The sequence below is a fragment of the Streptomyces gelaticus genome, assembly GCF_014649535.1.
GTDB lineage: Bacteria > Actinomycetota > Actinomycetes > Streptomycetales > Streptomycetaceae > Streptomyces > Streptomyces gelaticus.
In genome coordinates this window covers 1-82652 of sequence record NZ_BMTF01000030.1, presented here as the reverse complement: position 1 = coordinate 82652, position 82652 = coordinate 1, and the positions used below count along the sequence as shown (strand labels likewise).

Sequence of the window (82652 nt, the reverse complement as noted above, 5' to 3'; positions counted from 1 at the left end):
AACGCGGACCACCCCGCGTCACGCACGGACTTGGCGAGCCGGGTACGGCCGAGACCGGACACCGCGAGGTCTTCCACATACACCGCTTGGTTGTCGCGAATGATCTGTGTGGATACCTTGTGGTGCCAGTCCCGGCGCCGGTCCGCGACCTTGGCATGCCGGCGTGCGACCTTGATACGGGCCTTGGCACGGTTCTTCGATCCCTTGGCCTTGCGGGACAGCTGCCGCTGAAGGCGCCTGAGTTTCTTCTCCGCCCTGCGCAGGAAGCGGGGGCTGTCGATCTTCCGGCCGTCGGACAGGACCGCGAAGGCGGACAGACCGAGGTCGATGCCCGACTCCGCCTCCACCTCGGGAAGGATGTCCGGCTCGGTGTCCACCACGAAGCTGAGGAAGTACCGGCCCGAGCTGTCCTTGGTGACGGTCAGCGACGTAGGTGCGACCGGAAGCCGACGGGACCACTTGACCTTGAGACCGCCGATCTTGGCCACATACACCGTGCCATTGTCCTGGAGGGAGAAGGCGTTGGTGTTGAGGCGGATCGACTGCCGGGTATCCTTCCTCGACTTGTACCGGGGCGCCCCGACCTTCCGGCCCTGCCGCTTGCTCTTCAAACTCTCGAAGAAGTTCTTGTAGGCGGTGTCGAGGTCCCGAAGGGACTGCTGCAGAGGAGTTCAACGGCGAACGCGATCACGTCCACCTGCTGATCAACTACCCGCCCAAGGTCGCCGTCTCCAAGCTGGTCAACAGCCTCAAGGGCGTCTCCGCCCGCCGGATACGCCAGGAATTCACCGGCCACAACAACCACGCCATCATGCACGGGCACCTGTGGTCGCCCTCGTACCTCTCCGCATCCTGCGGCGGAGCACCACTGGCGATCGTCCGCCAGTACATCGAGCAACAAAAACACCCGCTCCAGCCCGCGGGCCAGAGCAGTCTTGAGATGCATTCATCCCCGGCGTGAACACCGGGACTTTCAGCAAGAGCCCCGGTAACTGACGTTCAGTCACGCGGAGCTACAAACTAGCGGGTCGTTGCAGAGCTGTGGAGCCCTTGGCCTAGCTAGTGCTGTGACCGGGACGGTTCATCGTGATCGGAAGGCGGCTCACGGGACGAGCGCACGCGAAACGGTCTGGTATTACTGGGGCATGCAGGAAGAGACCGCGCGCTCCGCAATCGACACGTTCATCTCCGCGTTCAACGCCTCGGACGACAGCTATGTGACTGTCCTGCTCTCCCAGGCCCTGACCTCAGACGTGGTCTTCTGGGGGCCATTGGGTCGCAGCGAAGGGATCGAGGCGGTCGAGCGGTTCGTGCTGGACATCAGGCGCCACCCGGCAGGGACCGGTACGATGGTGCGCTGCTCAGCGGTGGACATGCCTAACGAGTGGGCCCGGTACCAGTGGGTCTTCACCACGCCGGATGGAGGCCCCCGCCTGGCGGGAACGGACGTCGTCCATCTGCGGCGGAGCCTCATCGACCAGGTCATCGTCTTCGCGGGGGAGATCGAGCCGTCCGCCTCCTAAGTCATCCTTCTCCGGCGCCGTCCCTCTCCTGAACTTGCCCCGTTCGGCGCTCCGGGGCTGCGGTTCGCGGTTGATCAGGCTGCGGTGTTGAGGGGGCGTCCGCCCCAGCGGATGCCTTTTCACTGCGGATGCGGGCGCGTTCCTTGCGCCGACCGGATCGGCGGGGGAGAAGGCACCCCAACCACCCCGTGCCGCATCGACAACCTCGCCCGCCGGATCACAAGTGCCCGGTGGCGCGCACCCTGCTCACGTACTCCCAGTCCTCCAACCCTCACTCGCCGCAATACAGCGACCAGACCGAGCTGTACTCGGGTGAGCGGTGGGTGACGTCCCGGTTCTGCGAGAAGGACATCCTGCGCTCGCCCGCGCTGCGGGTCGTGCGGGTCCACGAACGCCGCTGGTCACCTGCGATGCGATCGGCCCCTGTCCGCGCGGCGGGCGGTCAGGGGCTGATCGCGAGGAAGACGAACGCGGCGAAGATCGACAGATGGACGCCGCCCTGGAGCAGGGTGGCCCGTCCCGGTACGACGGTCAGCGCGCCGACCACCACAGTGAGTGCGAGCAGCACCATATGAGTGGCGCCGAGGCCGAGATGGAGCGGGCCGTCGAGCCAGACCGAGGCGAGGGCGATGGCCGGGATGGTCAGGCCGATGCTCGCCATCGCCGAGCCGAGGGCGAGGTTGAGGCTGGTCTGGACGCGTTCGCGCCGGGCGGCCCGCACCGCCGCCAGGGTCTCCGGCAGCAGCACCAGCAGCGCGATGACGACACCGACCACCGCCTGGGGCATTCCGGCCGCCTCGACCCCGGACTCGATGGTCGGCGACACGGACTTGGCGTCGCCGACGACCGCGACGAGCGCGATCAGCAGCATCGCCAGGCTCAGGGCGGTGGCGCCTCGGCCGGGCAGCGGGGCCTGGTGCTCCTCCGGTTTGAGCGCGCCCTCCGGTGTGAGGGGCAGGAAGTACTCGCGGTGCCGCACCGTCTGCACGGCGACGAACAGCCCGTACAGGAAGAGTGAGGCGACGGCGGCGAAGGTCAGTTGGGCGGCGGAGAATTCGGGGCCCGGTTTGCCGACGGTGAAGGTCGGCAGGACGAGGCTGAGGGTGGCGAGTGTGGCGACGGTCGCGAGGGCGGCCCCGGAGCCCTCGGCGTTGAACACGACGACGCGGCTGCGGACGGCGCCCACGAGCAGGGACAGTCCGACGATGCCGTTGCAGGTGATCATCACGGCGGCGAAGACGGTGTCGCGCGCGAGCGCGGACGTCTTGGGGCCGCCGTCCACCATCAGGGTGACGATGAGGGCCACTTCGATCACGGTGACGGCGACGGCCAGGACGAGCGAGCCGAACGGTTCCCCGACCCGGTGGGCGATGACCTCGGCATGGTGGACGGCCGCCAGCACGGCGCCCGCGAGACAGAGGGCGACCACGGCGACGGCGAACGCCGGAAGCTCCCGTCCCCAGCTGAAGACCAGCGCGAGCGCGGCGACGATCGGCACGACCACCGTCCACCGGGTCGCCAGTGTCCGGACCGTCGCGAGCGCGTTCATGGGCCACACCCTGCCAGAGCCGGAACCCGGGCGCTCGTCGGGCGGCGGCCGGACGGCGGGTCACACGGCCCGTGTGTGTCCTTCCCAGTACGGATCGCGCAGCCGCCGCTTGTAGAGCTTGCCGTTGGGGTCACGGGGCATCACATCGATGAAGTCGATGCTTCTGGGGCGTTTGTACCCGGCCAGACGCTGTTCGCAGTGGCCCAGGATCCCGGCGGCGAGCGCCTGGCCCGGATCGTGTCCCGGGGCCGGTTCGACGACCGCCTTGACCTCCTCACCCCAGTCGGGATGCGGAATGCCGAAGACGGCGACGTCGGCGACAGCCGGATGGCCGAGGAGGACGCCCTCGATCTCGGCGGGGTAGATGTTGACCCCGCCGGAGATGATCATGTCGATCTTGCGGTCGCGGAGATAGAGGTAGCCGTCCTCGTCGAGGATGCCGAGGTCACCGACGGTGAAGAAGTCGCCGATGCGGTTCTTCCTCGTCTTGGTCTCGTCCTTGTGGTAGCTGAAGCCACCGGTGTTCATCTTCATGTAGACGGTGCCGAGCTCGCCGGGCGGCAGCCGGTTGCCGTCGTCGTCGAAGACGGCGAGTTCGCTGATCGGCCAGGCTCTGCCGACCGTGCCCGGCTTCTTCAGCCAGTCTTCGGCGGTGGCGAAGGCGCCGCCGCCCTCGCTGGCCGCGTAGTACTCCTCGACGCACGTGCCCCACCAGTCGATCATCGCGCGTTTGACGTGGTCGGGGCAGGGCGCGGCACCGTGGATGGCGTGCCGCATGGCGGTGACGTCGTAGCGCCGTTTCACCTCGTCGGGGAGGGCGAGGAGGCGGTGGAACTGGGTCGGGACCATGTGCGTGTGGGTGCAGCGGTGGGTGTCGATGAGCCTCAGCATCTCCTCGGGCGTCCATCGGTCCATCAGCACCAGCGGGTGTCCGATGTGCAGCGACGCGCCCGCGAACTGCAGAACGGCGGTGTGGTAGAGCGGTGAACAGACCAGGTGCACGTTGTCGTCGAAGGGTTTGACGCCGAAGATACCGAGGAATCCGCCGAGGTGGCTCTCCTCGGGGAGCCTGCCGGAAAGCGGCCGGCGAATACCGCGCGGGCGGCCCGTGGTGCCCGAGGTGTAGTTCATGACCCAGCCCAGGGTGCGGTCCTCGGGGGCGTCCTCGGGCTGCCCTTCGAGCAGTTCGGCGTACGGGCGGAAGCCGTCGACCGTGCCCACGGCGAAGCGGTGGCTCGCCGGCAGCTCCGCCTCGTCGGCGGCCTCGGTCGCTGCCTGCGCGAACCGCTCGTGGGCGATGAGCACCTTGGCGCCGGAGTCGGCGACGATCCAGGCGATCTCGGGGCCGACGAAGTGGTGGTTGACGGGTACGAGGTAGAAGCCGGCCTGCGAGGCGGCGAGGTAGGCGGTGAAGAACTCGACGCCGTTGGGCAGCACCACCGCGAACGCGTCGCCGCGCCGCAGCCCGGCCGCGCGCAGTCCGTGGACGAGACGGTTGGCGGCGGCGTGCAGTCGGCCCGCCGTCCAGCTCTCGCCGTCGGGAGCGGTCAGGGCCGTGCGGTCGGGGTCGGCGGTGGCCTGGGCCCAGAAGCCGTTGGGCGGCTGACTCATGAGGCACTCCGTCCGGCGATGCGGTTGATCCGGTCCACGGCACGCTCGAAGCCGCGGGTCAGGTCGTCGAAGACGGCCTGCACGCTGCGTTCGCTGTTCATCCGGCCGACGATCTGGCCGACGGGGGTGCCGAGCAGCGCACCGGTCTCGTACTTCTGGATGCGGGAGACGGCCTCGGCCACCAGCAGCCCCTGGAGCGGCATGGGAAGCGCACCGGGCCCGGCCGGGTCGTCCCAGGCGTCGGTCCATTCGGTACGGAGCTGACGTGCGGGTTTGCCGGTGAGGGCGCGGGAGCGGACGGTGTCGCCGGAGCCGGCCGCGAGGAGTTTGCGGGTCAGCGCGCGGGAGTGGAGATCGGCCTCCTCGGTGGTCAGCCAGAGGGAGCCGAGCCAGACACCCTGGGCGCCGAGGGCGAGTCCGGCGGCGATCTGCTCGCCGCTGCCGATCCCGCCGGCGGCGAGGACGGGCACTGGTCCGACGGCGTCGACGACGTCCGGGACCAGGACCATGGAGGCGATCTCGCCGGTGTGGCCGCCCGCCTCGTACCCCTGGGCGACGACGATGTCGATGCCCGCGTCGGCGTGGTGGCGGGCGTGCTTGGCGCTCCCGGCGAGGGCGGCGACGAGCACGCCCCGGTCGTGGGCGCGGGCGACGACGTCGGCGGGCGGTGACCCGAGGGCGTTGGCGAGGAGCCGGATGGGGTAGTCGAAGGCGACATCGAGCTGGTTGCGGGCGACTTCCTCCATCCAGCCGGTGATGCGCCAGCCGGACGCCTCGCCCTCGGGGAGTTCGGGGACACCGTGCTTGGCGAGGGTGTCCTGGACGAACTGGCGGTGTCCGGCCGGGATCATCGCCTCGACGTCGGCCTCGGTCACCCCCTCCACCTTTTTCGCGGGCATGACCACATCGAGGCCGTAGGGCTTGCCGTCGGTGTGCTCCTGCATCCAGTCGAGGTCGCGCGCGAGGTCGTCGGGGGCGGTGTATCGGACCGCGCCGAGTACGCCGAATCCGCCGGCCCGGGTGATGGCCGCGGCCACCGCGGGGAACGGCGTGAAGCCGAAGATGGCGTGCTCGACTCCCAGTTTCTTGCTCAGCTCCGTCTCCATGAGCCGCAGGATGCCGCAGCCGGTCATCCGAGGGAAGAGATTTTCTGATGCAGTGTCAGATTCTTTGTGACGCAGGGGGCCTCCGTGTCGGCGGGGGTGACAGTAATCTCTGCGGCGGCAGGAAGTTTCATTGTCTGACGAAATTTCGAAAGTTACTTTCGCGCAGCGGGAAGGGGTTCCGGATGACCGAGGACGCGGCGGGCAGAGGGATCAGCCGACGGAGGCTGGGCGGTGGGATGCTGGCCCTGGGCGGGGCACTCGCCCTGGCGCCCATTCCGTTCGCGGGGCGGGCGTCGGCCATGGAGTCGGGGACGGGATCGCCGGGTATGCGCACAGGGGCCCTCGGGAGCGCCACGTCGGGGCAGGACCGGCCGACGCTGCGCCGTGGACCGGCCGCCCGCGCCGGGCTGCTGCAGGAACCGCTGGACCAGCTGGTCGCCGACGCGGAGAAGTTCCTCTCCGCCTCTCCCAAGCACCCCTGGTACGCGGGGGCGGTGCTGCTCGCCGGGCGGGGCGGCACGGTGGCCCTGCACCGGCCGATCGGCAAGGCCGTGCGCTACGCGGGTTACGACGAGAAGACCGACACCGGGGTGGAGTTCCCGCCCGACCAGCAGATCGCCATGGCCGAGGACACCGTCTTCGACCTGGCCTCGGTCTCGAAGCTGTTCACCTCGATACTGGCCGTGCAGCAGATCGAGCGCGGAACGCTGGAACTCGACGCGAAGGTCGCCTCGTACCTGCCCGACTTCGCCGGCGGCGGCAAGCAGGACATCACGATCCGTCAGCTGCTCACGCACACCTCGGGCTTCCGCGCCTGGATCCCGCTGTACAAGGCTCCGACACGGGAGGGGAAGCTGCAACTGCTGTGGGACGAGGTGCCGGCCAACCAGCCCGGCACGGTGTACCTCTACTCCGACCTCAATCTGATCTCGCTCCAGCTGGTCCTGGAGAAGATCACCGGTCGCACGCAGGACGTCCTGCTCCGTGAGCGGATCACCGCTCCGCTCGGGATGCACCGCACCCGGTACAACCCCCCGGCCTCCTGGAAGCCGAAGATCGCCGCGACCGAGGACGCCCGGCTGCCCTGGTCCGGACTGGACCGCGGACTGGTCTGGGGCGAGGTGCACGACGAGAACGCGTACAGCCTGGGCGGGGTGGCGGGTCATGCCGGAGTCTTCTCCTGCGCCTGGGACCTGGCGGTCCTCGCCCGCACACTGCTCAACGGCGGGGTCTACGGCCGTGCGCGGATCCTCTCCGCCGAATCGGTCGAGCTGCTGTTCACCGACTTCAACGCCGCGTTCCCCGGCGATGAGCACGGTCTCGGATTCGAGCTCTACCAGCACTGGTACATGGGGGCGATGGCCACACCGCGCACCGCCGGCCACACCGGTTTCACCGGCACCAGTCTCGTACTGGACCCGACGTCCGACTCGTTTCTGATCGTGCTCGGCAACTCGGTGCATCCGGTGCGTAGTTGGCGTTCCGGCAGCGCACCGCGCGTTGCCGCGGCCAACCGGATGGCGCGCGCCGTCGCCGTCCGTCCCGTGCGCGGCCGTACGGCGTGGTTCTCGGGAATGGCGAACGCCACGTCCGCCACGCTCACGCTGCCCGCGCTGCGCCTTGCCTCCTCGCACGCCCGGCTGAGCTCGGCCCTGTGGTGGGACACCGAGCCCGGCTCCGACTCCCTCTTCCTGGAGGCCTCGGCGGACGCCGCGGCGACCTGGCAGCCGGTCCCGTTCACCACCGTCCCAACCTCGGAAAACCCCCGCCCCGAGCCCGAGCCGCATCCGACCGGCGCGGTCTCCGGCTGGTCCGGCCGGGTGTGGCACCGCCTCGACGCGGACCTCGCCGCCTGGCGCGGCAAGGAGGTACGGCTGAGGTGGCGGTACACGACGGATCAGCTGTACGTCGGGCGGGGAGCATACGTGGACGCCGTCCGGGTCGAGGACGGCAACCGTACGGTCTTCGACGAGGGCCGGCCCGGCGACGCCGCGCGCATCGAGGCCCTGGGCTGGACGGCTTCGGCGGACTGAGCCGCGCCTGGTGGGCCCGGTGGGACGTCGCGCCGTGACCGGCGGCCCCGGGGGCCGCCGGTCACGGCGTCGCCCGCCGTACCGGAGAATGCTCCGGTGACCACATCACCGCAGAACTGGATGCGCGCCGAGCGCCTGGACGCCGACCGGGCGGCAGCCGCGGTGCACGCCCGGACCGGCGTGCGGCTGGTGGTCGAGGGGCCCTGTGCGGGCGGTGAGGTCGGTGCCGCGTACGTGCGGTGGCCCGACGGCCGCCGGTCGGTCCTCAAGTCGCGGCCGGGCGCCCGGATCGAGGAGCTGCGGGCGGGTCCGCTGGCGGTGTGCGAGGTGCTGGGCGCCCGCGGGTATCCCTGTCCGTCGACGGAGCTGGCACTCCAGGTGGACGGTGCGGCGGTCCTGGTCCAGCAGCTCCTTCCGGGCGCACCGCTGGAGCTGCTGGACCACCACGGACTGGATCAGGCACTCGCCCTCAACGAGTCGCAGTCGGGGCTGCTGGCCGGGCGCGCGGACATCGCGTCGATGAACCTGCATCTGCTCGACGACGGCCCCGGGTACTGTCTCCACGAGCCGCTGCGCCGGCACAGTCGGCGCGGCGCCGCCCTGGAGCACCGGATCAGGTCGCTCGGCGCCGATCACCCGCCCCGGCTGGCCGGGGACCACGTCGTGCACCAGGACTTCCACCACGGCAATCTGCTCGCCGTGGACGGCACGGTCACCGGGGTCATCGACTGGGACGGCGCCGGGCGGGGAGACCGCAGGTTCGACCTGGTCACCCTGCGCTTCGGACTGCACGCGCAGGAGCAGCCGCCTGGGGTCGTCCGTCGCCTCGACGGCATCCTGGACGCCCTGCCCGAGGACGTCCTGCGTCCCTGCTGGGCCCATATGAGTCTGCGCATGACCGACTGGGCCGTCCGCCACTTCGCCCCGGGCGAGGTCGAGCACTGGATGGATCTGGCCGAACAACGCCTGTGACGGACCCGGAGACGGGCAGGGCGCGGTAGGTTCCGGCGGTGATCTCCGACTGGAAGAGCGACCGGACAGGCAGCGCCCTGCGGGGCGACAACCCGACGGCCCTGCGCCGCCCGAGTGCGGGATTCGCCGCGATCGGGGACGGGCAGTTCCTGCCGGGGTACTCGGTGCTCCTGGTCGACGGACCGCAGGTGCAGCGTCTGTCGGAACTTCCACGATCCTCGCCGGAGGACCGGCAGGACCTCGACCCCGCGGCCACCGGCGCACCGGTCACGGAAGAGGCGTGAAACCCACTGCCGAAGCGACGGCGACCGGCCTGACACCCTTGCGGATTCCCGCCTTCCGGCGGTTCGTCCTCGCCGGTCTCGTCTCCGCGTCCGGCTCCGCGATGGCTCCTCTCGCGCTCGCCTACGCGGTGATCGGGCAGGGCGGTGGAGCGGGGTCGCTCGGTGTCGTGCTGACCACGAACTCCGTCCCGGTCATTGTCCTCACGCTCGCGGGCGGCGTCCTCGCCGACCGGTTCTCACGCAGCCGGATTCTGTTTCTGGGCAATCTGCTGGCCGCACTCGCTCAGGGGGTGCTCGCGGCACTGGTGGCCACGCACCATGCGACGGTCACCTCGATCGCCGCGTGCGGCTTCGTGTCGGGGGTCGCCGTGGCCTTCACCGGGCCGGCCGCGACGGGCGTGGTGGGGCAGCTCGTCGCGACGGAGCAGCTGCTGCGGGCCAATGCGCTGGTCCGGCTTCCGAGCAACGCCGTCAAGGTGCTCGGCCCCGTGGCCGCGGGGCTGATCATCGCGGTCGGCGGCCCGGCGTGGGCCCTGTGGTGGGATGCTCTCAGCTTCCTGGTCGCGGCGCTCCTGCTGCTCGGTCTGCGGCTGGGCGCGCCGGTCACGACGAGCAGTGCGCTCGCCGATCTGCGGGCGGGCTGGACCGGGTTCCGGTCCCGCACCTGGCTGTGGACGTACACAGCCGCGGGCACAGTGGTGGTCGCCGCGTGGCTGGCCGGATTCCAGCTCCTGGGGCCCGTGGTTGCGGCCGGGTACTACTCCGGGGCGCGTTCCTGGGGGCTCGTCCAGGGCGCGTTCGCGTTCGGGCTGCTGGCGGGGACGGTGGTGTGCCTGCGCTGGAAGCCGAACCGGCTGCTGGCCGTCGCCGTGATGACCGGCGCCGGACTCTGCCTGCCACTGACGGCACTCGGCCTCGGTCTGCCCCTCCCCTGGGTGCTGCTCGCCACCGTACTCGCGGGCATCGGGCTCGATGTCGCACTCGTGACGTGGACCACCGCACTCCAACAGCACGTGCCCCAGGAGGAGCTGGGCCGGATGAGCTCGTTCAACGGCGTCGGGGAACGGATCGCCATCCCGCTCGGCTACCTCGTCACCGCACTCGCCGCGCATGCCTGGGCCGAACGGACCGTACTCCTGGTCTGTGCCGCTGCCATCGTGGCCACCACGGTCCTCAATCTCTGCGTACGGGACGTGTACCGCGTCAATCGCCTCTGAGCGGCTGACTCTTCATCTCCTGGTGACCGCAGAAGATCCGAAGGCCGCCGGGGCCGTCCTCGCCGGCCGCACAGTCGCCGACGGCACGGCACAGGTGTCGTGTCCACCGGCGGACCGTCATCGGCTGCGCCGTCCTGCTCCCGGAGCCCGCTCCCCCGCGTCGTCGCCCTATACCGGGACTTCCGTCGCCGGGGCCGGGATCTCGGCGGTCGCGGCGGACGGTGCCGGGGCCGTCGACTCCCGGACGACCAGCCTCGGGCGGATGAGCAGGGAACGTCCGGCCGCGGGGGCCGAGTCGATCCGGGCCCGCAGCTGCTGGAATGTCTCCGCCGCCATCTCCGGCAGCGGCTGGCGGACCGTGGTGAGCGGCGGTTCGAAGAGGTCGGCGAGGAGGATGTCGTCGAAGCCGACCACGGAGACGTCCTGTCCGGCGCTGAGCCCGGCGTCCTTGGCGCCCCGGCAGATCCCGATCGCGCACATGTCGTTGATGGCGACGAAAGCGGTGGGCGGGCGCGGGCCGCCGAGGAGCTCCCTGGCCGCATTGCGCCCCAGTTCGGCGGCGTCCTTGTCGCCGAACTCGGTGGCGTCGGCGCCGGGCCAGACGATCGCGTCGGCCGGGTCGAGGCCCGCCGCTTCCAGGGCGGCCCGGAAACCACGCAGCCGTTCGCGGCGGTTGACGCTGTTGACCGAACCGGAGACGAACGCCAGTCGGCGGTGGCCGAGTTCGATCAGATGACGGGTGGCGATCTCGGCGCCCATCGCGTTGTCGACACTGATGGAGGCCAGCGACGGCGGATCGCCCGCCTGGGCGGTGCGGTCGAAGGCGACCATCTTCAGCCCGCGGCTCAGCAGCGGTGTCACATGGTCGAGCGAGGGAAGCGAGGAGCACAGCACCACTCCGCTCACCCCGTCCGCGAGCAGTTCCTCGCCGTACTTGAGCTCGCGGGCCGCGTCGCGCTCGCTGTTGCAGAGCAGTACGTGGTACCCCTCGGCGAGTGCGATGGCCTCCAGCTCACGGGCGAGCGCCCCCCAGAAGGGGTTGGCCACCGACGGCACGATGAGCCCGATGACCTTGATGCGGCCGGTGCGCAGCATCCGGGCAGCGCGGTTGGGCCGGTAGCCGAGCTGCTCGATCACCTGCTCCACGCGGGCCAGCGTGGCCGGCTGCATACGGTCGGTACGTCCGTTCAGAACGTTGGAGACCGTGCTCGCGGAGACCCCTGCGGCCTCCGCGACCTGATGGATCGTTACCCCGCTCATGCCACCTCCGGTTCGGAACTCGTCTGACCCTACCAGTGTATCGATTTACTGAACTTCGTTTACCGGTACACCTGTTAACACGCCAGAAAATTCATGTGCATCAGCTGTTGACGTCCCTCTCACGGCGTTCCTAGCATCAGTGCATCGATTTACCAGCACTTCCCAGCCATGGCCGGGACCCATCGCTGGATCGATCCACAGTCTCCACCTCAAAAGGGGTGTCCCATGCAACTCAACCGACGGTCGCTGCTTGCCGCCATCGGCGCCGGAACCGCTGCCGCCGCGCTCAGCGGGTGCGGTACCGGTACTTCGACGGCCGGCTCCGCCGAAGGCCCCGCCGAGGGTGAGATCACTCTGCTCACCCCGATCTACGAAGGTGCCGACGGCAAGACGCTGTTGGAGAAGGAGATACTCGGCGGCTTCCGGAAGAAGTACCCGGACGTCGAGGTGAACGTGGACTACACCACGTACAACCAGCTCAACGAGAAGATCACCACCGGTCTCGCGGGCGGTCTGCTGCCCGACGTGATGATGATGGGGGTGGGCTGGATCCCGCCGTTCGCGGCCAAGAAGGCGATCGCCGAGCTGCCGGAGAAGTTCGCCACCGCGCACGACTACGAGAAGCGGGTGCTGGAGCCCTCCCGGTACGACGGGAAGCTGTACGCGCTGCCGGTCGTCCTCGACACCCGCATCGTCGTCTACCGCAAGGACCACTTCGCCGAGGCCGGCATCAAGAAGACCCCGGCGAACTGGGCCGAGCTGCGCGCCGTGGCCAAGCAGCTGACCAAGAACGGGCGGGTCGGATTCGACCCGTTCTCCATCGATCTGCGCCAGTGCTGGGAAACCTTCCTCTTCGCCAACGGCGGCCAGCTGTTCAGCGCGGACGGCAAGAAGGTGCTGTTCACCGACGCCCGCGGGGTCGAGGCGCTCCAGTTCTTCAAGGACCTCGTCAAGGACGGCTCCGCCGAGTACGCCAAGAAGACGGAGCTCGGTGCCCCGACCAACGTACAGACCGGCAAGGCGTCCATGATGATGACGACCAGCGCGTTGTGGAAGCAGGTCGGGGACCAGGCGCCGGACCTCCTCAAGGACGACAAGCTCGGGGCGTTCATCCTCGCCAACCGCAAGCCCGCGATGCTCCAGGGCGGCACGCTCGTCACGCAGTCCGCCAGTTCCAAGCACCCCGCGGCGGCCCGGGCGCTCGTCGAGTACCTCGCCTCGCCCGAGTCGATCCTCGGTGCGGCCAAGCAACGCGGTTCGGTGCCCGGCCTGAAGGACCTCAGCGACAGCTCGTACGTGAAGGAGAACAAGTTCGTCGAACTCTCCCTGCGGAGCATGGGCGACGCGTGCTCCGAGGGCGGCACCCCCGCCTGGATGGAGATCCGCGAGAAGATCAAGCCCACGCTGGAGCCCGCGATCGTGGGCACCCAGTCGGCCAAGGACGCCATCGCGGAACTCGGCCGGCTCGCCGAGGCCGCCATCGGCCGGATGTAAGGACCCGTCACTGTGGGAGCGACATCCGTATTGAAGGCGCGCCCCGCGCCGCCCTCCGCCCCGGCCGGACGCCCGGTCGCGAAGAAGCGCACCGGCCGGGTGCCGACGGGACCGGGGCGCCGCAGGCAGCGCGCCGGCATGCTGATGGTGGCGCCCGCGCTGCTGCATGCCTCGCTCTGGATCGGCCTGCCGGTCGTCGCGTCGGTGGTCCTGGCCTTCACGAAGTACGACGTACTGACGGCGCCGCAGTTCGTGGGTCTGGACAACTTCAGCGAGATGATGGGCGACGCGGTCTTCCGCAGGTCCGTCGTCAACACCGTCGTCTACACCTTCTTCACCGTGCCGTTCGGCATGATGCTGGGGCTGCTCGTCGCCCTGGCGCTGCACACCGGCCTGAAGGCCCGGGGCATCTTCCGTACCGCGGTCTTCCTGCCTCAGGTGACGGCGACCGTCGCGATCGCACTGGTCTGGCTGTGGATCTACAACCCGGGCAACGGGCTGCTCAACACACTCCTGTCGTTCCTCGGGATCGACGGACCGGCCTGGCTCGCGTCGACCTCGTGGGCGATGCCCTCGGTGATCCTGGTCGGCATCTGGCAGGGCATCGGCATGAAGATGCTCATCTATCTGGCCGCGCTGCAGTCCCTGCCCAAGGAGCTGTACGAGGCGGCCTCGGTGGACGGCGCCTCCAAGGTGCGGCAGTTCTTCTCGATCACACTGCCGCTGCTGAAGCCCGCGACGTTCTTCGTCCTCATCACGTCGATGATCAGCGCGTTCCAGTCCTTCGACCAGATCTACATCCTGACCGACGGCGGTCCCGCCAACAGCACCACGATGATGACGTACGAGATCTACAAGTCCGCCTTCCGGGAGTTCCGCGTCGGCTACGCCTGCGCGCAGTCGCTGGTGCTGTTCGTGCTGCTGATGGGCTTCACCCTGGTCAACCGGCGGATCATGGGAGGCACCCGTGGCCACAACTGAGCTGCACGCGCCAAGGGTCGCGAAGAAGCCCCGGCCGGGGAGGAACGGCAAGCCGGTCGCCGTCGGCCGGATCGCGCTCTACGCGACCCTCACCGTCGTCTCGCTGCTGATGGTGGTGCCGTTCGTCTGGATGGTGCTCACCTCGCTCAAGACCCCGGTGGAGATCGCCTCCCAGGACGCCGGACTGCTCCCGGAACACTGGGAGTTCGGGAACTACGTCGACGCGCTGAAGGCGGCGCCGTTCGCGACGTACGCACGCAACAGCTTCATCATCGCGTTCAGTCACACCCTCATCAACGTGGTCGTGGCGTCGATGGCCGGGTACGCGCTGGCGCGGATCAGGTTCCGGGGCAGCGAGGTCATCTTCTGCCTCTTCATCGCCGCGCTGATGATCCCCACGTACACCAAGGTGCTGCCGGAGTTCCTGATCGTCCGCTTCATGCCGCTGGCCGGCGGGAACGACATCTTCGGCCAGGGCGGCAGCGGCTGGCTGGACTCCTGGTGGGCGCTGATCGTTCCCGGTGCCGTCACGCCCTTCGCGGTCTTCCTCTTCCGCCAGTTCTACCTGGACCTGCCGGTGGAACTGGAGGAGGCGGCCAGGCTCGACGGTCTGGGTGAGTTCCGGATCTACGCCCGGATCATGACGCCGCAGGTCAAGCCCGCACTCACCACCGTGGCGCTGCTGACCTTCGAGTCGTCGTGGAACAACTTCCTCTGGCCGCTGCTGGTGACCCGCACCGACAGTCTGCGGGTGATCCAGGTCGGGCTCTCCGTCTTCAAGACGGAGAACGGCCCCCAGTGGCACTTCCTGATGGCCGGCACCACGCTGGCCACCCTGCCCATGGTCATTCTCTTCCTCATCGGCCAGCGCTACTTCGTGCAGGGCTTCGCGACCGCAGGTCTCAAGTGACCGTCCTTCGCCCGAACGACCGCACTTCGAAAGGTACTCACTCCATGTCTGCTGATCTCAACGGCTCCCGCGCACTGGTGACAGGGGCGGGCCACGGAATCGGCCGGGCGATCGCCGTCGCGCTCGCCGAGGCCGGTGCCGATGTCGCCGTCCACTACCACTCCTCCGCCGACGAGGCCGCGAAGACGGTCTCCACGATCGAGGCGCTGGGCCGCCGGGCGAAGGCGTTCAAGGCCGATGTCACGGTGACCGGCGATGTGGACCGGCTCGTCGACGAGGCGACCGGCTGCCTCGGCGGACTGGACGTGCTGGTCTGCAACGCGGGCCATCTGATCGGCCGGGCCACCATCGCCGAGATGTCCGACGACCACTTCGACCAGGTCCTCTCCACCAACCTGACCTCCACGTTCCGCACCGTGCGCGCCGCCCTTCCGCATCTGAAGGAGTCCTCGGCCGGACGCATCATCACGATGTCCTCGCTGGCCGCGCACAACGGCGGCGGCCCCGGCTCGGTCGCCTACGCGGCGGCGAAGGCCGGGGTGCGCGGTTTCACCAAGGGCCTGGCCAAGGAGCTCGGCGGTACGGGCATCACCGTCAACACCGTGGCGCCCGGCTTCATCAAGGGCACCGCCTTCCACGACACGTTCACCGCGCCCGAGGCGCAGCAGGCGATGGAGGCCGGTATCCCGGTCGGCCGGGCCGGCACCCCCGAGGACGTCGCCGCCGCGGTCGTCCACCTGGCGTCGCCGTCGTCCGGCTTCCTCACCGCCACCACGGTGGACATCGACGGTGGCGTGTGGCCGCGTTGAGGCGGATCGCCCGGGAGCGGGGCGGCTGGTGGCACGCGTACGTCTGCCCGGCGCACGGCGTGGAGCTCGACCACGGCGATCTGCTCGCCGGGGTGTTCCCCGAGGGCGGTGCGCGGTGTGCGTACGGCTGCCGGGTGGACGACGAGGCGGTGCGCGGTGCCTGGCTGGTGCTCTCGCACCAGGCGTGGGCGCGGCATCTGCGGGTGCTCGCCCACCGCAAGGAGCGTGCCGAATGCGTGTCGCGGCTCGTGGAGTACGCGGGGCTGTACGCGGAGCTGGCCACCGAGCGGCACGGCGAGGCCCAGACCTGGATGCTGCGCGGCCGGCTCTTCCACCAGGCGCTGACCGATGCCATCTGGGCGGTGAACGTCGGGCACACCGTGATCACGCTCGCCGAGCAGTCCACCGAGGACCTGGCCCCGGTGCTGCCGCTGCTGGACGCGCTGGAGCGGGCCGCTCTCGACGCCCGGGACGTGCTCACCGGTCAGGGCCACCTGGCCTCCAATTACACCGCGTGGCTCAACGCGGCCGGTGTGGCGGCGAGTCGGGGCGCGGCGGCGGCCCGCGGCAGGGAGTGGGAGGGTGCGGAGCAGTGGCTGGAGGGCGAACACGGGCTGTACGCGCACCTGCGGGTCGCGGTCGCCGATGACGGCTGGGAGTGGGAGGGCAGCACCTACTACCACGGGTTCGTGCTGCGGGCCGCACTGCTTGCGCTGCGCGGCACCGACCCCGCGTCCGTTCCCTCCGATGTGGTGGGCGTACTGGCCGGGATGACGGACGTGCTGGCGGCCGTCGCCACGCCGGGCGGCATCCTGCCGGCGCTGCACGACGGCCCGTATCTGCGTGGCCCACTCGCCCTGGAGTGGCTCGAACTCGTCGCGCTGGCACAGCAGTTGGTGCCTTCACCGGCGCTGGAGGCGGTGGCCGGGCGGGCCCGGTCCGAGCTCGGCGCACAGGACGACGGGCTCGACCGGGAGCTGGGCGGCTGGTTCGCCGGCCCACCGCTGCCCGAGCGCCCGGCGCCCGGCCCGGTGACGGTGTTCCCGGCCGCCGGGTACGCGGTGCTGCACCACGCGGGCATCCACGCGCTGCTGGACTTCGGCCCGCACGGCGGTTCGCACGGCCATCGCGACAAGTTGTCGCTGTACCTGTACGGCGACACCACCCCGTGGCAGCCCGATCCCGGTCAAGTGCCCTATGCACACGCCGAGTTCCGTGATCTGTACGCATCGACCGAGGCTCATCCGGCGTTCCGCGTGAACGGCGCCGAACAGGCCGAGTGCACCGGGCGGCTGCTCGGCTCGGACGGTTCGTCCGTGACCGCCGAGGTGACGACGGCGTACGAGGGAGTGCGTGCGGTGCGGCGGGTGGTGCTCGGTGACAGCTATCTGGTCGACCTGCTGACGGTACGGGCCGAGGACGAGCGGCGCCTCACCGCACAGCTGCGCCCCGGTGTCGCGCTGGACGTCCAGCTCCAGGCCTCGGGCGAGGTACGCACCACCTGGTACGGCGACGAGACCCTGCACGGCTGGCATACCCACACCCCCGGTGCGACGGTGCGTCCGGTCTCCCGGCCGGGGCCGGGGCCGGCCGACGATCCGCAGCGCGTACGCACCCGGGTCGACTTCACCGCGCAGTCGGACCGGGTCGTCTTCGCCTCGGTGTACCAGGCGGCGTCGGCCGGACCCGCCGTGACCGACGTACGGCTGGACGGCGACGGGGTGCTGACGGTCTCGCTGACCGACGGCGGCACGGCACGGTTCCGGACGGAGGACTGACCCTTGTTGCTGTCGGCGACCCCGCCGCCCGGCCCGCGCCCCGCGCAGCAGGTGCGGCTGTACGAGGAGGCGGCCCGCCACCGCGGGCTGACCCCGCCGCGTACGCACCCCCTGGCCAGCATCACCTGGCTCGGTCCCGCGGCCTCCAACCCGGCGCTGGCCTACCGGGTGAGTGGCGATCCGGCCCAACTGGCGGAGAGCCGGCGCTGGATCGAGGCCGCGGTGCGGCTGCCGCACTGGGGCAGGGCCCATATGCCGGACCATGATCTGGACGCCGGCTGGCTGCTGCACCACCTGTCGCTCGCCCACCGGTGGATCGGCGACGAACTCCCGGACGAGGTGCGGGCGCTGCTGCGGTACAAGCTGCTGCTCCAGGGGCGGCGGATGTACGAGTTCGCGGTGGCGGGCGAGGGCCGCTGGTGGTCGTCGTCGTACTGGCAGAACCACAACTGGATCTGCTACGCGGGCCTGGCGACGGCCGGTTACGTACTGGGCAAGGAGGAGTGGACCGAGCGCGCCAAGGACAACCTCGGTACGGTCCTCGATCTGATGCCGGACGACGGTTCGCATGCCGAGGGCGTCGTCTACTGGCGCTACGGTGTGCCCTTCCTCGCCGTCCACCTGGATCTCCTCCAGGAGGCGGAGGGCATCGACTGGTGGGGCCGGGGCGGCTTCCTCGCGAACACCTTCCGCTACCGGCTGCACCAGTTGGCTCCCGGCTTCGCGTTCAACGTCGACCACGGCGACTGCCACGACCGGCGCAGCGGACACAGCGCCGGCCTGTACTACCGTCTCGCGGCGCAGTACGGGATTGCCCAGGCGCAGTGGCTGGGCGATCTCGCCTCGGGTGAACTGCTGTGGCAGGAGGCCGCACAGAGCGGAGTGCGGCCGGGGATCCTGCCGGAGGCCTATCTCGAATACCTCTGGTACGACCCGTCCGTGGCCGCCGCCCCGCCCACCGAGACACGGGCGTTCTTCCCGGATCTCGGCCTGCTCGCGGCCCGCACCGGCTGGGACGACGACGCCACCCTCGTCTCGTTCAAGGCGAGCCCCGGCGGTGGCCACAAGGCGTGGGAGACCTCCGCGAAGCACCGGGCGGAGAAGGGCTGGGAGACCCTCGACCAGGGTCACCACCACCCCGATTCGGGCTCGTTCGTGCTGGTCTCGCAGGGTGCCTTCCTCGCGGTCGACGAGGGGTACAGCAACCGCAAGCGCGCCGCGCACCACAATCTGCTGCTGGTGGACGGCCAGGGGTACGCGGACGAGGACCGGTACCACGTGTACCAGGGCATCCCGTACGAGCGGCAGGCCCGGCAGCGCGATGTGCTCGCCGGTGCCGACTGCGGCTGGGCGCACGCCACGGCGGAGATCGCCGCGATGTACGACCCCGCGCTCGGGGTGCGGCGGCTGGACCGGACGCTGGTGTTCACCCCGTCCGGACGGCTCGTACTGCTGGATCTCGCCGAGGCGGACACGGAGCGGGAGTGGTCGTTCCTGCTCCAGACCGACCGGCCCACCGAACCCGGGCCGGGCGGCGGCCGGCTGATCCGGTCCGGGGCGGCCTCCGCCCTGGTACGGCGGTTCGCACCGCTCGACGCCGAGGTCGTCTCCGAGGCCACCGAGGTGGAGGCGAACCCGACGTCGAGCACGCCCGAGCTGCGGCTCACCCGCACGCTGCACACGCTGCGTGCGACGACCGCGCGCTCCACGGAGGCGCTCTTCCTCACCGCGATCGTCCCCGGCACGGCTCCGGGCCCCGTCGAGCGGGTCGGGTGCGCGGAGGGCCAGGGCGTGAGCTTCGGCGAGGAGACCGTGCTCCTCTCCCCCGTCGCCCGTCGTATCCGCAACCCCGCGGTGTCGGCCGACGCGGCGGCGGTGCTGCTCGGGGCCGAAGGCTCGGCCCCGTACGTGGTGGCGGCCACCCGGCTGGTGCTGGACGGCCGCGTGCTGCTCGACGTCCCGGAGCCGTACACAGGAAAGGTCGGCTGAACATGCAGGCAACCCTCTCGTCCGGCTGGCCGACGCTGCTGCGGCGGCTGGAGTTCGTGGCCTACCCGGCAGCCGCCGGGGCCGCCTTCACCGTGCTGTCGCTCGGTGTCGTCACCTGGCTTCCGGCGCTCGCCGCGATGGGGCACGCCCTCCAGCGGTGGCGGGCGGAGGGTGACAGCCGCTGTTTCACCAACGCGTTCACGGCCTTCCCGCGCTACTGGCGCGCGCTGTGGCGTCACTCCCTCGTGTCCACGGCGGCGGGGATCGTCCTGGCCGCCAACATCGTCCATCTGCTGGGCCGTCCGGAACCGTGGACCTTCGTGCTGCTCGCCGCGCAGGTGGGCATCGCGGCCGCGCTCGCCATTCATCATGTGGCGCTCGCGGCCGAGGCGGGCCGGTCTCCGCACGGAACGGTCCGTACCTGGTCGCGCGGTGCACTGGCCCTCGGCTTCGGGTCGGCTGCCCGTGGCACCGCGCTGCTCGGCGCGGTGATCTCCGCCGCGCTGCTCTCGCTCGTCGTACCGCTGGGCCCCCTGCTCCTCGGCCCCAGCATCCCCGTACTGCTCGCACTGTCCTTCGCAGACCCCAGGAGGCACACCCCATGAGCCGTGTACTGCGCACCACCCTCGTCGCCGCGCTGGCCGCGGGCGCCCCGCTCGTCTTCCCCCCGCCGTCCGTGGCCGCCGAGGCAGCCACCGCGTACTACGTGTCACCCTCCGGCAGCGACTCCAACACCGGTACGTCGGCGAATGCCCCGCTCGCCACGATCCAGAAGGCGGTCGATCTGGCACCGGCCGGTGGGGTGGTCAACCTCGCCGCCGGTACGTACAAGCAGGACGTCGTGACCAAGCGTGCCGGGGTCACCATCACCGGCCCGTCGAACGCCGTCGTGAAGGGGGCCGGCGACGCCCGGATCATCCAGGTGCAGCACGATTCGACGACGCTCAGCGGATTCACCGTGGACGGGCTGCACGGGTCGTCCACCGATGTGTCGGGGTATCGGCTGAAGCTCATCTATGTCATGAGCACGACTCCCGGGAACGGTGTGGGCGGGCTGCGCATCACCGGGATGACGCTGAGGAACGCCGCCGACGAATGCCTGCGGGTGCGCTATCTGGTGACCGGCGCCGACATCTCCGAGAACACCATCACCAACTGCGGGGTCAACGACTTCAAGTTCGGCGGCGGCGGCAAGAACGGCGAGGGCATCTACCTCGGCACCGCCCCCGAGCAGCAGGGGGCGAACGGCGCCCCGGACGCCGCCCCCGACATCAGCAGGAACAACCGCATCCATCACAACACCATCGCCACCCAGGGCAACGAGTGCGTCGACGTGAAGGAGAACTCGACCAACAACTACGTCGAGTACAACGACTGCAGTGGCCAGAAGGACTCCAGCTCCGGCGGCCTGGACGCACGCGGCAGCGGCAACATCTTCCGCTACAACACCATTCACGACAACGTCGGCGCGGGCATCCGGCTCGGTGGTGACACCGCGACGGACGGCATCGACACCAGCGTCTACGGCAACACCATCACCGGTAACGCGGGCGGCGGCATCAAATTCATGCGCACCCCTCAGGGCCCGGTGTGCACCAACACGATGAGCGGCAACACCGGCGGCGACGCGGTCGGCACCTACGGCAGCGAGTACGACCCGACGGGTGCGTGCCCCAAGTGACCGGGCGGGGACCCGCGAGACGCGGGGTACTGACGGCGGCGGCCGGTCTGGCGGCGGTCGCGGCCACGGCACCGCAGGCACACGCGGCCGGGCCGCAGGGCGGCGCCGGACCCTCGCGCTGGACGACCTCCTGGGCGACCGCGCAGACCGCGCCGACGGCCACGGACACGGTGGCGAGCGTCGGCCTGACCGACGGCACCTGCACCGCGCATGTGCGGCTGTCCGCGGGCGGAGCCGTCCGGCTGCGCTACGGACACGCCTTCGGCACCGTCCCGGTCCTCATCGGCCCGGTGACGGCGGGCGGCCGGCCGGTGACGTTCGGCGGGCAGCAGCAGGCGTGGATCGCCGCGGGTGCCTCGCTGACCAGCGACCCGGTCGCCGGACTGCGTGCCGCCGAGGGGGCGCGGCTGACGGTGGAGACCCGGCTCCCCGGCCCCACCGGGCCGCTGTCCTTCCACCGCAACACCCATGCCTCGCACTCCGTCGACGGCGAGCGCACCACCTCGGTGTTCCTGCTCACCGGCGTCGAGGTGACGGGCGCGCACGGGCCGGTGGTCGCGGTGCTGGGCGACTCCATCACGGAGGGCGTCGGCACCCCCGACGACACCGATCTGCGCTGGCCCGACCAGCTGGCCGGACGGCTGCCGGGCTCGGCCGTCGCCAACCTCGGCATCAGCGGCAACCGGCTGCTGCTGGACGACGCCCGGTTCGGGCCCGGCGGACAGGCCCGCTTCGACCGCGATGTGCTCTCGCTGCCCGGACTGCGCACCGTACTCGTCCATCTCGGCGTCAACGACCTCCAGCAACCACCGAGCCAGACCGACCCGGCGCGCGTGCTGGCCGGGTACCGGCAGCTGGTGCTGCGCGCCCGCAACGCCGGGCTGCGGACGGTCGGCGCGACCATCGCCCCGTTCGGCGGCTGGACCCGCTGGACGCCCGAGCTCGAAGCGGTACGGCAGCGGATCAACGCGGCGGTGCGCACCGGCCGGGTCTTCGACGCCGTCGCCGACTTCGACGCGGCCCTGCGCGACCCGGACCGCCCGTCGCTGCTACTGCCCGCGTACGACAGCGGCGACGGACTCCACCCCAACCCTTCCGGTCATGCCGCGCTGGCAGCGGCCGTCGACCGCCGACACCTCCTGTGAGGGACGTATGACGAACCCAGGCACCACTTCGGGCACCACCCGGCGCACCGTTCTCGCCGGGGCGGCGGCCCTCGGCGCGGCTGCCGCGCTGCCGCTGACGCTCGCCGCCAGCACGGGCACCGCGCACGCCGCGGACGGTCCCGCCGTCATCGACGACGCCGCCGCCCTGCGCATCCGCTGGCACACCCTGCTCACCGGCGGCCCCGGCCTCGACCTGACGGACCCGCAGATCGCCGCGGCCGTGGCCAGGATCGGCAAGGCCGCGACCACCTCGGTCAAGGGACTCGACCCGACCCGGACCGACGGGCTGTTCCCCGATCTGACCAGCACCACGCTCTCCAACCACGTGACGACGTCGTTCAAGCGGCTCGCCACGGTCGCGACCGCGTGGGCCGTCCCCGGCACCCCGCAGTACGGCGACACCGCGCTGCGCGATCTGCTGCTGGCCGGCCTCGACTGGATGCTGACCAACCGTTACGGCCCCGGCCACACCCGGTTCGACAACGACTGGGACTGGGAGATCGGCTCCGCGCTCGCCCTCAATGACGCGGCCGTGCTGCTGTACGACACGCTCGGGACGGAGCGGCTGGGCCGGATCACCGGGGCCGTGCGGCACTACACGCCCGATCCGAACCTCTGGCGGGCCGACCGGCAGATCGCGACCGGCGCCAACCGGGTGTGGATCTCCACCGTGGTCGCCGTCAACGCGGTGCTCAGCGGCACGGGCGACGATCTGGCCCGGGTCCGTGACGCTCTTTCGGACGTCGAGGGTTCGGGCGCCAACAGTGTCCTCGCCTTCAACGACGCGAGCGCCGCGGCGGAGGGCACCGGCGAGGGCTTCTACTCCGACGGTTCGTTCCTCCAGCACTACAAGCATCCGTACAACGGCGGGTACGGCAAGGAGCTGCTGAACAATCTCTCCCGGCTGCTGAACCTCCTCGCCGGCACCACGTGGACGGTCACCGACCCCGACCTCGACAACATCCGCGGCTGGGTCGACGACGGCTTCGACCCGTTGCTGGTGCGCGGCGACGTGATGGCGTCGGTGTGCGGGCGCGAGATCGCCCGCCCCAGCAAACAGGGCCATGTGTCGGCGCAGACGGTCATCGAGGCGGTGGTGCGCCTGATCCCGAGCTTCCCGGGCGAGACCGCCGACCGGTTCACCGCCCTGGTCAAGCAGTGGATCGCCGAGGACACCTACCGGGACTTCCTGGCCGTCACCGATCTGGCCTCGCTGGTCGCCGCCCGGCAGGTCATCGCCTCCCCGGTGCCGGCGCGGGGGCCGCTGGTCGCGCACAAGCAGCACCCGCGGATGGACAAGGCGGCCCACCGCCGGCCGTCCTTCTCGCTCGGCATCTCCGCGTACTCCTCCCGGATCTACAACTACGAGTCGATCCAGAACGAGAACCTGCACGCCTGGCACCTCTCCGACGGCATGGTCCTGCTCTACACCGACGACCTGGGGCACTACAGCGAGGACTACTGGCCGACCGTCGACCCGGCCCGGCTGCCCGGCACCACGGTCATCGCCGGGCGCCCCGCGGACGCGGCGGGCCAGCGCACCACCAGCACGTCCGACTGGGCGGGCGGCACCGCGCTGCCGGGCACCACGCTCGGCGCGTACGGCATGGAGCTGCGCGCGTACGGCAGTTCACTGCACGGGCTGAAGAGCTGGTTCTGCCTGGACGACGTGATCGCCTGCGTCGGCTCGGGCATCGGCGCGGACGCGGGCACGGCCGAGACCGTGGTGGAGAACCGGAAGCTGAGCGACCCCGGGGCGGCCCTGCTCGTCAACGGCACGGCGACGCCCGCGGACGCCGGCTGGTCGGCACGGCTCGACCAGGTGCGGTGGCTGCATGTGGCCGGAACCGGCGGCTATGTCTTCCCCGAGCCCGTCACGCTCCGGGGCCTGCGCGAGAACCGCACGGCGACCTGGCGCGAGATCAACCTCAAGTACGGCACGGACACCCCGGTCACCCGCCCGTATCTGACGCTCTGGCAGGACCACGGCACCGCGCCCGACGGGGCGGGCTACTACTGGCTCCAGGCCCCGGCGGCCTCGGCCGAGCGGACGAAGCAGTGGTCGTCCGCGCCGCCGGTGAAGCTGATCGCCCGCTCCACCGCCGTGCACGCGGTACGCCGCTGCGCGGACGGGCTGCTCGCCGCGAACTTCTGGACCGCCGGCACCGCGCAGGACCTGACCTCGGACGGCCCCGCCTCGGTGCTGGTGCAGCCGGACGGAAGGACCGTCGAGGTGTCGCTGTCCGACCCGACACAGCTGCGGTCATCGGTCGTCCTGGACCTGGCACAGCGCGGGCTGACCGTCGTCCGGGCCGATCCGGGCGTCAGTGCCGCACCCACCGGCAACGGCATCCGGATCACCGCCGACACCACCGGCCGCCACGGCGCAACCCTCAACCTCACCCTGAAGAGGAGCTAGACACTTGCTGTTCGACATGCCCCTGGACCGGCTGCGCGACTACCGGCCGGAGCCCGAGGAGCCGGCCGACTTCGACGCCTTCTGGGAGAAGACACTCACCGAGACGGCCCGCCACGACCTCGACGCCGCGTTCGTCCCGTACGACGCCGGATTCGCGACCGTCGACGTGTTCGACGTGACGTTCCGGGGCTTCGGCGGGCAACCGGTGAAGGCCTGGCTGCTGGTGCCGAAGACACGTTCGGGCCCGCTGCCCGCCGTGGTGCAGTACATCGGCTACAACGGCGGCCGGGGCATTCCGTACTCCTGGCTGACCTGGAGCGCGCTCGGGTACGCCCATCTGGTGATGGACAACCGGGGCCAGGGCGGTGGCGGCAAGAACACCGCGGACACCCCGGACATCGGCCCGGACGGACACGGCTCCTCCTCCCCCGGCTTCCTGACCCGGGGCATCGAGGACCCGTACCGCCACTACTACCGGCGGCTCATCACGGACGCGGTGCGGGCGGTGGACGCGGCGAAGGCCCACGAGGCGGTGGACGCCTCGCGGGTGGCGGTGCTCGGCGGCAGCCAGGGCGGCGGGCTCGCGCTGGCGGTGGCCGGGCTGCGGGACGACATCGCGGCGGCCGTGGCCGATGTGCCGTTCCTCTGCCACTACCGGCGCGCCTCGCAGATCACGGACGCCGGACCGTACGCGGAGATCGCCCGCTGGCTGTCCGGGCACCGCTTCCGGATCGACGAGGCGATGGAGACCCTGTCCTACTTCGACGGGGTCAACTTCGCGGCACGGGCGACGGTCCCGGCGTGGTTCTCGGTCGGCCTGATGGACAAGATCTGCCCCTCGTCCACGGTGTTCGCCGCCTACCACCGCTACGCGGGTCCGGCGCAGATCGAGGTGTTCAGCTACAACGGGCACGAGGGCGGCGCCGAGTACGACCTGCCGCGCAAGCTCGGCGCGCTGCGGGGCGTCTTCGGCCGGTAGCGGACCCCGGGTCACCGGCCCAGCGCCGCCATCGCGGCGTTGTGGCCGGGGACCCCGCTGACCCCGCCGCCACGCACCGCGCCGGCCCCGCACAGCAGCACATTGGCGTGCGCCGTCTCCACTCCCCACCGGCCGGTGGACTCCGTGGCGTACGGAAAGACGAGGTCCCGGTGGAAGATGTGGCCGCCGGGCAGCCGCAGGTCCCGCTCCAGATCGAGCGGGGTCTTCGCCTCGATGCACGGCTCGCCGTTCTCGTCGCGTGCCAGGCAGTCGGTGACCGGCTCGTCCAGGTGCGCGTCGAGCTCGGCGAGCGTCGCCGCCAGCAGCTCGGACCGGGTCGCCGCGTTGTCGGCGGCGAAGAGCCGGGCGGGGGTGTGCAGGCCGAACAGGGTCAGGGTCTGGTAGCCGCGAGCGGCGAGGTCCGGGCCGAGGATCGAGGGGTCGGTCAGCGAGTGGCAGTAGATCTCGGACGGCGGGGCGGCGGGCAGCCGGCCCGCCGCGGCGTCCCGGTAGGCGTCCGCGAGCTGTCCGTACCCCTCGGCGATGTGGAACGTCCCGGCGAAGGCCGCGCGCGGATCGACGGAGCGGTCGCGCAGCCGGGGCAGCCGGGTGAGCAGCATGTTGACCTTCAGCTGCGCTCCCTCGGGCGGGGCGGGCGGTTCGTCCCCGAGGAGGGCGGCGAGCGCCTGCGGCGAGGCGTTGACCAGGACCTTGCGGGCCGCGACGGTCCGCTCCCCCTCGGGTGAGCGGACGGTGATCTCGGCCCGTGCCCCGTCGGTCTCGATCCTGGTCGCCTCGTGCCGGACGCGGATTTCGGCCCCGGCGTCGCGGGCGGACCGGGCGAGGGCGTCGGTGAGTGCTCCCATGCCGCCGACGGGGACGTCCCAGTCGCCGGTGCCGCCGCCGATGACGTGGTACAGGAAGCAGCGGTTCTGGAGCAGCGAGGGATCGTGTGCGTCGGCGAAGGTGCCGATCAGCGCGTCGGTGAGGACGACTCCGCGTACCAGGTCGTCGGTGAAGTTCTTCTCGACGGCGACCCCGATGGGCTCCTCGAAGAGGGTCCGCCAGGCCTCCGGGTCACCGATCCGCTCGCGCAGGGCTTCGCGGCCGGGCAGCGGCTCGGTGAGGGTCGGGAAGACCCGTTCGGCGACACGCCGCGTCATGCCGTAGAACCGCTGCCATGCCTCGTACTCCCGGTCGGATCCGGTGAGCGCGGCGAAGGAGTCCCGGGTCCGCTCGCCGCCGACGAGCAGCCCGGTGGCACGGCCGCCGCGTACGGTCGGGGTGTACGAGGAGACGGTCCGCTTCCGTACGGCGAAGTCCAGTCCGAGATCGCGGACGATCCGGTGCGGGAGCAGGGACACCAGGTACGAGTAGCGCGACAGGCGGGCGTCGATGCCGTCGAAGGGGCGGGTCGAGACGGCCGCTCCTCCGGTGGTGGCCAGGCGCTCCAGGACCAGGACGGACTGTCCGGCACGGGCGAGGTAGGCAGCGGCGACCAGACCGTTGTGGCCGCCGCCCACGATCACTGCGTCATAGCTGTCGGGTGCGGGCATGACTCTTCGTAGCACGGCACGTTCTGCTCTGGCCAGAGGCCGTGGCGTCCGTTCAGCGCGGCGACGTCTGCTGCCCGCGGCGCACCGCCGCGACCTGCCGGTACAGCTCGACGGCCTCCGTCCCGCGGCCGAGCTGCTCCAGGCAGTGCGCCTCGTCGTTGCGGGCGGCGAGGGCGTCGGGGTGGCCGGGGCCCAGGAGCCGTTCGCGGGCCGCGGCGACCGTGCGGTAGACGGTGAGGGCGTCGGCCCAGTGGCCGAGCCAGCCGAGGCCGACGGCGACCTCGCGGCGGCTGACGAGGGTGTCGGGGTGGTCGGCGCCCAGGACCCGTTCGCGGATCGCGCACACGTCGCGGGCTTCGGCGAGGGCCTCCTCCCAGCGGGCGAGGCGCCCCAGGTTGACGCCGAGGCCGTGGCGGGCGCGGAGCGTCTCGGGGTCGGCGGGGCCGCCCGTCCTCGTCCGGTCCTCCACCAGGGCGCGGTAGAGCTCCAGGGCCTCGGCGCTGCGGCCCAGGCGGCCGAGGCTGATGCCGACCTCGTAGCGGGCGGAGAGCGTGTCGGGGTGGTCGGGGCCGAGCGACCTCGAACGGGCCCGGGTGACTTCCCGGTAGGTCTGCAGGGCCTCCGTCCAGCGCCCCAGCCTGCCCAGGGTGTACGCCACCTCGTAGAGCGTGACCAGGGTGTCGGGGTGGTCGGCGCCGAGCAGCCGGCTGCGGGCCGACGCGACGTCCCTGGCCATCAGGTACGAGTCCTCCAGACGGCCGAGCCTGCTGAGGTTGAAGGCGAGATTGTGGCGGCAGCGCAGGGTGTCGGGGTGGTCGGGGCCCATCGAGCGTTCCCGGGCGGCGAGCACCTCCGCGTACACCTGATGGGCCTCGAAGTGCCGGCCCAGCCGGCCCAGTACGTACGCCGCTTCCTGGCGGGCGGCCAGGGTGTCGGGGTGGTCGGGGCCCAGGGTGTGCTCGCGGCCCCGGGCGACGCGTTCGAACTCCCGCAGCGCGTCCGAGGCGCGTCCGGTGCGGCTGAGGGTGAAGCCGATCTCGTAGCGGCTGGAGAGGGTGTCGGGGTGGTCGGGGCCGAGGGCGTGCTCGCGTTCGGCGGCGACCGCGCGGTGCACCTCGCCGGCCTCCTCCCAGTGGCCGAGCCGGCTCAGGTTGAGGCCCGCGCTGTGCCGGCCGGCGAGGACGGACAGCAGTTCCGGCGACGGGGTCGGACGCCCGGCCGGCGGCAGTCCGTCGGTGAGGCTGTGCCGGTCGGTGCCGGTGGTCCACTCGCCGGTCAGACCGGCGGAGTGGTCGGGCAGGGCGAGCCCGGCGCGGGCGCCGGCCGCCTTGTGCCCGGTGGTCATGGAGCGGGTCCAGGCCGGCAGCTGCTGCTCGGGGAGCGCGACGGGAACGGGCGGGGCGAGCCGTACCTGCCCGGTGGGCGGCAGATGCGGCTGCTCGCCGGTGCGGCCGACGACGATCCGCCGGCGCAGGTCGCCCGCGTCGACGGGCCGCTCCTCGGGGGTCTTGGCCAGCAGTTCCAGGACGACGCGGTCGAAGAAGCCCGGGAGTTCGGCCCGGTGGGTGCGCAGCGGCCGGGGCTGGGTGTCGCGGTGTCCGACGAGTACGGCCCAGGCGTCGTCGAGGTCGAACGGCGGTGCGCCGGTGGCGATCTCGTACAGCACACAGCCCAGGGAGTAGAGGTCGCTGCGGTGGTCGACCTGGCCGCCGCTGATCTGCTCGGGCGACATGTAGTGCGGGGTGCCCATGGCGATGCCGGTACCGGTGAGGCGGGAGGTGAAGCCGATGTCGTGGCCGAGCCTGGCGATGCCGAAGTCGCAGATCTTCACCGTGCCGTCGGCCAGCCGCATGATGTTGGCGGGCTTGAGGTCGCGGTGCACGATGCCCTGCTGGTGGGTGTAGCCGAGGGCGTCGGCGACCTGTTCGGCGATGTCGACGACGTCGGGCACCGGCAGTGGATGCTGTTTGTTGTCCTCCAGGAGCTGGCTGAGGTTGCGGCCGTCGAGGAGCTCCATGACCAGGTAGAGGACGCCTTCGTGCTCGCCGAAGTCGTGGACGACGGTGACGCCGCGGTGCTGGAGCGAGGCGGCGACCCGGGCCTCGCGGCGGAAGCGCTCACGCAGGACGCGGGTGAAGGACTGGTCCTGCTGGGGTCCCATCGGCTTGAGGCACTTGACGGCGACATGGCGGCCGAGCGACTCGTCCCGGGCGCGCCACACCTCGCCCATGCCCCCGCGCCCGATCAGATCGAGCAGCCGGTACCGGCTCTGGATCAGCCTGGTGTCCGCCATCGCCTGCTGTCGCCCCCGTCGTCACGCCTGTTTCCGCACCCTCCCCGGCCCGTCCAGTATGGCGGCCCGGCTGCGCAGTTTGTACGGGGTGGGGCGGCTTCCGGGACCGAGCCGGGCCATCGCGTTCAGAATGTGACCGGGCGGGAGCTGCCAGCGGAGCCGGGCGGGGATGCAGCGCAGCGCGGTCCCCGCGGTGCGCAGGCGGCGGTCGACGGTGGGCGCCGGGGCGGCGGGTCTGCCGTAGAGCTCGTGGGCGTACGGGGGCAGGGACTGGTAGGCGAGCAGCGCCACGCGCCGCCACAGCAGTGCCCGCGCCGGTACGAGCAGCGGATGGACAGGGGGACGGCGCAGGAAGTCGTCGACGTCCGCCGCCTCCGGAGACGCGGCGAGCCGGGGCCGCACCCGCTCGAAGTAGGCGGCGAGCTGTGCGGTGGTGGCCGGTACGTCCGCGGGATCGAGGCCGACGAGGCGGGCGCTGTGGCGGTGCTCGTCGATGTAGCGGTCGGCCTGGGCGTCGGTGAGCGGGAAGCCCGAGCGGCGTTCGACCTGGAGGTAGGAGTCGACCTCCGCGCAGTGCACCCACAGCAGCAGTTCCGGCTCGTCGATTCCGTAGGTCTCCCCGGTCTCCGGGTCGGTGGCCCTGATGAGCCGGTGGATCCTGCGGACCCGGGCACCGGCCTTCTCGGCGGCCTCGGTGGTGCCGTAGGTGATCGTTCCCACGAAGCCGGCGGTGCGCATCAGCCGCCCCCAGGCGTCCTTGCGGAAGTCGGAGTTCTGCATCACGCCCCGTACGGCGCGCGGGTGCAGCGCCTGGAGGTAGAGCGCCCGCACTCCCGCGACCCACATCATCGGGTCGCCGTGCATCTGCCAGGTGACGGATTCGGGCCCGAAGAGCCCGGGGTCGGCGTCCACCATGCTGTTCGTACCCTCCCGCTCGGCGGCGTACGTACGCGAAGGATACGTGCGGGCGCCGACACCTCGCAGGGTCTTGGCGGAGGCTGCCCGGAAGGGCGGTCCATGGGTCACGCCGGCCGCAGCAGCTCGGCGGACAGGTCCGGTCCGGGGACACACGCCGGACTGCGCCGCGCCCGTGCCGGTGCCGGTTCAGGTGTGGGGGACGACGGCGACCGGGCAGCGGGCGTGGTGAATGGCGGCCTGGGCGACGGAGCCCAGGTGCGGCGCCGGGACGGGGCGGTGCTTGCGCCGGCCGACGACCAGCAGCCCGGCCCCGTGGGCGGCGCTCACGACAGCCTTGGCGGGGCTTTCGAGAACGATGCCGTCGGCCACCTCCACGTGCGGGAACTTGTCCCGCCAGGGGCGGAGGACCTGATCGAGTTGCTTCCGCGCGTCCCGGGCGATTTCGTCCGCCACGTCGTGATCCAGCCCCCAGGGGGCGTAGGCGGCCACCGGCAGGCTCTGGCCGTGGACGGCCCGGAGGGGCACGCCTCGCGCCGCGGCGCTGGTGAAGGCGAATGCGAGGAGGTGGTCGCAGGGGCCGTGCAGTTTCAGTGCCACCACGACCCCGCCCTCCGCGGCCGGTGCGGGGTGCGGCGCCGGTCCGCCCGCCCCGGCGCGTACCAGCACCACCGGCCCGTCGGCCCGCGCCACGACCGGCATGCTGATGTCTCCGAGGAAGAAGCTCTCGACGGGCACGAGTCCGCGCGAACCGAGCACGGTCATCTCGGACTCCGACGCCGCTTGCAGCAGCGCGTGCTGGGCGTCGTCGGCGATCAGGCTGCCGACGACGGAAAGGCCCGGGTGGCGCTTCTGGAGCTCCGCCCGCGTCTTGTGCACGATCCGCCGCGCCCAGTAGTTCTGGTCCATCTCGGCGGGGACGTGGGCCGACTCCGGCAGCAGCAGCGGCCACGCGTGCAGCAGACGCAGCGTGAGCCTGCGGCGCTCGGCTTCCTCGGCGGCCCAGCGGGCGGCGGCGAGGCTCTCGGGTGAGCCGTCGAGGCCCACGGTGACGACTGGCTCCATGGCGACTGTCTCCGTCTCGTGAGTCTCGAACAGCCTCGTAAAGGGCCGACCGGAACAGGGGCGAGCGGGTCCTGCCCGGCTTCTCCTCATTCGAGGAGTACCGCACATCTGCTGGTGCCGCATGCCGGCCCCGGCACGGCCGCCGCGGAGCCCGTCCGGCGCCGACGCTTGACTTCGGGCGTGGTCACCTCCGTAACGTCGTCCCATGTCGGACGAGAAGAACTCGAGTACGCCCGGAAAGCTGCCGCGCCCGCTGTACGAGCGGGAGCTGTACCGGCTCCAGACCGAACTGGTGAAGCTCCAGGAGTGGGTACGTGCCGAAGGCGCACGGCTCGTCGTGGTGTTCGAGGGACGTGACGCGGCGGGCAAGGGCAGCACCATCAAGCGCGTCACCGAACGCCTCAACCCCCGGGTGGCGCGCATCGCCGCGCTCCCGCAGCCCACCGAGCGCGAGCGCGGCCAGTGGTACTTCCAGCGCTATGTCGAGCACCTGCCGGCCGCGGGGGAAATGGTCCTGTTCGACCGGAGCTGGTACAACCGCGCCGGCGTCGAGCGCGTCATGGACTTCTGCACCAGGGAGGAACACCAGCGGTTCCTTCACCAGTGCCCGATCTTCGAGCGGATGCTGGTCGAGGACGGCATCCTGTTGCGCAAGTACTGGTTCTCGGTCAGTGACGCGGTGCAGGAGGAGCGGTTCCGGCGCAGGCTCCATGATCCCACCCGCCGGTGGAAGCTCTCGCCGATGGACCTGGAATCGATCACCCGCTGGGAGGCCTATTCGCGGGCGAAGGACGAGATGTTCGTGCACACCGACATCTCGGAGGCTCCGTGGTACGTCGTCGAGAGCGACGACAAGCGCAGGGCCCGGCTGAACATGATCGCCCATCTCCTGTCGACCGTCCCGTACGAGAGGGTCGATCCGCCCGTGATCGAACTGCCCCCGCGGCCTCCGGCCACCGGCTACCAACGACCGCCGAGAGACCTTCAGACGTACGTCCCCGACCACGCGTCGCGGCTCGGGAAGTGAGACCGGGCGGTCGCACGATCAGGCCGCGAGAGGTACGACGGCCACCGGACAGTCGGCGTGGTGAAGCAGCGCATGGGCGACCCGGCCGAGTTGGAGTCCGAGGCGGCCCCGGTGGCGATGTGCTCCCACGACGATCAGGTCCGCCGCGGCGGAGCGCTGCACCAGTACCCTCGCGGCCTTTCCCTCGACCGCCGCCAAGTGCAGCCGGACCGTCGGGTTCTCGCGTACGGTCTCGGCCACCGCTTCGTCGATCAGCGTCGCCGCACGTTCCTTGTAGTAGAGGTGCGGCTCGTCGACGGTACGCGGATGGTCCGCGCGATCGTGCGAGGGACAGCGCCAGGCGCGTACGGCATCCAGTTCGCAGCCCCTCACCCCGGCCTCACGGAAGGCGAACCGAACCGCCGCCGACGCCTCCCCCGGCTCCCCGACGCCCACGAGGATCCGCCCGTGCAGGCCTTCGATCCCGACCCTGTCACCACGCACGACGACGACGGGACACGGGGCACGCGCGGCCACGGCCAGACCGACCGAGCCGAGCAGCAGTCCGGTGAGCCCGCCACGGCCTCGCTCCCCGGTGATCAGCGCCTCGGCATGGCGCCCCTCGTGCAACAGGGCGGTCACCGCGTCCTCGGGCGTCGCCTCGGCCGAGACGTCGACATCCGGACGGCGGCGGCGGACCCGCTCAGCAGCGTTTTCGACGATGCGGCCGGCGAGCGCCCGCTCCGAAGGACGCCCCAGGCTGCGTGCGAGCGCGGCGCCCTCGTACTGCTCCCACCTGGACGCGTACACCAGGCGCAGCGAAAGGCCGCGGAGGGCTGCCTCATCGGCGGCCCAGTCGACCGCCCTCAGGCTGCTCTCCGACCCGTCCACACCTGAGACCAGGGGCAGCTCCATCATTCCCACCGCCTTCTGTTCGCCCCGCTGGAGGGAGAGCGTCCGTTCTCACGGTGGCACCGGAGCGGGTCCGCCGTGAGGGCCGGTTCGGCCCGGACGGGGAACGTTCGACCCTCTTCGTGGCCCGGCCGGACCGCATGCACGACGTGCTTTCGGCACGGCACGACAGGGGCCGATGTCCTCGTCGCCGCCCCGGCGTCCGGTTGGCCCGCGATGCCTGGAAGGCGATAGTGGAGGGACCGGGCGGACCTGCGGCAGGGCCGGACGGCCCATGACCGTGAACCGGCTGCCCGGCGATGCTGACACCGGGGACCACCGAGGAGGCCACCGATGAGCGGTTCTCCGACTCGTATCACCGCGGCCCTGCCCGCCCAGTACCGTGCCCGTCTGATGGGGATCGGGCGGGAGGTCAATTTCGCCGAGGGTGTCCGTCTCTTCCGGGAAGGGGACCACGCGGACCGCTTCTGGATCCTGCGTTCGGGCACCGTCACGCTCGACATTCGCGTACCGGGCAGCGCCCCGGTGGTGATAGAGAGCCTCGGACCCGGCGAGCTGGTCGGCTGGGCCTGGCTGTTCAAGCCCTACATATGGCACCTCGGAGCGGAGGCGATGACCCCCGTCCGCACCCACGAATTCGACGCGGAGACCGTACTCATGACGATGGACGCGGACCCCTCCTTCGGTTCGGCCGTCGGCCACTGGGTCGGGCAGGTCCTCGCCGACCGATTGCAGGCCACCCGGATCCGTCTGCTCGATCTCTACGCCCCTCATGGCAGCGGCGGGTTCGTGTGAGTACGCCGCCGTGTCACCACCCGTCAGTCACTCCGGAGGAGCACCCCATGGCTGCATCTCCGTACACCGTCAGCGACGTCATGACCCACACGGCTGTGGCGATCGGCCGCGAGGCCTCGTACAAGGAGATCGTCGAGCTGATGCATCAGTGGCAGGTCAGCGCCGTGCCGGTCCTCGAAGGCGAGGGCCGCGTCGTCGGGGTCGTTTCCGAGGCGGACCTGCTGCCGAAGGAGGAGTTCCGGCAGGACGAACCGAGGCTGCCCGGTCAGTCGGAGGAGGCGTCGAAAGCCGACGCCGTGCTGGCCGAGGAGCTGATGTCGAGTCCGGCCGTCACCGTCCACCCCGACGCCACGCTCGCCGAGGCCGCCCGCATCATGGCACGCAAGCACGTGAAACGACTGCCCGTCGTGAACGGCCTCGGCATGCTGGAAGGCGTCGTGAGCCGCAGCGACCTCTTGAAGGTGTTTCTGCGGCCGGACGATGAGATCGACGAGGAGATCCGATCCGCTGTGGTCGCCGGACTGTCCCCTCCGGACCGGGTGGACTTCACTGTGCTGGACGGTGTCGTCACTGTTCGAGGCCCGCTGCGGGACCGTTCTCTGGTACCCCTTCTGGCTCGGGCCATTCGCGCGGTCGAAGGCGTAGTGGACGTACGCATGGAGCTTGCCTGAGGTTTCCCGGAGAGCGGTCTGTCCACGACGGGGCCCGACGCCGCCTTCGGGCACCGCCGGCGACCCCCGAGCGGCCCGGATGCGCGAGCCTGGTCCGCCCGGTCCCTGCCACGCCCCGTTCGGCCCTCCTGTCCCCGTACGGCCCGAAGGATCGTGGTCGGTGAACAGCCTCCGGCATCGCGTCCGGGTGAATCTCTGCGAGACGGCAGGGGGTGCCGCCATGAAGCACATCAAAGTAGGAGACCTGATGACCGACGAGGTCGTCTCGGTCGTCTCGCTCACCTCCTTCAAGGAGGTCGCGAAGCTGCTCGCCCAGCACGACATCAGTGGACTGCCTGTCCTCGACGAGGAGGACCGGGTGGTCGGTGTCGTCTCCGAGAGCGATCTGCTGAGCCGACAGGCGGCACGGAATCCCGATGCCGGTGGCACGGCCCCGTCCGGAGCGGAATCCACCGCTGCCGAGATCATGTCGACGCCGGCGGTGACCGTCCACGCGGAGGAGAGCGCGCCGGAGGCCGCCCGGCTGATGACGCGCAGCGGTGTGGAGAGGCTCCCGGTCGTGGACGACGAGGACCGGCTCGTCGGCATCGTCACTCGCCGGGACCTGCTGCGTCTCTTCCTCCGACCCGACGCGGAGATACGAGGACGCGTCATCCAGGACGTGCTGGTGCGCACCATGGGGCTCGGACCCGACACGGTCACCGTCCACGTCGTCGACGGTGTCGTCACCCTGGAAGGCCGGCTGGAGAGCCGTGGCCAGATCGCGATCCTGGCCTACCTCGTCGAACAGCTCGACGGGGTGGTCGCGGTCGTGAGCCATGTGACCGCACCCGTGAACGGCCCCGTACCCACCTCCCTCCAGGAGGTGGCACCTGGTCCGTCCGCCGAGCGGTGAGGCCGTGTCGTTGCCAATCGCCGCCCGTCGCAGCAGGTCCCTGCACGAAAGGGAGATCGGATCATGATGCACCGCACTGTTGCAGAAGTCATGACCCGGGACGTGGCCACGGCCGGCCCCGAAGAATCACTCAGGACGATCGCCTGGAGCCTTGCCTGCAACGACGTCTCGGCCCTGCCCGTCGTGGACGCCCACCACCACCCCATCGGCATCGTCTCCGAGGCCGACCTGCTCCGCAGGCAGGCGGGTCTGCCGGAAGCGGAGGGCGGTGACCAACCACACGGCACGGCGGCCGTGGACCACCGCACCATGGAGGCCCGCACCGCCGCTGATCTCATGTCCACTCCCGTGCTCACGGCCCGACCCTCGTGGGGCATCGTCGAGACGGCGCGCTTCCTGAACGAGCGTGGCGTCAAACGCCTTCCGGTGATCGATGACACCGGCACGCTCGTGGGCATCGTCAGCCGCTCGGATCTGCTGCGCCCCATGCTCCGCCACGACGAGGCGATACACGAAGAAATCGTCGACGAGGTACTGGGCCGGATGCTCCGGCTGACACCGGGCGGCGTGACGGTCACCGTCCAGGAAGGAGTCGTCACCCTGAGCGGCACTGTGGAAGAACGCTCATTCATTCCGATCATCGAACTCCTGTGCCTCTCTGTCGACGGGGTCGTCAGTGTCGACCAGTCCCTCGCATACGCCGTGGACGATCTGCGGCCGGAGCACGGTTCTGGCGCATGACACCGACAGCCCCTGAGCGTTCGCGCCGGGGCAACAGGGCCGAGCAGTCGTCCCCGGCGGACCCCGGGGTCCTGCCGGAGGGCATCGACGGTGCCGACGCCCAGAGGTACAGGGCCTCACATTCCTGGAGGAACCATGAAACATCTGCGTACCGTCGACGACGTGATGACGCACGCCGTCATCACGGTCAACCGCGGAGCGCCGTTCAAGGACATCGTGGAGGCCATGCGGCAATGGCGGATCAGTGCCCTGCCCGTCATTTCCGACGAGGGACGGGTCGTCGGCGTGGTCTCCGAAGCGAACCTTCTGCTCAAGGCGCAGGGCGCAGACGAGTACCGCGCCGTGACCGCCGGTCAGCTGATGACCGTCCCTGCCGTGACGGTGCCCCGGAACGCAGGTATAGCGGGGGCTGCCCGGCTGATGGCCCGCGGCCACCTCAAACGGCTGCCAGTCGTCGACGACGACGGACACATCGTGGGCGTGGTCAGCCGGGGTGATCTGCTCAAGATCTACCTCCGTCCGGACCAGGACATCGCCCAGGAACTGCGCGAGCTGATCATGACTCAGCTGATCCCCGAGGGCTCCGCGACCGTGGACGTCCATGTGTCCGACGGCATCGTCCGTCTGAGCGGCACCGTCCCCGAACCGTCACTCGGTGACGTGCTGGTGCGTATCGCGTGCACGGTGCCGGGAGTCGTGGACGTCTCGGCCCGGTTCGAGTCCGAAGTTCCCGCGTGATTGGAGGGCGACGATGAGGCATCGCAGCGTCTGTGACCTCATGACGCCCGCAGCCGTCAGTGTCCAGCGCGGCACCACGTTCAAGGAGATCGCCCGGCTCCTGGACGAGTTCGGTATCACCGCCGTGCCCGTCGTGGACGAGAACGGATGCCCCATGGGTGTCGTTTCCGAGGCCGACCTGCTCCGTCGGCACGACACCGGGAACACGGCCGCCGATCTCATGAGTCATCCGGCGATCACCGCAGCTCCCGGGTGGAGCGCTGTCCGCGCCGCCCGCGTCATGGAGAAGCACAAGATCAAGAGGCTCCCTGTCATCGACAGCGAAGGCCGGCTGATCGGGGTCCTGAGCCGCAGCGACCTCCTGCAGCTCTTCCTGCGCAGGGACCACGCCATCCAGGAGGAGATCCTCGAAGACGTCCTGACCCACACGTTGCGGCTCAGCCCCTCGTCGCTGACCGTCGAGGTCGCCGATGGTGTCGTGACCCTCAGTGGCACCGTGCCCCGGCGAAGCCTCGTCCCCATCGTTCTGCGTCTGTGCCAGAGCGTCGACGGAGTCGTGGACGTGATCGACCGGCTCGGTCACGAGCAGGACGACACGGCCGGCGATGTACGCATGGACACCCGGCAGCAGCAGAAGAAGGTCTGACCCGCCGACACGTACGCGAGTTCTTCACCGACCCGAAGCAGCCCCTGCCCGAGGAGGGCCATCATGAACCGGCGTGTTGTCGTCGGCCTCGACGGATCCGCAGAAAGTGTCGCGGCAGCTCATTGGGCCGCGCGGGAAGCGCTCATGCGCAGTGCGCCCCTCCATCTCGTCCACGCCGAAACATGGTCTCCGCGCCCCGGCGTTCCCGCGGCCCGCTCCGAGGAGCGCCGCCAAGCGGCTCGGACCCTCCTTCGTGACGCCTGCGACGAACTGCTGGACAGACACCCGCGACTGGACATCAGCGCCGAATCTTTCGACGGACAACCAGCCCCCTCACTGGCCCGCGCCACAGCGGGCGCGAGCATGCTGGTGCTCGGCTCCCGCGGACTGGGCACACTCAGGGGTTTCGTTCTCGGTTCCGTCGGCATGGCCGTCATCCACGCGGTGGAGCAGCCCGTCGTCCTGGTACGCGCGGCCGAGGACACCCTGCCGCACGACCAGGGGCGGCACCTGGACCGCGGCGTGGTCGTGGGCGTCGACACCGGCCGGCCGTGCGACGCCCTGCTCTCCTTCGCGTTCGACGAGGCATCACGGCGGGGCTGCACTCTCCATGCGCTGCACAGCTGGATGCTGCCCCCGCTGGCCGGGTCCGGATTCGCGTACAGCCGTGAAGTCAATGCCCAGATCGCCCGGACCGAGCGAAACGGCCTGGACGACATGCTGAGGCCGTGGCGGGACATGTATCCGGCTGTCGACCTCGACGCGCAGGCGACGGTCGGGCCCTCCTCCCAGCAACTCCTGGAAGCAGGTTCCGAAGCGGGTCTGGTGGTCGTCGGCCGTCGCATCCGGCGGTCCTCGGTCGGCATGCACATCGGCCCGATCGCTCACGCGATCCTCCACCACTCCACCGCGCCCGTCGCCGTAATCGCTCACGAATGATGATGCCCTCCGCCGTAGGTGCGGTGACTGCGGGTTTCAGCAAGGCATGGGCCGACCGGAGGGAGTGTGCCGACCGGAGCGGGCATGCAGATCCTGTTCATCCCGGCACGAGGACGGCGGCGCCGCTGACCCGGTCGGCGGCCAGATCCGTCAGAGCCTGGTCGGCGCGGCTCAGCGGATAGGGACTGACGGTGACCTGCATGCCGATCCGTGCGGCCGTGTCCAGGAAGTCGCGGCCGTCCTGCCGGGTGTTGGACGTGACGCTGCGCAGGTTCCGTTCCTCGAAGAGGTGGCGCCGGTAATTGAGCACGGGGATGTCGGTGAGATGGATGCCCGCGACGGCGAGCGTTCCCGAACGGTCCAGTGCCTCCAGTGCCACGGGCACCAGATCACCGACCGGTGCGAACAGGATCGCCGAATCCAGTGGTTCGGGCGGATGGCCGTAGGCGCCGCCCACGGAGGAGGCGCCCAGGTCGAGGGCGAGTTCACGGGCCCGTGCCGAACGGGTCAGCACGTGCACGATCGCTCCTTCGGACAGGGCGACCTGCGCCGCCAGATGGGCCGAGGCCCCGAAGCCGTAGATCCCGAGCCGGCCGCCGGGCGGCAGGGCGCTGCGGCGCAGGGCGCGGTAGCCGATGATCCCGGCGCACAGCAGCGGCGCCAGCTGCGCGGCGTCCTGGTCCTCCGGGAGCCGGTAGGCGTAGTCGGCCGGCACGAGGGCGATGTCGGCGAAACCTCCGTCCGCGTCCCAGCCGGTGTAGAGGGAGGCCGGGCAGAGGTTCTCGCGGCCGGCCCGGCAGTAGCGGCAGTGCCCGCAGGTGCTGCGCAGCCACGCCCCACCGGCCCGGTCGCCGGCCCGGAATCCCGTGACGGACTCTCCGACGGCGGCCACCCGGCCGACAATCTCATGGCCGGGAACGGTGGACGCCCGGTGCGGGCGCAGATCACCCTCGGCAAGGTGCAGGTCGGTGCGGCACACACCGCATGCCTCCACCGTGAGCAACAGCTCACCGGAGCCCGGTGAGGGCATCGCCCGCCGCACACGCACCAGCGGGCCGTCCCCGATCGGACCGGGGCTCCCCACGGCCCACCCGGTCAGCGCTTCCGAAGCCGGTACGCCCACCACGCTCCCAGCCTGACGCCGGCCGGCAGGTCCGGCAAACGCTCACCTCGGGACCGAGGGCCGCACGCGCACGCCGGGCTGCGCCGCCATGGCGCCGATGTGGTCGTGAACGACCCCGGCGAGCTGTCGGCTCCCGGTGAGGCCTGGGAACTGCGACCCGTGCTCGATCGAGGGAAGGCCAAGGGCCGGTCAAGCGGTCCGGACGGCCCTGCTGACCCGCGCCGGCCCCGCGAGAAGTCAGCGCACGGGCAGGCGGAACCAGCGCTCCTCCCCTGCGGCCACGGTCACTATCCGTTCGCCGGGCAGGCACAAGGTCAGCGGGGAGGCCGGCCGCGAGCGGGGCACGCGAATCCCCAGTCGGCCCGGCAGCAGCCGAACACGGATGCCGCTGTGTCCCCGGTAACAGAACGTGAACGTGCAGCGCGGCAACGCCCTGAGCGGCATGGGCTCGACACGGAGCCCGTCCGGGCCTGCCTCCAGACCTGCGACGCCCCGTTCGACGAGATCGAGGGTGCCGGCCATGGCACCGAGGTGGATGCCTTCGCCGGTGGTGCCGCCCTGAACATCCGCCACATCGCTGAGCAGGGCTTCCTCGCAGTACCGCCAGGCGTCCGGACCTCTCTCCCGCGCGAGCACCCAGCCGTGCACCAGGCTGCTGAGGGTCGAACCATGACTGGTGCGATCCAGGTAGTAGCCGACCGTGGCGCGCCACACTTCGTCGTCGAGCCGGTATCCGAGACGGTCGAACAGGGACCGCAACTCGGCCGGGCGGAAGAGATAGCCGAGCATGAGTGTGTCGGCCTGCTTGGACGCCTGATAGCGATTGACCGTGTCCCCCTCGGACTCCAGGATCCGGTCGAGCCGACGGATGTCGCAGTAACGGGAGCGGTAGGCGTCCCAGTCCAGTTCGGCCAGCTCGCCGTAGCCCTCGAACTGGCCGATGACACCGCCGTGGAACGGCACGTACAGTCGACGGGAGATGTCCTCCCAGAGGTTCAGCGTCCCGTCGTCCAGGCCGAGTTGCTCGGCCAGCTCCCGTCGACGGGCCTCGGGGAGCCCGCCGAACACCTCCAGTGCGCGTGCGAGCACCCAGGCCGCGGTCACATTGGTGTACGCGTTGTCGTCGATCCCGGGAACCGAGGCCCCGGGGTAGGCGTCGTGGTACTCGTCCGGGCCCACCACACCGCGGATGCGGTAGCGCTCGCGACCGGCGTCGTACGTGGCCACGCTGCCCCAGTAGCCGGCGATGCCGAGCAGCAGCTCCGCCCCGGGCCCTTCGACGAATCCGGTGTCGCCGGTGCTCCGCCCGTACCGCCACACGTTCCAGGCGATGGCCGATCCGACGTGGCGCTGCAGGTGCGAGTGGTCGGGAAGCCAGCGGCCCGAGCGGGGGTTGAGATGCAGGGCCTGCGTCTCCTCGTCGCCCGAACTGCCGCTCTGCCAGGGGAACATCGCCCCTCGCAGACCCGCCCGGCGGGCCGCGTCACGGGCCGCGGGCAGGCGGCGGTGCCGGTACATCAGGAGTCCCCGTGCCACTTCGGGGAAGTGCAGGGTGATGCAGGGCAGTACGAACAACTCGTCCCAGAAGACATGCCCCCGGTACGCCTCGCCGTGCAGTCCCCTGGCGGGCACTCCGACGTCCAGCTCGGCCGTGTGCGGGGACAGAGTCTGCAGGACATGGAAGAGGTGGAGCCGGAGGATACGTCCCGATTCACCGGGTACCCGCAGTTCGCCCTGGCTCCACAGGCGTTCCCAGGCGGCACGGTGGGAGGCCAGTAGTGCCTCGAACGCCGCCGCGTGCAACGCGCGCCCGACGGCGAGTGGGAGGGGGTCGCCCGAGGGGCGGTCCAGCGATGTGTACAACGCGGCGCACTTCACCACGGTGGCAGAACGCCCGCGGGAGACCGGCAGCCTGAATCTCTGGACCGTTCCGGTTCCGGTGCAGCTCGATGCCACCGCGACGAGGGGCCGCGACAACGTTCGCACGGCGACGGCGATCCGGGTCCGGGACGACCGGGTCCGACAGGACAGCCAGGCCACGCCGTCCGCTTCGACTCCGGCGCGGTGGCCGGTGAGATGACGTCCGTCGAACCCCCGGTACCGCTCGACACCGCTGTTGGTGACGTCACCGTCGATGACGGACTCGACCTCGACGGTGCCGCTCCAGCCGTAGCCGTGGAAGGCGGTTCTCTGGGCGGCGAGATACGGGTCACCCATGTGGACGAGTCTGGTGTGGGTGACACCGAGCCGGCGGCCGTGGCCGTCCTGGAAGAGCAGGTGGCGGGTGAGCACACCGCCGCGCAGATCGAGCGAGACCTTGTGGCGCCGCAGACTCGGGTCGTCGGTGGTGAGCCATTCCCCCGCCGGTCCGTCGTCCGGCAGGCAGCGGTAGCGCAGGCGCGTCCAGTCGGGCAGGTTGACCATGTCCTCGTTGCCGACCCGTTCTCCCGCGACCTCCGAGAAGAGGCGGTCGTAGCACCCGGCCGCGTAGGTGCCGGGAGAGTGGACGGCGTCAGCCGGTGACTCGGACGCGGCGCCCCTGGTGGCGAATCTGCCGTTGCCGAGCGTGCACAGGGCTTCTACCGTCCGCTCCGCCTTGGGGTCGTAGCCGGTGAAGTTCCACACGCATGCTGTGCTCATGCTTGGGCCGGGGCGATGATCTCGGTGTGCTGCGGTCCTCCCAGCACCACCTTGAGCGCACCGGTGTCCGCGGCACGGGAGAACACGTCATAGGCCTCCTCCATCTGCCCGAGCTCGAAACGGTGGGTGATCAGCGAGGACGAAGGAAGCCGCCCGGCGGCCAGCATGCGCAGCAGCATGGGCGTGGAGTACGTGTCGACCAGTCCCGTGGTGATGGTGATGTCCTTGATCCACAGATCTTCGAGGTGGAGCGTCGCCGGCCTGCCGTGGACGCCGATGTTCGCGACGCGGCCTCCGGGCCGGACCATCCGGGTGCACATCTCGAAGGCCTCGGGAACGCCGACGGCTTCGATGACGACATCGGCGCCGAGCCCCTCGGTGAGGTCGTCGACGAGTTGTCCGGGTTCCTCGGCCGCGCCCGCCGTCGCATCCGCGCCCAGGGAGCGTGCGGTGGCCAGCCGGGATTCGACGAGGTCGACGGCGATGGTTCTCCCGGGGCTGTAGAGGCCGGCGCCGATGATGGCGGCGAGTCCGATGGGGCCTGCCCCGACCACGACGACGGTGTCTCCGGGCCGTACGCCGCCGTTCAGTACCCCGACCTCGTAGGCGGTCGGGAAGATGTCGGCGAGCAGTACGCCGTCATGGCTGTCGACCGGGGCCGGCAAAGGGTGCACGGACAGGTCCGCGAAGGGTACCCGTACGTATTCGGCCTGGGTGCCGTCGACGGTGTGTCCGAGCACCCAGCCGCCCCCGCCCCGGCACTGCCCGTAGCGGCCGTCACGGCAGAAACGGCACCGGCCGCACGCGGATATGCACGAGACCAGGACACGATCACCGGGCCGGACCGTACGGACGCCGGCCCCGGCCTCGACCACCGTGCCGACGGCTTCGTGCCCCAGCACCCGGCCGGGAGTCACTTCGGGCACATCTCCCTCGATGATGTGCAGGTCGGTTCCGCAGATGGTGACGGCGTCGACGCGGATCACCGCATCGTCGGCGTCCTTGACCACGGGGTCGGGAACGTCCCGCCACGCAATCCGTCCCGGACCCTGGAAAACGAGTGCCTTCACGATGCCGCCCCTCTTCCTGTGTCCCCCGGTGAGGTTCTCCCCCAGGCTGACCCGGCGCGGGCCCGATCCGCATGGGCCGGTCGGTCCCCGCCCGGACCTTTCGGGCCCCTCCCGTCCCGGTCACGGGGATGTGAGGGTGAAGACGCTGCCGGCACGTTGCCGCCGGTACGAGGCTGTGCATGAAGGACGGGGGGCACACCGTGCGTGCCGCGGGGTCCTCGCCCGTCGCAGGTCCGACGCCGCGGCCCCGTCGGACCCGTCCGTCCCTGTTCGCCCACGGCGGCGATCGGCCGCTCGCCCGTGCTCATCGAGGAACCTGCCATGACCTCCACCCGGTACACCGTCAACGACGTCATGACGGAGACCGTCGTCACCGTCACTCCGGACACGGAATTCAAGGAGATCACCGACGCCATGGAGCGGTGGAAGGTCACCGCCGTACCTGTCGTCGAGGACGAGGGGACAGTCGTCGGCGTCGTCTCCGAAGCCGACCTGCTCCCCAAGGAGGAGTTTCACGACCGCCGGCTCGGCATGATCAACCACATGCGCCGCCTCGGCGACACGGCCAAGGCCGGATCGGTCCGGGCCGAGGAGCTGATGACGCGCCCGGCCGTCACGATCGAGCCCGGCGCGTCCCTCCCGCAGGCCGCCCGGCTCATGGCCGAACGGCGTATCAAGCGCCTGCCGGTCGTCGACGCCGACGGCAGGCTCAGGGGCATCGTCAGCCGCGCCGATCTCCTCAAGATCTTCCTGCGCCCCGACGACGACCTCGCCGCCGAGATACGCCGCGAGGCCGTCGACCGCCTGTTCCCCGACTCGCACCGGGACGTGCGGGTCGGCGTCACCCGGGGTATGGCCACGCTCACCGGTCGCGTCCCCGACGCCGGCCTCATTCCCGTCGCCGCCCGCCTCGCTCAATCCGTGGAGGGCGTCGTCGGCGTGGACTGCCGGCTCGAAGGACAGCCCTGAGCGAACCGTGACCGCATACATCGCAGCAGGCGGCCGTCCGAGCAGGAAAGGCGGTGGGAGCCATGCAGTTCCCGATAGTCGTCGGAGTGGACGGGTCGGAGGGCAGTCTCCGGGCCCTGGACTGGGCCGCGGCGGAAGCGGCGCGCTCACGGCTTCCCCTGCGCGTCGTCCATGCGTCGTTGTGGGAGCACTACGAAGGCATACGTCCCACCTTCGACACCGGGCGTCCGGCCGAACAGATCCTCGCCGAGCACCTCGTCGCGTCCGCGCAGGAACGTGTGCGCCGCCTCCACGCGGAGATGAAGGTGATCGCCGACGTACAGCCCGAGGATCCGGTGAACGCGCTGGTGCGCGAGAGCCATGAGGCAGCCCTGGTCATCCTCGGCTCGCGTGGCCGCGGCCGGATCGCCCGCATGCTCCTGGGGTCCGTGAGTCTCGCCGTCGCGGGCCGGTCCCACTGTCCGGTTGTCGTGATCCCGACGGCCGCACCCGACGCTCAGCCGAGACCGGGCCGCGTCGTCGTCGGAATCGGCGACGCCGCAGGACCGTCTGCGGCCGCCCGTTTCGCACTCGCCCAGGCGGTGTCACGCCACGGCGAGCTGACCGCCGTACGTGCCTGGCGCTGCCCCGCCCACGAAACCACGGATCATCCGCTGCTCGCCGGTTCCCCGGCGTCCGCACACCGTCAGCAGGCCGAGGATCATCTCGAAGACGTCCTGGCCGTACTGGAACGGACCGGGGCCGAAGCCGATGTCCACCGTTCCGTGCTGCAGGGATCCGTGCACCAGGTACTCATCGAGGAGGCCCGGGACGCGGAGCTCCTGGTCGTCGGCGCGCGCCGTGCCGGTGGGCACCATGCTCCGCACCTCGGTCCGGTGGGCCACGCGGTGTTGCACTACGCGTCCTGCCCCGTCGCCGTCGTCCCGGACACCCGCCCGCCGAACTCCTGAACGCGGCACCGGTCCTCCCTCTGCCCGAGGAATCAAGGACGGGGTACGCGGAGGACCGGGCAGTGCGCGTGGTGCAGGACCGCATGCGTCACATGGTCCGGCGGAGAGCCGATGGGGTGCGAACCCCGGCAGGATCCGATGACGATCACGTATGGGCTGACCGGGTCGCGGAACCGGGCCGGTCGGCTCAAGCACCATGTGCCCCGGGCGCCACACGATGGAGTGGACGGGGCACGCAGAACAGCGGCCGGCCCGCTGACCGGCCCGGATGACCACGAAGGACCGGTGGAGGACGACACCTCGCACCGCGTGGCCGAGCGTGCCTGCGCAAGCACGCATATCGTTCGGAACGGGCGGGCGGTACACGCCGTCGGCCGGGAACGGAGGTTCCATGTCAACGGCCAGGTGTCTGCTCGACGCGATCCCGCCCGAGAGCCGGGCCCGCCTGCTCGACGAGGCGGCCCGCGAAGTACCGCTGGTCCTCGACGCGCGGCTCTTCGAGGAAGGCAGAAGGGCCGACCGTTTCTGGGTCATCCGCTCCGGACAGGTCGAGGTCGACCTCCATGTGCCCGGCCGTCGTGCGGCGGTCGTCGAGACATTGGGCCGGGACGAACTGCTGGGATGGTCCTGGCTGTTCCCCCCGCACGTCTGGCATCTGGGGGCGCATGTGATCCAGGCGGGTCGGGCCGTGGAATTCGATGCCGCCGCCGTCCGTTCGCTGTGCGATGCCGATGCCGTGCTCGGCCGGGCGGTGTACAGGTTCGTCGCCGAGACCGTGGCGGAACGCCTGCACGGAACACGGCAACGGCTGCTGCAGCTGTACGGCCCCCGGGCCGAGGCTCCTGAGGCCTGAACGGACCGGCGAACGGGACCGGTCGACCCTGGTGTGTTCCGCTGGTACGAGCTCACGATGACGGAGCGGGACTGCGCAATCCCTGAAGCCGAGGAGGGCCACCATGAGCGACGACACGGGGTTCTCGGCGCAGAAACCGATCCGTGTGTTCCTGCTGGACGACCACGAGGTGGTCAGGCGCGGTGTACAGGATCTGCTCGACTCGGAACCCGACATCGAAGTCGTCGGCGACGCCGGCACGGCCGACCACGCACTGGCCCGCGGCCCGGCTCTCCGCCCCGATGTGGCGATTCTCGATGTGCGGCTGCCGGACGGCGACGGGATCACGGTCTGCCGTGAGCTGCGCTCACGGATGCCCGGCCTGGCCTGCCTGATGCTCACCTCGTTCGACGACGACGAAGCACTGCTCGATGCCATCATGGCCGGCGCGGCCGGCTACGTGCTGAAGGAGATCAAGGGCTCGGACCTCGTCACCGCCGTCCGCACCCTGGCCTCCGGGCGCTCGACCCTCGACCCGTCGACGACTGCACGGCTGATGAGCAGTCTGCGCGAGGAGGAATCCGGCACCGGCTCCGAGGAGGACGACGCGCTGGCGGGGCTGTCCGCGAGGGAGAAGGACGTCCTCGCGCTGATCGGCGAGGGACTCACCAACAGCCAGATCGGCAAGCGCCTCTACCTGTCGGAGAAGACGGTCAAGAACCACATCTCCCGTCTGCTGGCCAAGCTCGGTGTCGAGCGCCGCATCCAGGCGGCCGTGATCGCCGCGCACGCCACCGAGGCCGCCCCGCCCGGTGCCGGGCGCCATCGGATCTGACCGTACGGTTGTGCCAGGCACCCCGCGCGGCATCAGGAGAGTCGCAGCGGCACCCACCAGCTCAGCCTGGTTCCGCCCTGTGCGGACTCCCCCACGCTCATCCCGCCGCCGAGTTTCTCGGCGCGCCGTGCGAGGTTGTCGAGCCCGCTGCGGGAACCGACATGGCTGGGCATGCCCACACCGTTGTCGGACACGATCAGATTCACCTCGCCCCTTCCCACCACCAGCGAGATGTCCACCGCCGTCGCCCGTGCGTGGCGGGCTACGTTGCTCAGCGCCTCGCCGAGCACCGCGATCACCTGTTCGGCGGTCTCGGCGGGGACATCCGTGTCGATCAGCCCTCCCATGCGCAGCGACGGCTGAAAGCCCAGGGTCCGGGAGGCCTGCTCGACCGTGGCCGCTGTCCGCGCTCGCAGTCCCTGGCCGGCCCGGCCCGAGCCGGTGGCACGGAGCCCGAAGATGGTGGACCGGATGATCTTGATGGTCTCGTCCAGATCGTCCACCGCACGCAGCAGCCGCTCGCTCGCCTGCGGATGTTCCACGAGCCGTACCACGCTCTGCAGTGTCATCCCGGTGGCGAACAGCCTCTGAATGGCCAGGTCGTGCAGATCCCGGGCGATGCGGTCGCGTTCCTCCAGCAGGGCGATCTGCTCGGCGGACTCGCGCCGTTCGGTGAGCTCCAGCGCAAGGGCCGCCTGTCCGGCGAACAGCAGCAGGGGTGCGGTCTCCGCATCGGTGAAGGCTGGATGCTCCCGGGCCCGGGCCAGCAGCAGCACCCCCCGGGTCCGCTCCCCCGTGACCATCGGAACCGCGACAGCGGGGCCGAGCCCCGTCCACCTCGGCGGGCCCTCGGTGATCCTCGGATCGTGTTCGACATCGAGGCTCGTGATCGGCTCCCCCGCATCCAGGGCCGCACCTGCGAACGATCCCGCCCGCGGCAGGACCAGACCGCGATGTGTCCCGGCGTCCAGCCCGGAGGCCTGTGCCACCCGAAGGCGATCGCCATCCGCGGGCAGTGCCAGCACACCGAGATCCGCGGCGAGGATGTGCGAGGAGTGATCAACGATCATCCGCAGGACGCGCGCCTCGTCCACCCCGCTCAGCAGGGCCGCGACGATCTCGCTGTTGGCTTCCTGCCAGCGTTGGCGGTCGCGCGTCTCCACGTACAGACGGGCGTTCTCGATGGCCACTCCCGCCGCCACCGCGAGCGTCGACAGCACGGTTTCGTCCTCGGTGTCGAAGACCCGGCCGCCCCGCTTCTCCGTCAGGTACAGATTGCCGAACACCTTGTCACGAACCCGGATGGGAACCCCCAGGAACGAGTGCATCGGGGGATGGTTCGGCGGAAACCCGTAGGACGACGGATGCTCGGAGAGTTCCACCAGCCGCAACGGCTCCGGGTGTCGGATCAGCTCGCCGAGAATACCGTGCCCCTCCGGCAGGGGGCCGATGGCCTCGCGCTGCTCCGCCGTGACGCCCACCGGCAGGAACTCTGCGAGCCGGGTTCCCTCGCCGACCACTCCCAGGGCCCCGTACTCGGCATCGACCACGACGACCGCGGCCTCGACGATCCGACGCAGCACCCGGGGCAGATCGAGCTCTCTGCCCACCGACATGACCGCGTCCAGCAGCAGGGCCGCCTCGGCCGGTCCCCGCATCACGGCGTCGAGACGTTCCTGGAGTTCGCCCGGCAGCGTACCCAGCCGACGGCGCGCCTCCCCGCAGCGGCCGGATCGCCTGTCGCCGTTGTCGCCGTTGTCGCCGTTGTCGCCGTTGTCGCCCACGGTGCCTCCGTCATGACCCGCGTAGCGCGGCGGGGTCATCTCTTCACGGTAGTAGCCTCACGGCGAGAAGCACCCGGTGGGCGGCGCCAGGCGAGTTGGATGCAGAGGCGGTCCGAGCGGTGTATGCCGGGAAACCGGAGTTCGGCCGGGCGCTCGTGGTCCGGGTCGGCCGGGTGGCCGCCCAGCGGTTCTACGCCTCCCGGGTCCGGCTGCTCGCCTCCACGTCCCCTGGAATCCGCCGGCAGCCGGGGGCCTGGCGTGACCAACCGCTCTCGGAGGGGGACGGAACGCGCATCGGCGTCCGCGCGGCTCTCGCCCATGCGGCGGTGAGTCCTGCGTGGCAGGTTGGATACAGCACCATTTTGAGGAGAGGGCGGCAATCATGCGAGCTCACCTCGGCGACCGACTCGTCATCGAGAGTCCGGCAACCGGCGCCGCCAGACGCGACGGCGAGATCGTCGGTCTGCACCACGAGGACGGAACGCCCCCCTACGACGTGCGCTGGTCGGACACGGACGACGTGACGCTCGTCTTCCCCGGGCCCGACGCACACGTCCGCCGCATGCAACACGAACGGTCCGAATCCTCGCGCGGGTCACAGCCGGGCGCGAGTGAGGCGGCGGCCACGCCCCCGGCTGCCCCGCGGAGCGGGACGGCCGACCCCGGGGACATCGGCCGGCGTGTGGCCGCCGAGCGCCGGAGGCTGGGGATCAGCCGGGAGGAAACGGCCCGCCGCGCCCGGATGTCGGCCAACTACCTCGCCTACCTCGAGGAACGGCCTGCGGATCCGACCCTGGCGACTCTCGTCAGGCTGGCCGACGCGCTGGGCACCACGGCCGCCGCTCTGCGCGGCGGCGGGATCGACCTCCCGCCCGGCGGGGGACACGCCTTGCTGCATCCTCAGCTGCGGGACCTCGGCCCGGAAGAGTGCCGCGTCCTTCTCTCCACGCACGGCGTCGGGCGCGTCGCAGTGTCGGCGCCCGACGGCCGCCCGGCGGTCGTCCCGGTCAACTACGACGTCGTCGACGAGGCCATCGTCTTCCGGACGGCGCCCGGCTCCGTGACCGCGGCGGCTGCGGGCAAGGAGGTCGCCTTCGAGGTCGACCACGTGGACGACGCCCTGAGCCAGGGCTGGAGTGTGCTCGCCGTCGGCCCTGCGAGCACCGTGACGGACCCCGACGCCGTGCGCGAGCTCGTCCGGCACGCCCACACCACGCCATGGGCGGGCGGGGAGCGGGCGATGTGGGTCTCGATCCGGCCCACGAGCCTCACGGGCCGCCGGATCACTCCGGCCGATCGGTAGCACCGGTCGGGGCACGGCACAGCATCCGCTACGGCCACAAGCGACAACGGCCCCGACTGCCACGTCCGAGGTGACCAGTCGGCCCGGATGCCTGATGACTGTCGACGCCCTGCGTCGGTACGACGGCTCCGGGTTCCGGCTCGACGGGTCGCCCAGGCCCTGCTGCACCACTCGCAGTGCCCGACCACCCTCGTCCTCCGGCCGGCCCGAGGCCCACGGGCCGGTCGGGGACGGTCGTCGCGACGCGCTCACCGCCGTACGCGCGGCATCCCCAGGCCGATCCAGGAGATGATCTCCCGCTGGATCTCGTTGTTGCCGCCGCCGAAGGTGAAGATGACCGCGGAACGGTAGCCGCGTTCGAGTTCGCCGTGCAGCACGGCGCCCGCCGAGCCTTCCTTGAGCGGTCCCGCCGAGCCGACGACCTCCATCAGCCAGGCGTAGGCGTCGCGGCGCGCCTCGGATCCGTAGACCTTGACGGCCGAGGCGTCCTGCGGGGTGAGGGTCGCGTTCTGCACTGCGGACACCATCTGCCAGTTGAGGAGTTTCATGGCGTCGAGCCTGGTGTGGGTGCGGGCGAGCAGGGCGCGGACCCAGCCGAGGTCGATCACGCGGCGGCCGTCGGCGAGCCGGGTGTCCGCCGCCCAGCGCTGGACGTTGTGGAGGGCGCGGATGGCCATGGTGCCGTGGGCGGCGAGGGTGACTCGTTCGTGGTTGAGCTGGTTGGTGATGAGCCGCCAGCCCTTGTTCTCGTCGCCCACACGGCGGGAGACGGGGACACGGACGTTCTCGTAGTAGCTGGCGGTGGTGTCGTGCGAGGCGAGGGTGTTGATCAGGGTGCAGGAGTAGCCGGGGTCCGTGGTCGGGACGAGCAGCATGGTGATGCCCTTGTGCGGTGCCGCGTCCGGGTCGGTGCGGACGGCGAGCCAGACCCAGTCGGCGGTGTCGCCGTTGGTCGTCCATATCTTCTGCCCGTCGATGACGTACTCGTCGCCGTCGCGCACGGCCCGGGTCTTGAGGGCGGCGAGATCGGTGCCCGCGTCGGGTTCGCTGTATCCGATCGCGAAGTCGATCTCGCCGGAGAGGATCTTCGGCAGGAAGTACGCCTTCTGTTCGTCGGTGCCGTACCGCATGATCGTCGGGCCGACGGTGTTGAGAGCCATCAGTGGCAGTGGGACGCCCGCCTGTGCGGCCTCGTCGAAGAAGATGAACTGTTCCATCGGGGACAGTCCGCGCCCGCCGTACTCGGTGGGCCAGCCCACACCGAGCCAGCCGTCGGTGCCGAGGCGGCGGATCGTCTCCCGGTAGAAGGCCTTCTGGGCCGCGGGGGCGGCGTAGCGCGTGTACGCGTCGTCGGGGACCAGTGCGGCGAAGTAGCCGCGCAGCTCGGCCCGCAACTGCTGCTGTTCAGGCGTGTATTCGAGGTGCACGGCCCCTCCGGGAGTCTCGCGGTCGCGTCGTCCGTGTGCGGCGGCGCACACAGTAGAACGTGTTGCAAGAATCCGGAAGGGCCGGAACGGTTCCGACGGGAGGGGCCGCGGCCGGGGTCAGCGCTTGACGGCGCGCAGCACGACGAACTTCGGGTCGCCGGCGACCGTGGCGCAGTTGCCGAAGATACGGCGGAGCCGGGTGTGGTACCCGAGGTGCCGGTTGCCGACGACCCACAGTTCTCCGCCGGGCCGCAGTGCGGCGCGGGCCCCGTGGAACATGGCGCGGGCCGTCGCGTCGGTGGTGGCCTGGTGGGAGTGGAACGGCGGGTTGTTGAGCACCAGGTCCACACTGGCGGGCGGCAGTTCCGCCAGCCCGTCGCCGACCAGGAACCGGGCCTCGGCTTCCGGGCCGGTGTTGGCCCGGAAGGTCTCCTCCGCGGAGGCGACCGCCTGGTACGACTCGTCGATGAAGGTGACCGTCGCCTCGGGGTTGGCGAGCGCCGCGGACAGCCCGACGACGCCGTTCCCGCAGCCGAGGTCGACGACCCGGTCGGGTCCGCTGCGCTCGGGGAGGTGGCCGAGGAAGAACCGGGTGCCGATGTCGAGGCGCTCGGCGCAGAAGATCCCGGCATGGTTGATGACGGTGCGGCCGGAGACCGGACCGATCCCCTCGGGCAGCTCATATCGGTAGGGCCAGGGGCTGGGCGTGCGGGCCGTCGCCGGGCCCGGGGTGGAGAAGATGAGCCGGGCCTTCTTGACGGCCAGCGAGGTGCGGGTCGGACCGATGATCCGCTCGAAGAGCTTGAGGGTGGAGGTGTGGATCTCCTTGACCATCCCGGTGCCGACGACGACGGTGTCCGGGTGGACGGCCGGGGCGAGCCGGTGCAGCTGGTCCTCCAGGAGCGCGAGGCTCTTCGGTACACGTACCAGCAGGACGTCGATGCGGTCCGGCGGCGTGTCCCTGGCGGACAGCAGGCGTACCGCGTCCGTGTCCACCCCGTTGCGGTCGAGGTTCGCCAGGGTCGCGCGCTGCGCCAGGCAGGAGTCGGTGATCTGTACGGGGCGATGCGCGGCGAGCACCGTGCTCAGCGCGCCCCAGCGGTCGCCCACCACGACCACGGCTCCCGACAGATCGACCGGATCCGCGCCGTCGGCCCCTTCCAGCCGCCGCAGCAGGTACTCGTCGGCAGCGTCCCAGGCGCGGAACGGGTCGCGCGGGTCCTCGGGGTAGCGGGCGAGATCGAACCCGGCCCCTGACGTCGTCAAACGGTTCATTGTGCACCCAGGCTAGCCGAGCCGCGGGGAGCCGCCCGCACACTCCCCGCACGCCGGGCCACCGGGCCGCTGCGTACCGCTAGGGCAACGCCTTGTCGATCGCCGACCGGCCCTCCCGGGCGAGCCTGCGCTCCGCCCATTGGAGATTCTTCGGAGTCAGGTCCCGCCCGGAGGCGAGCACCAGGTCCTCTGCCGACGGATTGTCGCTGCCACCGGTGTGCAAGAGGCTGTCGGGAGTCACTCCCCGAGATGCGGATACGGATTCGGGCTCGTCGCTCATGCCGCCTCCTCGTCCTTTCGGTCATTCTCACCCCCTGCCCGGCGCGCCGCATCCGAGGCCCGGCGATCCGCTCCCGGGGCCACGATCAAGCCGTCACTTGACCTGCACATGATAGGTACACGCTGTTCACACCATGGTCACGGTGCGTGTGGAAAGCTCCCGGCTACCACGTACCACACGACCGCCGCGGCGCCGACCCCCACCTTGTGACGGTGTCGTGGCGCACGCTTTTCCGGAGAGGACACCCCACATGTCCCGTCGTCACCTTCGCCACCGGCGCCCGCTGCTGGCGACCCTTGCCGCCTTCGCGGTGCTCGGCGGCACGGCCGCCGCCGCACCGGCCGCCACGCCCCAGGACACGCCCACCACCGCGACACCGCTGCGGGTACTCGACGACACGTACTACCAGGACGCGCTCGGCAAGTCCGGCACCCAGCTGAAGAGCGCCCTGCACGACATCATCGAGGTCCAGACGAAGCTCTCGTACAGCCAGGTCTGGAACGCCCTCAAGGACACCGACGAGGACCCGGCCAACAGCTCGAACGTGATCCTCCTCTACACCGGCCGTTCCCAGTCCAAGAACTCCAACGGCGGGTCGGTCGGGGACTGGAACCGCGAGCACGTCTGGGCCAAGTCCCACGGCGACTTCGGCACCGCGACCGGCCCCGGCACCGACATCCACCACCTGCGCCCGGAGGACGTGACCGTCAACTCGATCCGCGGCAACAAGGACTTCGACAACGGCGGCAGCGCGGTCAGCGGCGCGCCGGGCAACTACACCGACAGCGACTCCTTCGAGCCGCGCGACGCGGTCAAGGGCGATGTCGCCCGCATGCTGCTCTACATGGCGGTGCGCTACGAGGGCGACGACTCCTTCCCCGACCTGGAGCCCAACGACGAGGTCAACAACGGCTCCGCCCCGTACATCGGCCGTCTGTCGGTGCTGAAGGCGTGGAGCCAGGAGGACCCGCCGGACGCCTTCGAGAAGCGGCGCAACGACGTCATATTCGACCAGTACCAGCACAACCGGAACCCGTTCATCGACCACCCCGAGTGGGTCGAGTCCATCTGGTAGGCCCGATCCGGAGAACCGCACCGGACGGTCTGCGGACATCCGCCGGACCGGTATCGGTCCCCGTCACGCAGCCCTCCCGGCCGGCGGCGTGACGGCGCGGGCCGCGCTGCTCAGCGGGCCGTGCCGCTCGTACACCAGCGCCACGGCCTCCTCGCGGGTGGCGAAACGCCGCACAGCCGCCGGTCCGCCCGGCTCTCCGGGGCCGGGCGGGGCGAGCGGGTGCCCGGGGTCGGCCACGGCGGTACGCACCCCGTCCGCCGCGATCCGGCCGAGCCCGCTGCTCAGCAGCGGCTGGGCCACCCAGCCGATTCCGGTCACCTGCCGCAGGTCCAGCACGACCGTTCCCGTCTCCCGAGGGCGCGACTCGTCCAACGCGTACAGCACCCGCTCGACCGCCGTGAAGTCGATGGCACCCTGGGCGGCCAAGACCGCGACCCGTTCGCTCGGGGCACGGTCCGGTGGCGCGACCCCGGCGACGGGCACGGTGTCTGCCGTCGCGACGAGGGTGACGGTGGAGCCGGCCAGTGCCGGATTCTGCATCAGATGCAGGCCGAACCGCTCCGACAGGGCGCCGAGCGCCGCACGCCCACGCACCGAGATACCGGCCCGAACGCGTCCGGGTCGATCCGCGTCAACTGCGGGATGTAGTCGGCCGGTCGGCCGTCCCGCAGCCCGGTGAACCGCGTGTGCAGTTCATGCAGGGCTTCGGTGACGGCCCCGGCTGCGGCACTCACCCGGCCGTCAGCTGCGCTCGGCCTGGGCGATCCGGGGGAACGTCTTGACACCGGCCGCCTTCCGGCTGTTGGCGAGCTGGCTGACGGTCCGTCCCGGCGGGACGTCCGGGAGGCCGAGCACTACGGAGTCGAGCACCTTCCCCGACGCGTCGACGAATTCCACCTTGACGGCGTAGAAGGCGACCTTGTCCGTGTGGTTGGTGACGCGGACGAGGGCGATGCGGAACTCCTCGGACTTCGCGACCGGCTGCCCGGTCACCGAGACGTCCTTGACCGCATTGCCCCGGCCCTGCACACCTTCGAGCTGCTTCACCGCCTCCTGCCGGTTGCGCTCGGCGGCGGCGGAGACCGAGGCGGCGAACTCCTGCTGAGTACGCCCGGTGGGACTCGCGGACCGGGTCATGGCCGGTTCCGGGGAGACCGTTCGGGTGCTCCTGGCCGTGCCGGTCGAGGTGGTGCCGGAGCCGCCGCAGGCGGCGGTGCCGGCGATGATCACCGCGGCCAGCACGGCCGGGGTCAGAGTGCGGACTGCGCGGCCGCCGAGGGCGTGCCGCAGGGGACTGATCGGGTTCACGGACGCTCCGTCTGCTCGGAAGGGCGTAAGGGAAAGGGGGACAGGCAAAGGCAGGGACGTGAAAAGAGAAGGGACTTGAGCAAGGTCTCCATGGCCTCCGCGCCCTCGGCCGACTGGAACTTCCACACGGTGAGCGCGGACATCGCATGCCCGTCCGGGAACAACAGTGAAGAACTCGCTCATATTAGGATCAAAAGGTATGAATTGACTCGTCGAATTCACCCGCTTCGCTCGGGAGCGGATTCCGGCCGAAAACCCTGGGAGAGAACGATGGATACGGATGCCCTGACCGCCGGCCTGTTGCAGAAACTGCGGGCGGTCAAGCCCTATCCGGCCCTGTCCCTGACCATGCCGACGCACCGCCGCGCTCCGGACAACGCCCAGGACGCCGTTCGGCTGCGCAACCTGGTGGCCGAGGCCACCGGGCGGCTGGAAGCGGACCCCGCGGTCACCCGCGAGGCACGGACCGCGCTCAAGGAACAACTCGACCGGGCGGTCACCGAGGTGGACCCCCGACGCGCCCTGGACGCCCTGGTGCTCCTCGTCACCGCCGACGAGCACCAGATCTGGCAGCTTCCACGCACCGCGCCCGAACGAGTGGTGCTCAGCGACACCTATCTGACCCGCAATCTGGTCGCCGCGAAGGCGCAGGCCCGGCCGTTCTGGGCGCTCACCGTGTCGGCCGACCGGGCCGTCCTGTGGAGCGGCACGGCGGGCGCCCTGCGCGAGGAGCAGGACGGCGGGTTCCCGCTGACGGCTCCGCAGGAGCCGCCCAACCCGCAGCGCGAGGAGCAGATCGGCGACACCCCGAGCACCTTCAGCGACGAGGAGACGCGCAACTTCCTGCGCACGGTCGACGAGAAGCTGCGCGCGGTGCTGGCCGCGGACCCGCGCCCCCTCTACCTGATGGGCCTCGCCCCCGCGCTCGCTCTGCTGGAGGAGGTCGGGGAGGGCGCCAAATCGGCCGTCGGCCGGGTCACCAAGGGGGCGCCCGCCGACATGGCACCGAGCGAACTGCTCAAGGAGTTGCGGCCGGCGCTCGACCAGCGGCAGCAGCGGTTCGCCGCCGAGATCGACGGCAGGCTGGACGAGGCCCGCGGCCGCCGTGCCTTCGCCGGCGGTCTCGACGAGGTGTGGGCCGCCGTCCGGGAGGGCCGGGCCGGACTGGTCGCGGTGGAGGAGCACTTCCAGCAGACGGTTCGGGTGACGGACGAGCACCTGGAACCGGTGAGCGGCGAGGCCGCGGACCTCACGGACGGCACGGTCCGCGAGGACATCGTGGACGAACTCGTCGAGGCCGCCCTGGACAGCGGCGCCGACGTGGTCTTTCTCCCGGACGGCTCGCTCGCGGAGTACGGACGGATCGCGGCGGCCCTGCGCTACTGAACCGACCGGCTCGATGCCGTAAGCCGCCCCGGGCCCGCATGCCTCAGGCATGCGGGCCCGGGGTGTCGCTGGGAGACTGGGGAGGGGGCCGCCCGGCCCCGGGACAGGTCCCGGGGAGGCGGGGCAGGCCCCGCGGAGAGGGGTGAGCGCACCATGCCACGCGGATCCGACGCCAAGCGGCAGCGACAGTACGAGCACATCAAGGAGAGCGCGCAGGAGCGCGGGGTCAGCGAGGACCGGGCCGAGGAGATCGCGGCCCGTACGGTCAACAAGGAACGCGCCCGCGCCGGTGAGTCGAGGACGGCGAGCCGTACCTCCGTCGAGGACATGTCGTCCTCGCGGCGCGGCGGTCTGCGCTCCCGCAGCGGAGCGGAGGGGCCGACCCGCGACCAGCTCTACGAAGAGGCGAGGAAGAAGAACATCCATGGGCGGTCGAACATGACGAAGGCCCAGCTGGCACGCGCTGTCGGCCGCTGAGCCCACGTCGGGGGAACCGGGGCGGCGTCAGCCGCTCCAGGTCCAGTCGGCCACTTCCGGCAGGTCGGTGCCGTGTTCACGGATCCAGGCGTGATGGCGGGTGCGGGCATCCGCCATCGCCTGGCGTACCGCCGCGGCGCGCACACCGAGGCCGGGCACCCGGTCGATGACGTCCATGACCAGCCGGTAACGGTCCAGGTCATTGCGGACCACCATGTCGAAGGGCGTCGTGGTGGTGCCCTCCTCCTTGTAGCCGCGCACATGCAGCTGCGCGTGGCCGGCGCGCCGGTAGGCGAGCCGGTGGATCAGCCAGGGATAGCCGTGGTAGGCGAAGATCACCGGCGTGTTCCGGGTGAACACCGCGTCGTACTCGAAGTCCGGCATCCCGTGCGGATGCTCCTCGCGGGGCAGCAGCCGCGCCATGTCGACCACGTTGACCACGCGCACCGCAAGTTCCGGCAGGTGCCTGCGCAGCAGGTCCGCCGCGGCCAGGGTCTCCAGTGTGGGTATGTCGCCGGCGCAGGCGAGCACCACGTCGGGCTCGCGGCTGCCGTCCTCCGTGCCCGCCCATTGCCACACACCGGCCCCGCGCGCGCAGTGTGCGCGGGCCTGGTCGAGGGTGAGCCAGTCGAAGGAGGGCTGCTTTCCGGCCACGATCACATTGACGTAGTCGCGGCTGCGCAGCGCGTGGTCGGCGACCGAGAGCAGGGTGTTGGCGTCCGGCGGCAGATAGACCCGCACGACCTCGGGGCTCTTGTTGAGGATGTGGTCGACGAAGCCCGGGTCCTGGTGGGAGAAGCCGTTGTGGTCCTGGCGCCAGACGTGCGAGGTGAGCAGGTAGTTGAGCGAGGCGATGGGGCGGCGCCAGGCCAGCCGGCGGGATGTCCTGAGCCATTTGATGTGCTGGTTGACCATCGAGTCGACGATGTGGGCGAACGCCTCGTAACAGGAGAAGAGGCCATGCCGGCCGGTGAGCAGATATCCCTCCAGCCAGCCCTGGCACAGATGCTCGGAGAGCACCTCCATGACACGTCCGTCGTGGGCCAGGTGCTCGTCGGTCGGCAGTATCCGTTCCTGCCAGGCCTTGGCGGTGGCGCCGTAGAGGGCGTCGAGCCGGTTCGAGGCGGTCTCGTCGGGCCCGACGACGCGGAAGTCCCGGCGCTCGGCGGTCGCGGCCATGACGGCTTCCAGCAGACCGCCGAGTACCCGGGTCGGCTCGTGCAGCGCGGTGCCGGGCTTGCCGACCTCGACGGCGTGGGCGTCCAGCGGCGGGATCGGCAGATCGCGCAGGAGCAGACCGCCGTTGGCGTACGGGGTCGAGCCGAGCCGGGCGTCGCCCCCGGGCACGCAGGAGAGCACCTGAGGGCGTGGCCGCCCCGACGCGTCGAAGAGTTCCTCGGGCCGGTAGGAGCGCATCCACTCCTCCAGCTGCCGCAGATGGTCCTCGCTGTCCCGGACCCCGGGCAGCGGGACCTGATGCGCGCGCCAGGTGCCCTCGATGGGCACCCCGTCGACCTCCGCCGGGCCGGTCCAGCCCTTGGGGGTGCGCAGCACGATCATCGGCCAGTGCGGGCGGCCGGTGTCACCGCCGGTGCGGGCGGCGGCCTGGAGTTCGCGGACCCGGTCGACAGCCCGGTCCATCGCGGCGGCCATCGCCCGGTGGACACTGAGCGGTTCGTCGCCGCCGACGTACAGGGGGTCGTGTCCGTAGCCGCGGAGAAGGGCGTCGAGCTCCGTCTCGGGAAGGCGGGCGAGCACGGTCGGGTTGGCGATCTTGTAGCCGTTGAGATGGAGGACCGGGAGGACGGCTCCGTCGTGCACCGGATCGAGGAACTTGTTGGAGTGCCAGGACGCGGCGAGCGGTCCGGTCTCGGCCTCGCCGTCGCCGATGACGCAGGTGACGACCAGATCGGGGTGGTCGAGGGCGGCCCCGTAGGCGTGGGTGAGGGCGTAGCCGAGTTCGCCGCCCTCGTGGATGGAGCCGGGTGTCTCCGGTGCCACATGGCTGGGCACCCCGCCGGGGAAGGAGAACTGCTTGAACAGCATCCCCATGCCCTCGGCGTCACGGCCGACGTCGGGATACGTCTGCGAGTAGCTGCCCTCCAGCCAGGAGTTGGCGAGAACGGCGGGTCCGCCGTGGCCGGGGCCCCAGACGGCCAGGGCCTGGACGCCGCGGGACCTGATGACACGGTTGAGGTGGGTGTACACCAGGTTCAGTCCGGGTGAGGTGCCCCAGTGGCCGAGCAGGCGCGGCTTGATGTCCTCCCGGGTGAGCGGCCGGGTCAGGAGCGGGTTGTCCATCAGATAGATCTGGCCGACGGCCAGGTAGTTGGCTGCCCGCCAGTGTGCGTCGAGTGCCGCGATCTCTTCGTCGGACGGGCCGGACGGAGCTGCCGGACCGGGGGCGTTGCTCATGGATGTCTCCAGCCGAAGGGCTCTAGGACGCTGCGTCGACGGGCTCGGGGCCGTACCAGACCGTGGTCGCGTTGCAGAAGGCGCGGATGCCCTGCCCGGCGAGCTCGCGTCCGTAGCCGGATCGCTTGACTCCGCCGAAGGGCAGTGCGGGATGGGACGCCGTCATGCCGTTGAAGAAGACACCGCCCGCCTGGAGATCTCGTACGCAGCGACGCGCCTCGTCCGGATCACGGGTCCATACGTTGGAGCTGAGACCGAAGGGGCTGTCGTTGGCGAGCGCGATGGCCTCGTCCAGCCCCTCGACCCGGTAGAGCGAGGCGACGGGGCCGAAGGTCTCCTCGCGGTGGATGCGCATGGCGGGGGTGATGCCGGTGAGGACGGTGGGGGCGTAGAACCAGCCGTGCACCAGTTCCGGGGCCAGGCCGTCGGGCCTGCCGCCTCCGCACAGCGCGCTCGCGCCCTGGCCGAGCGCGTCGTCCACCAGCTCCTCCAGGTCGGTGCGGCCCTGTTCGCTGGCGAGCGGTCCGATGTCGGTGGACTCCTGCATCGGATCGCCGACCATCAGATCGCTCATGCCCACGGTGAACCGCTCGGCGAACTCCTCGTACACCTCCGTGTGCACGATGAACCGTTTGGCGGCGATACAGGACTGCCCGTTGTTCTGCACCCGCGCGGTCACGGCGGTGCGGGCGGCCCTGGCGACGTCCGCCGACGGCATGACGAGATACGGGTCGCTGCCGCCCAGCTCCAGGACGGTGCGCTTCACCTCGTCGCCGGCGATCGACGCGACGGAGCGGCCGGCCGGTTCGCTGCCGGTGAGGGTGGCCGCGGCGACCCGGCGGTCCCGCAGGATCGCCGCGACCGCCCCCGACCCCACCAGCAGGGTCTGGAAGCATCCCGCCGGGAATCCGGCCCGGCGGAACAGGCCCTCCAGATACATCGCCGTCTGCGGGACGTTGGAGGCGTGCTTGAGCAGGCCGACGTTCCCCGCCATGAGGGCCGGGGCGGCGAACCGTACGACCTGCCAGAGCGGGAAGTTCCACGGCATCACGGCGAGCACGGCGCCGAGCGGCCGGTAGTGGACGTAGGCCCGGGAGGCACCGGAGTCCTCCACATCGGCGGCGGACGGATGCTCGTCCGCGAGGAGTTCCTCCGCGTGGGCGGCGTACCAGCGCATCGCCTTGGCGCACTTGGCGGCCTCCGCGCGGGCCGCCTTGACGGGTTTGCCCATCTCGGTGGTCATGGTGCGCGCGATGTCCTGCTGGTCCTCGTCGAGCAGCACGGCGGCCTGGTTCAGCAGGCGGGCCCGCTCGGCGAATCCGGTGGTCCGGTACTGCTTGAACGCGGTGTCGGCGGCGTCGAGCCGCCGCTCGATCCCCGCCTCGTCCAGTGCTTCGAACGTTCTGAGGGTTTCGCCGTTCGCGGGATTGACCGTCGCGATGGGCATGGCCGTGTCCTCCTTGCCTCGGTTCTTCGACCGTGCCGCGCCGTACGCCGCGCCGCAACGCGGGCCCCGCCGGGCGGACACCCGGCCGGCGCGGTCCGCGCCTGCGGCGTGGCGCCGTCCGCGCCGGAGGGAGAAGTGTTCAGCGGTACGGGAGCCTGCGGTCCCGGTGGCCCGGCTCAGACGAGAGCGGGGCCGGATGCCGTCACGGGCTCGGCGACGGGGGCGGCGACCACGGCGGGCGGGCTGCGGAACTCGCGTACACCGGGCAGCGGCGGGAGCGGCGCCAGGCCGACGCTGTCGGGCTCCTCGGCGTACCTGGTGAACCAGACGACCTTTCCCTCGGGCGTACGGCAGGTGCCCCAGCTGTCGCTCAGGGCCATGACCCGGCTCAGGCCACCGCCGCCGGCGCTGAGCAGCCGGGGCATCTCGGAGCCGTTGTCGGCGACGGAGACCGTGAGATGCCGCCCGGACCAGCGGAGTTCGACGACGCAGTTGTTGTCGTCACCGACGTGCCGGTGGACATTGGTCAGCAGTTCCTCCACACCCCGGCACACCGGCCGGATGTGGAGTTCGAGACTCCAGTGGCGGAGGTGTGCCGCGATTATTCGCCGCAGCTGGGACACACGCTCTGCCGAAACCTTGAATTCGACCAGATAGTGCCGGTCGAGTGGAACGGTCATCGTCGAGGCTCCTCACATCGAGGCTCACTTTTCTTCGCCCCGTTGAACAACCCCCCGAACACGAAGAGTGAGCAGATGTCACTTCTGGGTCACTCCACAGGGTGACCCGGCACCATCGGTCGCGCAACACAGGGGGCGACCGCCCAGGTCACAGGAGATACGGCAGCAGCGTGTCCGGGGTGAGCGGGAGGCTGCGCAGTCTGATACCGGTGGCGTGCCGGACGGCGTTGCCGACGGCCGCGGCGGCACCGACGATGCCGATCTCGCCGATGCCCTTGCTGCCCATCGGGTTGAGATGCGGATCCTCCTCGTCGATCCAGTGCGCCTCGATCTCCGGCACGTCGGCGCAGGCCGGCACGTGGTAGGAGGCGAGGTCGCTCTCGGTGAAGTCGCCGAAGACGGGGTCCATGGTGCTGGCCTCGGTCAGCGCCATGCCGACCCCCATGGTCATGCCGCCGATGAACTGGGAGCGTGCGGTACGGGAGTTGAGGATGCGTCCGGCGGCGAAGACACCGAGCATCCGGCGCAGCCGCACCTCTCCGGTCCTCGAATGCACGGCGACTTCGGCGAAGTGCGCGCCGAACGCATGGCGTGCGTACGGGGATTCCTCCGCGGTCTCCTGCTGGGTGTCGGCGGTGACGGTGAGCCCGTCGGCGGGTACCGGGCCGGTGCGCTCTCCCGTCTGCCGCCGCAACAGGGTGCACGCCTTGTGCACGGACCAGCCCCAGGAGGCCGTGCCCGACGATCCGCCGGCCAGCGGGGCATCGGGCAGATCGCTGCTGCCGATGTCGATCCGGACGTTCTCCAGCGGGGCGCCCAGGGCGTCGGCGGCGATCTGCGCGAGCACGGTGCGGGCGCCGGTACCGATGTCGGTGGCGTTGACCCGGATGCGGTACGAGCCGTCGGGGGCGGCGTGCGCCGAGGCACTGGACGGGGCGATGTACACGGGGTAGGTGGCGGCGGCTACGCCCGTGCCGAGCAGCAGGGGGCCCTCCTCACGGATCGCGGGGCGCGGATCGCGGTCGTACCAGCCGAAGCGTGCGGCGCCCTTCTCCAGACAGGCGGCCAGGCCGCGGCTGCTGAAAGCGCGTCCGGAGTCCGGTTCGTTCGCCGGGTCGTTGCGGATGCGCAGTTCGACGGGGTCCATGCCGAGGGCCGAGGCGAGTTCGTCCATGGCGGATTCCAGTGCGTACATGCCCGGGGCCTCGCCCGGTGCGCGCATCCAGGAGGGGCTCGGCACGTCCAGGGCGACCACCCGGTGGGCGGTGCGGCTGGTGGCGGAGCCGTACATGATCCGGGCCGGTACGGCTGCCTGCTCCACGAACTCCTTGACGGTGGAGGTGTGGGTGATGATCTCGTGGCCGACCGCGGTGAGAGTGCCGTCGAGGTCGGCACCGAGCCGGACGTGCTGGACGGTGGGGGCGCGATGACCGGTCACGGCGGGCATCTGGCGGCGGGGCAGCGCGATCTTGACGGGGCGCCCGGTGTGCCGCGCGGCCATGGCGGCCAGCACGGCCTGCGGGCGCGGGGTGCCCTTGGACCCGAAGCCGCCGCCGACGTGCTCGGACACGGCGGTGATCTGCTGGGGCCGGATCCCGAACGCGGTGGCGAGGCTGTCGCGGACCTTGGTGGAGCCCTGGCTGGAGTCGTACACGGTCAGGTGCCCGCCCTCGTCCCACTGCGCCGTCGTGGCGTGCGGCTCCATGGGGTGGTTGTGCAGGGCGCCGATGGTGTAAGTGGCGTCGATCTGTACGGGGGCCGTCGCGAAGGCCCGTTCGATGTCGCCGCGTTCACGGACGGCGGGATAGCCGCCGTTGACCGTCTCCGGGATGTACAGGCCGGGGTGGTCCTCGCCCAGCAGGACGTCGTGCCCGGCGGTCTCGTACGTGATCCGCAGGGCCTCGGCCCCGGCGCGGGCGCCCTCCGGGGTGTCGGCCACCACGAGCGCGACAGGCCAGCCCCGGTGCGGGACCCGGTCGTTCTGGAGGACGGCGAGGACCGGGTCGTCGGGCTCCTTCAGCCGGGGGGCGTTGTCATGGGTGAGTACGGCGTGCACACCCGGCAGGGCCAGTGCCTCCTGCGCGCGGATGGCGTCGACGCGGCCGCGGGCGAGGGTGGCGGGGACGGGCCACCCGTACAGACACCCCGGCGGGGTGTGTTCGGCGGCGTAGCGGGCGGTGCCCGTGACCTTCTCCCGGCCCTCGTGGCGGAGGACGGGGGTGCCCAGTGGTGGCGGGGCCTGGCTCATGACGGGGTCCTCACGGCAGGGGGCGGCGTGGGTGCGGTTGCTCAGCTGTCGGCGGCGAGTTCGGCCAGTGCGTCGACGGCCAGGTTGCGGGCGAGGCCCACCTTGAACGCGTTCTCGCGCAGCGGCCGGGCCGCTGCGAGTTCGGCGTCCACGGCCCGCGCGAAGGTCTCGTCGGTGGCCGGTGCGCCCCGGAGCACGTCCTCGGCGGCCCATGCGCGCCAGGGCCGGTGGGCGAGTCCGCCGAAGGCCAGCGCGGCGTGCTCGATCCGGCCCGCGCGGACGCTCAGCACGGCGGCGACGGATGCGAGGGCGAAGGCGAAGGAGGCGCGGTCGCGGGCCTTCCGGTAGAGGGAGGCGGCGCCGTGGGGGCGCGGTGGCAGGACCACGTCGGTGATGAGTTCACCCGGCCGGATCTCGGTGTCCCGGTCGGGGGTGTCGCCCGGCAGGCGGTGGAACGCGGCGGCGGACACCGTCCGCCCGCCGTCCGGTCCGTGCAGCTGGACGTCGGCGTCGAGGGCGGACAGGGCGACGGCCAGGTCGGACGGGTGGGTGGCGACGCAGTGCTCGGAGTGGCCGAGTACGGCGAGGTCGCGCTGGGCGCTGTCGCGGGCGGGGCAGCCGGTGCCGGGTTCCCGCTTGTTGCACGGCTTGGAGGTGTCCTGGAAGTACGGGCAACGGGTGCGTTGCAGCAGGTTGCCGCCGGTAGTGGCGGTGTTGCGGAGCTGCCCGGAGGCGCCGGAGAGCAGCGCCTGGGACAGGGCGGGGTAGCGGGTGCGTACCGCGGGATGGGCGGCCAGGTCGCTGTTGCGCACGGTCGCGCCGATCCGCAGACCGCCGTCCGCGGTGTCGGCCACCCGGTCCAGGGGCAGCCGGCTGATGTCGATGAGCAGCTCGGGGGCCTCGACCCCGAGCTTCATCAGGTCGACGAGGTTGGTACCACCGCCGAGGAACACGGCGCCGGGGCGGGAGGAGCTCTCCCGGACCGCTTCGTCTGCGGACCGGGCGCGGAGATAGGCGAAGGGCTTCACGGCGCCACGTCCTCGATCGCCTCGACGATACGGGGGTACGCGCCGCACCGGCACAGATTGCCGCTCATCCGCTCACGGATCTCGTCGGCGCCGAGCGGCGCCGGGGCCGATACGGGTGCGCGCCGGGGTGTGACGTGGGACGGGAAGCCGTCCGCCGCCTCGCCGAGCATGCCGACGGCCGAACAGAGCTGACCGGGGGTGCAGTAGCCGCACTGGAGGGCGTCACGGTCCAGGAAGGCCTCCTGGAGGGGGTGGAGCCGGTCACCGTCGGCGAGACCTTCGACGGTGGTGATGGCGGCGCCGTCGTGGGCGACGGCGAGCAGCAGGCAGCTGTTGGCGCGCCGCCCGTCGACGATGACGGTGCACGCCCCGCACTGTCCGTGGTCGCAGCCCTTCTTGGCCCCGGTGAGACCGAGGTGCTCGCGCAGGGCGTCCAGGACGGTGGTGCGGTGATCGAGCGTGAGCGTCCGCTCGGTTCCGTTGATCTGCAGTGTCAGGGTGGAACGGTCACCGGTCGCCCCCGGTTGTCGCACACCGTCGTCCCGCCCGCGAGAGGGGTCCACGCACTCGCACCTTTCAGGGGTGGTCTTTTGCCCGTTTTCTACCAGACGTGCGATGGCTTCCTGCCCCATTGCTCCGCCACCGGGCCGCGCTCCGGACCGGTCGGCCCATTCGGTCTACCGGCTCGCCAGACGCAGCCGCACCTCTTCCTCCTGGTCGCCGGAGACGGTCCCGACGACCGTGACGTCGAAGGCGTGCGCCAGGCTCTGGCGGAGCCGCTCCACCGCCCAGTAACCGCCCTGCACGTCCACGCTCACGGGCGCACCGAGCGCGACCGGCCCGGAGACCACCCTCGCCTCGGTGACGTCGACGGTCACCACCCACACGGTGGGACGCCTGCCCGCGACGTCCTGCGGTACGTCGACCGAGGCCCGGTCGGTGGTGAACGCGGCCCGCAGCACGTCGAAGACCATCCGCGCGTCGGCCTTCTCGCACCCGCTGATGACGACGGAGACCTCCTGGGCGTACCCGCTGTCCTCCGTCTGCTTCTCCTTGATGGTGTTCACCGCGGTTCCTTCCGCTCGGTGCCCCCGGGGCGATTCGGGGATGTCTCCAGGCTCGCCCCGTGACTGGGCGACGGCGACACGGGGCCGCCGGCATTCGGGCCGATCGCGAACCCTCGGAGCGAAACGCCTTTTAGGTCATATCAACTTAAAACATGAATTCATGAGAATTACTGAGTGAGGGATCTGCCTCGGGGTATCCGCCAAGCATGGACGTTTCGAACGCAGACCTGAGTTCGCTGGCCCTCACCTTCGCCGACGGCCGGGACGCGACCGGGTCGGTGATGGGCATTGTCGGAGTGGTGCTGGTGGCCGTGCTGATCGGCGCGGTCTGGCTCGGAATGCGGCGCCGGGCCCAGGAACTGCCACCACCCAGACCCGACGAGCAGCCACCACGGCCGGACCACCGCAGCCACGTCGAGGAACGCGATGTGCACGGCGACGACCACTTCCCGCCCGACCGCCGGGGCCTTTCGCCCTATGAGCTCGGTGACCACGGGAACGAGCCCATCCACCGCGAGACCGACGAGCAGCGCGACTGACCCCGCGGACCTCTCGCGGCAGCGGTCCTCCGGGAAAGCAGTCGCGTGTTGCGGGGTCGGCTGCTCCCGGTGAGTCTGGTGAGGGCCCGACGGGTACGGGCGGACGCATATCCCGCAACCGATGAAGGCAGTAGCACCATGACCGGAAGCCACCCGGGGAGGGCGCCGTCACCGGCGCCGCTGTCCGGACCCGCAGCGCCCTGCTGGGTCAACCTCGTGACCCGCGATCTGGAATCGGCGCAGGAGTTCTACGCCGCCGTGCTGGGGTGGTCCTTCCGTCCGGCGAAGCTGGGGCAGGAGTTCTCGGTCGCACGCCGCGACGGCGTACCGGTCGCCGGGATCGGCGCGGTGGCGACCGCCTACCGGATGGCCGTGGCCTGGATGCCCTATTTCGCCGTCGACGACGCCGACGCGGCCGCCTCACGCATCCGTGAGCGCAGCGGCACGGTCGCCGTGGGGCCGATGGCTCTCGGCACGGGGCGCGGGGCACTGGCGGCGGACCGGGACGGTGCGGTGTTCGGCATCTGGGAGCGGACCGAGCCCGCGACCCCGCCCCCCGCCCCGGACGGCCATGCGCACGCCTGGCTGCGTCTGCACACCAGGAATGCCTTCGACGCCGCGATCTTCTACGGGGAAGTGCTCGGCTGGGCGAGCGGGCACCCGGGGTGCTGCGAGGTGTCGTACGAGAAGGACGAGGTGATCGTCGACTGCGACGGGCGCCGGCTCGCCCGGATCAGCTCCGGCGCGGTGGAGGCGGCACCGGACCCGATGATCCGCCCGCACTGGCAGGTGTACTTCCCCGTCACCGATGTGGCGGCCGCGGTCGTGGCGGCGAGGGAGAACGGCGGCCGCCTGGTCCGGCAGCGCACGCTGGACCGGGGCAGCGAGGCGACCCTGCTGGACCCGGACGGCGGGCTCTTCACGGTGACGGACGTCCAGGGGTTCACGGCGGGCGATCCCGGCTGACCCGCGCCATCACCCCGGCCCGGGGCCGCTTTCCACGTGCGCGGACCGTGGTCATTTCCCGTGCGCGGACGAGGAGCGGGCCAGCGCCCAGGCCGGGAAGACGAACCAGCAGACCAGGAACCACAGCGCCATGGCGCCGACCAGCCACAGGGCGAGGGAGTTGTGCAGAGCCACCCGCAGGATGAGCAGCAGGGCGGAGCACATGGTGCAGAACAGCAGGACGAGCCCGACGACGGTCATGCGCGAGGCCCAGGTGACCGTCTGCGGTTTGAGCCGCCGGCCGGTGAGCAGCCGGTGGTACGTCACGGGCCCGATCAGGGCGCCGGCGGTGGCCGAGCCCAGCATCACGGTGACCACGTAGATGATGCGGTCGGTGTCCGAGAGCTCGACGAAGCGGGGCTGGAAGACGACGGCGAGCAGGAAGCCGAACAGGATCTGGACGCCGGTCTGGGCCACGCGCAGTTCCTGGAGCAGATCGATCCACCGCCGGTCCGCGCGTTCCTCGGGCGTCTCGTGGCGGCCGCCGTCGCGGCCCTGACTGTCGGGAAGACGTGCTGTCGAGGTCACCGGGAGCCTCCGTCCCAATACCCGGAGTACTTCACCTTCTCCCCTCCCCCACGGTAACCGGTCACACCGGCCGGGGTGGTGGCCGGATCGTTCTCCCGACCTCGACGGCCACTGCGTCCTCACCTACGCTCTTGAGTACGGCATCGCGCGTCGGTCACCGGCCGGGTGAGGCGTGGAGGTGCCCGTGAGATGCCCGTTGGAGGCATTCCACAGTGTCAGTCGAGTTGAATCACACCATCGTCCACTCCCGGGACAACCGGAAGTCCGCCGAGTTCCTGGCGGACATACTGGGGCTCGAAATCGGCGAGGAATGGGGCCCGTTCATCCCGGTCACCACCGCGAACGGAGTCACGCTGGACTTCGCGACCATTCCCGAAGCGTCGATCACCATGCAGCACTACGCCTTCCTCATCTCGGAAGCGGAGTTCGACACCGCGTTCGCCCGGATCAAGGATCTCGGGGTCGCGTACTTCGCGGATCCGCACAGGAAGCATCCGGGCGAGATCAACCACAACGACGGCGGCCGGGGTGTGTACTTCCTCGATCCCGCCGGTCACGCCATGGAGATCATCACGCGCCCGTACGGCGGCTTTCCGTCGTAACAGGACGTCCTGAGAGGGAGGTTCGGCCGGGGCTCGTGCACGCGTCCCGGCCGGCCCCGCCGTCCCGCGTCAGGTGATCGGAAGCAGCAGCTCGGGCCGGTCCCACATCACCGCGGGCGGGTTGGCCGCCAGGGTGCCGGTCCGCCGGGCGCCCACACTCCTGTAGAACCCCTCGGCCGGTGGGTGCGACACGATACGGACACCGGTGAGGCCGGCGCGCTCCGCCTCACCGCGCAGATGCCCGACGAGGAGGCGACCGATGCCGAGTCCCTGCGCGTCGTCGGCGACGAACAACAGGTCGAGTTCCGGCGGCTGGAGAACGAGCGAGTAGAAGCCCAGCACCTGCTCGGTGCCGGGCTCCACGGCCGCGAAGACCCGATGGGTCTCGATGTAGTCGGGGCCCACCCGGTATCCGGCGACCATGGCGGCGTACGGCCCCTCGTAGGCGCGTGACGTCCTGACCAGCCGGGTGAGCCGCTTCGCGTCCCGGGCGGCGGCCCGCCTGATGCGCACGGCCTCCCGACGTACCCCGCCGCTTCGGCGCGTAATACCCGATCTCATGAGTGGAGTATTACGCATCCGGTTGCCGGGCGCCCACTCGCGAGTCCGTCGAGGGTTATGAGGGATCGCGCGCCGCGCGCCACTCGGCGACCACGGCGTCGATGTCGAAGGGCTTGAGGTTCAGCGGCGGTCCCTCAGGCGGCCGCCTGAGGGCTGCCCGGATCTTCTCGTTGACCTCGGTCAGGATCCGCCGCACCTCGGCCTCCGTCCGCGCCCCGGACACGGCTTCGGCCGCGTCCTCCGCCTGTTTGCGCAGGGCCAGCGCCGGCGGGAGCACCGACACCCCCTCGCGCTGCATCTTCCGCTTGATCCACCAGTTCTCGTCGTAGGGGGCCTCAAGACTTTCGAGCGGCTTGCCGAATCCCGGCAACTGCGAGACGTCGCCGCGCTGCTCGGACTCCCGGATCTGCTTGTCGACCCATGATTCGAAGCTGACACCCGCAGGCTTGCGCTCGGTCAACGTACGCCCCTCTCAGAGGTTTCGAAATCCGGCCCTCTCACGATACCCAGAGCCCGAGGCGGCATCCGGCGCACGCTCATCCGCCATCGGGCAACACACCCAGCCGCAGGGCCTCTTCGGGGCGCGAAGCGCCCGCTTCAGTGCGTGTGTCCGGCAGGCGCCTCGGACCCGCCCTCCTGGTGCGCTGCGCCGTCGTCGCCCGGCTCCGCCACCCGGACGGTGAACGCCGCGGTGCGCACCTTGCCCTCGTGCTTGAAGTCGAGAAAGAGCCGGTACATGCCCGCGCTGGGCGCCGTCGCGGTGAAGGAGACCACCGGCCCCGGGCCGCCCTCGTTCGGGTGCACATGCAGATACGCCAGGTCGCCCGAGCGCAGGACGACCAGGTGCCCGTACGCGCCGAGGTAGGGCTCCAGATCGGTGACGGGGCGGCCGTTCCTGCTGATGGACGGCTTGAGTTCACCGGCCTGGCCGGCGCGGAGTTCGCCGCCGAGCGTGACACGGTAGCCGTCGACCTCGGCGGTGGCGACCGGGGCGGGGAGAGCGGCGGGGCGGTAGGCGCCGGAGACGGCCAGATCCGCGCCCAGCGTGAGGTTCTCGGCACCCGCGGCCGCCGGGGTGAAGTCGGCGAACACCCGGTAGCCACCGGCTTCGGGCAGGTCGACCGGCGTCGACCAGGTGCCGTCGGCCGCCCGGACCGGGTGCAGATGGCGGTACTGGGTGAGGTCGGTGGAGGCGAGGATGAAATGCAGCTCCTTGCCGTGCTCACGCTGGTAGGCGGTGACCTTGCGTCCGCTGTCGTCCTTCACGGCGAACCGGATCTCCGTGCGGTCCCCGGCCCGCACCGTCGGCGTCTCCAGGACCAGCGTGTAACCGCCTTCGAACACCTGCAGTCCGCCGGGCGCGTGGTCCGCCGCCGGCTTCGCCCCACCCTCCCCTCCCCCGCCGTGACCGCCGTGCTGCCCCGCCGGACGGCCCTCCGCGGTCACCAGCGGGTCGACTCCCCTGCCCACTCCGTACGCGGTTCCGAAGGTCGCGGCGAGCGCGGCGGCGAAGGCGGTGATCCTCAGTGCGTTGTTCATGACGGTTTCCTCCATCGGGTCGACCGGGAGGCAGCGCTTCCCGACGCACACAACATACCCCCTGGGGGTATGAAGTCAACCCCGGAGTGCGGCATCGCCTCACGGGTGCGCGGGAGGGAGAGCCGGCCGGATCGGCACTCAGGCGGGCACCACCAGTCCGTCGCGCAGCCGTTCCACCGCCGCCTCCGGGATGCGCAGCCCGTCGCGCACATAGCCGTCGAGCCCGCCCCACCTCTCCTCCACGGCGTCCAGCGCGGTGTCGAGGTAGCGCGGGCGGACCTCGGTGATCGCGGACGCGATCTCCGGGTCGCCGCCCGCGTCGAGGAAGTCCTGCACGTAGGGCGCGAACGCGACCCGCAGCACGGGATTCACCGCGAGGAACTCGGCGCGCACGACATCGCGCGATGCGCCGATCATCATCAGGAGGAGGGCGGTGGCCCAGCCGGTACGGTCCTTGCCCGCCGTGCAGTGGAAGAGCACCGGGCGGGCGCGGTCGTCGGCGACCGTCTCGACGAAGGCCCGGTAGGCGGCGGACGCGCCGGGTGAGAGCACCATCTGCCGGTAAGTGTCCGCGAACAGCCCTTCCGCCTTCCCGCCCCCCAGCGTCCGCTCCGCCTCGACGGGGTCGGTGAGCAGCGCGCGCAGCCGGGCGGGCGCCACGCCCGGGTTGTCCCCGAGCACATCGGCGACGAACAGCCGGGCCCCGGGAGGCAACCGGTCGGGTGCCGCGGCACGCTCGTCGGCGGTCCGCAGATCGACGACGGTACGGATGCCGAGCACGGCCACCTGCGAGTCCTGCGCCGCGTCGAGGGCACTGAGCTGCCCGGACCGCAGCACGGCACCCGGCCGGACCCGGCGATCCGGGCCCAGGGCGATGCCGCCGAGGTCACGCAGATTGAGGACGGTGGATGCCGGGACGGCTCTGGCGGTCTGCACGGTGAACTTCCCCACTTCCCAACAGGTGTCCGAATTCATTCGGCCTGGCCGGATCAAACGTCGCACGCAGGTGGGAAATCGACAAAGTAAAACGCCGGGCGGAATCGATCGGGGGCACCGACGAAGGCAAGGGCAATATGAAATCGCAACCGCTCACACCCAGGTCAGAGGCGCACCACGCCAATAGCGGAATCCTCTCCGGAAAACCACCCGAAGGGCAACGCCGAACGATGTGCGGACCGGCAGGAAGGCCCATGAATTCCCGGCCCCGCGATTCGCGCCGGGCGCGGGACGGGCCCGTCCCGCGCATGCTCGCACGCGCACGGAGCCGGCCGCCTACGCGACGGTGGGTGAAGGATCAAGTGCGCTCCGGAGAGGGCAAGGTCACAAGTGGAACCCATGCTGCCCTCGAGCGCCCTGACCTAGCATCTGGGCATGACGGTCCTGCCTGCCGACGGGCTTTCGTTGGCCGCCGAGTTCCCTGCCCCCGCCCATGAGCACTGGCAACGCCTCGTCGAAGGTGTGCTGCGCAAGTCGGGCAAGGATGCCGAGGGTTCGGCCGCCGAGGAAGCGCTGTCCACCACGGTGGAGGACGGGCTCATCACCCGCCCCCTTTACACCTCGCGCGAGAGCGCGCCCGATGCCGGATATCCGGGCTTCGCCCCCTTCACCCGCGGCAGCAAGCCCGAGGGCAACGCGGCGGGCGGCTGGGACGTACGGCAACGGCACGCCCTCACGGATCCCGCGCGCCTCAACGAGGCGGTGCTCGCCGATCTGGAGAACGGCGTCACCTCGCTGTGGCTGACCGTGGGCGGTGCCTCGGGTGTTCCGGTGTCCGCGCTGGCGGGGGCCCTGGACGGTGTCTACCTCGATCTGGCTCCCGTGGTGCTCGATGCAGGCGGCGAGACCGACGCCGCGGCGACGGAGCTGCTGCGGGTCTGCGCGGAGCGCGGCGTCGACGCACGGAGCGTGCGCGGCAACCTCGGCGCGGACCCGCTGGGGCTGGCCGCCCGCACCGGCGCCGAGCCCGATCCGTCGGCCGCGGTCCACTGGGCGCAGCGGTGCGTACAGGAGTTTCCCGGGCTGCGGGCGCTGACCGTCGACGCGCTGCCCTACCACGAGGCCGGCGGTTCGGCGGCCGAGGAGCTGGGCGCCTCGCTGGCGACCGGTGTCGCCCTGCTGCGGGCGCTGACGGATGCCGGGCTGTCGGTCGAAGACGCCTGCGGGCAGCTGGAGTTCCGGTACGCGGCGACCGCCGACCAGTTCCTCACCATCGCCAAGCTGCGGGCCGCGCGCCGGCTGTGGTCCCGGGTGGCCGAGGTGTGCGGAGCCGCCGGGTCCGGTGCCCAGCGCCAGCACGCGGTGACGTCGTCGGTGATGATGACGCGGCGCGATCCCTGGGTGAACATGCTGCGCACGACGCTGGCATGTCTGGGAGCGGGTGTCGGCGGCGCCGACTCCGTCACCGTGCTGCCGTTCGATCACGCGCTGGGCCTGCCGGACGCGTTCGCCCGGCGCATCGCCCGCAACACCTCGACGATCCTGCTGGAGGAGTCGCACCTGGCCCGGGTGATCGACCCGGCCGGCGGTTCCTGGTACGTGGAGCGGTTCACCGCCGAACTCGCCGACGCCGCATGGTCGTTCTTCCAGGAGATCGAGCGCTCCGGCGGCCAGGGGGCCGCCCTTCGCTCCGGGATGGTCGGCGAACGACTCGCGGCCACCTGGGCGGCGCGCAGCAAGAATCTGGCGCGCCGCAAGGAGCCGGTCACCGGGGTCAGCGAGTTCCCGCACCTGTCGGAGCGTCCGGTGGAGCGCGAACCGGTCCCGCCCGGACCGGCCGAAGCCTCGGGCGGTCTGCCCAGGGTCCGCCGCGACGAGGCGTTCGAGGCGCTGCGCGCCCGGTCGGACGCCCACCTGACGGCGACCGGGGAGCGGCCGAAGGTGTTCCTCGCCGCGCTCGGCCCCGCCGCGGCGCACACCGCGCGCGCGTCGTTCGCCGCCAACCTCTTCCAGGCGGGCGGAATCGAACCGGTCCACGACCCGGTCTCGGTCGACACGGCTTCGGCCGCCGACGCCTTCAGGGCCAGCGGGGCCACCGTGGCGTGCCTCTGTTCCAGCGACGCGCTCTATGCCGAGCAGGCCGCCGCGGTCGCCGAAGCACTGGCTGCGGCGGGTGCGCGGCGGGTGTTCCTCGCCGGCCGGCCCGCCGGGTACAGCGGCGTCGACGAGTACGTCTTCGCGGGCTCCGATGTGGTGGCCGTGCTCTCCTCCCTTCTCGACCGTATGGATGTGGCGTAATGCGTATCCCTGACTTCTGCGGCATCGAGCTCGGTCCGGGCGCCGCCTGCGACGTGTCCGAGGAGCGGTGGCGCACCTCGGTGAAGGAGTCCTCCGGCAGTTCTGACGGCGACCTGCTGTGGGAGACCCCGGAAGGCATCACGGTCAAGCCGCTGTACACCGGGCACGACCTCGAAGGGCTCGACTTCCTCGGTACGTACCCCGGCATCGCCCCGTATCTGCGGGGCCCGTACCCGACGATGTACGTCAATCAGCCCTGGACGATCCGGCAGTACGCCGGGTTCTCCACCGCCGAGGAGTCCAACGCCTTCTACCGCCGCAACCTCGCGGCCGGGCAGAAGGGCCTCTCCGTCGCCTTCGACCTGCCGACCCACCGCGGCTACGACAGCGACCACCCGAGGGTGACCGGCGACGTCGGCATGGCGGGCGTGGCGATCGACTCGATCTACGACATGCGGCAGCTCTTCGACGGCATCCCGCTGGACCGGATGTCGGTGTCGATGACGATGAACGGCGCGGTTCTCCCCGTGCTGGCGCTGTACATCGTGGCCGCGGAGGAACAGGGCGTCGGGCCCGAGAAGCTGGCCGGGACCATTCAGAACGACATTCTGAAGGAGTTCATGGTCCGCAACACCTACATCTATCCGCCGAAGCCCTCGATGCGGATCATCTCCGACATCTTCGCGTACACCTCGCAGAAGATGCCGCGCTACAACTCGATCTCCATCTCCGGCTACCACATCCAGGAGGCGGGTGCGACGGCCGATCTGGAGCTGGCGTACACCCTCGCGGACGGTGTGGAGTATCTGCGGGCCGGGCGGAACGCCGGTCTCGACGTGGATGCCTTCGCACCGCGGCTGTCGTTCTTCTGGGCGATCGGCATGAACTTCTTCATGGAGATCGCGAAGTTGCGTGCGGCCCGGCTGCTCTGGGCCAAGCTGGTCAAGGAGTTCGACCCGAAGAACGCCAAGTCGCTTTCGCTGCGCACCCATTCGCAGACCTCGGGGTGGTCGCTGACCGCGCAGGACGTGTTCAACAACGTCACCCGGACCTGTGTGGAGGCGATGGCCGCCACCCAGGGGCACACCCAGTCGCTGCACACCAACGCGCTCGACGAGGCGCTCGCCCTGCCGACGGACTTCTCCGCCCGGATCGCCCGGAACACCCAGCTGCTGCTCCAGCAGGAGTCGGGCACCGGCCGGGTCATCGACCCGTGGGGCGGCAGCGCCTACGTGGAGCGGCTGACGTACGACCTGGCGCGCCGGGCCTGGCAGCACATCGAGGAGGTCGAGGCCGCGGGCGGCATGGCGCAGGCCATCGACGCGGGTATCCCGAAGCTCCGGGTGGAGGAGGCCGCGGCCCGCACCCAGGCGCGGATCGACTCCGGACGCCAGCCGGTGATCGGGGTCAACAAGTACCGGGTGGAGACCGATGAGCAGATCGATGTGCTCAAGGTCGACAACTCCTCGGTGCGCGCCCAGCAGATCGAGAAGCTGCGCCGACTGCGCGAGGAGCGCGACGAGTCGGCCTGCAGGGCCGCGCTCGACGCGCTCACGGAGGCGGCCGGGCGGGAGCCCGGCCCCGGTCTCGAAGGCAATCTGCTGGCCCTCGCCGTCGACGCGGCACGCGCGATGGCGACCGTGGGCGAGATCTCGGACGCCCTGGAGAAGGTGTACGGGAGGCATGCGGGCCAGATCCGTACGATCTCCGGTGTGTATCGCAACGAGGCAGGTGAATCCCCTTCCGTGGACCGGACCCGGGCACTGGTGGACAGGTTCGAGGGGGCCGAGGGGCGCCGTCCGCGCATCCTGGTCGCCAAGATGGGCCAGGACGGTCACGACCGCGGCCAGAAGGTGATCTCGACGGCCTTCGCCGACCTGGGCTTCGACGTCGACGTCGGCCCGCTGTTCCAGACGCCGGCCGAGGTGGCGCGGCAGGCGGTGGAGGCGGATGTGCACGTCGTGGGCGTCTCCTCGCTGGCCGCCGGGCACCTCACGCTGGTGCCGGCGCTCCGCGAGGAGCTGGCGGCCGAAGGGCGCGAGGACATCATGATCGTGGTGGGCGGGGTGATTCCGCCGCAGGACGTCGAGGCGCTGCACGAGGCGGGCGCGACGGCCGTGTTCCCGCCCGGCACGGTGATTCCGGATGCCGCGTACGACCTGGTGACGCGGCTCGGTGCCGCGCTCGGTCACGAGCTGTGAGCCGCTGACCCGATGGCTCCGAAGATCGACATCGACAGCTATGCGAAGGGAGTGCTCGACGGGAAGCGGGCGCACATCGCGCGCGCCATCACTCTCGTCGAGTCCACCCGCCCCGATCACCGGGCGCTGGCCCAGCAGTTGCTGCGCGAGCTGCTGCCGCACTCCGGCGCCGCGCGGCGAATCGGCATCAGCGGCGTGCCGGGCGTCGGGAAGTCCACCTTCATCGACGCGCTCGGCACGATGCTCACCGGGCTCGGGCACCGGGTCGCGGTGCTGGCCGTCGACCCGTCCTCCAGCCGTACGGGCGGCTCCATCCTGGGCGACAAGACCCGGATGGAGCGGCTCGCGGTGGACCCGGCGGCGTTCGTGCGCCCGTCCCCGACTGCCGGGACCCTCGGCGGGGTGGCCAAGGCGACCCGGGAGTCCATCGTGGTGATGGAGGCCGCGGGGTACGACGTGGTGCTGGTGGAGACGGTCGGCGTCGGGCAGTCGGAGACGGCGGTGGCCAACATGGTCGACACGTTTCTGCTGCTGACGCTGGCCCGGACCGGCGATCAGCTCCAGGGCATCAAGAAGGGTGTGCTGGAGCTGGCGGACGCGATCGCGGTCAACAAGGCGGACGGCCCGCACGAGCGCGACGCCCGCGCGGCCGCACGTGAACTGGCGGGTGCGCTGCGGCTGATGCATCCGGTGGACGCGGCGTGGACCCCGCCCGTCCTTACCTGCAGTGCCCGTGAGTCGGCCGGTCTCGACACACTGTGGGAGCGGCTTGAGCAGCACCGCGCGCTGCTGGAATCAACTGGCAGACTCGCCGCGAAGCGGCGTGACCAGCAGGTCGACTGGACCTGGACGATGGTGCGGGACGAGCTGCTGGAGTGTCTGCGCGGCCATCCGGAGGTACGCGCGCTCACTCCTGGGCTGGAACGGCGCGTCCGGGACGGCGAGTTGACGGCCACGCTGGCGGCCGAGCGGATCCTGGCCGCGTTCCGGGGCACGGCCTGATCCGGAAGCAGACCGGTGGCCGGGGCCTCTCCCCGGCCACCGGACGGACGGCTCCTACAGATCGAGCTGGTACTCGACCGACTTGTGGGTCGGCTCGTAGCCGAACTCGTCGTTGATGCGCCGCATGTGCGTATTGCTGTCGGCGGTGTCCGTCAGCAGCCCCTCCAGACCCGGATGGCTCTCGCGGGCCCGGAGGATGGACCGCGCCTTCATCCACCGGCCGAGGCCGTGGCCCCGGTGCTCGGGAAGGACTCCGGTGCCGTAGTGCTGGGCGTCGCCCTTCCCGTCGCCCGGGACGACCAGTTCCGTGAAGCCCACGATCGTGGCGTCGGACTCGTCGACCGCCGCGACCGTGTGGAGCAGATCGCCGCGCGCCGCGACGGCCGCCGCCGCGGAGCGGACCCGGTCCACGTCCCAGGTGACCGTGCCGAAGTCGGTGTCGTCCATGGGCATGTCGTCCATGGCCCGGCGGGACGCGGCGAACGTCGGCGCGAGCTCGTCCGGGACGGTGCCTTCCCAGGAGGTCAGCCGGTAGCCCGGAGCGGCAACCGGTCGCCAGGGACCCGCAGAACGCGCTGGAGACACTGCTCGACCGGATCCGCCGCACCCCGGACAACGCGGCCTTCCTCCGCGCCGTCCACCGCACCGTCCCGGAGTCCTGAGCCTGCCCGAGCGGCTCCGGCCCGGCGCAATAGCATGGCCGGGCCATCACATGATCCGGCCTCACCAACACAGGGAGAGCAGCCACATGGAGTTCCGCCGACTCGGCCGCAGCGGCCTGACCATCAGCGAGATCGCTTACGGAAACTGGCTCACTCACGGCTCCCAGGTGGAGGAGGAGACAGCGCTCGCCTGCATCCGCGCTGCCCTGGACGCCGGAATCACCACTTTCGACACCGCGGACGTCTACGCCGAGACCCGGGCCGAAGCCGTCCTGGGCAGGGCGCTGAAGAACGAACGCCGTGAAGGGCTGGAGGTGTTCACCAAGGTCTACTTCCCGACCGGCCCCGGGCACAACGACCGGGGGCTCGGCCGCAAGCACATCATGGAGTCCATCGACAGCTCGCTGCGCCGACTGCAGACGGACTACGTGGACCTGTACCAGGCCCACCGCTACGACCACTCCACACCGCTGGAGGAGACCATGGAGGCGTTCGCCGACGTCGTCCGTTCCGGCAAGGCGCTGTACATCGGTGTTTCGGAGTGGACGGCCGACCAGCTCCGTGCCGGACACGCACTGGCCCGCGAGCTGCGGGTGCCGCTGATCTCCAACCAGCCTCAGTACTCGGCGCTGTGGCGGATCATCGAGGACGATGTGGTGCCCGCGTCCGAGGAGCTGGGCATCGGCCAGATCGTCTGGTCCCCGATCGCCCAGGGCGCACTCACGGGCAAGTACAGGCCCGGTGCGCCGCTCCCGGCCGGTTCGCGGGCGACGGACGACAAGGGCGGCGCGAACATGATCGCCGACTGGTTGCGCGACGACGTGCTGGAGCGCGTCCAGCGGCTCCGGCCGCTCGCCGACGGCGCCGGTCTCAGCCTGGCCCAGCTCGCGGTCGCGTGGGTGCTGCAGAACTCGAACGTCTCGGCCGCGATCGTCGGCGCCTCCCGGCCGGAGCAGGTGGCGGAGAACGCCGCGGCGGCCGGTGTGACGCTCGACGCGGAGCTGCTGAAGGGCGTCGACGACATCCTGGACCCGGTGGTCGAGCGGGATCCCGGACTGACGGCCGGGCACGCGGGCAACAGCTGATCCGGCCGGCCGTTCTCCGCCCCGGCCCTGCGGTGGGCGCGGCCGGGGCGGAGCCGTGCGCGCTCAGGTGCCGGGGTGCAGCGAGGCGGTCTGCTCGCGGACCTGCGCCGGTGTGAGGTAGGCGTCCGTGTACTCGAAGTCGCGCAGTTTGGCCGGCTGCCGGGACAGGAATCCGGTGCGTACGAAGTCGTCGCCCGCGACCGCGTTGAGCACCCAGTTGGTCATCACCCGCACCTTGGCGACATTGGTCCGCAGCGCCGACCAGTGGTATCCGCGGGCGACGGCCTGCGCGGGGACTCCGTGCAGCTCGACGCCGAGCGGCTTGGAGACCGCGTCCTTGCCGCCGAGGTCCACGACGAGGCCGAGGTCCCTGTGGACGTACGGTTTCAGCGGCTGGCGGCGCAGGGTTGCGATGAGGTTGTCGGCGAGCCTGCGGCCCTGGCGCATGGCGTGCTGCGCGGTGGGCGGGCAGACCGCTCCGTCACCCTTGCTCAGGTCCGGTACGGCCGCGCAGTCGCCGAGGGCGAAGACGCCGTCGAAGCCCGGCAGGCGCATCTCGGGGGTGACGGCCAGCCGGCCGCGTACCGTCTCCGCGTCGAACGTGGTGACCAGCGGGCTCGCGGTGACGCCCGCCGTCCAGATCAGGGTCCGGCAGGGCAGCACCCGGCCATCGGTGAGGGTCACCTTCTCCGGGGCGGCCTCGGCGACCGAGACGCCGAGCGACACCTCGATGCCCCGGGCGCGCAGCACCTCCAGGGCACTCCGGCCCAGCTTGTCGCCCAGCTCGGGCATCAGCTTCGGAGCGATGTCGATGAGGTGCCACTTGATGAGCTTCGGGTCGAGCCTCGGGTACTGCCTGACCGCGTTGGTGGTGAGGCGGTGGAGACAGGCGGCCGTCTCGGTGCCGGCGTAACCGCCGCCGACCACCACGAACTGAAGGCGCGAGGCGCGTTCGTTCTCGTCGTGACTGGCGTCCGCGAGGTCGAGCTGGGCGATCACATGGTCCCGTACGTAAGCGGCCTCGGCCAGTGTCTTCATGCCCCGCGCATTGTCCACCAGACCCGGGATGTCGAAGGTGCGGGTGACGCTTCCGGCGCTGAGCACGATGTAGTCGTAGGGCTCGTGGACGATCTCGTCGGTGATCTTGCGGATGATGCAGATCTTCGCCTTGGGGTCCACGCCGATGGCCCTGCCCGGAATGATCCGGGTGCGGTGCCGGCGGCTGCGGCGCAGCGACACGGCGACCGACTGCGGGGTGAGCACGCCCGCCGCCACCTGCGGCAGCAGGGGGAGGTAGAGCTGGTACGAGAAGGGGGCGACGAGCGCGATCTCCGCCTCACCGGGGATGAGCCCGCGCTCCAGACGGCGTACGCACTCCACTCCGGCGAATCCGGCGCCCACCACGAGGATCCTGGGTCGTGCCACAGTGTTCGTCCCTTCTCGGGCCTGTACGGTCGTCCGTTCGCCTGCCCCGTCGCACGCGCCCGTCGTTCCATCTTCACGAGCCTTGGGCGAGTTCGCCTGCTGGGGACGGCGGACGGACGACGCCGCCCGGTCAGCGGGTCAGCAGGGTGAGTGCGGTACAGGTGCCGCCGACCGCGCCGGCGAACACGACACCGGCGGCCACGCAGCGTGCCCTGAGCAGGCGGTAGCGCGCCTCGTACTCGCCGCGCAGCGTGGTGGCGCGGACGGAGATGCGGGCGAGCGTCGCCCGTGATGCGGCGAGACGGTCGGCGGTGTAGACGCGCTCCACGTCCTCGCGCTGTGCCGTGGTGAGCCAGGGCAGCTCGTCGGTGAAGCGGCCCGCGCGGCGGCGGGCCTCCTCGATCTCGGCGCTCCACAGCAGGTAGCCCTGCAGCTGGGCCAGACCGCGGGCGCTCTCCTTCTCCGGGTCCACTCGCTCCTCCTCTCGCCTGCCGCCGCGCTCAGTCCCGCTCGTCTCCCGGGGTCCGGGGCAGTCCCGTGTCCGGGCGGTTGAGGGCTTCGTCGAGCGCGCGGACCGAGGGGTGATGCAGTTCGAACGCCGGGGATTCGGAACGGATGCGGGGCAGGGTGAGGAAGTTGTGCCGCGGCGGCGGGCAGGAGGTCACCCACTCCAGCGAACGGCCGTAGCCCCACGGGTCGTCCACACCGACGTCCTTTCCGTACCTGGCGGTCTTCCACACGTTGTAGAAGAACGGCAGCATCGACAGGCCGAGCAGGACCGAGGAGACCGTCGAGATCGTGTTCAGCGCGGTGAAGCCGTCCGCGGCGAGGTAGTCCGCGTAACGGCGCGGCATGCCCTCGGCACCCAGCCAGTGCTGCACCAGGAAGGTGCCGTGGAAGCCCACGAACAGCGTCCAGAACGTGATCCTGCCGAGCCGCTCGTCCAGCATCTTGCCGGTGAACTTCGGCCACCAGAAGTGGAATCCGGCGAACATCGCGAAGACCACGGTGCCGAAGACGACATAGTGGAAGTGCGCGACGACGAAGTACGAGTCCGAGACGTGGAAGTCCAACGGCGGCGACGCGAGGATCACACCGGTCAGACCACCGAAGAGGAAAGTCACCAGGAAGCCGATGGCCCAGAGCATGGGTGTCTCGAAGGACAGCGACCCGTGCCACATGGTGCCGATCCAGTTGAAGAACTTCACACCGGTCGGTACCGCGATGAGAAAGGTCATGAACGAGAAGAACGGCAGCAGCACAGCACCCGTGACGAACATGTGGTGCGCCCACACGGTCGCGGAGAGGCCCGCGATGGCGATCGTCGCACTGATCAGACCGATGTAGCCGAAGATCGGCTTCCGGCTGAAGACCGGGATGATCTCAGTGACGATGCCGAAGAACGGCAGCGCGATGATGTACACCTCCGGGTGACCGAAGAACCAGAAGAGGTGCTGCCACAGCAGTGCGCCGCCGTAGGCCGGGTCGAAGACGTGCGCACCGAACTTGCGGTCCGCCTCCAGAACCAGCAGGGCCGCCGCGAGGACGGGGAAGGCCAGCAGCACCAGCACAGCGGTCAGCAGCACGTTCCAGACGAAGATCGGCAGGCGGAACATCGTCATGCCGGGGGCGCGCATGCCGATGATCGTGGTGATGAAGTTGACCGAACCGAGGATCGTGCCGAAGCCGGAGAAGGCCAGACCCATGATCCACATGT

The 82652-nt window shown here is 70.9% G+C and carries 71 protein-coding genes and 5 pseudogenes; 41 read left to right on the top strand and 35 right to left on the bottom strand.

Annotated features, from left to right (window positions below):
- A pseudogene (locus tag IE107_RS30475) lies at nt 1–665 on the bottom strand (RNA-guided endonuclease InsQ/TnpB family protein); the annotation flags it as partial.
- Here IE107_RS30475 and tnpA point away from each other — a divergent pair.
- The 3 genes and pseudogenes from tnpA to IE107_RS30460 form a co-directional block, all read left to right on the top strand.
- Nucleotides 653–961: pseudogene (tnpA, locus tag IE107_RS30470) on the top strand (IS200/IS605 family transposase); the annotation flags it as partial. The pseudogenes IE107_RS30475 and tnpA sit on opposite strands and share 13 nt — an antisense overlap.
- 184 nt (nt 962–1145) lie before the next feature.
- Nucleotides 1146–1523, top strand: coding sequence for a nuclear transport factor 2 family protein (locus IE107_RS30465; protein WP_189547586.1), 378 nt, complete (start codon nt 1146–1148; stop codon nt 1521–1523).
- A 215-nt stretch (nt 1524–1738) separates the two neighbouring features.
- Nucleotides 1739–1921, top strand: a pseudogene (locus IE107_RS30460) (penicillin acylase family protein); the annotation flags it as partial.
- Between the two features lie 44 nt (nt 1922–1965).
- On the opposite strand, the gene IE107_RS30455 reads toward IE107_RS30460, so the two are convergent.
- The 3 genes from IE107_RS30455 to IE107_RS30445 are packed head-to-tail and all read right to left on the bottom strand — an operon-like array spanning nt 1966 to nt 5789.
- Nucleotides 1966–3072 (bottom strand): calcium:cation antiporter, encoded by a 1107-nt coding sequence (locus IE107_RS30455; protein ID WP_189547585.1) that lies wholly within the window; start codon nt 3070–3072, stop codon nt 1966–1968.
- Nucleotides 3073–3132: 60 nt separating this feature from the next.
- Nucleotides 3133–4683 carry an acyl-CoA synthetase gene (locus tag IE107_RS30450; RefSeq protein WP_189547584.1) on the bottom strand — a complete coding sequence of 517 codons (1551 nt, stop codon included), beginning with the start codon at nt 4681–4683 and terminating at the stop codon, nt 3133–3135.
- A complete protein-coding gene (locus IE107_RS30445; protein WP_189547583.1) occupies nt 4680–5789 on the bottom strand; it encodes an NAD(P)H-dependent flavin oxidoreductase in 1110 nt (369 codons plus the stop codon). The genes IE107_RS30450 and IE107_RS30445 overlap by 4 nt, the downstream gene beginning before the upstream one ends.
- Nucleotides 5790–5971: 182 nt before the next feature.
- On the opposite strand from IE107_RS30445, the gene IE107_RS30440 reads away from it, so the two are divergent.
- The 4 genes and pseudogenes from IE107_RS30440 to IE107_RS30425 all read left to right on the top strand — a co-directional run bounded on the left by IE107_RS30440 (nt 5972) and on the right by IE107_RS30425 (nt 10295).
- Nucleotides 5972–7822: a serine hydrolase domain-containing protein gene (locus IE107_RS30440; RefSeq protein ID WP_189547582.1), complete on the top strand. Its 1851-nt coding sequence runs from the start codon at nt 5972–5974 to the stop codon at nt 7820–7822.
- A 96-nt stretch (nt 7823–7918) separates the two neighbouring features.
- A complete protein-coding gene (locus IE107_RS30435; RefSeq protein WP_229867365.1) occupies nt 7919–8794 on the top strand; it encodes a phosphotransferase in 876 nt (291 codons plus the stop codon).
- Between the two features lie 38 nt (nt 8795–8832).
- A pseudogene (locus IE107_RS30430) lies at nt 8833–9009 on the top strand (diadenosine tetraphosphate hydrolase); the annotation flags it as partial.
- Nucleotides 9010–9074: 65 nt separating this feature from the next.
- Nucleotides 9075–10295 (top strand): MFS transporter, encoded by a 1221-nt coding sequence (locus IE107_RS30425; RefSeq protein WP_229867364.1) that lies wholly within the window; start codon nt 9075–9077, stop codon nt 10293–10295.
- Between the two features lie 168 nt (nt 10296–10463).
- On the opposite strand, the gene IE107_RS30420 is transcribed toward IE107_RS30425, so the two are convergent.
- Entirely contained in the window at nt 10464–11555 is a 1092-nt protein-coding gene (locus IE107_RS30420; protein WP_189547581.1) for a LacI family DNA-binding transcriptional regulator, read from the bottom strand.
- A 225-nt stretch (nt 11556–11780) separates the two neighbouring features.
- Between IE107_RS30420 and IE107_RS30415 the strand changes: the two genes are divergently transcribed.
- From IE107_RS30415 to IE107_RS30365, 11 genes are read left to right on the top strand one after another with little or no spacing between them, the layout of a single operon-like run.
- Entirely contained in the window at nt 11781–13049 is a 1269-nt protein-coding gene (locus IE107_RS30415; RefSeq protein ID WP_189547580.1) for an ABC transporter substrate-binding protein, read from the top strand.
- Nucleotides 13050–13061: 12 nt separating this feature from the next.
- Complete coding sequence (locus tag IE107_RS30410) at nt 13062–14030, top strand: carbohydrate ABC transporter permease (RefSeq protein WP_229867363.1); 969 nt, start codon at nt 13062–13064, stop codon at nt 14028–14030.
- A complete protein-coding gene (locus IE107_RS30405; protein ID WP_229867362.1) occupies nt 14017–14940 on the top strand; it encodes a carbohydrate ABC transporter permease in 924 nt (307 codons plus the stop codon). The genes IE107_RS30410 and IE107_RS30405 overlap by 14 nt, the downstream gene beginning before the upstream one ends.
- Before the next feature lie 44 nt (nt 14941–14984).
- Complete coding sequence (locus IE107_RS30400; protein ID WP_189547579.1) at nt 14985–15749, top strand: SDR family NAD(P)-dependent oxidoreductase; 765 nt, start codon at nt 14985–14987, stop codon at nt 15747–15749.
- Nucleotides 15737–17527: a heparinase II/III domain-containing protein gene (locus tag IE107_RS30395; RefSeq protein ID WP_189547578.1), complete on the top strand. Its 1791-nt coding sequence runs from the start codon at nt 15737–15739 to the stop codon at nt 17525–17527. Before IE107_RS30400 ends, IE107_RS30395 begins: the two co-directional genes overlap by 13 nt.
- Before the next feature lie 3 nt (nt 17528–17530).
- Complete coding sequence (locus IE107_RS30390; RefSeq protein ID WP_189547577.1) at nt 17531–19516, top strand: DUF4962 domain-containing protein; 1986 nt, start codon at nt 17531–17533, stop codon at nt 19514–19516.
- 2 nt (nt 19517–19518) lie between these two features.
- Nucleotides 19519–20121, top strand: coding sequence for a DUF624 domain-containing protein (locus IE107_RS30385; protein ID WP_189547576.1), 603 nt, complete (start codon nt 19519–19521; stop codon nt 20119–20121).
- Nucleotides 20118–21197: a DUF1565 domain-containing protein gene (locus IE107_RS30380; RefSeq protein WP_189547575.1), complete on the top strand. Its 1080-nt coding sequence runs from the start codon at nt 20118–20120 to the stop codon at nt 21195–21197. The genes IE107_RS30385 and IE107_RS30380 overlap by 4 nt, the downstream gene beginning before the upstream one ends.
- Entirely contained in the window at nt 21194–22342 is a 1149-nt protein-coding gene (locus IE107_RS30375; RefSeq protein WP_189547574.1) for an SGNH/GDSL hydrolase family protein, read from the top strand. Before IE107_RS30380 ends, IE107_RS30375 begins: the two co-directional genes overlap by 4 nt.
- Before the next feature lie 7 nt (nt 22343–22349).
- Nucleotides 22350–24782 (top strand): polysaccharide lyase 8 family protein, encoded by a 2433-nt coding sequence (locus IE107_RS30370; protein WP_189547573.1) that lies wholly within the window; start codon nt 22350–22352, stop codon nt 24780–24782.
- Nucleotides 24783–24786: 4 nt separating this feature from the next.
- A complete protein-coding gene (locus tag IE107_RS30365) occupies nt 24787–25761 on the top strand; it encodes an acetylxylan esterase (RefSeq protein WP_189547572.1) in 975 nt (324 codons plus the stop codon).
- A gap of 11 nt (nt 25762–25772) precedes the next feature.
- On the opposite strand, the gene IE107_RS30360 is transcribed toward IE107_RS30365, so the two are convergent.
- The 4 genes from IE107_RS30360 to IE107_RS30345 form a co-directional block, all read right to left on the bottom strand.
- Nucleotides 25773–27317 (bottom strand): phytoene desaturase family protein, encoded by a 1545-nt coding sequence (locus tag IE107_RS30360; protein ID WP_189547571.1) that lies wholly within the window; start codon nt 27315–27317, stop codon nt 25773–25775.
- A 52-nt stretch (nt 27318–27369) separates the two neighbouring features.
- Complete coding sequence (locus IE107_RS30355; RefSeq protein ID WP_189547570.1) at nt 27370–29610, bottom strand: serine/threonine-protein kinase; 2241 nt, start codon at nt 29608–29610, stop codon at nt 27370–27372.
- Nucleotides 29611–29631: 21 nt separating this feature from the next.
- Entirely contained in the window at nt 29632–30525 is an 894-nt protein-coding gene (locus IE107_RS30350; protein ID WP_189547592.1) for an oxygenase MpaB family protein, read from the bottom strand.
- Nucleotides 30526–30714: 189 nt separating this feature from the next.
- Nucleotides 30715–31590 (bottom strand): universal stress protein, encoded by an 876-nt coding sequence (locus IE107_RS30345; protein ID WP_189547569.1) that lies wholly within the window; start codon nt 31588–31590, stop codon nt 30715–30717.
- A gap of 205 nt (nt 31591–31795) precedes the next feature.
- Between IE107_RS30345 and ppk2 the strand changes: the two genes are divergently transcribed.
- Nucleotides 31796–32617, top strand: a complete 822-nt coding sequence (gene ppk2, locus IE107_RS30340) for a polyphosphate kinase 2 (protein ID WP_189547568.1) — start codon at nt 31796–31798, stop codon at nt 32615–32617.
- An 18-nt stretch (nt 32618–32635) separates the two neighbouring features.
- Here the strand turns inward: ppk2 and IE107_RS30335 are convergent, their stop codons facing one another.
- Complete coding sequence (locus tag IE107_RS30335) at nt 32636–33514, bottom strand: universal stress protein (RefSeq protein ID WP_229867361.1); 879 nt, start codon at nt 33512–33514, stop codon at nt 32636–32638.
- Nucleotides 33515–33841: 327 nt separating this feature from the next.
- On the opposite strand from IE107_RS30335, the gene IE107_RS30330 reads away from it, so the two are divergent.
- From IE107_RS30330 to IE107_RS30300, 7 genes are all read left to right on the top strand, one after another.
- Entirely contained in the window at nt 33842–34303 is a 462-nt protein-coding gene (locus tag IE107_RS30330) for a cyclic nucleotide-binding domain-containing protein (protein ID WP_189547567.1), read from the top strand.
- A 47-nt stretch (nt 34304–34350) separates the two neighbouring features.
- Nucleotides 34351–34974 (top strand): CBS domain-containing protein, encoded by a 624-nt coding sequence (locus IE107_RS30325; protein WP_189547566.1) that lies wholly within the window; start codon nt 34351–34353, stop codon nt 34972–34974.
- A gap of 220 nt (nt 34975–35194) precedes the next feature.
- The gene (locus tag IE107_RS30320; protein WP_189547565.1) at nt 35195–35869 is read left to right on the top strand and encodes a CBS domain-containing protein; all 675 of its coding nucleotides are present in this window, start codon (nt 35195–35197) and stop codon (nt 35867–35869) included.
- A gap of 63 nt (nt 35870–35932) precedes the next feature.
- Nucleotides 35933–36610, top strand: coding sequence for a CBS domain-containing protein (locus IE107_RS30315; RefSeq protein ID WP_189547564.1), 678 nt, complete (start codon nt 35933–35935; stop codon nt 36608–36610).
- Between the two features lie 135 nt (nt 36611–36745).
- Nucleotides 36746–37348 (top strand): CBS domain-containing protein, encoded by a 603-nt coding sequence (locus tag IE107_RS30310; protein ID WP_189547563.1) that lies wholly within the window; start codon nt 36746–36748, stop codon nt 37346–37348.
- Nucleotides 37349–37361: 13 nt separating this feature from the next.
- A complete protein-coding gene (locus IE107_RS30305; RefSeq protein WP_189547562.1) occupies nt 37362–37994 on the top strand; it encodes a CBS domain-containing protein in 633 nt (210 codons plus the stop codon).
- A gap of 63 nt (nt 37995–38057) precedes the next feature.
- Entirely contained in the window at nt 38058–38933 is an 876-nt protein-coding gene (locus IE107_RS30300; protein ID WP_189547561.1) for a universal stress protein, read from the top strand.
- A gap of 97 nt (nt 38934–39030) precedes the next feature.
- Here the strand turns inward: IE107_RS30300 and IE107_RS30295 are convergent, their stop codons facing one another.
- The 3 genes from IE107_RS30295 to IE107_RS30285 form a co-directional block, all read right to left on the bottom strand.
- Nucleotides 39031–40059: a zinc-binding alcohol dehydrogenase family protein gene (locus tag IE107_RS30295; protein ID WP_268246626.1), complete on the bottom strand. Its 1029-nt coding sequence runs from the start codon at nt 40057–40059 to the stop codon at nt 39031–39033.
- A gap of 234 nt (nt 40060–40293) precedes the next feature.
- Nucleotides 40294–42696 (bottom strand): glycoside hydrolase family 65 protein, encoded by a 2403-nt coding sequence (locus IE107_RS30290; protein WP_189547560.1) that lies wholly within the window; start codon nt 42694–42696, stop codon nt 40294–40296.
- Nucleotides 42693–43766 carry a zinc-dependent alcohol dehydrogenase family protein gene (locus IE107_RS30285; RefSeq protein WP_189547559.1) on the bottom strand — a complete coding sequence of 358 codons (1074 nt, stop codon included), beginning with the start codon at nt 43764–43766 and terminating at the stop codon, nt 42693–42695. Before IE107_RS30285 ends, IE107_RS30290 begins: the two co-directional genes overlap by 4 nt.
- Nucleotides 43767–44087: 321 nt before the next feature.
- Here IE107_RS30285 and IE107_RS30280 point away from each other — a divergent pair, with 321 nt between their 5' ends.
- The 4 genes from IE107_RS30280 to IE107_RS30265 all read left to right on the top strand — a co-directional run bounded on the left by IE107_RS30280 (nt 44088) and on the right by IE107_RS30265 (nt 47352).
- The gene (locus IE107_RS30280; RefSeq protein WP_189547558.1) at nt 44088–44735 is read left to right on the top strand and encodes a CBS domain-containing protein; all 648 of its coding nucleotides are present in this window, start codon (nt 44088–44090) and stop codon (nt 44733–44735) included.
- A 62-nt stretch (nt 44736–44797) separates the two neighbouring features.
- Complete coding sequence (locus tag IE107_RS30275; protein WP_189547557.1) at nt 44798–45685, top strand: universal stress protein; 888 nt, start codon at nt 44798–44800, stop codon at nt 45683–45685.
- Nucleotides 45686–46076: 391 nt separating this feature from the next.
- Nucleotides 46077–46538: a Crp/Fnr family transcriptional regulator gene (locus IE107_RS30270; RefSeq protein ID WP_189547556.1), complete on the top strand. Its 462-nt coding sequence runs from the start codon at nt 46077–46079 to the stop codon at nt 46536–46538.
- A gap of 103 nt (nt 46539–46641) precedes the next feature.
- On the top strand, nt 46642–47352 hold the full coding sequence (locus tag IE107_RS30265) for a response regulator (protein ID WP_189547555.1): 711 nt from the start codon (nt 46642–46644) through the stop codon (nt 47350–47352).
- Nucleotides 47353–47384: 32 nt separating this feature from the next.
- Here IE107_RS30265 and IE107_RS30260 read toward each other — a convergent pair whose 3' ends face one another.
- Complete coding sequence (locus IE107_RS30260) at nt 47385–49010, bottom strand: sensor histidine kinase (protein WP_189547589.1); 1626 nt, start codon at nt 49008–49010, stop codon at nt 47385–47387.
- A gap of 508 nt (nt 49011–49518) precedes the next feature.
- Between IE107_RS30260 and IE107_RS30255 the strand changes: the two genes are divergently transcribed.
- Nucleotides 49519–50439 carry a pyridoxamine 5'-phosphate oxidase family protein gene (locus tag IE107_RS30255; RefSeq protein ID WP_189547554.1) on the top strand — a complete coding sequence of 307 codons (921 nt, stop codon included), beginning with the start codon at nt 49519–49521 and terminating at the stop codon, nt 50437–50439.
- 248 nt (nt 50440–50687) lie between these two features.
- On the opposite strand, the gene IE107_RS30250 is transcribed toward IE107_RS30255, so the two are convergent.
- From IE107_RS30250 to IE107_RS30240, 3 genes are all read right to left on the bottom strand, one after another.
- On the bottom strand, nt 50688–51866 hold the full coding sequence (locus IE107_RS30250) for an acyl-CoA dehydrogenase family protein (RefSeq protein ID WP_189547553.1): 1179 nt from the start codon (nt 51864–51866) through the stop codon (nt 50688–50690).
- Between the two features lie 117 nt (nt 51867–51983).
- Nucleotides 51984–53141 carry a methyltransferase gene (locus tag IE107_RS30245; protein WP_189547552.1) on the bottom strand — a complete coding sequence of 386 codons (1158 nt, stop codon included), beginning with the start codon at nt 53139–53141 and terminating at the stop codon, nt 51984–51986.
- A 79-nt stretch (nt 53142–53220) separates the two neighbouring features.
- Nucleotides 53221–53421 (bottom strand): hypothetical protein, encoded by a 201-nt coding sequence (locus tag IE107_RS30240; protein WP_189547551.1) that lies wholly within the window; start codon nt 53419–53421, stop codon nt 53221–53223.
- A 250-nt stretch (nt 53422–53671) separates the two neighbouring features.
- On the opposite strand from IE107_RS30240, the gene IE107_RS30235 reads away from it, so the two are divergent.
- Nucleotides 53672–54496 (top strand): endonuclease I family protein, encoded by an 825-nt coding sequence (locus IE107_RS30235; protein ID WP_189547550.1) that lies wholly within the window; start codon nt 53672–53674, stop codon nt 54494–54496.
- A 63-nt stretch (nt 54497–54559) separates the two neighbouring features.
- On the opposite strand, the gene IE107_RS30230 is transcribed toward IE107_RS30235, so the two are convergent.
- Complete coding sequence (locus IE107_RS30230; RefSeq protein WP_189547549.1) at nt 54560–55090, bottom strand: STAS domain-containing protein; 531 nt, start codon at nt 55088–55090, stop codon at nt 54560–54562.
- A 147-nt stretch (nt 55091–55237) separates the two neighbouring features.
- On the bottom strand, nt 55238–55804 hold the full coding sequence (locus tag IE107_RS30225) for a hypothetical protein (protein ID WP_373302533.1): 567 nt from the start codon (nt 55802–55804) through the stop codon (nt 55238–55240).
- A gap of 270 nt (nt 55805–56074) precedes the next feature.
- Here IE107_RS30225 and IE107_RS30220 point away from each other — a divergent pair, with 270 nt between their 5' ends.
- Nucleotides 56075–57190: a baeRF3 domain-containing protein gene (locus IE107_RS30220; protein ID WP_189547548.1), complete on the top strand. Its 1116-nt coding sequence runs from the start codon at nt 56075–56077 to the stop codon at nt 57188–57190.
- A 153-nt stretch (nt 57191–57343) separates the two neighbouring features.
- Nucleotides 57344–57667 carry a plasmid stabilization protein gene (locus tag IE107_RS30215; protein ID WP_189547547.1) on the top strand — a complete coding sequence of 108 codons (324 nt, stop codon included), beginning with the start codon at nt 57344–57346 and terminating at the stop codon, nt 57665–57667.
- A gap of 27 nt (nt 57668–57694) precedes the next feature.
- Here IE107_RS30215 and IE107_RS30210 read toward each other — a convergent pair whose 3' ends face one another.
- The 7 genes from IE107_RS30210 to IE107_RS30180 all read right to left on the bottom strand — a co-directional run bounded on the left by IE107_RS30210 (nt 57695) and on the right by IE107_RS30180 (nt 66552).
- Entirely contained in the window at nt 57695–60082 is a 2388-nt protein-coding gene (locus IE107_RS30210) for a phosphoketolase family protein (RefSeq protein WP_189547546.1), read from the bottom strand.
- Nucleotides 60083–60104: 22 nt separating this feature from the next.
- Nucleotides 60105–61529 (bottom strand): NADP-dependent succinic semialdehyde dehydrogenase, encoded by a 1425-nt coding sequence (locus IE107_RS30205; protein ID WP_189547545.1) that lies wholly within the window; start codon nt 61527–61529, stop codon nt 60105–60107.
- Between the two features lie 176 nt (nt 61530–61705).
- Nucleotides 61706–62209: an ATP-binding protein gene (locus IE107_RS30200; protein ID WP_189547544.1), complete on the bottom strand. Its 504-nt coding sequence runs from the start codon at nt 62207–62209 to the stop codon at nt 61706–61708.
- Nucleotides 62210–62357: 148 nt separating this feature from the next.
- Complete coding sequence (locus tag IE107_RS30195; RefSeq protein WP_189547543.1) at nt 62358–64457, bottom strand: xanthine dehydrogenase family protein molybdopterin-binding subunit; 2100 nt, start codon at nt 64455–64457, stop codon at nt 62358–62360.
- A 41-nt stretch (nt 64458–64498) separates the two neighbouring features.
- Nucleotides 64499–65485 carry an FAD binding domain-containing protein gene (locus tag IE107_RS30190; RefSeq protein WP_189547542.1) on the bottom strand — a complete coding sequence of 329 codons (987 nt, stop codon included), beginning with the start codon at nt 65483–65485 and terminating at the stop codon, nt 64499–64501.
- Nucleotides 65482–66048: a 2Fe-2S iron-sulfur cluster-binding protein gene (locus IE107_RS30185; RefSeq protein ID WP_229867360.1), complete on the bottom strand. Its 567-nt coding sequence runs from the start codon at nt 66046–66048 to the stop codon at nt 65482–65484. The genes IE107_RS30190 and IE107_RS30185 overlap by 4 nt, the downstream gene beginning before the upstream one ends.
- Before the next feature lie 114 nt (nt 66049–66162).
- Nucleotides 66163–66552 (bottom strand): hypothetical protein, encoded by a 390-nt coding sequence (locus IE107_RS30180; RefSeq protein WP_189547540.1) that lies wholly within the window; start codon nt 66550–66552, stop codon nt 66163–66165.
- 206 nt (nt 66553–66758) lie between these two features.
- Here IE107_RS30180 and IE107_RS30175 point away from each other — a divergent pair, with 206 nt between their 5' ends.
- Nucleotides 66759–67091, top strand: a complete 333-nt coding sequence (locus IE107_RS30175; RefSeq protein WP_189547539.1) for a DUF6479 family protein — start codon at nt 66759–66761, stop codon at nt 67089–67091.
- 138 nt (nt 67092–67229) lie between these two features.
- Nucleotides 67230–68057 (top strand): VOC family protein, encoded by an 828-nt coding sequence (locus tag IE107_RS30170; protein ID WP_189547538.1) that lies wholly within the window; start codon nt 67230–67232, stop codon nt 68055–68057.
- A gap of 51 nt (nt 68058–68108) precedes the next feature.
- On the opposite strand, the gene IE107_RS30165 is transcribed toward IE107_RS30170, so the two are convergent.
- A complete protein-coding gene (locus IE107_RS30165; protein WP_189547537.1) occupies nt 68109–68624 on the bottom strand; it encodes a DUF6328 family protein in 516 nt (171 codons plus the stop codon).
- Nucleotides 68625–68836: 212 nt separating this feature from the next.
- Here IE107_RS30165 and IE107_RS30160 point away from each other — a divergent pair, with 212 nt between their 5' ends.
- Nucleotides 68837–69226 carry a VOC family protein gene (locus IE107_RS30160; protein WP_189547536.1) on the top strand — a complete coding sequence of 130 codons (390 nt, stop codon included), beginning with the start codon at nt 68837–68839 and terminating at the stop codon, nt 69224–69226.
- Nucleotides 69227–69295: 69 nt separating this feature from the next.
- Here the strand turns inward: IE107_RS30160 and IE107_RS30155 are convergent, their stop codons facing one another.
- From IE107_RS30155 to IE107_RS30140, 4 genes are all read right to left on the bottom strand, one after another.
- The gene (locus tag IE107_RS30155; RefSeq protein WP_189547535.1) at nt 69296–69787 is read right to left on the bottom strand and encodes a GNAT family N-acetyltransferase; all 492 of its coding nucleotides are present in this window, start codon (nt 69785–69787) and stop codon (nt 69296–69298) included.
- Between the two features lie 55 nt (nt 69788–69842).
- A complete protein-coding gene (locus IE107_RS30150) occupies nt 69843–70247 on the bottom strand; it encodes a DnaJ family domain-containing protein (RefSeq protein ID WP_189547534.1) in 405 nt (134 codons plus the stop codon).
- Between the two features lie 137 nt (nt 70248–70384).
- Nucleotides 70385–71326 carry a DUF8832 domain-containing protein gene (locus IE107_RS30145; RefSeq protein ID WP_189547533.1) on the bottom strand — a complete coding sequence of 314 codons (942 nt, stop codon included), beginning with the start codon at nt 71324–71326 and terminating at the stop codon, nt 70385–70387.
- A 138-nt stretch (nt 71327–71464) separates the two neighbouring features.
- Nucleotides 71465–72262, bottom strand: coding sequence for a tyrosine-protein phosphatase (locus tag IE107_RS30140; RefSeq protein WP_189547532.1), 798 nt, complete (start codon nt 72260–72262; stop codon nt 71465–71467).
- Nucleotides 72263–72697: 435 nt separating this feature from the next.
- Here IE107_RS30140 and mutA point away from each other — a divergent pair, with 435 nt between their 5' ends.
- Genes mutA through meaB form a run of 3 tightly spaced genes read left to right on the top strand, consistent with a single transcriptional unit; the run spans nt 72698 to nt 77763 of the window.
- Nucleotides 72698–74560 (top strand): methylmalonyl-CoA mutase small subunit, encoded by a 1863-nt coding sequence (mutA, locus tag IE107_RS30135; RefSeq protein WP_189547531.1) that lies wholly within the window; start codon nt 72698–72700, stop codon nt 74558–74560.
- On the top strand, nt 74560–76761 hold the full coding sequence (gene scpA / locus IE107_RS30130; protein ID WP_189547530.1) for a methylmalonyl-CoA mutase: 2202 nt from the start codon (nt 74560–74562) through the stop codon (nt 76759–76761). The genes mutA and scpA overlap by 1 nt, the downstream gene beginning before the upstream one ends.
- 12 nt (nt 76762–76773) lie before the next feature.
- Nucleotides 76774–77763: a methylmalonyl Co-A mutase-associated GTPase MeaB gene (gene meaB, locus IE107_RS30125; RefSeq protein ID WP_189547529.1), complete on the top strand. Its 990-nt coding sequence runs from the start codon at nt 76774–76776 to the stop codon at nt 77761–77763.
- Nucleotides 77764–77817: 54 nt separating this feature from the next.
- On the opposite strand, the pseudogene IE107_RS30120 reads toward meaB, so the two are convergent.
- Nucleotides 77818–78303, bottom strand: a pseudogene (locus IE107_RS30120) (GNAT family N-acetyltransferase); the annotation flags it as partial.
- 208 nt (nt 78304–78511) lie between these two features.
- On the opposite strand from IE107_RS30120, the gene IE107_RS30115 reads away from it, so the two are divergent.
- Nucleotides 78512–79510 carry an aldo/keto reductase family protein gene (locus IE107_RS30115; protein ID WP_189547528.1) on the top strand — a complete coding sequence of 333 codons (999 nt, stop codon included), beginning with the start codon at nt 78512–78514 and terminating at the stop codon, nt 79508–79510.
- 63 nt (nt 79511–79573) lie between these two features.
- On the opposite strand, the gene IE107_RS30110 is transcribed toward IE107_RS30115, so the two are convergent.
- From IE107_RS30110 to IE107_RS30100, 3 genes are all read right to left on the bottom strand, one after another.
- Nucleotides 79574–80935: an NAD(P)/FAD-dependent oxidoreductase gene (locus IE107_RS30110; protein ID WP_189547527.1), complete on the bottom strand. Its 1362-nt coding sequence runs from the start codon at nt 80933–80935 to the stop codon at nt 79574–79576.
- Nucleotides 80936–81065: 130 nt separating this feature from the next.
- Nucleotides 81066–81407, bottom strand: coding sequence for a hypothetical protein (locus tag IE107_RS30105; protein WP_189547526.1), 342 nt, complete (start codon nt 81405–81407; stop codon nt 81066–81068).
- 28 nt (nt 81408–81435) lie between these two features.
- Nucleotides 81436–82652: cytochrome c oxidase subunit I (locus IE107_RS30100; RefSeq protein WP_189547525.1), on the bottom strand; the 1217-nt coding region annotated here is incomplete at its 5' end.

Excerpts from the sequence above, each read along its gene's own strand:
- IE107_RS30465 (WP_189547586.1), top strand. The coding sequence starts at position 1,146 with ATGCAGGAAGAGACCGCGCGCTCCGCAATCGACACGTTCATCTCCGCG.
- IE107_RS30455 (WP_189547585.1), bottom strand. The coding sequence starts at position 3,072 with ATGAACGCGCTCGCGACGGTCCGGACACTGGCGACCCGGTGGACGGTG.
- IE107_RS30450 (WP_189547584.1), bottom strand. The coding sequence starts at position 4,683 with ATGAGTCAGCCGCCCAACGGCTTCTGGGCCCAGGCCACCGCCGACCCC.
- IE107_RS30445 (WP_189547583.1), bottom strand. The coding sequence starts at position 5,789 with ATGGAGACGGAGCTGAGCAAGAAACTGGGAGTCGAGCACGCCATCTTC.
- IE107_RS30440 (WP_189547582.1), top strand. The coding sequence starts at position 5,972 with ATGACCGAGGACGCGGCGGGCAGAGGGATCAGCCGACGGAGGCTGGGC.
- IE107_RS30420 (WP_189547581.1), bottom strand. The coding sequence starts at position 11,555 with ATGAGCGGGGTAACGATCCATCAGGTCGCGGAGGCCGCAGGGGTCTCC.
- IE107_RS30415 (WP_189547580.1), top strand. The coding sequence starts at position 11,781 with ATGCAACTCAACCGACGGTCGCTGCTTGCCGCCATCGGCGCCGGAACC.
- IE107_RS30400 (WP_189547579.1), top strand. The coding sequence starts at position 14,985 with ATGTCTGCTGATCTCAACGGCTCCCGCGCACTGGTGACAGGGGCGGGC.
- IE107_RS30385 (WP_189547576.1), top strand. The coding sequence starts at position 19,519 with ATGCAGGCAACCCTCTCGTCCGGCTGGCCGACGCTGCTGCGGCGGCTG.
- IE107_RS30380 (WP_189547575.1), top strand. The coding sequence starts at position 20,118 with ATGAGCCGTGTACTGCGCACCACCCTCGTCGCCGCGCTGGCCGCGGGC.
- IE107_RS30370 (WP_189547573.1), top strand. The coding sequence starts at position 22,350 with ATGACGAACCCAGGCACCACTTCGGGCACCACCCGGCGCACCGTTCTC.
- IE107_RS30360 (WP_189547571.1), bottom strand. The coding sequence starts at position 27,317 with ATGCCCGCACCCGACAGCTATGACGCAGTGATCGTGGGCGGCGGCCAC.
- IE107_RS30355 (WP_189547570.1), bottom strand. The coding sequence starts at position 29,610 with ATGGCGGACACCAGGCTGATCCAGAGCCGGTACCGGCTGCTCGATCTG.
- IE107_RS30350 (WP_189547592.1), bottom strand. The coding sequence starts at position 30,525 with ATGGTGGACGCCGACCCCGGGCTCTTCGGGCCCGAATCCGTCACCTGG.
- IE107_RS30345 (WP_189547569.1), bottom strand. The coding sequence starts at position 31,590 with ATGGAGCCAGTCGTCACCGTGGGCCTCGACGGCTCACCCGAGAGCCTC.
- ppk2 (WP_189547568.1), top strand. The coding sequence starts at position 31,796 with ATGTCGGACGAGAAGAACTCGAGTACGCCCGGAAAGCTGCCGCGCCCG.
- IE107_RS30335 (WP_229867361.1), bottom strand. The coding sequence starts at position 33,514 with ATGATGGAGCTGCCCCTGGTCTCAGGTGTGGACGGGTCGGAGAGCAGC.
- IE107_RS30330 (WP_189547567.1), top strand. The coding sequence starts at position 33,842 with ATGAGCGGTTCTCCGACTCGTATCACCGCGGCCCTGCCCGCCCAGTAC.
- IE107_RS30325 (WP_189547566.1), top strand. The coding sequence starts at position 34,351 with ATGGCTGCATCTCCGTACACCGTCAGCGACGTCATGACCCACACGGCT.
- IE107_RS30320 (WP_189547565.1), top strand. The coding sequence starts at position 35,195 with ATGAAGCACATCAAAGTAGGAGACCTGATGACCGACGAGGTCGTCTCG.
- IE107_RS30315 (WP_189547564.1), top strand. The coding sequence starts at position 35,933 with ATGATGCACCGCACTGTTGCAGAAGTCATGACCCGGGACGTGGCCACG.
- IE107_RS30310 (WP_189547563.1), top strand. The coding sequence starts at position 36,746 with ATGAAACATCTGCGTACCGTCGACGACGTGATGACGCACGCCGTCATC.
- IE107_RS30305 (WP_189547562.1), top strand. The coding sequence starts at position 37,362 with ATGAGGCATCGCAGCGTCTGTGACCTCATGACGCCCGCAGCCGTCAGT.
- IE107_RS30300 (WP_189547561.1), top strand. The coding sequence starts at position 38,058 with ATGAACCGGCGTGTTGTCGTCGGCCTCGACGGATCCGCAGAAAGTGTC.
- IE107_RS30290 (WP_189547560.1), bottom strand. The coding sequence starts at position 42,696 with ATGAGCACAGCATGCGTGTGGAACTTCACCGGCTACGACCCCAAGGCG.
- IE107_RS30280 (WP_189547558.1), top strand. The coding sequence starts at position 44,088 with ATGACCTCCACCCGGTACACCGTCAACGACGTCATGACGGAGACCGTC.
- IE107_RS30275 (WP_189547557.1), top strand. The coding sequence starts at position 44,798 with ATGCAGTTCCCGATAGTCGTCGGAGTGGACGGGTCGGAGGGCAGTCTC.
- IE107_RS30270 (WP_189547556.1), top strand. The coding sequence starts at position 46,077 with ATGTCAACGGCCAGGTGTCTGCTCGACGCGATCCCGCCCGAGAGCCGG.
- IE107_RS30265 (WP_189547555.1), top strand. The coding sequence starts at position 46,642 with ATGAGCGACGACACGGGGTTCTCGGCGCAGAAACCGATCCGTGTGTTC.
- IE107_RS30260 (WP_189547589.1), bottom strand. The coding sequence starts at position 49,010 with ATGCGGGGACCGGCCGAGGCGGCCCTGCTGCTGGACGCGGTCATGTCG.
- IE107_RS30255 (WP_189547554.1), top strand. The coding sequence starts at position 49,519 with ATGCGAGCTCACCTCGGCGACCGACTCGTCATCGAGAGTCCGGCAACC.
- IE107_RS30245 (WP_189547552.1), bottom strand. The coding sequence starts at position 53,141 with ATGAACCGTTTGACGACGTCAGGGGCCGGGTTCGATCTCGCCCGCTAC.
- IE107_RS30240 (WP_189547551.1), bottom strand. The coding sequence starts at position 53,421 with ATGAGCGACGAGCCCGAATCCGTATCCGCATCTCGGGGAGTGACTCCC.
- IE107_RS30235 (WP_189547550.1), top strand. The coding sequence starts at position 53,672 with ATGTCCCGTCGTCACCTTCGCCACCGGCGCCCGCTGCTGGCGACCCTT.
- IE107_RS30220 (WP_189547548.1), top strand. The coding sequence starts at position 56,075 with ATGGATACGGATGCCCTGACCGCCGGCCTGTTGCAGAAACTGCGGGCG.
- IE107_RS30215 (WP_189547547.1), top strand. The coding sequence starts at position 57,344 with ATGCCACGCGGATCCGACGCCAAGCGGCAGCGACAGTACGAGCACATC.
- IE107_RS30210 (WP_189547546.1), bottom strand. The coding sequence starts at position 60,082 with ATGAGCAACGCCCCCGGTCCGGCAGCTCCGTCCGGCCCGTCCGACGAA.
- IE107_RS30205 (WP_189547545.1), bottom strand. The coding sequence starts at position 61,529 with ATGCCCATCGCGACGGTCAATCCCGCGAACGGCGAAACCCTCAGAACG.
- IE107_RS30200 (WP_189547544.1), bottom strand. The coding sequence starts at position 62,209 with ATGACCGTTCCACTCGACCGGCACTATCTGGTCGAATTCAAGGTTTCG.
- IE107_RS30195 (WP_189547543.1), bottom strand. The coding sequence starts at position 64,457 with ATGAGCCAGGCCCCGCCACCACTGGGCACCCCCGTCCTCCGCCACGAG.
- IE107_RS30175 (WP_189547539.1), top strand. The coding sequence starts at position 66,759 with ATGGACGTTTCGAACGCAGACCTGAGTTCGCTGGCCCTCACCTTCGCC.
- IE107_RS30170 (WP_189547538.1), top strand. The coding sequence starts at position 67,230 with ATGACCGGAAGCCACCCGGGGAGGGCGCCGTCACCGGCGCCGCTGTCC.
- IE107_RS30155 (WP_189547535.1), bottom strand. The coding sequence starts at position 69,787 with ATGAGATCGGGTATTACGCGCCGAAGCGGCGGGGTACGTCGGGAGGCC.
- IE107_RS30145 (WP_189547533.1), bottom strand. The coding sequence starts at position 71,326 with ATGAACAACGCACTGAGGATCACCGCCTTCGCCGCCGCGCTCGCCGCG.
- mutA (WP_189547531.1), top strand. The coding sequence starts at position 72,698 with ATGACGGTCCTGCCTGCCGACGGGCTTTCGTTGGCCGCCGAGTTCCCT.
- scpA (WP_189547530.1), top strand. The coding sequence starts at position 74,560 with ATGCGTATCCCTGACTTCTGCGGCATCGAGCTCGGTCCGGGCGCCGCC.
- meaB (WP_189547529.1), top strand. The coding sequence starts at position 76,774 with ATGGCTCCGAAGATCGACATCGACAGCTATGCGAAGGGAGTGCTCGAC.
- IE107_RS30115 (WP_189547528.1), top strand. The coding sequence starts at position 78,512 with ATGGAGTTCCGCCGACTCGGCCGCAGCGGCCTGACCATCAGCGAGATC.